79 protein-coding genes, 1 tRNA gene, 3 pseudogenes and 1 riboswitch are annotated in these 94,178 nt (G+C 40.4%); of the genes and pseudogenes, 38 read left to right on the top strand and 45 right to left on the bottom strand.

Annotated features, from left to right (window positions below; genetic code table 11):
* Nucleotides 1–48 precede the first annotated feature (48 nt).
* From N3A72_06775 to N3A72_06750, 6 genes are all read left to right on the top strand, one after another.
* Nucleotides 49–540, top strand: a complete 492-nt coding sequence (locus N3A72_06775) for a hypothetical protein (GenBank protein MCX7919298.1) — start codon at nucleotides 49–51, stop codon at nucleotides 538–540.
* A 28-nt stretch (nucleotides 541–568) separates the two neighbouring features.
* Nucleotides 569–2,689, top strand: coding sequence for a beta-galactosidase trimerization domain-containing protein (locus N3A72_06770; protein MCX7919297.1), 2,121 nt, complete (start codon nucleotides 569–571; stop codon nucleotides 2,687–2,689).
* Between the two features lie 123 nt (nucleotides 2,690–2,812).
* Nucleotides 2,813–3,928, top strand: a complete 1,116-nt coding sequence (locus N3A72_06765) for a mandelate racemase (protein ID MCX7919296.1) — start codon at nucleotides 2,813–2,815, stop codon at nucleotides 3,926–3,928.
* A gap of 67 nt (nucleotides 3,929–3,995) precedes the next feature.
* Nucleotides 3,996–5,222, top strand: coding sequence for a DegT/DnrJ/EryC1/StrS family aminotransferase (locus tag N3A72_06760; protein ID MCX7919295.1), 1,227 nt, complete (start codon nucleotides 3,996–3,998; stop codon nucleotides 5,220–5,222).
* A 119-nt stretch (nucleotides 5,223–5,341) separates the two neighbouring features.
* Nucleotides 5,342–6,586 (top strand): ROK family protein, encoded by a 1,245-nt coding sequence (locus N3A72_06755; GenBank protein ID MCX7919294.1) that lies wholly within the window; start codon nucleotides 5,342–5,344, stop codon nucleotides 6,584–6,586.
* Between the two features lie 112 nt (nucleotides 6,587–6,698).
* Nucleotides 6,699–8,237, top strand: a complete 1,539-nt coding sequence (locus tag N3A72_06750) for a family 10 glycosylhydrolase (protein ID MCX7919293.1) — start codon at nucleotides 6,699–6,701, stop codon at nucleotides 8,235–8,237.
* A 1-nt stretch (nucleotide 8,238) separates the two neighbouring features.
* On the opposite strand, the gene N3A72_06745 is transcribed toward N3A72_06750, so the two are convergent.
* The 10 genes from N3A72_06745 to N3A72_06700 all read right to left on the bottom strand — a co-directional run bounded on the left by N3A72_06745 (nucleotide 8,239) and on the right by N3A72_06700 (nucleotide 14,678).
* Nucleotides 8,239–8,718 carry a hypothetical protein gene (locus N3A72_06745; protein ID MCX7919292.1) on the bottom strand — a complete coding sequence of 160 codons (480 nt, stop codon included), beginning with the start codon at nucleotides 8,716–8,718 and terminating at the stop codon, nucleotides 8,239–8,241.
* A 10-nt stretch (nucleotides 8,719–8,728) separates the two neighbouring features.
* Nucleotides 8,729–9,415, bottom strand: coding sequence for a cytochrome c biogenesis protein CcdA (locus tag N3A72_06740; protein MCX7919291.1), 687 nt, complete (start codon nucleotides 9,413–9,415; stop codon nucleotides 8,729–8,731).
* Nucleotides 9,416–9,544: 129 nt separating this feature from the next.
* The gene (locus N3A72_06735; GenBank protein ID MCX7919290.1) at nucleotides 9,545–10,018 is read right to left on the bottom strand and encodes a thioredoxin family protein; all 474 of its coding nucleotides are present in this window, start codon (nucleotides 10,016–10,018) and stop codon (nucleotides 9,545–9,547) included.
* A 2-nt stretch (nucleotides 10,019–10,020) separates the two neighbouring features.
* A complete protein-coding gene (locus N3A72_06730; GenBank protein ID MCX7919289.1) occupies nucleotides 10,021–10,197 on the bottom strand; it encodes a hypothetical protein in 177 nt (58 codons plus the stop codon).
* A 125-nt stretch (nucleotides 10,198–10,322) separates the two neighbouring features.
* The gene (locus N3A72_06725) at nucleotides 10,323–10,553 is read right to left on the bottom strand and encodes a thioredoxin family protein (protein MCX7919288.1); all 231 of its coding nucleotides are present in this window, start codon (nucleotides 10,551–10,553) and stop codon (nucleotides 10,323–10,325) included.
* Between the two features lie 56 nt (nucleotides 10,554–10,609).
* Nucleotides 10,610–11,443: an arsenite methyltransferase gene (locus N3A72_06720; GenBank protein MCX7919287.1), complete on the bottom strand. Its 834-nt coding sequence runs from the start codon at nucleotides 11,441–11,443 to the stop codon at nucleotides 10,610–10,612.
* A 42-nt stretch (nucleotides 11,444–11,485) separates the two neighbouring features.
* Entirely contained in the window at nucleotides 11,486–12,529 is a 1,044-nt protein-coding gene (gene arsB, locus N3A72_06715; GenBank protein MCX7919286.1) for an ACR3 family arsenite efflux transporter, read from the bottom strand.
* Between the two features lie 82 nt (nucleotides 12,530–12,611).
* Entirely contained in the window at nucleotides 12,612–13,040 is a 429-nt protein-coding gene (locus N3A72_06710; GenBank protein MCX7919285.1) for an arsenate reductase ArsC, read from the bottom strand.
* A gap of 124 nt (nucleotides 13,041–13,164) precedes the next feature.
* A complete protein-coding gene (locus N3A72_06705) occupies nucleotides 13,165–14,199 on the bottom strand; it encodes a permease (GenBank protein ID MCX7919284.1) in 1,035 nt (344 codons plus the stop codon).
* A gap of 92 nt (nucleotides 14,200–14,291) precedes the next feature.
* Complete coding sequence (locus tag N3A72_06700; protein MCX7919283.1) at nucleotides 14,292–14,678, bottom strand: metalloregulator ArsR/SmtB family transcription factor; 387 nt, start codon at nucleotides 14,676–14,678, stop codon at nucleotides 14,292–14,294.
* Nucleotides 14,679–15,105: 427 nt separating this feature from the next.
* On the opposite strand from N3A72_06700, the gene N3A72_06695 reads away from it, so the two are divergent.
* The 6 genes from N3A72_06695 to N3A72_06670 all read left to right on the top strand — a co-directional run bounded on the left by N3A72_06695 (nucleotide 15,106) and on the right by N3A72_06670 (nucleotide 25,011).
* Nucleotides 15,106–16,143 (top strand): ParB N-terminal domain-containing protein, encoded by a 1,038-nt coding sequence (locus N3A72_06695; GenBank protein MCX7919282.1) that lies wholly within the window; start codon nucleotides 15,106–15,108, stop codon nucleotides 16,141–16,143.
* A 215-nt stretch (nucleotides 16,144–16,358) separates the two neighbouring features.
* Nucleotides 16,359–17,453, top strand: a complete 1,095-nt coding sequence (locus N3A72_06690; GenBank protein MCX7919281.1) for an ABC transporter ATP-binding protein — start codon at nucleotides 16,359–16,361, stop codon at nucleotides 17,451–17,453.
* A gap of 329 nt (nucleotides 17,454–17,782) precedes the next feature.
* Nucleotides 17,783–19,462, top strand: a complete 1,680-nt coding sequence (locus N3A72_06685; GenBank protein ID MCX7919280.1) for an iron ABC transporter permease — start codon at nucleotides 17,783–17,785, stop codon at nucleotides 19,460–19,462.
* 354 nt (nucleotides 19,463–19,816) lie between these two features.
* Nucleotides 19,817–22,642, top strand: coding sequence for a family 20 glycosylhydrolase (locus N3A72_06680; protein ID MCX7919279.1), 2,826 nt, complete (start codon nucleotides 19,817–19,819; stop codon nucleotides 22,640–22,642).
* A 152-nt stretch (nucleotides 22,643–22,794) separates the two neighbouring features.
* Nucleotides 22,795–23,838: a Gfo/Idh/MocA family oxidoreductase gene (locus tag N3A72_06675; protein ID MCX7919278.1), complete on the top strand. Its 1,044-nt coding sequence runs from the start codon at nucleotides 22,795–22,797 to the stop codon at nucleotides 23,836–23,838.
* Nucleotides 23,839–23,967: 129 nt separating this feature from the next.
* The gene (locus N3A72_06670; GenBank protein ID MCX7919277.1) at nucleotides 23,968–25,011 is read left to right on the top strand and encodes a Gfo/Idh/MocA family oxidoreductase; all 1,044 of its coding nucleotides are present in this window, start codon (nucleotides 23,968–23,970) and stop codon (nucleotides 25,009–25,011) included.
* 24 nt (nucleotides 25,012–25,035) lie between these two features.
* Here the strand turns inward: N3A72_06670 and N3A72_06665 are convergent, their stop codons facing one another.
* The 3 genes from N3A72_06665 to N3A72_06655 form a co-directional block, all read right to left on the bottom strand.
* Entirely contained in the window at nucleotides 25,036–26,901 is a 1,866-nt protein-coding gene (locus N3A72_06665) for a glycoside hydrolase family 3 protein (GenBank protein MCX7919276.1), read from the bottom strand.
* A gap of 37 nt (nucleotides 26,902–26,938) precedes the next feature.
* Entirely contained in the window at nucleotides 26,939–27,199 is a 261-nt protein-coding gene (locus N3A72_06660) for a hypothetical protein (protein ID MCX7919275.1), read from the bottom strand.
* A 10-nt stretch (nucleotides 27,200–27,209) separates the two neighbouring features.
* A tRNA-Pro gene (locus N3A72_06655) sits at nucleotides 27,210–27,288 on the bottom strand.
* Nucleotides 27,289–27,501: 213 nt separating this feature from the next.
* Between N3A72_06655 and N3A72_06650 the strand changes: the two genes are divergently transcribed.
* The 6 genes and pseudogenes from N3A72_06650 to N3A72_06625 all read left to right on the top strand — a co-directional run bounded on the left by N3A72_06650 (nucleotide 27,502) and on the right by N3A72_06625 (nucleotide 31,297).
* Nucleotides 27,502–28,167, top strand: a complete 666-nt coding sequence (locus tag N3A72_06650; protein MCX7919274.1) for a hypothetical protein — start codon at nucleotides 27,502–27,504, stop codon at nucleotides 28,165–28,167.
* Nucleotides 28,168–28,212: 45 nt separating this feature from the next.
* Nucleotides 28,213–28,755: a hypothetical protein gene (locus N3A72_06645; GenBank protein MCX7919273.1), complete on the top strand. Its 543-nt coding sequence runs from the start codon at nucleotides 28,213–28,215 to the stop codon at nucleotides 28,753–28,755.
* A gap of 57 nt (nucleotides 28,756–28,812) precedes the next feature.
* Nucleotides 28,813–29,226 (top strand): nickel-responsive transcriptional regulator NikR, encoded by a 414-nt coding sequence (nikR, locus tag N3A72_06640; protein ID MCX7919272.1) that lies wholly within the window; start codon nucleotides 28,813–28,815, stop codon nucleotides 29,224–29,226.
* Between the two features lie 168 nt (nucleotides 29,227–29,394).
* Nucleotides 29,395–29,478 (top strand): annotated as a pseudogene (locus N3A72_06635) (prepilin-type N-terminal cleavage/methylation domain-containing protein).
* 672 nt (nucleotides 29,479–30,150) lie between these two features.
* Entirely contained in the window at nucleotides 30,151–30,696 is a 546-nt protein-coding gene (locus N3A72_06630) for a hypothetical protein (GenBank protein ID MCX7919271.1), read from the top strand.
* 172 nt (nucleotides 30,697–30,868) lie between these two features.
* Entirely contained in the window at nucleotides 30,869–31,297 is a 429-nt protein-coding gene (locus tag N3A72_06625) for a formylmethanofuran dehydrogenase subunit E family protein (protein ID MCX7919270.1), read from the top strand.
* A 588-nt stretch (nucleotides 31,298–31,885) separates the two neighbouring features.
* Here the strand turns inward: N3A72_06625 and N3A72_06620 are convergent.
* The 6 genes from N3A72_06620 to metG form a co-directional block, all read right to left on the bottom strand.
* Nucleotides 31,886–32,641 carry a prolyl oligopeptidase family serine peptidase gene (locus tag N3A72_06620; protein ID MCX7919269.1) on the bottom strand — a complete coding sequence of 252 codons (756 nt, stop codon included), beginning with the start codon at nucleotides 32,639–32,641 and terminating at the stop codon, nucleotides 31,886–31,888.
* Between the two features lie 135 nt (nucleotides 32,642–32,776).
* Entirely contained in the window at nucleotides 32,777–33,592 is an 816-nt protein-coding gene (locus tag N3A72_06615; protein ID MCX7919268.1) for an alpha/beta hydrolase, read from the bottom strand.
* A 40-nt stretch (nucleotides 33,593–33,632) separates the two neighbouring features.
* A complete protein-coding gene (locus N3A72_06610) occupies nucleotides 33,633–34,649 on the bottom strand; it encodes a zinc-binding alcohol dehydrogenase (GenBank protein MCX7919267.1) in 1,017 nt (338 codons plus the stop codon).
* A gap of 131 nt (nucleotides 34,650–34,780) precedes the next feature.
* A complete protein-coding gene (locus N3A72_06605; protein ID MCX7919266.1) occupies nucleotides 34,781–35,632 on the bottom strand; it encodes a carbohydrate ABC transporter permease in 852 nt (283 codons plus the stop codon).
* 79 nt (nucleotides 35,633–35,711) lie between these two features.
* Nucleotides 35,712–37,976 (bottom strand): extracellular solute-binding protein, encoded by a 2,265-nt coding sequence (locus tag N3A72_06600; GenBank protein ID MCX7919265.1) that lies wholly within the window; start codon nucleotides 37,974–37,976, stop codon nucleotides 35,712–35,714.
* A gap of 57 nt (nucleotides 37,977–38,033) precedes the next feature.
* Nucleotides 38,034–38,354, bottom strand: a complete 321-nt coding sequence (gene metG, locus N3A72_06595; protein MCX7919264.1) for a methionine--tRNA ligase subunit beta — start codon at nucleotides 38,352–38,354, stop codon at nucleotides 38,034–38,036.
* 221 nt (nucleotides 38,355–38,575) lie between these two features.
* Here metG and N3A72_06590 point away from each other — a divergent pair, with 221 nt between their 5' ends.
* Nucleotides 38,576–39,637 (top strand): radical SAM protein, encoded by a 1,062-nt coding sequence (locus N3A72_06590; protein ID MCX7919263.1) that lies wholly within the window; start codon nucleotides 38,576–38,578, stop codon nucleotides 39,635–39,637.
* A 63-nt stretch (nucleotides 39,638–39,700) separates the two neighbouring features.
* Here the strand turns inward: N3A72_06590 and N3A72_06585 are convergent, their stop codons facing one another.
* The 8 genes from N3A72_06585 to N3A72_06550 all read right to left on the bottom strand — a co-directional run bounded on the left by N3A72_06585 (nucleotide 39,701) and on the right by N3A72_06550 (nucleotide 52,828).
* On the bottom strand, nucleotides 39,701–41,158 hold the full coding sequence (locus N3A72_06585) for an RtcB family protein (GenBank protein MCX7919262.1): 1,458 nt from the start codon (nucleotides 41,156–41,158) through the stop codon (nucleotides 39,701–39,703).
* A 241-nt stretch (nucleotides 41,159–41,399) separates the two neighbouring features.
* A complete protein-coding gene (dnaE, locus tag N3A72_06580; protein MCX7919261.1) occupies nucleotides 41,400–44,882 on the bottom strand; it encodes a DNA polymerase III subunit alpha in 3,483 nt (1,160 codons plus the stop codon).
* Nucleotides 44,883–44,955: 73 nt separating this feature from the next.
* Entirely contained in the window at nucleotides 44,956–46,488 is a 1,533-nt protein-coding gene (locus N3A72_06575; GenBank protein ID MCX7919260.1) for a YifB family Mg chelatase-like AAA ATPase, read from the bottom strand.
* 68 nt (nucleotides 46,489–46,556) lie between these two features.
* Entirely contained in the window at nucleotides 46,557–47,585 is a 1,029-nt protein-coding gene (locus tag N3A72_06570) for a hypothetical protein (protein MCX7919259.1), read from the bottom strand.
* Between the two features lie 74 nt (nucleotides 47,586–47,659).
* Entirely contained in the window at nucleotides 47,660–48,634 is a 975-nt protein-coding gene (corA, locus tag N3A72_06565; protein ID MCX7919258.1) for a magnesium/cobalt transporter CorA, read from the bottom strand.
* 58 nt (nucleotides 48,635–48,692) lie between these two features.
* Nucleotides 48,693–50,366 (bottom strand): arginine--tRNA ligase, encoded by a 1,674-nt coding sequence (gene argS, locus N3A72_06560; protein MCX7919257.1) that lies wholly within the window; start codon nucleotides 50,364–50,366, stop codon nucleotides 48,693–48,695.
* A gap of 137 nt (nucleotides 50,367–50,503) precedes the next feature.
* On the bottom strand, nucleotides 50,504–51,778 hold the full coding sequence (locus N3A72_06555) for an N-acetylmuramoyl-L-alanine amidase (GenBank protein MCX7919256.1): 1,275 nt from the start codon (nucleotides 51,776–51,778) through the stop codon (nucleotides 50,504–50,506).
* A gap of 210 nt (nucleotides 51,779–51,988) precedes the next feature.
* Nucleotides 51,989–52,828 (bottom strand): sigma-70 family RNA polymerase sigma factor, encoded by an 840-nt coding sequence (locus tag N3A72_06550; GenBank protein ID MCX7919255.1) that lies wholly within the window; start codon nucleotides 52,826–52,828, stop codon nucleotides 51,989–51,991.
* Between the two features lie 322 nt (nucleotides 52,829–53,150).
* On the opposite strand from N3A72_06550, the pseudogene N3A72_06545 reads away from it, so the two are divergent.
* The 7 genes and pseudogenes from N3A72_06545 (at nucleotide 53,151) to N3A72_06515 (ending at nucleotide 61,937) form a co-directional block, all read left to right on the top strand.
* Nucleotides 53,151–53,246: pseudogene (locus N3A72_06545) on the top strand (prepilin-type N-terminal cleavage/methylation domain-containing protein).
* Between the two features lie 85 nt (nucleotides 53,247–53,331).
* On the top strand, nucleotides 53,332–53,745 hold the full coding sequence (locus tag N3A72_06540) for a hypothetical protein (GenBank protein MCX7919254.1): 414 nt from the start codon (nucleotides 53,332–53,334) through the stop codon (nucleotides 53,743–53,745).
* 117 nt (nucleotides 53,746–53,862) lie between these two features.
* The gene (locus N3A72_06535; protein ID MCX7919253.1) at nucleotides 53,863–55,581 is read left to right on the top strand and encodes a hypothetical protein; all 1,719 of its coding nucleotides are present in this window, start codon (nucleotides 53,863–53,865) and stop codon (nucleotides 55,579–55,581) included.
* A 158-nt stretch (nucleotides 55,582–55,739) separates the two neighbouring features.
* Nucleotides 55,740–57,488 (top strand): hypothetical protein, encoded by a 1,749-nt coding sequence (locus tag N3A72_06530; GenBank protein MCX7919252.1) that lies wholly within the window; start codon nucleotides 55,740–55,742, stop codon nucleotides 57,486–57,488.
* A 221-nt stretch (nucleotides 57,489–57,709) separates the two neighbouring features.
* Entirely contained in the window at nucleotides 57,710–59,674 is a 1,965-nt protein-coding gene (locus tag N3A72_06525; protein ID MCX7919251.1) for a hypothetical protein, read from the top strand.
* 167 nt (nucleotides 59,675–59,841) lie between these two features.
* A complete protein-coding gene (locus N3A72_06520) occupies nucleotides 59,842–61,530 on the top strand; it encodes a hypothetical protein (protein MCX7919250.1) in 1,689 nt (562 codons plus the stop codon).
* A gap of 311 nt (nucleotides 61,531–61,841) precedes the next feature.
* Nucleotides 61,842–61,937, top strand: a pseudogene (locus N3A72_06515) (prepilin-type N-terminal cleavage/methylation domain-containing protein).
* A 934-nt stretch (nucleotides 61,938–62,871) separates the two neighbouring features.
* On the opposite strand, the gene N3A72_06510 reads toward N3A72_06515, so the two are convergent.
* The 5 genes from N3A72_06510 to N3A72_06490 all read right to left on the bottom strand — a co-directional run bounded on the left by N3A72_06510 (nucleotide 62,872) and on the right by N3A72_06490 (nucleotide 67,814).
* Nucleotides 62,872–63,687, bottom strand: coding sequence for a hypothetical protein (locus N3A72_06510; GenBank protein ID MCX7919249.1), 816 nt, complete (start codon nucleotides 63,685–63,687; stop codon nucleotides 62,872–62,874).
* Nucleotides 63,688–63,778: 91 nt separating this feature from the next.
* The gene (gene murA / locus N3A72_06505; GenBank protein MCX7919248.1) at nucleotides 63,779–65,032 is read right to left on the bottom strand and encodes a UDP-N-acetylglucosamine 1-carboxyvinyltransferase; all 1,254 of its coding nucleotides are present in this window, start codon (nucleotides 65,030–65,032) and stop codon (nucleotides 63,779–63,781) included.
* A 108-nt stretch (nucleotides 65,033–65,140) separates the two neighbouring features.
* Nucleotides 65,141–66,049 carry a peptide chain release factor N(5)-glutamine methyltransferase gene (prmC, locus tag N3A72_06500; protein ID MCX7919247.1) on the bottom strand — a complete coding sequence of 303 codons (909 nt, stop codon included), beginning with the start codon at nucleotides 66,047–66,049 and terminating at the stop codon, nucleotides 65,141–65,143.
* A 242-nt stretch (nucleotides 66,050–66,291) separates the two neighbouring features.
* Entirely contained in the window at nucleotides 66,292–66,783 is a 492-nt protein-coding gene (locus N3A72_06495) for a DoxX family membrane protein (protein MCX7919246.1), read from the bottom strand.
* 20 nt (nucleotides 66,784–66,803) lie between these two features.
* Entirely contained in the window at nucleotides 66,804–67,814 is a 1,011-nt protein-coding gene (locus tag N3A72_06490; GenBank protein MCX7919245.1) for a DUF362 domain-containing protein, read from the bottom strand.
* 103 nt (nucleotides 67,815–67,917) lie between these two features.
* On the opposite strand from N3A72_06490, the gene lipA reads away from it, so the two are divergent.
* The 7 genes from lipA to N3A72_06455 all read left to right on the top strand — a co-directional run bounded on the left by lipA (nucleotide 67,918) and on the right by N3A72_06455 (nucleotide 75,248).
* Entirely contained in the window at nucleotides 67,918–68,817 is a 900-nt protein-coding gene (gene lipA, locus N3A72_06485; GenBank protein ID MCX7919244.1) for a lipoyl synthase, read from the top strand.
* Nucleotides 68,818–68,854: 37 nt separating this feature from the next.
* Entirely contained in the window at nucleotides 68,855–69,094 is a 240-nt protein-coding gene (locus N3A72_06480) for a hypothetical protein (protein MCX7919243.1), read from the top strand.
* Nucleotides 69,095–69,198: 104 nt separating this feature from the next.
* Complete coding sequence (locus N3A72_06475; protein MCX7919242.1) at nucleotides 69,199–70,098, top strand: PfkB family carbohydrate kinase; 900 nt, start codon at nucleotides 69,199–69,201, stop codon at nucleotides 70,096–70,098.
* Between the two features lie 53 nt (nucleotides 70,099–70,151).
* Nucleotides 70,152–71,468, top strand: a complete 1,317-nt coding sequence (locus N3A72_06470; GenBank protein ID MCX7919241.1) for a homoserine dehydrogenase — start codon at nucleotides 70,152–70,154, stop codon at nucleotides 71,466–71,468.
* A gap of 291 nt (nucleotides 71,469–71,759) precedes the next feature.
* Nucleotides 71,760–72,815 carry a threonine synthase gene (thrC, locus tag N3A72_06465; protein MCX7919240.1) on the top strand — a complete coding sequence of 352 codons (1,056 nt, stop codon included), beginning with the start codon at nucleotides 71,760–71,762 and terminating at the stop codon, nucleotides 72,813–72,815.
* A 119-nt stretch (nucleotides 72,816–72,934) separates the two neighbouring features.
* A complete protein-coding gene (locus N3A72_06460) occupies nucleotides 72,935–74,122 on the top strand; it encodes a cofactor-independent phosphoglycerate mutase (protein MCX7919239.1) in 1,188 nt (395 codons plus the stop codon).
* 181 nt (nucleotides 74,123–74,303) lie between these two features.
* Nucleotides 74,304–75,248 carry a DNA-processing protein DprA gene (locus tag N3A72_06455; protein MCX7919238.1) on the top strand — a complete coding sequence of 315 codons (945 nt, stop codon included), beginning with the start codon at nucleotides 74,304–74,306 and terminating at the stop codon, nucleotides 75,246–75,248.
* 158 nt (nucleotides 75,249–75,406) lie between these two features.
* Here N3A72_06455 and N3A72_06450 read toward each other — a convergent pair whose 3' ends face one another.
* Nucleotides 75,407–77,341 (bottom strand): SurA N-terminal domain-containing protein, encoded by a 1,935-nt coding sequence (locus N3A72_06450; GenBank protein MCX7919237.1) that lies wholly within the window; start codon nucleotides 77,339–77,341, stop codon nucleotides 75,407–75,409.
* Nucleotides 77,342–77,836: 495 nt separating this feature from the next.
* Between N3A72_06450 and N3A72_06445 the strand changes: the two genes are divergently transcribed.
* The 5 genes from N3A72_06445 to N3A72_06425 all read left to right on the top strand — a co-directional run bounded on the left by N3A72_06445 (nucleotide 77,837) and on the right by N3A72_06425 (nucleotide 82,622).
* Nucleotides 77,837–78,994 carry a pilus assembly protein PilM gene (locus N3A72_06445; GenBank protein MCX7919236.1) on the top strand — a complete coding sequence of 386 codons (1,158 nt, stop codon included), beginning with the start codon at nucleotides 77,837–77,839 and terminating at the stop codon, nucleotides 78,992–78,994.
* 43 nt (nucleotides 78,995–79,037) lie between these two features.
* Nucleotides 79,038–79,631, top strand: coding sequence for a hypothetical protein (locus N3A72_06440; protein MCX7919235.1), 594 nt, complete (start codon nucleotides 79,038–79,040; stop codon nucleotides 79,629–79,631).
* 35 nt (nucleotides 79,632–79,666) lie between these two features.
* On the top strand, nucleotides 79,667–80,233 hold the full coding sequence (gene pilO, locus N3A72_06435) for a type 4a pilus biogenesis protein PilO (GenBank protein MCX7919234.1): 567 nt from the start codon (nucleotides 79,667–79,669) through the stop codon (nucleotides 80,231–80,233).
* 11 nt (nucleotides 80,234–80,244) lie between these two features.
* Nucleotides 80,245–80,745: a hypothetical protein gene (locus tag N3A72_06430; GenBank protein MCX7919233.1), complete on the top strand. Its 501-nt coding sequence runs from the start codon at nucleotides 80,245–80,247 to the stop codon at nucleotides 80,743–80,745.
* Between the two features lie 74 nt (nucleotides 80,746–80,819).
* On the top strand, nucleotides 80,820–82,622 hold the full coding sequence (locus tag N3A72_06425; protein ID MCX7919232.1) for a secretin and TonB N-terminal domain-containing protein: 1,803 nt from the start codon (nucleotides 80,820–80,822) through the stop codon (nucleotides 82,620–82,622).
* A 108-nt stretch (nucleotides 82,623–82,730) separates the two neighbouring features.
* Here the strand turns inward: N3A72_06425 and N3A72_06420 are convergent, their stop codons facing one another.
* The 12 genes from N3A72_06420 to cysE all read right to left on the bottom strand — a co-directional run bounded on the left by N3A72_06420 (nucleotide 82,731) and on the right by cysE (nucleotide 93,764).
* Entirely contained in the window at nucleotides 82,731–83,837 is a 1,107-nt protein-coding gene (locus N3A72_06420; GenBank protein ID MCX7919231.1) for a discoidin domain-containing protein, read from the bottom strand.
* Nucleotides 83,838–84,070: 233 nt separating this feature from the next.
* Nucleotides 84,071–85,225 carry a cation:proton antiporter gene (locus N3A72_06415; GenBank protein MCX7919230.1) on the bottom strand — a complete coding sequence of 385 codons (1,155 nt, stop codon included), beginning with the start codon at nucleotides 85,223–85,225 and terminating at the stop codon, nucleotides 84,071–84,073.
* A gap of 69 nt (nucleotides 85,226–85,294) precedes the next feature.
* The gene (locus tag N3A72_06410; protein MCX7919229.1) at nucleotides 85,295–85,708 is read right to left on the bottom strand and encodes a hypothetical protein; all 414 of its coding nucleotides are present in this window, start codon (nucleotides 85,706–85,708) and stop codon (nucleotides 85,295–85,297) included.
* Between the two features lie 21 nt (nucleotides 85,709–85,729).
* Complete coding sequence (locus tag N3A72_06405; GenBank protein ID MCX7919228.1) at nucleotides 85,730–86,125, bottom strand: tetratricopeptide repeat protein; 396 nt, start codon at nucleotides 86,123–86,125, stop codon at nucleotides 85,730–85,732.
* A gap of 253 nt (nucleotides 86,126–86,378) precedes the next feature.
* Nucleotides 86,379–87,287 (bottom strand): DUF6062 family protein, encoded by a 909-nt coding sequence (locus N3A72_06400; protein MCX7919227.1) that lies wholly within the window; start codon nucleotides 87,285–87,287, stop codon nucleotides 86,379–86,381.
* 20 nt (nucleotides 87,288–87,307) lie between these two features.
* The gene (locus tag N3A72_06395) at nucleotides 87,308–87,775 is read right to left on the bottom strand and encodes a HEAT repeat domain-containing protein (GenBank protein ID MCX7919226.1); all 468 of its coding nucleotides are present in this window, start codon (nucleotides 87,773–87,775) and stop codon (nucleotides 87,308–87,310) included.
* Nucleotides 87,769–89,586 carry a dynamin family protein gene (locus tag N3A72_06390; GenBank protein MCX7919225.1) on the bottom strand — a complete coding sequence of 606 codons (1,818 nt, stop codon included), beginning with the start codon at nucleotides 89,584–89,586 and terminating at the stop codon, nucleotides 87,769–87,771. Before N3A72_06390 ends, N3A72_06395 begins: the two co-directional genes overlap by 7 nt.
* 90 nt (nucleotides 89,587–89,676) lie before the next feature.
* A riboswitch (Fluoride riboswitch) is annotated at nucleotides 89,677–89,749 on the bottom strand.
* Nucleotides 89,750–89,782: 33 nt separating this feature from the next.
* Nucleotides 89,783–90,598: a BPL-N domain-containing protein gene (locus tag N3A72_06385; protein ID MCX7919224.1), complete on the bottom strand. Its 816-nt coding sequence runs from the start codon at nucleotides 90,596–90,598 to the stop codon at nucleotides 89,783–89,785.
* 120 nt (nucleotides 90,599–90,718) lie between these two features.
* Entirely contained in the window at nucleotides 90,719–91,135 is a 417-nt protein-coding gene (nifU, locus tag N3A72_06380; GenBank protein ID MCX7919223.1) for a Fe-S cluster assembly scaffold protein NifU, read from the bottom strand.
* A 155-nt stretch (nucleotides 91,136–91,290) separates the two neighbouring features.
* Nucleotides 91,291–92,529, bottom strand: coding sequence for a cysteine desulfurase NifS (nifS, locus tag N3A72_06375; GenBank protein MCX7919222.1), 1,239 nt, complete (start codon nucleotides 92,527–92,529; stop codon nucleotides 91,291–91,293).
* Between the two features lie 59 nt (nucleotides 92,530–92,588).
* Complete coding sequence (locus N3A72_06370) at nucleotides 92,589–93,053, bottom strand: Rrf2 family transcriptional regulator (protein ID MCX7919221.1); 465 nt, start codon at nucleotides 93,051–93,053, stop codon at nucleotides 92,589–92,591.
* A gap of 63 nt (nucleotides 93,054–93,116) precedes the next feature.
* Nucleotides 93,117–93,764: a serine O-acetyltransferase gene (gene cysE / locus N3A72_06365; GenBank protein ID MCX7919220.1), complete on the bottom strand. Its 648-nt coding sequence runs from the start codon at nucleotides 93,762–93,764 to the stop codon at nucleotides 93,117–93,119.
* Nucleotides 93,765–94,178: the final 414 nt, after the last annotated feature.

Genomic DNA, 94,178 nt, shown 5'->3' with positions numbered 1-94,178 from the left:
AGATGTGTATAAGAGACAGCGGGAACAACGTTTCGCTGCTATAATACCATGTCGTATGAAGGATGGTGTGCGAACGGGCTAATGCATATGCGGAAAAAGTTCGGTGGCAACTACGGTGCACCGACAACCATATCTGTAGATACTCGGATTTGGAATTTTCTAGAGTTCTGTCGTGCTGCGCAATTAGTCGGAAAAGAAGACACGACGGTCGGTTCGTATGCTTATCCGCAAACCTGCGGAGAAGAAAATCAGAAACTGGTTTTTAAAAAGCGACCGTATAATGCGGATAATGACGGTTGCTGGGATGACCCAGATGCGGAACAACATTATTTATTAGAAGACTTATTTGCAACCTGTTACGCTTGGGTGAATGCAGAACTGGATTTTCAAAATGTGGTAAACCATGCGGGTAGCTTTTATAATCTTGGAGCGCGAACCTGGCAGTTAGAAGCGGGAATAGCCGCGTTAGACCATCTTATCCAAGGTGATCCACCGGTTGTTCCGGTAGCATTAAGTTGGTTTTATACCGAAATACATTAGTTGATAGCAATGAAACGAAAGGAAACACATGCAATTTCTTAGTGAAAAAAACCAGATGCATCGGTTTCTATGGTTCAGTCCCTGTGCTAATGATTTGAATATCTACGATGCGAAAAAACTATTGCGAATCGCTAAACGATTACACGCAACCGTAGTCCATTTTCCGGCAACCGGCGCTTCATCGCCTGATACGGTTAAAGCGTTTTATCAAAGTTCGGTTATCCCGCAGCCGGATTGGTTACATGGTCGGGATTTGTTAGCGGAAGCGATTGATGAAGGGAAAAAGCTGGGTATAAAAATTGTTGCTTATTTCAACGGACACTGGTTTCCATCAGAATTTTTTACCACTCGGCAAGATTGGGTGATGCGATCAGTAGATGGTGCGGCGATAAGTCTTGGTTCTTCTTACGGAAGTGGAGAAGTACCCTGTGTGAATAGTCCTGGATTTATAAAGTATACCCAGCTGATTATGGATGAAATCAGCCGGAATTATGCTGTTGATGGAATTTTTCTCGATGGACCGGTATATCGTCCGGAAGGATGCTATTGTGAGTCTTGCCGGAACGCATTTCATGAATTATATCATGCTGAAATACCGATAACATCGGATTGGAATAATCCGTTATGGTATAAATTTCTCGAATTTCGATATGAATCGCTGTTTCGTTATTTTTCTATGGTACAACAAACGGTGAAAAAGAATAAAAATATTCCGGTATATAAAAATGCTGCGGTGCTAACTACTACTTGGTTTAGTTGTTTAGATATAGAAAAATTCAGTAAGTATATTGATATGATAGGAGCGGAACATTTTATATTTTATATTGAACCGCTGCTGGTTCCGCATTGGGGTGCAGCTGCAGTCGCTAAATATGAATCAGCAGTAGCGCGTGCTGCTGGAATACCATCTTCGGTCTATCTCTGTTATGGACATAAAGTTTGGGATTATTATCCAGTTCCGGCAACTGAAATGCGGTTGTTGATCGCGAGTGTTGCTGCCAATGATTCGTATCCGTTCGTCACCATTGACGATGAACAGATAGTCAACGACCCGGTAGCGTTTCAACCGATAGAAGAAATATTCGGATTTATTGAACGGAACGAATCGGTTTATCTAGCTGAAAGTGCGAATCCAGTAGCTTTATTCTGGTCGAATACCACGGCTGATTATTATACCCGTTCAGTTATCGCCGGTGCTTCCGGAACGCATCATTATGAAATCAGGTCTGGAAAAGATTATCAATCTGAATTTCGCGGAGTCTATGAAGCATTGTCGCAAGCGCATATTCCGTTCGATATTATTGGAAGTATCAATATAGACCGGGGTGAATTAAGTCGATATCATGTTCTTGTTTTACCGAATGCCGCAGCATTAAGTGAATCGAATGTAGCGATGATTCGAGATTATGTGAACCGCGGTGGGAGTATTATCGCGACGTATGAAACTTCATTATATAACGAGTTAGGGGTTAAACAGAATGAATTCCAGTTAGCTGAAGTATTCGGGATTACGTATGAAAATGATACCGCATTAACTATTACCAATCGGGATTATCAAAAGATAGTAATCACCCATGCTATAACCGGAAAAGGAAAAGGATTGAAAATTCCGGTTCCGGATTTAAATGTTTTTGTTAAGGTTGTCAACCCGAAATATAAACCGGTAACTAAAATTCTGAAACCATTACCGCATCGGTATCATCCGCTCCAGGAAACTAGTCATTATCCAGGAATTGTGGTAGGTCAGTATGGACTAGGAAAAGTTGTATATTTTAGCGGCACGGTCGGGACACTCTATTATAAATTTCGGATTCGGGATATTAAAAAATTTATTGCAAATGCAGTATGTTGGATGGTTCCGGACTTAATTCGAGTTGATGCACCATCGTCAGTTGAAATAACCTTAACGAAAAATGAGCAAGGATTATATGTTCATTTGATAAACTACTCGACTCGGATTTCTCGACCAATAGAAGAGGTTGTCCCTGTATCGAATATTAAACTTACGCTACCTAATGGTAACAAAATCAGAACGGTTTATGCGGTATCCACTAACCGGCAACTCCGTGTGAAACATCTTAATGGTTCAGTAACTATAACGCTACCGAACTTAAATGAATACGAAATAATTCATATCATTTGGCGTTAGTCTGATACCTTCGTCCTGATTTTAATCAAGGGGGAATTAGGCTTCATCCTGAAAAAAATATCTAATTCTAAATGGTTATGAACTCTGTGCTCAAGCTCGATTGAAAGAGTTCGACGCAATAAAATGAAAATAAAAAACATAGAAGTATTTCCAATCCAATTGAAATATAAAACTGAATTTAAAATATCGCGTGGCTCGGTAGGTTCACCACGAGTTAAAGCACCGCATATTTTCGTTAAAATAACCACTGATTCCGGATTAATCGGCTGGGGTGAAGCGCGACCGAGTCATCGGTGGTCGTATGAAACAGAAGAATCGGTAGTTACTACGTTGAAAAACTATTTAACCCCGGCGTTACTCGGTGTTGATATAAGGAATATCGAACGCATCCATCAAATCATGGCACAAGAAATTGCTCCGGGATTTAATATCGGGCAGCCGATAGCGAAATCAGCTATTGATATCGCTATCTACGATATTCTGAGTAAAAATGAAAAGAAAAGTCTACGAGATTATCTGCATCAATCGGATATAGATACAATCCCGTTAAGTTATATGGTCAGTGTAACATCACCGGAGGTTGCGTATGAACAAGCTCGACAAGCATATCATCAAGGATACCGTGGATTTAAAATTAAAATCGGGATTGAACCAAAAAAAGATATTGAAATTGTATCTGCGGTTAAATCCGTTGGTAACCAAGCATATCTCTGGGTTGATGGGAATCAGGCTTATACCGTGCAGCAAGCAATTAGTTTAGCGAGACAATTAGAAAAAATCGGCATTGATGTTTTCGAACAACCGGTAGCTGCAAATAATTTATTCGGATTACAAGAGGTAGTAAATAACGTTGGTATTCCGATAGCGGTAGATGAATCGGTATATTCTCCGATGGATTTAATCCAGCTTATTCGATTACAAGCGTTAACGATGGTAGTTATGAAGGTTTCAAAAATGGGTGGATTGTTTTATGCTCAGGAATGTATTCGCATCGCTCGCGATGCTGGAATAGGTCTACTCGGTAGTGGTTTAACCGAAACACGATTCGGGTTGGTTGTCAGTGCACAACTTTATGCCGCATATGGAATAACCCTTCCGGTAGATTTAAATGGACCGCAGTTTTTAGCAGAAGATGTAGTCAAATCAAATCAGGTTAGTATCGAAAACGGAAAAGTTATACTTCCCCAACGTATAGGAATTGGGGTAGAATTAAATCCTGAAAAATTTCTTTCTCAATAGGTTTATTTTAACAAAAATTAATTGGTTATTAGGAACGATAATATCAGGAATAATTGCGATATCACTTATGGGAAGAGGAAGACTGGCAATCAACGGTGGTAAACCCGTGCGAATCAAACCATTTCCCCAATGGCCACAAAAAACTATTCTAGAGCGAAAACTGTTGCTTGAAGTCCTTGACAGCGGTAAATGGGGTAAGTATGCTGGAAATAAGGTTAAAGAGTTTGAGCAGCGGTTTGCGGTGTATCAGGGAGCAAAATATGGAATTGCAGTAACGAATGGAACGGTTGGACTTCGGTTAGCGCTACAGGCAGCTGGAATTCAATCCGGAGATGAAGTTATTATCCCGCCCTATACCTTTTTAGCTACAGCGACAGCAGTATTAGAGGTTAATGCGATCCCGATTTTTGTTGATATTGACCCGGATACCTATAATATCTCTGCAACGCTTATCGAACAAGCGATTTCGAAAAAGACCAAAGCAATTATCCCAGTGCATTTTGGTGGACTGGCGGCGGATATGGATGCGATTAATCGTATTGCGAAAAAGCATAACCTTATAGTCATTGAAGATGCATGTCATGCGCATGGCGCAGAATATAAAGGGAAAAAACTCGGTGCACTGGGAGATATGGGCGTATTTAGTTTCCAATCTTCGAAAAACATTACCGCCGGTGAAGGTGGAATAGTTCTCACCAATAACGAACGATATGCAACCATTATCGAGTCGCTCCAGAACTGCGGTCGTGAAATAGGAAAAGCGTGGTATGGACATTATCGGCTCGGTGGAAATCATCGAATGACTGAATGGCAGGGAGCGATACTATTAGCGCAATTAACGCGATTAGAACAACAAACGAAACGGCGGAATGAAAATGGCTTATATTTAAATGCACAGTTGAGTAAAATTCCGGGAATAGTCCCGTTAAAACGAGGTGTTGGAGAAACACGGCATTCGTATCATCTATACATTTTCCGATACCAAAAAGAAGCATTTAACCTGAAACCGAAATCCAGATTTATTGAAGCGTTACAGAAAGAAGGTATTCCTTGTAGTGCTGGGTATCCGATTCCGTTATATAAACAGCCACTATTTACTGAACGGCTATTCGGAGCATATGCTCCCGCAGCGAAAAAAATCGATTATCGCGTGTGGTCATGCCCGAATTGTGAGACCGCATGTTATGAGGAAGCGGTTTGGTTCCATCATTCAGTTTTGCTCGGTTCAAAAAAAGATATGGAGGATATCGTTCAAGCTATCAGGAAAATCCAGCAGTACAAACACGAATTATAAGCGAGAAACAATAAACAATTATTAATTATGTACCCAAAAATTAACCGCACGAGGCACTGGATTATCGAACATATTGCAACGTAAAATAATCTTGTGCCTTCTGTAGTTAGCTTTGCTCTATGAATATTAGCCGGATTGATGAAAAGAAAAAATTATTACGACATCATCATGCGGTCATTCTCAATCTGATTCGAAAACGTGGTCCACTATCCCGAACCGATATTTTTAAAACCACAAATATCCGGATAACGACGATAACCGATATTGTTAAAGAACTCATTGATACTGGTATGGTCATTGAGGTTGGTAGTAAGGCTTCAACCGGCGGTCGTAAACCTATATTATTATCTATCAATCCAGACGCTGGATATATTATCGGGGTTGATATCCGAGCGACAATAATCCGAGGGATTGCAACTGATTTAAAATCGCAAATTATCGCTCAACAGAGTAGAGATATCCTGCAACAATCTTCCGGAGAAGCGATTCTCGGTGACACGAAAGAAGTTATCCGTAGTTTACTTCAGTCAGTTCCTGACCGAAAAAAACTTTTCGGAATAGGAGTATCAATTGCCGCGATGATTAATAGCGTAGCTGGTGAAGTTGTTTATGCTGCGAATATTCCCGGCTGGCATCATCTACCAATTAAACAACTGCTGGAACAAGAATTCCAAATTCCAGTTTATGTTGAAGCGACCGCACGTGCTGCAGCGCTGGGTGAACGAGCGTTCGGTTGTGGGCAAGGAATAGATGATATGATTTTTTATCATATTGGAATGGGAATTGGTGCCGGGATTATCAGTCACGGGAAATTGTACCGTGGTGCGGATGAATTTGCCGGTGAAATTGGACATACGGTGATTGACGAATTCGGACCGGCATGTCGCTGTGGTAACTTCGGATGTCTAGAAGCACTAGCGTCAGCAAAAGCGATTCGTGACCATGCGCTAGCTGCAATTGAAAAAGGGGTTGAATCGGTATTACCTGAATTAGTTGAAAATGACTATTCAAAAATCACCGCTGAAACGGTTTCCAAAGGAGCTGAAAAAGGGGATAAACTGTGCCGGCGGATACTTCAGGAAGCGGGAGCACACTTGGGAATAGGCGCCGCAAATTTAATTAATATATTAAACCCAAAACTACTCATTGTGGGTGGTGGGTTATCAAAAGCAGGCGAGTTTATTATGGAACCATTACTTCGAACGCTGCAAGAACGAAGTCTTGCCGTGTCAGCGAAATCCGTGAAGGTTGTTCCTTCCATGTTGGGAGATAATGCTGCGCCATTAGGTGCAACTACCCTAGTCTTAAAACAAATCTTTGCTATTCCAGAATTACCGGCACCGCCGGAAATCGAACCGATATAAGCAAGGTGCAAGATATTACGCTTGTTCGAAAAGGTTCTGTCCAAACTTGAGTCGAGGATAAATCAGGGTTCCGCTTGAAATAATCCTCTAACCCTAATGTCTGTTTGTGAATATGCTGTGTAAAAAGGTATTCAGTATAGTCGGATTGTTATGCAGTTTAGGTTGTGGTGCGTATCCATTATCGCATCAGCTATCGTTTCGAGGAATCTGGGTTCCGGCAAATGATTTTGCTACGAAAACCTCTGCAGATGCGTTGTTAGAGAAGGTGACCCGAGCGAATTTAAATGCAATATTCCCAGCGGTAATGTGTCATGGAAAAGTATATTATAAAACTTCACATTATCGATATACCATTGCTGTTTCCAATGAATTTGACCCGCTCGATTATCTCATTAAAACAGCTCATAAACGGAATATTTCGGTTCATCCGTGGTTTTGCGTTTATTATGAAGGGGCAACAGATACATTGATACCGAAAAATCCAGAGTGGTTAACTCCCGGATTTGATGGGATAAGTACTGGTAGTCAATATTTTCTTGATCCAGCCCTTCCGGAGGTTAAATCGTATCTTAAAACAGTTATGCTGGATATATTGCCTTATGATATTGATGGATTCCATTTAGATTATATTCGGTATTGTGGCAACCTTTATGGATATGGAGCCCAATCGCGAGCGATGTTCAAATCGGAATATGGATTCGACCCGTTAGACCTGATTCTCTATCCGGAGAAAATTGACCCAGTCCGATTCAATCAATATCCGGTATATTGTATTGTTGACCGTGAGTTTAATAAATCGCATTATTGGATACCGAATCGTATCGAACCGTATCTAGCGTTTGCGAAAATTCGACCGAAATTTATTCAAGCAGGACAATTACCTGAAATTCCGATTCCGTCAGCGGTATTAGTTACGGGATTGTATCCGATAGATAATATAACGATAACCAATATAGTATCATATATAAACCGTGGTGGTAATTTAGTTTATATCGATACCGGAAAGCCCGAATTTATTGGTGATATGTCAGGAACATTGAAACGGGTATGGGAGACTCAGATAGTTAAACTGGCAGAAAAAGTTACAATTCAATCGTTTGAACAGGGAGCGATACAAGGTCCGGTAATCAATAAGAAGCTTGTGGAATTAGCAAAACGGAACGGTAGGAAATTCGACCATACCGCATTAGCAAATAGGAAAGAGCTATGGGATAGTTGGCGGGCGAACCAAGTTCAGGATTTAGTAAATCAATTGTATCGAGAAGTTAAGAAACAAAAACCGAATGTAATTATATCCGCGGCGGTAGGTGATTTGGAGACTGATAAAACTGTTGTATTGCGAGATAGTGGTGGTTGGCTTAAACAAGGAATCATTGATATCCTTTGCCCAATGGATTATACGGAAAGTGTTTCAGAACTCAAGTCGATTATCGCCAAATCTAAACAAGATGCTGGGGAGAAATGGCACCAAGTTTATCCAGGATTAGCATTGTATACTCGAATCGGAAAAATGACGAAACCCCGCAATCCTAAAACAGTTGCTGAGCAAATTCAAGCGGTTAAATCTGCAGGATATCAAGGGATTATGTTCTTTTCTTCAAATCAGTTAGATGAATCGCTCGTTCAGATTTTAAATGCTCATTTAAAATAACCTATTTCTTTTTCAACTCATCTAATTTCTGGCTAAACAATTCTTTGTGGATAAGGGTTTCAGCAACAATTTGTTCAACTAACTGGGTATATTCAGCATGATCAGTTTTTACTAACCGGTTATATTTCGTTTCAATCACTGATTTCTCGATATCAAGCGCTATCGCAAAGATTTTTTCGCGGGTTAATTGACCAGCATTAACTTTCTTTATGATTTCATTAACCATGTGAATAAAGGTTTGTAATGCGATGGGAGTAAACGGTTCCGCTAGCGTAAATTGTTCCGGTGAAGTTGAGACCATTTGCTGCATTTTTTCGATTGCCGCTGCGTGATTCCGTTCTTCACGCGCTATCTCAGACCAGAGTTGAGCATCTATTTTCCAGATGTGACTACATGATTCATATAATTCCCCAACTTTCGTTTCTGCTGTTGCTAAAAAGGTTAGTAAGTCTAAAAATTTGGTTTTCTCTTGTTCATTCATAATCATCTTCCTATAAGAGGAAATAAATACCTACTCCAATAATAACAAGACCTGCGAGTTTTCGCAAGATTAAATTCGCAGTTGCATATCCTTTCGATTCGAGCAGTGTTTTTGCGAATCCTATCGAAGTTCCCGCTATCAGAATTAACAGACAATGACCAAACGCATAGGTCCAGAGTAACATAGTACCATAAACAATGTTCCCCTTTGCGGCGATATATGTTAACAGAACGATGAGAATTGGCGCAGCGCATGGCGCGGAAACGATTCCGAATAATAACCCTAAGAAAAATGCACCGAGATATCCGGTTTGTTTCGGGCGCAAATTTTGTGGGAACGGGATATTGAATTGCAGAATATCGAGTAAATGCAATCCCATAATGAAACATACCCCCGAAACGATATATGGCCAGAATTTACCAGTTACCCCGAATAATGTTCCCAACAATGCGGCAATTAGACCCATAGCAGTGAACATCACGGTTAATCCGAGTACGAATGTCAGCGAGAGAAAAAACGATTGTTTAACACCTTTCGTTTCCTTATATCCGCCGACGAAACTAATGGTTAACGGTATCATGGCAATAACACAGGGATTCGATGCGGTCATTGTCCCGCCAAGTAATACGGCGATAAACGCTAACCACGGTTCGCTTTGAATAAGCTGCTCGGTATTAGCGAATAATTGTTGAAACATATTTTGATAGCTGTTAAATATTTATGCCACAAAGACACTAAGCCCGCCAAGATTCACATTCACAAAGATATTTATGGTTACAAAAGGTAGTGGTTTTTAATATCTTAATGGCTTGGTGGCAGAAGGTTTTTATTTGGAATCTGCAGTAACGCCGATTTCTTTGAGCTTTTCAATTATCGCTGATTTCTCCATAAATCCTTCATGCCGATATACTTCTTTTCCAGTCGAATCATAAAATATTTGAGTTGGAATTAATCGAATCCTGCTTTTTTTGGTCAACTCCGGGTCTTTATCAATGTCAATGATTCGGATAACCACTTTCCCTTCATATTCTTTCGCTAGTTCGTCTAGAATCGGTTTCATTTGTTTGCAGGGAAGACAGATTCCTCGGCCGAACTCGAGTACCGTTGGTAACCTTTTCGGGATTGCCATAGTGGTTTGCTTCGAGTAGGCTGTGGTGGCAGTTGAAGTCGTTATCGTTGAAAACCCTAGTTTCTTTTGTTCGGTTGATTGCGTTATTTTTTTCTTAGCGGGTAAACCGACCGACGGTAATGAGAACATTAAACATAGTATGCTTAATACCATAATCTTATGGAATCTCATAGTCATTTTCCTTTCTTCGTTTCGCAAGCGAAACAATAGAGTATCTCTCCGGTTTTGTTTGTCCAGAATCTAGTTTTACATCGAGTACATTCTACCTCACGCAGTCCAGATTTTCTCTTTGCGGATTTCAGTTGCGCTAATTGATACTGATTACATTGACATTTCTTTTGATTAGTCATAATTTTTTAAATCCACATTTCAAAGCTCAACATCCAAATAAATCTTTTAATTTTCAAATCCCTAAATTATGTTATTGAATGATGAGATGATTTATTTGACATTGGGATTTTGGGTTTGGAATTTATTAGGATAACCATTTCTTGATTTCCGCAACGGTCGGAACTTTTCCGCTGGATTTTATCACGCCATCGATGATCACCGCCGGAGTAAACATAACTCCTTTATCCATCATTTGTTTCATATCGGTGATATACTCTATTTCAGCGTTAAGATTCAATTCTTTAACCGCTTCCTGCACATTTTTCAATGTGGTATGGCACCGTTTACACCCCGGACCGCATACTTCGATTTTCATACTATTTCACCTCCTGACTTAAATAACAAGAGAATTACATAGATTGATACAGGTTATCAACCCTTCGGTTTAATCCCTAGCACAGTAATACTGACTACTGATTGAGCGATATTATTAATATCATTTTTCGCTCCCTTAAAATTCTTGATTATTGCTGGCGAAGTTACCGCATTCCCTATTACTTCTCTCAGATACGAACACTTCTCAATTATCTTGACGTTTTTGAATCCCGCTTGGTTTATCGCTTTCAAATAATCTTTTTTCAAACTTGCGCCGGATAGACAGCCGATATATGCTTCAATCGAATTTTTAATCTCTGGCGGTAACGGCCTTAATAGAACCAAATCTGATACCATCAATCTCCCACCGGGTTTCAACACGCGATATGCTTCTTTAAATACCCTGTTCTTATCCGGAGAAAGATTAATCACACAGTTGGAAATAATCACATCTACGGAATTATCCGCTACTGGTAGATTTTCAATTTCACCGAGCCGAAATTCAACATTATCATACTTCCCTTTCTGCGCATTCTCTCGCGCTTTATCAAGCATTTCCGGGGTCATATCAACGCCGATTACATGACCTGATTTCCCAACCTGTTTTGCTGCGAGGAAACAATCGAATCCGGCACCAGACCCGAGGTCGAGCACCGTCTCTCCTTTTTTTAACGTCGCTAATGCGACCGGATTCCCGCAGCCGAGCCCGAGATTCGCTCCTTTCGGAACCGCATTCAACTCTTTATCCGAATACCCGAGCTTTTTACTGATACTAATCGCGGTGGATTGCTCATCACCGCAACAGGAGACCGGTCCGCAACAACTCCTATTTTGTTTCGCTATCTTTCCATACGCTACTCGAACTATCCTTTTAATATTTTTCTCGTGCATATAAAACCCTTTATAAAATATTCGTTTTGATTTTAGGGAACCTTAAGATACAAATCGTTTCTTCAGCCGCAGGGCGACGTTAACCAGACTGATTAATACCGGTACTTCGAGCAATGGACCGATAACAGTTGCAAACGCTTGATTCGAACTTATCCCGAATATCGCTACCGCTACCGCAATCGCTAACTCGAAATCGTTACTTGCGGCAGTAAACGATACCGCAGTAGTTTGACCATAACTCGCACCAAGTTTGTAAGCGAGATAAAAGGTTGCAAACCACATCAGAAAGAAATATATCCCTAACGGTACCGCAATACGCAAAACATCAAACGGTTGCTGGATAATATATTCCCCTTTCAACGAAAACATGATGATGATCGTGAATAATAACGCAATCAGGGTTAATGGGCTGATTTTCGGCGCAAATACGGTTTCAAACCAATCTTTCCCTTTCGCTTTCATTAAACTGAACCGGGTGATGATACCCGCAAGGAACGGGATACCAAGATAGATAAACACGGTTTTCGCAGATTCGAATATCGAGATACTAACATTTAATCCTTTAACCAGCCCTAACCAATTCAATGCGACGGTTATGAATAGATAGATATATACCGCATAGAAGAGAACTTGGAATATCGCATTAAACGCGACAAGCCCAACCGCTAGTTCCCGGTCACCTTCAGCCAGTTCATTCCAGACAATCACCATTGCAATACATCGGGCTAATCCGACTAAGATAACCCCAATCATATATTCCGGATAATTACGGAGAAAGAGAATTGCTAGTAGAAACATGACTATCGGTCCGATAATCCAGTTCTGCAGAAGCGATAATCCTAATAACTTCTTATTTTGGAACACTTTCCCCATCTCTTCGTATTTTACTTTCGCTAACGGTGGATACATCATCAAAATTAAGCCAATGGCAATAGGAATCGAGGTTGTTCCAACCTGCAATCCGGCGATAAACCGAGTTACTGACGGCAGCAGGAATCCGACCGCTATCCCGATTCCCATCGCTAGAAATATCCAGAAGGTTAAAAGTTTATCGAGTAAAGATAGTTTTTTCTTTTCAGGATTCATAGTATATTTTGCCACCAAGACACTAAGTTTCATTTTAAATTTATATATGCAATGCTAATTTTGCAATGTGAAATGATGATGTTCAGTCACTCGGTGTCTCTGTGGCGATAAAGGTTTTTTCTATCCACGCTTTAATTTCATCGCGCACTCGCCGGAATCCGGCGAGGATTTCATCCTCCGTTCCTTGAAACTTCGATGGATCATCAAAACTCTGATGTAGTTTCTTTCCTGCACCCGGGAAATAAGGGCAGGTTTCTTTCGCAGAATCGCAGACAGTAACCACATAATCAAACTGGCATTCTCGAAATTCATCGATACTTTTCGCCCGATGGTTGGAAATATCAATCCCGAGTTCTGCCATAACCTTAATTGCATAGGGATTAACTGCAGTCGGTTCCGTTCCTGCGCTATATACTTCATAGCGGTCGCTATAGACCGCACGTAATATCCCTTCCGCCATCTGCGACCGTGCAGAGTTATGGGTACAGATGAATAAAACGCGCTTTTTCATAAAATACTATATTATTATTTGGAATCCATGAACGCAGGAAACAATCATTTTGTGTTTGGCATTTACCGTGTAACATTGAATTTTTGATCATCCTAGATTTCATGGTTTCCTAATAAGTAATAGTTTATATGATTACTCCAAATAGCATCCCAGTTATAGTCGACATAACCACTACCAGAATCACATACGCTAGGGTTTTCTTGAATCCAATCAATCGGATTAATACTATCATACTCGGCAGACTCAACGCCGGACCGGCAAGCAACAGCGCTAATGCCGGTCCTTTTCCCATTCCGAGGTCGAGCAATGCTTTAATAATCGGCACTTCGGTTAAGGTCGAAAAATAGAACAACGCGCCAAATACTGATGCTAGTAGGTTTGCGGTTAGACTATTGCCGCCTAGCCATTTAGTGATAACCGATTCCGGAACGAGAACTTTCAACATTCCAGCAATAAACACCCCAACTAATAGAATCGGGAACACTTTCTTAAATAAATCCCAGGTCTGGAACATCCATTCTTTCAACTCCTCTTTTTTATACCAACGATATAGGATAATTCCGAGACTGACTAATAGAATGCCGGTTATTATCCATTTTTTCGCTGCACCAAAAATCAGGATACCGACGAGAACCGAAAAATAGAGAATAGTTATTCCACCATGTTTAGGTTTCTGGTCATCCGGCAGAATAAACATTTGATTATTACTATTTTTAACCGTTTCCTCTTTCCGCCATAGCCAAGCCATAATTAATCCGATGATAATGGAAAACGAAATTGCACCGAGAGCACGCGCGAGCCCTAACTCGAATCCTAACAACCGCGCAGTATAAACGATAGCAAGAACATTTATCGCCGGACCAGAATAGAGAAACGCAGTTGCGGGACCAAGCCCAGCTCCGCGTTTATATATCCCACCGAATAACGGCAATATGGTACATGAGCATACTGCAAGGATAGTTCCGGAAACTGACGCGACACTATACGCAACCCATTTTTTCGCTTGCGCCCCGAAATATTTCATCACCGCAGTTTGCGAAACGAATACCGCTATTCCACCAGCGATAAAAAATGCCGGTACGAGACAGGTTAATACATGCGCGGATAGATAATCGAGTAGGGCAGACAATCCGCCGCCCAAAATTTTCTGGAGTAACATCATAAAATTTTGAAAATTCAAATTTCAAATTTCATAGTCCAAATAAATCGTTTAAATCCAAATCGATTAAAGGATTACTGTGATTCAATGATTTATTTGACATTTGGATTTTGGATTTTGCGATTACCATTACAAACAGTCGTTCTTCTCGAGCCGCAAACCATGCATTCTTGCAACCGCGCTAAATCCGATTTCGCGATTTCGTTCTGTTCGAGCCATTGTCGCAAAATATCGAGAATCAGTTGCGAGAAATGTTCCGTTTGCGGTTGGATACGATAGATTATCCATTGCCGGTCACGTTCATCTATAACCAGATTGGCAGCGCGTAACAATTTCAACTGATGCGATATCCGCGATTGTGACATCTGCAGTACTTCTTCCAACTCACAGACACATAATGGTCGTTGGAATAAGAGATTTAGAATCCGCAATCGGGTCTGGTCAGATAATAGGTTAAATAACTCGGCTATCTCTCGCATAAAAAACATATTAAATCCAATGTATGATTATATGTTCATATATTAAAACACAGAACCGACTGGGTTGTCAAGTAGCAATGGAGCAGAATCGGAATTGAACCGTTCAATTCCGATTCAAGCCCAGAGAGAGAAATTTTCAAACCATCTTTTTTCTAAAAGCGGTCTTTTATCAGTTAACCACACTCTTTCCTTTACTTACCAAGCATAATTTTTCTTGGCTATATTTTTCTAGAGTATAGAGACACCCTGCGGTTAAATAAATGAATTATTATAACTGAAACAAATTTGAATATCGAAATCTGAAACAATAATTTAGCTACTAAGCCACAGAGTACCAAAGTAGAATCGGTTTACATGGTAAAATGAGCATTTTTAAACATGAACCTTGGCGTCTTTGTGTCTTAGTGGTAACAGGAGAGAAGATGGTATGCAGAATGTTTCGATTGCTTCAATAAAAATTGGTTTTCGTGCTCGGTTTGATTTCGGTAATATAACCGAGTTAGCGGAAGATATCAAACACCATGGATTATTACATCCAATAGTGGTAACATCAGATTATGCATTGATTGCTGGATTCAGAAGATTGAAAGCAGCTGAATTGCTCGGCTGGCAAGAAATTCCAGCGATAGTTCAAATACAAAGTTCGAAGGAAGAAATAGCAGGTAACGAAACTAAATTTACCATTCCAAATTCAAATAACAAAATAGAATCATCTTTGAACTACACCTTGACTAAGCTCGAAATAAACAGTCAGGATAAGCAATCCGCAATATCCAAGTTAAAACAGTTTGACATGCAATTATCGGAAAATATGCAAAGGAAAGACTTGACTCCGCTAGAGCTCTGCGAAGCGATTCTCGAACGAAAACACCGGTTTGAACAGGTCTATGGAAAGATTAAACACGGAGGTGACCATATGAGTGAAGAATATCAAAAAAGCAAGTTATCCAAAGGAGAACTTGCTTTCCCAGACTTCTATGAACAGACGGCAAAACTTTTAAAAATGAGCATAACCACCATCTATCGATTTTTACAATTAAAAGACTTAGACCCGGATTTGAAAGAGTTGGTATCGGCTCGAGCACTGGGATATCGGGAAGCGTTATATCAACAATCTGAACGGAATCGTGCGAGGAAAAAAACACAACCGCAGAAAGCTCTATACAAACCGATAGGAGTTCCGAGTCCGGCGCACATTGCGCCGATGCAGGAGCAATATCAATCTGCACCGAACCTGATTCAATTATTCATGCTCATTCAGCATAGTTTCCAAATCGTCCAGAAACTAAAAAAGAAACCATTAGAATATGACAAGTTTAAGTTGGAATATTTTTATATTCTGATTCCGCAGATGGAAAAACTGATGGAATATTATGGGGAAGTGTTATCTCGGTTACTGCAAGAGCAAGAAAAGAAACTGCAACAATTAACCAGCATGAACATTGAGCAACCGGAGCAAATCTAGTAAATGATACCCGCAAGAATTAATTGTTAGTGTTAAACTTATAAAAGCCAACAAGTGCAACCTTTAAATTCACAGTTTACTAGATATTATCGGAATAATTAGGTTGTTTAAAACTCGAAAAATTAAGCCACGAATTTTCTCGAATCTAATTAAATAAAATATTGTATAATATAAGCGATAAACGATAATTCGAGTTCAATCGTGGCTTGTTTTTTATGGTTTCGGTAACTTTAAACCAAATCAAACTTTCTATTGCCGATAAGCTCATTCTCAATGATATTAATCTTAAGATTGACGCTGGGGAATTGTTTTTTCTCCTCGGTCCGTCAGGGTGTGGGAAAACTACTCTTCTTCGGTTATTAGCCGGATTCTATCAACCGGATACGGGTGATATTTATTTCAATGACCAGCGGGTAAATGAATTCCCGCCGTATCAGCGGAATATCGGGTTTGTATTCCAGAACTATGCGTTATTCCCGCATTTAACCGTAGCGAAAAATATCGAGTATGGATTGAGAACGCGCAATATCCCGATAGCTGACCGAAAGAAGAAAGTTGCGGAGATATTGGCGTTAGTTAAACTTTCAGGGTATGAGAAACGGAGTCCGGGAACGTTATCGGGAGGAGAACAGCAGCGAGTCGCGGTAGCTCGCGCTTTGGTTATTTCGCCAGATTTATTGCTGCTCGATGAACCGTTAGCGAACCTAGATGCGAAACTTCGAATTGAAATGCGAGAAGAAATTCGGGCTATCCATCGGGAATCAGGAGTAACGACGATTTATGTAACGCATGATTGTAAAGAAGCGTTATCATTAGCTGACCGAATCGCTGTAATGCGCGATGGGAGAATCTTGCAAGTCGGGACGCCAAAAGAAATATATTATCAACCAGTTAATAGTTTCGTTGCCGGGTTTATCGGGGAAACCAATCTGATTAATGGAACGATACAACAGATACTAGAACACAATCAGATTCTTATTCAGACCGAACTCGGGCAACTAATAGCGAATCAGGGTTCTATTCCCGTTCAACCAGGTCAATCAGTGATATGCTCAATTCGACCGGAATCAATCCAGTTACAAAAGTACCAAGCATCAAGTACCGAGTACGAACATAGCCCGATGAACCGGTTTTCTGCAGATATAGTTAGCGCAAGTTTTCAAGGGGAACAGGAGCAAATTTGGTTCCATCTCGCTACTGGGTTGGAATGGAAAGCCGTAGTAACTGAAGCAAAAGCAGTGTCGGTTAAACCGGGAGAAAAAATCAACATTTCATTTCCTCCTGAACATATTATAGTTCTAAAAGAATAATTGTTATACCCCCAAATTTTGCAATTGACGTTGTCTCTTATATTGAGTATAGCTCGGGGTTAAACCCTAAGGTGTATTCATGATGCATTTGTTTCTCTGGGCTCAAGTTTGGGGCTATCCAATCCCCTAAACTGATTACTTCCTATCTTCAGATAGGGGGTATAAGCGGGATCAAGAATGGCGGAATTTCGTCACTAAATCTCTTCCTTGCGCAAGTAAACGAGGGATTGTTTTTCATGTACCATTCGGGATAAGGTCTATTACTCGCAAAGAGCGCTAATGGAACTCAATAACTTTTGCGTTCTTAGCGGTCTTTATATAAATCGGTTATGAAGTTTGGATTACTTGCTATTCTCCTACTCTTCTTTGTGGTTTTTTTCATCTACCCAATATTCTATGTGGTTGAGCAATCGGTTTGGATAGACGGGCAATTTGATTTAACCTATTTTAAACTTCTATTAACTCATCCGATTATCCAGCAGGGGTTACGTAATAGTTTCCATCTTGCACTGGTAGTAACGCTGTTAACCACGCTGATTAGTTTCCCATTATCGCTGATATTCCGACGATACCAGTTTTTCGGGAAACGGATTTTCAGCGGGTTAGTATTACTACCGTTAATCGTCCCGCCGTTTGTCGGCGCAATCGGATTTAAGCAACTGCTTGCTCGGTTTGGGTCAGTCAATCTGCTGCTGATACAATTCGGGCTGATTGCGGAACCGCTCGATTTTCTTGGTGCAGCGGGATTCTGGGGCGTGGTTATTCTCGAAACGCTCCATTTATATCCGATAATGTATTTAAACTTAACCGCAAGTTTAGCTAATCTCGACCTGAGTTTAGAAGAAGCTGCAGCCAGTCTTGGTGCGAAACCGTTCCGACGCTGGAGAACCGTAACCCTGCCGTTAATTTTACCCGGATATTTTGCTGGTGCGGTAATCGTTTTCTTATGGTCATTTGCAGATTTAGGTACTCCGCTGATTTTTGAATATCGGAAAGTTGTTCCCATAATGATATTCGAAATGATAACGGATATGGCCGTGAACCCGATGGGCTATGCGTTAGTCGTATCTGTGCTGTTCTTAACTATTCTGCTATTTATCGTTAGTAAAAAAATCGGCGGTACGAAAGGATATGCGAGCTTAACTCGAAAAACCGAAATCGTTGTTTCAGAACGAAAAGATAACAATAAAGTTATCCAGTTCATTCGTTCTATCGTTCTATCGTTGTTGTTGATTCTTTTAATTTTCATTTCCGTTCTGCCCCATCTTGGCGTCATCTTAACTTCATTTTCGGATGAATGGTTTATGACCGTTCTGCCAACTAAATGGACACTGAAATATTATCAGTTAGCATTTGCGCATCCCTTAGCGATTAGCAGTATCAGGAATAGTTTGATGTTAAGTGCTGCGAGTACGTTTCTCAATATTCTTATCGGAGTTAGTATTGCCTATCTGGTTGCGCGGAAGAAGATTCGCGGAGCAATGATGTTGGATATTTTAACGATGTTAAGTTTAACCATCCCCGGACTCGTCCTAGCATTCGGATATTTAACCTGTTTTTCCGGAACGTTTCTTGACCCGCGAGTTAATCCGGTTCCATTACTGATTATCGGATATACCATTCGCCGGTTGCCGTATATGGTTCGGTCAGCGTATGCCGGGTTCCAGCAATGTAGTGTCACGCTCGAAGAAGCCTCTTCAAGTCTCGGAGCAAAACCGAGTCAGACGTTTTTACGAGTAACCTTCCCCTTAATCTTCATGCATGTTTTGGTGGGTAGCGTGCTTGCCTTTGCGTTTGCGATGCTGGAAGTAAGTGATAGTCTTATCCTCGCAATGCAAGAGAGATATTACCCGATAACGAAAGCTATCTATGCATTACTCGGGCGGGTAACTGATGGACCGCAAATCGCGAGTGCGATGGGCGTTCTCGGTATGGGAATTTTGATAATTTCGTTCCTTATCGCCAGCAAACTTCTTGGGAAACGGATGGGAGATTTATTTAAAGTATAACATGGTGATAGTTGAGTGGGGATAGAGTTAAACGGTATTGCTCTATTCTCATTCCGCTTTTAGTAGGTGCCTTCTCAGAAATAAAGTCATGATAGGAAAATCAATTCCGCTGGAGATACTCACTATTTTGAGATTAACAGTTTTATTTTGTTCGATTTTCAAGTATAATATCTATCCAAAACTATTCGGAACATAAGATTACCAATGCCACACGACAATAAATTGTCGAATAAAACTATATTTCTATCTGACTTTAGTCGAGGTTATCAGGCGTTTACCTTAAGAAAATTAGCTACCCCTAAAGGGTATAAATCCTGAGCTAAAGTTTGGTCGAATAGGAAGGAGTTAGGTAATATGGTTACCTGTTGGAGAATTTGTTTAGGTGGATTATTAGTTATGCTCTCATTCATTTCGGGGATAGGATTTGGTGCTCCGCTTCAACAACCTTTACCAGAAATAGTTGCGGTTTATGCTGACCCGCCCCCGAATGTAGATGGCATCCTTGATGATGCTTGCTGGCAGAAAGCAAAACCGGTAACGAATTTTCTCGATTATCAGACGGCAATGCCGAAACGGGAGCAAACCGAAGTCTGGATAGTGTATGATTCCGAGAATATCTATATTGCATTTCGTGGGTATGAATCGAAAATGGAACAACTGGTTGGAAAGTTTACAACCGAAAACGACCCGGTATATCTCGATGATTCATTTGAAGTATTCATTTCTCCGTTTATGGTTACGGTAAATAATAATTATTATCATTTCGTAACCAATATTCTCGGTACAAAATATTCGATGTTCCATGGTGATGAACGATATGCTGGAGCGGAAACCAAACTCGTTTGGGAAGTTAAAACCGGGAGAGAGTTGAATGCTTGGATAGCAGAATTTAAGATACCGTTTTCAACCTTAGCAGTGCGCGGATACAATGAACGATATTGGCGGATAAACTTCTGTCGGAACGAACTCCCGCATCAAGAAACATCGAGCTGGTCGTTCTGTGCTGGTTCATTTCATAACTCTGTGCGGTTTGGTATCCTGAAAGGAATCGAATTTAATGGCAAGTTTATTTCGTACCGTGGAGATATCGCTCCGCTCAAACCGTCTGCAACTGAAGGAACGAATCCGATTCCTATAGCTGACGCGCTCATTCCCCAGCCGAAGCCAGTGGTAATTATTCCCCAACCGATGTATCTGAAATTGTTAGAGAATGATTTTCGTATTAATAAGGAGACTAAAATCGTTATTGCCTCCAATCCATCGAAAGAAAACGCGAAAGCAGCAGAAGAATTGAATCAGGAGATAGCCGAACTTGCCGGATTCAATCTAGAAGTTGTATCCGCATCGAAATATAAATTCGGGAAAATAACTAATGCGATTGTTATTGGTGAACCGTGGGTGAATCCGATAAGTAAACAAATCTGCCACCATGAGAATATTGGGGTCACTAAAACTTATCCTGGTGAACAGGGATATATACTTCGGGTAACGAAAGAGTATGCAATTATCGCTGGGAGTGATCCGTTGGGAACCTACTACGGTACACAATCGTTTAAACAATTACTTCGGCAACACCATGATTTTTCACTTGTTGCGAAGGGAGCGGAGATTTTTGATAAACCACAATTTAAATATCGATGTATCCATCTCCTAGCGGATAAGGATTCCATCTGGTTTCATACTCGACTCATCGACCGGGTTTTTTCCCGATATAAAATCAATCATATTGTGTATGAAGTTGAACAGGGGATACAATGGGAATCGGTGCCGGAAGTTAACCAGCCGGCTGCGATAACGAAATCGGAATTTAAAAAGGTTCTCCAATGCGCAAAAGACCATTTTATAACGGTTACACCGTTAGTTCAGACACTTGGTCATCTCGAGTTCGTTTTCCGGGCGAAAAAGAATCTCGAATTTGTTGAAGATAGTGCGATGCCGTATGCATACTGTCCGTTAAATCCGAAAAGCTACGAGTTTATATTTAAAATGATTGATGAAGCAATTGACCTGTTTGATAAACCGGAATATCTCCATATTGGTCATGACGAATTCGAGATGCGCGGTACGTTCCCGGTGCATGAAGAATGTAAAAAAGTCGGACTGGTAGATTTATATTATTTGGACACGTTGAAACTTTACGAACACCTAAAACAAAAAGGGGTTAAAACGATGATGTGGGGCGATATCCTTTTAAAGGAAAAGTTTAAATCGAAAATTGATACGCTTCCCAAAGATATCGTTATTGCGGATTGGCATTACGCTCCAAAAACCGTTTATCCAAGCATTGATTTCTATCAGGAACACGGTTTTAGAACGATTGGATGTACCTGGTATATTCCGAAGAATATCGAAGGGTTCAGTCAGTATTGCGCAAAGAAGAATGCTTACGGAATGATGCAAACGACTTGGACTGGCTATTTTGGAAACGCTACTGCACTCGAGAAAGAGTTCAAGCAAATTTATGCTTATATTCTCGCTGCAGACTATTTCTGGAGTCCGTTACCGAAAAAACTTGATGAGCTGCCTTATGACCCGGCACAATTGCTTCGAGAGCGATATAACGAACCGACGAAATTGTTGAAACCACAACCGGGTATATTATTCGATTTATCATCGTATTGCAATGTTAGTCTGATTGATAGTCAAGATACGCTTGGGTTCCTCGGATATGGACAGGGTAATGATTTATCCAGACTTGCCATGCTCGGTCAGGATAGTGCGGTGCGATTAGAAGATTGTGTGATGTATACCATATCAAAAATCGGAGATACTCCTGCCGGGTTGATGTTGAAAGGACCAGGGATAGCAGAATCGTTTCCGGAAAAAATTAGCGGAATTCCGATTAAACAAAAACTATCTAGGATTGCATTTTTGCATACCACCGGTTGGCCAGCAAACCCTGAATCGAAAATCGGACAGTACATTATCAATTATCAAGATGGTACAAAATCCTTTGTAGATTTGAAATATGGGATTAATATTCATTCTTGGCTAGATAACGTTTCTCCGCCACAACTGAGTGTAGCGTGGAAAGGAAAACTGCGTGATGGGAAACGTATAACTATTCGGTCATATATCTGGTGGAATCCTTATCCGGAAAAAGAAATCAGCACCATCGATTTCGTAGCGACTGATGGTTCAGTTGCGCCGATATTATTAGCAGTTACTGGATTGGTTTAAAACCAAATCAAAAATTCGAATATCGCATATCGAAATAAAAGATAACTTGCAATAATAACAAAATCTTTTTATGTGATATTTTTATTATTGCCTGATTGTTATGGATTTCGAATTTCGATATTCGGATTTAATTTTTATAGGGGGTAGTAATTATGCCAGAACTAGGGTATGGAATCATTGGCTGCGGAGTTATTGCGCCGTTTCATCTGCTCGGTGTAAATAAAGCGAAAGGAGCGAAAATGGTTGCAGTCTGCGACATTATTCCTGAAAAAGCTGAAAAATTCGCTAAAGATAATAACATCCCAGCATGGTACACCGACTATAAAGAACTCTTAAAACGGCCGGATATTGATATTGTCAGCATTTGTACTCCCAGCGGATTGCATAGCGAAATAGCAATTGAAGCGGCTAAAGCTGGTAAACATATTTTATGTGAGAAACCGATTGATATAACGTTACCGGCAATTGATAAAATGCTAGATGTGGTAGAACAGAAAAATGTTAAGCTCGGGGTAATGTTCCAACGGCGGACGTATGAAACTTCTCAACAGGTTCGACAAACCGTCCAATCCGGTGGATTGGGAAAGATGGTATTGGGAGATGCGTATTTGAAATATTATCGGTCACAAGCGTATTATGATTCTGCTGGCTGGCGCGGTACTTGGGAACTTGATGGTGGCGGTGCCCTAATGAATCAAGGCGTTCATGGAATTGATTTGTTGCTATGGATTATGGGTGATGTTGCGACCGTATATGCGAAAGCTGACCATCTGGTTCGTAATATTAAGGTTGAAGATACTGCGGTAGCCGTGTTAACCTATAAAAACGGAGCGTTTGGTGTGATTGAAGGCACAACGTCAGTTTATCCGGGAGAAGAGACCCGATTGGAGTTTCATGGCGATCTCGGAACAATTATTCTCCAGGAACAAACCATAAAAAAATGGGTTATTCTCGGTTCGGATGGTAAACCGCAGGATGTAACCCCGCAAGGTGAATCTGTTAAAGTCGGTGGTACCTCTGACCCCGCAGCGATTGCTACACTCGGTCATGAACGCGGAGTCCAGAATATAATTGATGCGGTGCTGGAAAATAAACCGGTATATTGCTCCGGATTGGAAGCGCGGAAGTCGGTTGAGATTATCTTGGCAATATATCAATCAGTTAAGACGAAGAAAGAAATCAAACTCCCATTGTAAAACCATATTAGCCGCAGATGAACACAGAAAATTCTGATTATAAACATAAAGAAATAACTAAGGCATAAACCGAAAGTTAACAGAGAGGTTTTTGATAATATAAGGAGTGATCTGCGGCGAAATGTTATTATGAATGAAATAGGATTTGGTATCATCGGTTGCGGGATGGGGGCAGTGTTCCATCTCGCTGGAATTGAAAAAGCGCCAGATGCGAAACTGATTGCCGTAGCTGATACGATACCTGAGAAAGCAGAACAGTTTGCCACGAAATATAATGTTCCACTATGGTATGATGATTACCATAAGTTATTAACTCGACCGGATATTGATGTTGTCAGCATCTGTACTCCTAGCGGACTCCATAGCGAGATTGCGGTTAGCGCTGCGAAATCCGGAAAGCATATTCTCTGTGAGAAACCGATGGATATAACGTTACCAGCGATAGACCGAATGATTAACGCCGCAGAACAAGCGAACGTGAAACTCGGAATCGTTCTGCAGTGGCGAACGTATGAAACATTTCAAAAAGTTCGGCAAGCGGTGCACAATGGTGAGTTAGGGAAAATGGTACTCGGTGATGTATATTTAAAATATTATCGCTCGCAGGAATATTATAATTCCGCTCCCTGGCGAGGTACTTGGGCACTCGATGGTGGCGGCGCATTAATGAATCAGGGAATTCATGGGATTGATATCCTGCAATGGATTATGGGTGATATTGATACTGTATATGCAAAAGCAGACCATTTAGTGCGGCACATTGAAGTTGAAGATACTGCGGTTGCAATAGTCAGTTTCAAAACCGGAGCGTTCGGAACAATTATTGGCACTACTTCAACGTATCCAGCGCAAATACCGCAATTGGCATTGCATGGTGCACTGGGAACGATTATTATTGAAGAGCATTGTATCAAACGGTGGGTCGTACAAGGTGAAAATGGTAACCCAAACGAAATAACCCAAACGTCGCAAGATATGCGTATTGGCGGCATAGCTGACCCATCAGCGATTGCTACGCTCGGGCATGAACGGATCATCCAGAATATGCTCGATGCGATTCGATATAATAAACCACTTTATTGCTCTGGAGTTGAAGGTAGGAAGTCAGTTGAAATTATCCTGGCTACCTATCAATCTGCGAAAACCGGTAAAGAAGTTAAACTGCCATTATAATTATTTTAGCAAGTTCTCATTTAACTAGCGTTTCTCCATTTTGTCGTTCTTCCGTTCTTTAGTTTCGTGAAGTAAATCCCAGTATTGAGGTGGAATAGAAGTCCAATATAAACTAACCGGCAGTTGTGCGGACGACGTAACCTGACCACACATCACTCGTGCTGCACATTCTTGTTCATCTTCCTGGCTACAATATCCACAGAGAAACGCGTCCACCGCTTGAAATTGTAGTAAATGATAGGGACTCCCAAAAGAAATATAAATAACTGGGATTGTCAGATTACATAACTCACGAACCAGCATTTGTTGATTTGATGAATACACACTACACCAATCATAACTAGCGAGAATAACCTTGTCGAAGTTGGTTCTCGCATCAGCAACAATTTGATTTCGTTCAGTAGCCGAAATTGTTGTGCTTGCAGTTCGAACGCTAACCGTGGGTAAATAATTCCGTAAGGGAGTAAGAAAATAGGTGTTTGGTTTGTTATAAAAGATGGTTCGGGTAGGGGATAGAATGATACACATAACTCGGTCTGTAGTAGTAACTGGTATCGAATTCTTCCTATCGCCGACGAACGTTAGTGATTTTTCTGCTACTTCACGTGCAGTAGCTAAATGGTCTGCATGCCGTAGCGTTGAATCTAGTATCCACTGGTGCGGATACGCTTCTTGTGGCAATCCAACCATACTTTTTGCAGTTAAGATGCGGCGGACAGATTCGTTAATTCGCGCTTCGGTAATTTCACCGGTTGATATTGCGCTGTAAATTCCGGTGAAAACATCCATAGGATTTGGTGGCATTAGGATAATATCTACTCCCGCTTTGATAGCATATACAGTTGCTTGTGGAGTAGGAGCAGCATTTTGAAGTCCGGACATAGTAAACGCATCGGTTATAATTATCCCTTTATATCCAAGCTGGTTACGAAGAATATTATACAAAGCAGTGGTTGATAGCGTTGCCGGCCAAGCGGTTGAACCAGGGTCGAATGCCGGATACCAGACATGAGCGGTCATAATAAAATCGATGGGGACAGTTGTATCCTGTAAAAGGTTTGCATACGGTTTGATATGGATGTTAACCATCTCATCATATGATAGATTTACCACCGGTAATTCACTATGCGAATCACCAGTAGTTCCACCATGACCAGGATAATGTTTCAGTGTACATAGCATACCTTCAGCACGCGCGCCAGCGACAAAAGCTTTCGCTAACCGAGTTACTCGGTCTGGGTCATCACTATATGCCCGCGTAGATATGATCGGATTAAACGGTTCAGTATTGACATCGACAACCGGGCCAAACCCGACTTGGATTCCCATCGCCCGCGCTTCCCGAGCGGTTATTCGCCCGCATCGTTCAGCTAGCGCAGTATCATCAGCTGCACCGTGCGCCATATTCAGCGGAAATGTTGTTCCATCTTTAATTCGCGCTCCAGTACCCGCTTCAAAGTCTGCGACAAACCATAAGGGTATACGCGAAATAGTTTGTAACGCATAAACTGCGTTATATACCTGTTGCGCTGACCACTGGCTGAAAATAAATCCACCAACATGAAACACGGATATCTGCGTATACCCGTTTGCTATTGAACTATACCAAACGATAATCATCTGCCCGATTTTTTCGTCTAACGTCATTCCCGCAAGTGTGTTTTCTATCCAGACGGTATCTGGTGAATGTAACGGCGGTCCAGCAGGGGCAGACCCGCTCCAAGGTTGAATTAAAGCCTCTTGCTTAATATCCGCTATTTCACTTATTTCATAGGAAGATCCAACCGATTCTGAAGCAAGAGCGGAGCACGTTTGATGTGGTTCTGCAACATCAGATAGGAGAAGTATTGAGATACAACAGATGTAGATACCGAAATGGTTAAATCGCATAAATTCGTTAGACTGGATTTATGTGATTGCGAGGCGGTTATAATCCGGCGATAAATCGATCTATTGCACCTAACCAATCGTTTGCAATTGCTAGAAAGACAATGATACCGATTATCCCGACGAAAATAGCGAGTTTAATTAAACCGATAAGTAAACCGAGGAAACCGCGTGTCCGATAATCTTCTTTTAACGTTCGTAGAATTGTATAGATAACTAGCAATGAGATAAATCCAGCTCCACCAAATAGAAGAATGCGATATCCGATTTGTAACCAGTGTATATATTCTTCAGTTGACATAGGTCGATACTGGTCGGGGCGACCAGATTTGAACTGGTGACCTCCTGCTCCCAAGGCAGGCGCGCTAAACCGGTCTGCGCTACGCCCCGATTTTTTTATCGAGCAGTGTATTCTCTCAAGGTAACGTTCAAAATTTACCAATATATCTTATGCTAAATTAATAACAGGGGTCAAGTTAACTGAAAAACGATGTATCTTCTTACTCCTATGAAAAAATCGTTTTAAAGTTTTCTCCTTGTTCAATCCTTATGTTATAATATTTTCGTTCAAACAAAATACTTTTTGGAGGCAACAGAACATCTATGGAGAAACAATCAATCAAATTGCAATTACCAATTATTCTTGCGCTAGGGTCAATCTGGGGTTTGCTTGAAGCTGCAATGGGTATGGCGCTTCGTGGTAGTTGCGCATATATGATTACTGGTTCAGTTATGACCGGAATAGCGATAATCTTTTTTGCGATTTCGTTTGCGTATAGCCGGAATGTATGGAGTATCGGCTTGATTTTTCTGACCACAACAGGATTCAAGCTGTTGGATGCATATCTTTTACATCTGCCGTTCATGCATGGCGCAGTCGCAAATCCGATATTCGGTTTTCTTACTGAATCACTTGCATTCTTATTGATCTTCGCAATATTAGATGAATCTTTGAAATCGAAACGATATGGACAAGCGATACTCGGCGGACTTACCGCATTGGTTGCCGTCAACCTATTTCCGTTGGTTAAATTTGTTACGGGAATACCTGCTTGCATATATCCGGGAACACAATATCCATTATCGCTTTATTTTGCACCGGTTGCGATCGGACTCTCTTGTATCACTTGCCCGATTGGATTTGCTCTCGGTGAAAAATTAGCAGAATGGCAAACTAAACCGGTTTCTCGATTTATCTGGATTCCAGCGAATAGCACCGTGATATTATCACTACTGCTCCTACTCACAATGCGGTTAACTCGATATTAATCAGATTTGGTTTGTCCCAATATTCTAGCTACCAGCTGTGTTCTTATGCCGATAATCATTTCTGGACCGATCAATAGTGGGAAATCAACCGCTCTCTATCAAATTGCTCAGCACTTATCAGAACAACATATACATATCGGCGGAGTTATCAATCTACCGGTTATCAAACGAGGACAAAAGATCGGAACGGACACGTATTGTCTGCTGACCCGGCAATCACACCCATTCGCTCGACTTCAAACGTTAGTACCACTTCCTGCACAATCAGGTATCTCCATTGGAGAATGGTTTATTTTTCATGATGGGATACAATTTTGTATTCAGCAAATTGAACGAGCACAGCGAAATAAGGTAGAGATTATGTTTATTGATGAAGTCGGTCCTCTTGAACTCCAAGAACAAGGATTCCGCCGGATATTAGATAAAATCTTGCTTGGGCATAAGAAACTTTCGTATCAATTAATCTTAGTCGTTCGCGATTCGCTGGTTGAACCAGTCTGTTGTTTATATCCGAATCAAGAGTTTACTATTTTCAATCAACCATATAAAATGATGGAGCTCATTTTGCAATACCTAAAATCTTCTTGACATCATGTGTGTTATGTGTTACTATTTTATTTAAAGTGTTACGATTGAAAAAATAGTATGAGTGCAGTTATTCGATTCGGCATTTCTATTGAAAACCAGTTATTAGAGAAATTCGATAAACTTATCGCTGAAAAAGGATACACTAACCGGTCAGAAGCAATTCGCGACCTTATCCGTGATTCTTTAGTTCAAAAGGAGTTTTTAAGCAATATTCCGGTTGTGGGGACGGTCACCATCGTCTATGACCATGAGGTTAGCGATATTGCGCATAAATTAACCCATTTCCAGCATGAGTTTGAAGATTTAATCATCTCGTCAATGCATGTGCATCTACCAGCATGTAACTGTATGGAGGTTATCGCGTTGAAAGGACCGGGAAATAAAATGAAACAGTTTGCCGACCAACTGATTAGTATGAAAGGGGTTAAGCACGGAAAACTCACGGTTACTGCGATGGGAACTGACCTATAATTTTTTTGTTCCCTCGTAGCACGATTTATTATTTCGTATGTTTATTCGGAAGTATCGTAAAATAATAGAAATGGTAGATGCATATACGGCTTTCGCTTGAAGAGATGAATATCTATCTATTGGCAGAATACTCGGTAACATATATTATAGGTTAGGGAGATATCAATTATGAACAAGGGATTCACCTTAATTGAGCTATTAATCGTGGTTGCGATTATTGCGATTCTTGCTGCAATCGCGATTCCAAATTTTCTCGCTGCACAAACTCGGTCGAAAGTATCCAGAGTCAAAAGTGATATGGCAACGTTAGCTACTGGCATTGAAGCATATCATGTTGATGAAACCTGGTATCCGATTTATGGTAGAATTGCTGCTGATGATAGTTATCAGTTTCCGGCAATCCAAAATAACATCAACGATAAAATGCAGTTTATCAGTAAGGCGATAACTACTCCAATTGCATATATTACCCGAATCCCGGAAGACCCGTTTGCGAATTTAATACCCAGCGGACATCCAGAAATCAAACAGTATGAATATATTAATTTAGTCCAACATATTGCAAATTTCGGGAGTAGTCCACCAGCCTGGGCAGGACAACTGATTCATCCACGGTGGGGTGAATGGCGGATGGTCGGCGCGGGTCCGGATGGTGACCGCGGCAAAGATATTAAGTATAATATGGTTTATGACCCGACGAATGGAACGGTATCTAACGGTGATGTGGTTCGATGTCAACTCCGGTCAGAAAGTGTCCCCTGTCCGGGACAAGAACCCGGAATGTAACCGGATAATATCAGGTAAATACCTAATAACTGCTTACTAAGTTTACTTTTGAAAAAGAGGGAAGAGAAATATCGTCTCCGATTTCTCTTCCCTCAGATTTTCTGGTTTTAACTATTTTAAAAAAGAAAGTTGCTATATATGAGTTATGCTAGTGTTGATGTCATCTCGATGCCATTAAGCAAGAGATTATTGATTGCGGGAGCAATCGCCGGTTTCGGCGGATTTTTTAGCTTTCCGTTCCATCTTTTGGGAATCGGCGGGATATTTACACCGTTATGGATTCCCGCTGGTATTACCAGCTGTTTAGTTCCTCCATTGTATGCAATCCTAGCAGCGTTCATCATTCCGCTATTTTCTTATCTGGTTATGGGTATGCCGCCAATGGAACCGCCAATCTTCTGGGTGGTAACTGGAGAACTAATCGTTTATGCATATACAATTTCCTTATGCTATAATCACTATAAAATGAAAGGATATTGGAGTGTTATATTAGGGAGTATTGCGGATAAACTCGTTTTAACCCTATTTCTGCTATTGCTGGATTGGACAAATAGAATGCAACCGTGGTTGAACTGGTATTCGCTGGTTAAAGGAATTCCCGGGATAATCTTGGCGATTGTTGCGGTTCCGCTCATTGTCCACTGGATAGAAAACCAGCATCCGGGAGGGCTCGCTCCTGCATAAATAGGAGAGATATTCCGATCTGGTAACCTGCGTGATTTTTTGAAAAGAAATACTTTTTCCACCCAACAGGTAACGAGATTTTCCGAAATGTCTTAAGCGGTCAATCTGAATATAACCAAATTTGACGAGTGTTAACCGTCTAGTAGGTGGTGCTCCATCCTAAGGAACATATATGAACGAAAAAAAGTTACTTAATCAACTCATTCAGTTCCATGGTCATCTCGGTCCCTATTTAGTGCTCGGATATCGGATGGGCGCTATTGGGTTGCGTGAAACTAACGCAAAAAAATATTTCGGGGTTAACATTGCCGTCCATTGTCCAAATAAACCGCCGGTTCGTTGTTTGATAGATGGACTTCAATTCGCAACCGGAGCAACCTATGGGAAAGCGAACATCTGCATAACAAAATTTACCGATACCGTTAAGGTGGTAATAAAAAATACTACAACTAAAAAAACCGTTACCATATCGTTTAATCCGAAATGGTATCAGCTATTCAAACAAAATCTTACTCCCGATGAAGAAGAAATGAATGTTTTATCGTATACTATCTTAAGAGCTCCAGAACAAGAACTATTCCGGATAAAGTATAAAAGATAATGTATATAATCCATTTCACCAATCTCGATTTCAGTTATAAAAATAGCTACGTTCGGAGGAAATATTAACATGCCATTTTTTGAACTTAGAGAACAACTTACCTGAAAACACTCAATGGAGAACGCGCTCGGAAATCATTACGGGAAGAACTTGAAGCGATTGATTATTATCAAGAACGAATCGCAGCTACAAGCGATTCTTCACTCAAAAAATTTTTGAACATAATATGCATGAAGAAAAAGAACATGGTGCCATACCGAGATTGATTCCAGGATATTAGGGTAACATATTTTAAGGATAAGGAATTGGGGAACAATAGATATGGAAATTCTTATCTCTTTCCTTGCAAAGGTGTGTGCGTGGTGTCCCTTATGTATTTGCAAACGTAAATATCCGCATAGTAATTATGCATCCTTAATGAATCGAATTGAAACGTTTTGTCCGTTCTGCTGGGGTTATCGAAGAAGAGTAGCTAATGTTAAAATTCAACATGGCAAATAAATTGAGGTATCTATATACCAAATGTTAGGTTGAAAGAACGCGGTTTTGCATTGAGTCCGTGCTTCTTACCGATTTACCCTACTGAAATCACAAAGTTTCTACAAACCATTTAACTGATTCTGCAATAACTTTGTCTTCATGTATCTTCTTGCTAAAGGTATGGTCGCCACCAGGGATCAAAATTAATTTATTTTTACATCCGATCTGGTTCAGTGCCTGAGCGAACTCTTGTCCTCGCTGATAGGGAATAGTTTGATCTTCAGTTCCATGAATAATCAAGACCGGTCGATTCCGCTTAATAATCTCGTCTAGCGGTCGGATAAAGGGTAATTCTTCGCGAAACGCAGCCCCAATGTATATCGCAGATTGTTCTTCGAACGGCAGGTCTTGTTTCGGTAATCCAGCGTTATAGAAATCTTCCCACGGTTTCGCAACCGGTGCCCAGAGTACCGTTGATTTAACTCGGCTATCTCGACCGGACACAATAGCGGCAATACACCCGCCGAGACTTAATCCAAATACTCCGATTCGAGTTCGGTCAACCCACGGTTCTACTGAAAGATAATCAATGGCAACAATTGCATCCGAAATTTCACCGGATATGGTCATCTGGCTAAAATCTCCTTCACTATCGCACGAATGCCGAAAATCGAATCGAAACGCGCCAATACCGTGTTCAACCAGTTTTCGAGCGAATTTGGTGAATACCCAATGAGCATCCGCTTTATTTCCTGTGAATCCGTGATAAAAAATTACTGCCGGACAATTTGATTTTCCTTCCGGACGATGGATTATTCCAATCATCTGCATCCCTTGATTTTTAAAAGTTATCGGTGTTTCCATAATGATAAATAATTAGGTAAGCACGAAATAACCAAAGAACCACAAACATGATTCTGTTCTTTCGTCCTCTCTTCCTCTAGTCTTTCAGTTTATATGTAACATTTCTTTATAACTATTCCCCAAATAGACTGTTAGCTAGTTAAAAACTGTGGGTAAACTTTTATGGGGTTTATCTCTTGTAGATAACTCTATCAACCAATTAATAGTAATATCAATAACCTTATCTTCAGTTTCTTTTCCGCTAAAACCATGGTCTGAACCCTCGATAGTAAATAAATCACAATACCGATTTTGTAGCGCTGCATCTCGAGAAATAGAGTAAGGAACACAGGAGTCACAATCACCATGAACAATCATCGTTGGTATAGATGATTCCAAGAAATAACGAGAAGGATCTAACCATTTCATTTCTTCCCAGAGAACTCGACCGAATTCAAATGTACCGTTAAGCAAGATGAAACCGTCGGATATCAATTTGCTTACATTTTCATTATTGAAATATTTCTTGCCCCAAGGAACCTCCGGATGAATGAACGTTCGTTGCAAATCAAGTACCGGATTCCAAAATGCAATCCCTTGAATATGGTGTTTAATGAAGGGAATTGATAGACAGGTCGAAACTGCACCAAAACTTATAGCTATTATCGCTATAGGCAGATTGAATGCTTGTAATGTAAAATCGATAACTGCTTGCAGGTCGAGCATTTCCCCTGCGATGGTCATACCTCGTTGCGTACCCCCGCTTTTCCCATGTCCTCGATAAGAAAAACGAAGAACAGTAAACCGAGTTTTAGTTAGTTTCTCCGCAAGATGCAATAAGATTCCTTCATCCATACTCGCGGTGATTCCATGCGCGAGAATGATACAACCACGAGGAGTATCCTGTTGTACACGATGGATAGCAGCTTCAAGCATAATCCCATCAGTTGATTTAATGGTAATGATTTCCATAGGAAAATTTTCTTCGGATGATAAATTCTTTTAGTATTCCTTAATACTTTATAACTATACCCAATATATTCTGAGTTCCGGTTAACAGTTGTTCGTATACCTCCGGAATTTTAGCTAGTGGATACTCGCTACTGATTAACGGTGTGACTTTAATCAATCCCTTGGATAATAATCGGATAAACTCTTGCATGTTCCGATGTTCAGTCCAGCGAACATATCCATAAGGATAATCAACCCCATCTTTTTCATACCGTGGGTCATACCGACCAGCACCGGCTGCCCGAGAAATCAGCACCGCAGCTTCTTTAGCAAAAAACTGGTCACGATTGATTTCTAACGGCAGAACGCCAACAATAACGATTTTCCCACGGAACCGAACTGCATCAAACGCTTGTTCAAGAGGTTTTTTTGAGTTCGTCGCTAAACAGAGCAACACGGCATCTACTCCTTGTCCATCGGTATACGCTTTAATCTGGTTTAGATAGTTATCATCGGCCGGATTGAGTGCATCATCTGCCCCCAGTTGTTTCGCTAACTGCAACCGTTCAGGATTTAAATCAGCAACAATCGTTTTAACTCCAGCCGCTACGCAAACCTGGCTTACCATCTGACCAATAAGACCTAATCCGACAACTAACGCAGATTCACCAAATCGCAACCCAGATTGTCGAACGCCATGGATAGCAATCGTTCCCATAGCGATAAACGCAGCATCGCGCGTAGATACATGTTCCGGTATCGGGCAGTATAAATGTTTGGGAACGGATAAAATTTCCGCATGATGAACATACGGTGCCCCGTAACAGGCAACACGGTCACCTGGTTTAACATTGGTAATTTCTGTACCAACCTCTAACACAGTTCCAGCTTCACTATATCCAAGCGGAATGACTGATTGCGGAGGATTATTTCGCGCCGCTCGAATCATCAGTGTTTCGGTTCCCACGCTAATCGTCCCGTATTCCACCTTAACTAAAATTCGATTATTCTCCAATTTCGGTGGCTCAATTTGACGAATCGCTATTTTTCCTTCCTGATTAACAACGATTTGATGCATTCGGTTATTCATATTATTTTATTTCACAGAAAAACGCCATGAAACGCAACGACTCCACTCGCACAAAATATGGGGTATCTTTACGTTCCTAGCGTCTTCTTTTATACCTTTATATTTTTGCAAGGAAACTTTTAACCTTTCAAACCGGTCATTACTATCCCCTTAATAAAATATCGTTGGGCAGCGATAAAGATAATTAGAACTGGTAAGAGAACAACGAGTGATGCTGCCATAAGATGATGGTATTCTGTCTGATATAATCCTTGGAAAACCTGCAGACCGAGCGCTAACGTTTTCTTATCCGCACTCCGCAGATACACTAACGGTCCCCAGAAGTCGTTCCAGTTCCAGATGAAACTGAAAATAAGCACGGTGGCGAGAACCGGTTTCGATAACGGTAGAATAATGGTTGAATAGATGCGAAAAGAGCTGCAACCATCAATCCGTGCCGCTTCATCTAAATCTATCGGGATGGTTCTAAAGAATTGACGGAGTAAGAAGATAAAAAATGCGCTGCCGCCGAAAAATGCCGGAATAACTAAGGGGTAAAACGTATCAATCCATCCGAGTTGCTGGAAAAGAATGAACCGTGGAATTTCGGTAACCATCGCTGGGAGCATCATGGTGCTTAAAACTAAAAAGAATAAGAATTCCCGCCCCGGAAACCGCAATCTTGCAAATCCGAACGCAACTAGTGAACAAGACAGTATTTGACCGAGCAAGGAAAACCCCGTTATCGTTAACGTATTCCGCAGGAGAACCGGAAAATCCATCATTGATAATGCCCGAACGAAATTTTCCGGTCGTAATGGATGCGGTATCCACACCATGGGTAGTTTACTTAACTGGGAATATTCCATCAACGAGGTGCGTACCATCCAATAGAACGGCAGGAGATAGAGAATGGCACCTAACGACAATATAATAATCACGATGCTATGCGCTATCTTTATTCTATATTTTTTACTTTCTATCCAGACCATGGTAAAACAGTGGTTAGTAGCAAAGAGTCAATGAACAGAGTAACGTGTATTCATTCTCCTGGTTACTATCCACTCGATGTTATGTTTGTTCATAATGTACCCAACGTTGGGCAAGCTTAAAATTGAGTAACGTCAACCCTAAAATAACTAAAAATAAAAACCATGCCATCGCACATGCTTGTCCCATAATGAGATACCGGAACGCATTCCGATAAAGATATAGTACATACACTAACGTTGAATTCGCGGGACCACCAGGTTCAATTGATGCGCCACCGCTAGTCATCACATAAACTGCAGTAAATACTTGGAACGACCCGATTATTGCCATAATCAGATTAAAGAAAATCGCTGGACTTAACATCGGAATCGTAACGTTCCGAAACCGCTGCCATATATTTGCACCGTCTAAATCCGCAGCTTCATAAAGTTGTTCTGGGATACCTTGTAATCCTGCTAGATAAATGAGCATCGGTCCACCGAGACTTCCCCAAACAGACATAATCATTACTGCCGGCATAGCCCACTTAGGCGAGGTTAACCAACCAAGCGGTTCGATACCAAACCAACTTAGAACATAATTAATCAACCCGATATCTGGATTAAACAACCACCGCCACAATAAACTGATTGCAACTCCGGAAGTTACCGCTGGTAAATAGTAGATAACGCGAAAGATATAACTCCCACGAATTTTTACATTAAGCAGCATAGCAAGGAGAAGCGATAAAATCAAACTCAGTGGTACCGTGATTACACTATAATAGATGGTATTAATCAAGGATTTTTGGAAAATCGGGTCTGCAAATAATTTTTTAAAATTTGTTAAACCAACCCAACGTGGGGCAGTAAGAATATCATATTCAGCAAAACTTAAGAGAAATGAAGCGATGACTGGAGCGAACGTAAAAACGATAAATCCGATTAACCAGGGAGATATAAATAGATATCCTTCTACCCATGGATACCAACGCCGTACAATTACAATCCCCATAAAAATTATTCCTGCAAACATAACGAGATATGGAATAAATTGCGCACTTTTTTCAACGAGAACCCGTTTCCCGGTATAAACTGGTTTTGGTCGGTTGCGAAATTCATCGAGAAACTTATTAGCCTTCTGCTCAATCTGTAACAAACCTTGTTCCGGAGTAATTCGTTGAGTTCGAATATTTTCATTAACCGAATCCCAGATACGAGATAGAAATTCGGTTTTCCAAGGTTTATCCGGAATATCAATGGTTGAATATGCTACAGCATCAATAAATATTCGAATCGATTGCGGGGGTGGACTCATAAAACAGTTCGGATCGAATGCGACTTCTCTCGTTCCCGGAACGCAGTTTTTTTGTTTGCCAAGTAATCGTTGTCCCTCTGCACTCGAATAGAATTTAACGAATTCCCAGGTTTCATTCGGATGTTTACTTTCGCGAGCAATGCAATGCCCGCCAACAGCAAGTATAGAATATCGGATTTTCCCTTTTGGCGTAGGAGCAATATCCCAATCTGCATCTTTCATCGTTTCAGATAATCGCGCTAATTGCCAGGTTCGACCAATGAAAAATGCGATTCGGTCATTTTCAAATAGTTGCATTTCATTCGTATCTTGAATCTGTTGCGTAGTCGGGGTCATTTTTCCATACAAACTCATTGCCCAGGTTACCGCTTGTAATGCTTCCGGTGAATTGATAATACATCGGGTTGCATCGTCATTAAATATACGTCCACCGAACGATGGAATTAGCAATCGAAAATCTGGGATCAAGGTTCCAAATTGGTCTATTTTCCCGTCGCCGTTCGTGTCTTTGGTCAAAATTTTTGCTGCTTGTTTATACGTATCCCAAGTCCAGCTTTCATCCGGGTAAGGGATTCCGGCTTTATCAAACAACTTTTTATTATAAAACAGAGCGTTTGTAGAAAAATGGATTGGATAGGCATAGAGATGACCGTCAAATGTTAACGTCGTAGTTAATTGCGAGAAAAACCCTGAAAAGTCTATACTATCCCGGGCAACATAAGGGTCAAGATTCAGCAACCCTTGTTTTGCCACGAGTTGGGCGAGAAATTCCGTGGTAACATACATTACATCCGGAGGAGTTCCCGCGGCCATATCCGTGAGAAAAATACGGGAAGCTTCCGAATTTGGTTCAAGCTGAACTTTTATATGGGGGAATCGTCGTTCAAATTCAGCAATAATTTTTTTAACACCTAGAATCTGCTGATATGAAGTCTCAAAAGTAAGATAGCGTATAGTAACTTTTTTACTGGTCGGTTCAGAAAGTACCAACGAATGATGAAAAAGGTAACTACTAACGATAATTAATGCAATGATACATCTTCGCATGGATAGTTTTCTCGTTCCAATTAAATAATATCACATTACTATTTTTTCCTGGCTTATTTATTTAACCGTTGACCCCGGAGGTACAGGTTTTTCTGTAGTTAAAATGACTGGCGCACCGTTAACAGTTGCAGCGAGAATCATACCGTTCGATTCGACTCCGCGAATCGTGCGCGGTTCAAGGTTGGCTAACAGAACCATATCTTTTCCTATGAGTTGGTCCGGTGTATATTGTTGCGCAATTCCGGCAACTACTTGACGGATTTCATTACCTAAATCAATTTTCAGCAATAATAATTTATCTGCCCCGGCAACTTTTTCCGCAGCCACCACTTTCCCAACCCGAATATCAAGTTTCATAAAATCATCATAGGTTATCATAAGTTATTATATATGATAGATTTTAGATAGCAGAATGCTGTTTGATTAATTTCTGAATCTAAAATTCCCCACTCCTTACATTGACATAAATTTGCTAATTATCCTACTATATTATTCTAAATCTGGTCAATAACGTAATTGACGGATAATTACATAAATAAATTAAATGATTCTATATAGAGAACCTACAGTGTTACACTATTATTACGCCATTTATACCGATGCTAAATTTTTTTAAAAAAAACAAAATTACCTTGCCCCAATATCTAAACTTATTACCGTCGTATTACTGCAATGCTCGATGCGTAATCTGCAATATCTGGCAAAAGAATCCGCAAACGTTACAGCGAAAATCAGAAGAATTATCTATCGAGTTCTATAACCGATTATTTGCTGATCCGTGGTTACGAGAGATTAAGCATATAACCATCAGCGGGGGAGAACCATTTTTATATCCGCAACTGGTTGAGCTTGTTAAACTGATTCCAAACCATATCGTTGTGGCAATCGCTACCAACGCAACCGTTCCTTTGTCTATCGTTACCCCCAAGCTCTATGAGTTCGTTCACCGAGATAAATTATATCTCCAGATTTCGTTAGATGGCTCGGAATCGGTGCATAACCAACTTCGCGGGTTACCGAATGCATATCAAACCGCCATGGAATATATCGCACTCCTGAAACAATTAAGTATCCGATTCTATTTTTCTACCGTTATTAATACCAAGAATTATGCGGAGTTGGAACAAATATACTTGTTGGCAAAACAATTTGATACGTTCGTTCAATTCAATCCGATTCATCCCGGAGATTATTACCATCATCCGAAATTGACCGAATTATCGAATTGGTCAGAACCGCAGATTCAATGCATTGAAGAGCAACTAAACCGGATTGTTCCGGATTTAATCCAACGGGAGAAAATATATCCAGATGAAATAAGGTTCTATCGCCAACTACCGAATTATTTAAGAAGCAAGAACATCGATTATCCAAAATGTTATGCTGGGAGTATAGCGTTCTATTTAGACCCGTATGGTTCGATTTACCCTTGTCCAGTTTTCTGGAGAGAGATGGGAAATATTAAAACTGATAATCCGATTAAGGTCTGGAAAAGCGGACAAGCGGAAAAAGTTCGGCGAGAAATTGCGCGATTCACCTGCGGAAAGTGCTGGCATATTTGCCAGATGCCACTCAACTTATGGTTACGTGAACAATCTCTATCCCAAAGTCAAAATAAGCCATTATCCGCAATTACACAAAGAAATCAACACACGCAATAAAAACAATTAACGATGTTCTTTGCGAACTTTTCGTAACCACAGCGCGTCTCAGCGGGAATCAAGTTATCCTTTCACGACGCCAATTGGTCGTAATTTTGCGACTTTACTACTTAATCCCGCTTGATGAACAACCTCGACTACTCGCGAAACATCTTTATATGCTTCTGGTGTTTCTTCAGCGAGAGTCCATCGGCCAACACTACGAACCACGATTCCTTTATCTTCGAGTTCGCGTTTTAATGCGCGACCAGCAGTAAACCGTTTTGCTGCTTCTCGACTCATGGCGCGGCCGGCTCCATGGCACGTTGACCCGAACGTTTCCTCCATCGCTTTCGGTAGTCCAACTAAAACATACGATGCCCGACCCATATCTCCTGGAACCAGCACGGGTTGACCTACTGCCGAATATCGAGCCGGAATCTGTGGATGACCAGCAGGAAATGCTCGCGTTGCTCCTTTTCGATGTACACAAACCGTCATTTTTTTGCCGGCAACAGTATGTTCTTCAATTTTCGCAATGTTATGGCAGAGATCGTAGACTAATTCAAACCCTAATTCCCGCGGGGATATATTAAAATACCGTAAAAAAGTTTCTCGAACTAAATGAGTTAATACCTCTCGGTTGGTCATCCCAAAATTTGCTGCTGCTGCCATTGCAGCTAAATATCTTTTTCCTTCCGGAGATGAAATCGGAGCACACGCGAGTTGCGAATCCGGTAATTTGATTTGATATTTACTCGATGCTTCCCGCATGACCTGAAGAAAATCAGTACATACCTGATGCCCGAGCCCACGAGAACCAGAATGTAACATCACAGTTAGCAACCCGACTTCAAGACCAAATGCACGGGCCGCAATCGGATCATAAATCTCTTCAACCTCTTGAATTTCAAGAAAATGGTTTCCTGCTCCTAAGGTACCAAGTTGGTCATATCCGCGTTCTCGCGCTTGTTTACTAACTTGTTCCGGATCAGCGCCAGGAATACAACCGGAATCTTCAATCACGTCAATATCCGCAGCTTCACCTAACCCATGTTCTACTGCCCAGCGCACACCTTTTCTAAATATTGCATCCATATCAGATTGGGTTAACTTAATTTTCCCAGAACGACCTACCCCACAAGGAACATTGTGGAACAGCGCTTCAACCAAATTCGGTATTTTTGATTTAACCTCTGCTACTGTCAAATTGGTTCGAATTAACCGAATCCCACAGGAAATATCATAACCAACTCCACCAGGAGAAATAACCCCTTCATTTAAATCCGTTGCTGCAACCCCGCCAATAGGAAATCCATATCCCCAATGGATATCAGGCATTGCATAAGATGCGGTAACTATTCCAGGTAAATGAGCGACATTTGAAACTTGGACCGGAGCTTGGTCTGTTTGCATCGCTGTGAATAATTGGTCATCAGCATAAATTATTCCGGGAACCCGCATACCCGGATATTGTTCTTTAGGTATACGCCACCGATACGCATCTAATCGTTCAATATACAGTTCTTGTTTTGTTTTCATAGCGAAAGTTGATTTTTCATAAAGGGTACAACATCAACTCAATACCCTAAAATAGTTGAATAGTGCGATTTAAAAAGTGATATATTAATTATAGTTTATCACTATTTATCTGATTCTGCAATATTATCATGTCACCTAACTAAATGTAGATAGTTTCTAGTCTAGTTGTTTTGTAACTATACCCGAAGAGTTTTAACTTGCGATGCAGTGGATGTTAGTAAAAGAATTAGGATAGAATCTCTCATTGTTTATTTACTACTCGAATCTGAGTCGAGCTAAACAACGATGTCGTATCAACGAGTTCACAATTCTGAATAGGCGGTGAGAAGTCAGATAATAACTTTTGGATTAGCCATGGCGTTGCCATAAGCTTAAGTCGAAGGAGTTTGCCATAAAAACCATCGGTTCGGATTCGACCAGCCACAGTGATGGTTACGGGATTCGTTCCTCGATGTTGACGAAATAAGGTATAAAGTGATTTCAATTGTTTCCGATTGAATTCAGTCTTACTTTCGATCAGAATAGTGCCCTGAAGTTGCTTGCTAATTGCTGATAAATCAAATAGTTGGTGAACCGTTACAGTAGGTCGGTCGTCAGTTCTCTCAATTGAAATGCAAACTAACAGTGGTCGATCTTGTTCAATGAGAGACCGATATCGGTTAAACTGTTTCGCATTTAAACTTAATCGAATGATGCCAGTATCATCTTCTAAATAGAGATGGATATTGAGTTTCCCTTTTTTAGCCGATGTCGTATATTCTGCTATGGTTCCAGCAAGATAATAAGGTCCGGTATTTTTTGCGGTAAATCGTGGAATAGTACAAATCGGTTTAATACCAATCCGAGTTAAAAAATCTTGATATGGAGCTAACGGGGAAGCGGATAAATAAATGCCAGTTGCTTGTTTTTCAAAGGCTAGTCGTTCAGCGAGTGTAAATTCCTCAAGGTCAGGATAGGGATCGGTAATGCTTTCTTCTGCAACCGTGTAAGCACTTACATCGAATAACGTATTGCTTGAATCTAAGCTGGCATAATGCCGCGCTTGTTTAACCGTATCTTCTAATATTGCTAACAACTGTGCTCGGTATCGGACTAAAGAATCACAGGCTCCCGCACGGATTAAATTTTCGATAATTCGCTGCGTTACCAGATTAGGATTAGTTCTCCGACAGAAATCAAATAATGATGTATACCGTTTATTACCTCGAGCGCTAATAATATTTTCTGCTACTTTTTCTCCCACCCCGTTAACCAGCATTAGTCCGAATCGGAGTGCGCCATCTTCCAATATCAATGATGCCTGGCTATGATTAATATCTGGCCCGCGAACCGTAATGCCAAGCCGTTTTGTTTCATTAACATACCGATTTACTCGAACCTTAGAGCTTTCATAGTGCTGAAGTAATCCATAGAAGTATTCTACCGGATAATTCTTTTTAAGTTGCGCACAGCGTAAACTTAATTCAAGTACTGCGATGAGTTCAGGTTTTGTTACCGTATTCCCAGTTTCAGTTATTAGGAACTGCCAAACTTTTTCTCCGATGAAGTCAGTAAACCCTGCTTGGTTCCCTGCACGGAGAAACTGATTTCGAATTTCGTCTGCTTTTCGGATTTTGGGTTTGCTTAAGAGATGCTGGACAATTTCGTGTACTCCTCGCGGGTCTAACCCGGTAAATGTTTTTACTAAATCGTAAACTTGCTCTTTAAATAAAATCATTCCACGCGTGGAATGAAGAATTTGTTTTGTTGCACTATGTAACGTATTCAGCGCTTTATTTGGTTTTGTGCCGGTAAGAAAATCAGCGATGAGTTTTCCGGACGGATATCCGCAGCGGTGCAGTGCAATTGCGGTAAGCAGTTCGGTGAAATTTCGTGGACTCAACTCTGGTAATAATGAGCGAATTGATGAACTATCTAAGTGTGGAAGACCAACGGTTTCAGCATTTCGAATCATTTTAAATAACCGTTTATCTTCCAAATCAAACGAAAAAAGGTCTAGGGAAATAGCATGGCGTTTTTTGACCTGTGCTAATGTATCTGCGATTGCTGCTAATAAGGGTTGACTGCGTAATTCAATGCCAAACAGTTTAACCCGAGGAACCATCTCTGCTGGATATTGGAGATAGATATTATGTTCTTCTCGATAAGATAGCGGGTAATTTGCAAATAAGGGATCTCGAGCGATGACTACCAAGCGAGGATTGATTTCCTGTGCCAGATAAACATGTTGTAACGATTTGACTGCGTTGCATAAAAGTAGGAGTTCCTGATTATCAGCGATTTTTCTCGCTAATTCTTTCTCTTGGGCAATAATACTTTCAACGGTCATTTTAGTTCTACTAGAGAAATACGGCAGTATCGAATGCAATGTTTCCGGAGAGATGCGGAGTAACGCTGCAGCTTCTGATAACCACCGGGTTAACGAATTAGAAGTATACTGGATTGTTCCTCCAATATGGGCAGCTCCGTATCGGTTTTTACAATACGCTAATACGGCATCTTTTTCCCGACCATCAAACTCGAATTCGACCATTGGATACGGTTGCGTATTTCCAAAAAAATAAAAGTCATATCCGAGCTGGTATTTCACTACATCAAGGCGCGTGATATCAAGGACATAGTTTACGAGACTATAACTTAATGCGGTCCGGTCGAGCGAAAATTGAGATTGTCTTTCCCGCATAAACCGGCAAATATCCCAGAGTAACAATGTATAATCTATCCATCCTTTTTTTCGAATCAATCCAAATTCTTCATTTAACCGCTGCCGTAATGCTAGCGTTGGTTTATGATATTTTTGCGTTAACCCACGTTGGCAGAGTTCCCATAGATAAGATTCAGTATCATATCCGGTTGGTACAGGAAAATAGGGCATCTGATGCACAGTATGCGGATGATAATGTTCACAACGTTCTGCAATCCATCGTGTATTTTCAACTGCTTCCGGTGCCGCAGGAAATATCGCTTGCATTTCTGCGCCAGTTTTAACATAGCGGTCTGGAACCATTGGCAATATTAACGATACGCCGGTTTTCATAGAATTTAATAAGCGAGAAGCAACCGCATCTTCAGCCGTTAAATAATGGACATTGTTTGTTGCAACTAATGGGAGAGCATATTGGTGGGCAAGCGCAATTAATCCCGCATTCATCACCTCCCGATCCGGCTCATTTTCTCCGATTAATTCTAAATAAAAATTTTTATCCTTAAATAAGCTATTGAACTGACTCACCGCTTCACTAGCAAGCGTAAGTTGATTCTGGCGTAATCGAAACGCAATTTCGCTTTTATAACCTCCGCTTAAAATAATGAGCCCATCCTGATGTTGGATAATATAGGAGATAGATATCGGTCCTTTCTTCAATGAAGCAAGCTGGTTCGCTTGGTTAACGATCCGGACGAGATTCTTAAATCCAACAGCGTTAGTAGCTAAGAGGATTAAAGAATAAATATGTTTCGGTCGTTCTGAAATGGTACTCTGATTCTGGATAGGTGATTCCTGCAGAATTGAGCCAACATCAACTTGTGCACCGAAAATAGGTTTTAAATCATACTGTTCAGCGTATTGCATTAATTCCGGCACCGCCGCTAAACTCTGATAATCAGTGATGGCAATAGCGCGCATTCCGAGTTCTCGGACTCGTGCACAAAGTGATTCTACGGTAGTTAATCCGTTTCGTAAACTATATTGTGTATGAACATGAAGATGAACAAATTGATCCATAGCTTGAAAACCACATACACATACTGAATATTGATAAGAGAAGCAAATCTTTTGTTCTTCCGTTTTTCAGGTTTTATATGAGTTGTTTATCTAAACTCCTATATTGTATTGCTTCGGATAGATGACTAACCGTAATATGTTCCTTTCCCTCTAAATCCGCAATAGTCCTAGCTACTTTCAGAACCCGGTCATACGCGCGAGCGCTTAATCCTAACCGGGTAGTAGCTAACTCTAACAAATTGAGACAGGCAGCATCGAGTCGGCAATAATTCTTAATATCTTTTGGCGTCATTTGTGCATTACAATAAACCCCTTTACGACCAGCAAACCGTTGCGTTTGCAGTTTTCGGGCAGCAGTAGTTCGTTCTCGGATTGTTGCAGACGCTTCACCGGTACGTTCTCTAGATAACTCGGTTGCTTTCACTGATGGGACCTCGATATGGATATCAATGCGGTCAAGCAATGGACCGGATATTCGAGATAGATACCGTTGAATTTGACTAGGACTACATTGACATACTTTTGAAGTATCCGTAGCATTCCCGCACGGACACGGGTTCATTGCACCAATGAGCATAAATCGACTCGGGAAAACAACGGTTGATGCTGCACGAGAAACTGTTACCATCCCTTCCTCTAATGGCTGACGCAACGCTTCGAGTACATTCCGTTTAAATTCTGGTAGTTCATCTAAAAAAAGAACACCGTTATGTGCTAAACTAATTTCACCAGGACGGGGATACTGTCCGCCACCAATCAATCCAGCATCGCTAATGGTGTGATGTGGATTCCGGAACGGTCGGGTTGCAAGTAGTGCGGCTTTTGGTGGCATTAGTCCGGCAATACTGTGGATTTTTGTAGTTTCAATAGCTTCCTCTAACGACATTAATGGTAGAATGGTAGGAACACGTTTAGCCAACATCGTTTTGCCTGACCCCGGCGGCCCGAGCATAAGGATATTATGCCCGCCAGCAGCCGCAACTTCTAACGCACGTTTAGCGTGTTCCTGTCCTTTAACATCCATAAAATCGACCGAATATGTTGCAGATTCGGTAAATACTTCTGTCAAATTGATTGTATGCGCGGAAATAGACTCCGGATGGTGTAAGAATTCCGCTGCTTCTCGCAATGTTTTGCACGTATATGTTGCGATACCTTTTACCACCGCAGCTTCATTCGCATTTTCTACCGGAACAATAATTCCCTTAAAACCGTTCTGTTGTGCAGCTACTGCTATGGAAAGCGCACCACGTATCGGTCGAATTTCCCCGTTCATAGAAAGTTCACCCAGGAAGAGGAATTCAGGCAAGTGAGCAGAATTAATCTGTTCACTCATCGCTAAAATACCAATCGCTAGTGGTAAATCAAATCCGGAACCTTCTTTACGAACATCTGCTGGAGCAAGGTTAGCAGTAAATCGTCCTTTTGGAAAAAAGAATCCAGAGTTTTTAATCGCAAATTTCACCCGTTCCCGACTTTCTTTAACTGCGGTATCCGGTAAACCGACCGTAGAAAATTTAGTATCGCCCCGTTCGATATCAACTTCGACTTCGACAATGTATGCATCGATACCTAAAATTGCAGCACTGTTAACTTTCGCCAACATAAAAAATCAATATCAACGGATTTAAACGGATACAATCTGATAAAAACTATCCGTCTGAATCCATAGTTTTAATCCGATTGTATTATTGTTGATGAATCTAACCAAACTTTCGCTTGTATGCTCACTTGATAAAATCCGGTAACCATATATTCTGACGGCGGGTTAACCAGAAATATACGCCCAGTAACCGTCGGTTTATTACCTAGTTGCGGGGCTATCGCAATTGCTTTCAATACCACTTGGCGATACGCTTCATGTAACGCGTGCGCTTTATAATCCGATTGTTTGTCGATCGCAACATTTGCGAACCCGTCAAATATCGGTAAATTGTCTGGGATACTAAATAACAACGATGATGATGGCGCTTGCACTTGCAGTTTGATTGCGTATCCTAGCTGTTCTACTTTTTGCTGTGCTAAAACCTTTATTTTATAATGGGGTAATTCTCCGGGAGGATATATTTTTACTTTTCCTTTTGAGACGCTAAACCCGATTCCTACCGCGTCGCCAAACGCTTTTTTTAATGCATCCAGTTTCGCTTCTACCAAGGCAGATTTCGTTTTTTCACGGGTACTCCCGTTCGCTGGATATGCGCCAAATCCATATAAAATTAATGTAGCGAGTTGCTCTTTCTTAGTCAGTTTGAGTTGCGCTTTAGCAGCCTCTTTATTTTCCGGGGTTATATCCAACCCTAATTTTTCTTCCGACTGATTTAATTGAGCAATTTGCTGCTGTTCCGTTTTCTCCAGTTTTTCTCGTGCTATGCGGTATTTTTCTTTCGCTTCTTTAGAATTAGGATATAAGGTTAATGCTTCAGCATAATATTCCAAGCCTTTCTGAACATCGTTACGCATAACGTAAAAATCACCGCGCAGAATCAGATTTTTATCCGGCGTATCTCGGCCAACCTGTGCAATAGATTTTTTCGTTATCGACATCGACCCAAACTGAGTTTCTATCACCAGATGCTTGGCATCTTCAGCAATAATCACACAGGATAACCTAGTGCCATCTTTCATCACCAAGGTATCCGCCAATAACGTTGACGAAAGTAGTAGGCATAAAAAAAGGATTCCAATGAATAAAGATGGTTTCATACTTTTATTTTTAGAAGATGTTGGGAGAAGACGTTTTTCAATGTATACACTTCGTATTACGGTGTATCGTTCGATTACAGCCATTTTTTCCTATGGAAGTAATACAGCATTCCAAGTGCAATAATTGCCATAACTGTTAATACCATAGGATATCCATATTTCCATTTTAGCTCTGGGAAAAATTCAAAATTCATTCCATAGATACTTGAAATCAAAGTCAACGGCATCATAATGGTTGCAATAATCGTTAGCGTTTTCATAATCGAGTTCAACTGATTTGAGGTAACCGATAGATAAGCTTCCAAAGCGCTAGAAATAATTTCGCGATAGGTGTCTATGGTATCAACCATCCGAAATAAATGGTCATACACGTCACGGAAGTATACTAAAGTTGTTGTCTGAATAAACGGGAAATCACGACGGGTTAGTAGATTAATTATTTCCCGTTGCGGATTAATGGTTTTGCGAAATGCAATCAGATTCCGTTTTAAGGTAAAAATTTGGTTTAGCAGCTGCGTAGTCGGTGAAGTGAATACTAAATCTTCAATCTTATCAATTTGTTCATCCATCTGGTCGATGATAGGAAAATAACTATCTACCATCGAATCTAGTAATAGATGCAGGAGATAATCCGGACCTTTTTTCATCACATCTTGTTTCTCTTTACAACGCGCTTTGGTAGTAGTGATATTGCGTAACGGTTCATCATGTACCGTTACGATAAAATTTTTTCCGATAAAAATATCCAACTCTGCAAAGCTTAATCCTTTATTTGGTTCTGGGTCATAAGAGATGGAATGGAATACAATGAAACAATAATTCGGGAATTCTTCTAGCTTCGGCCGATTCTGAGGAAAAATACAATCTTCGATGGATAATGGATGAAAGTCAAATTCTTGCACTAAAATATCGATTTCCATATCATCCGGTGCTTCTAAATCGAGCCATAAAACGCTGTCCGGTGAATCAAGCGCACGCCGAATCGCTGACCGTTCCAATTGATTAAACCGAACTCCCTCGACTGGATGATATACAAATATCGTATGCATAATTTGATTAGTTTATATAGTTATGCCGAACATTGTCAAGTAAGTAATAACCTTTTTATTACATTTTTTCCGGTGCAGAAATCCCTATCAAGGTAAAAGCATTCAGGAGTACAATTTGAATCGCTTGCATCAACATCAATCGAGCGTTCGTTAATTCGCGATTATCTGAAATCACCCGATGGTGATTATAATAATAATGAAATCTATCCGCTAGCTGCATGAGATAATGCGGGATCCGATGCGGGTCATAATTCACCGCTGCCTGTTCGACCATTTCCGGATAATTCCCCAGAAGTTTAATCAACTCAATTTCTTCTCCTTGCGTAAGCAGCGTTAAATCCGTTTCTGATAATTTCGGGATTGGAATATTTCTTTCTTTCGCTTGATTGAATATACTACATATCCGAGCATGAACATATTGGACATAATATACTGGATTTTCATTCGTCTGCTGTTTAGCGAGTTCTAAATCGAAATCAAGATGACTATCCGTGCTGCGCAGTAAAAAGAAAAATTTTGCCGCATCAACTCCGACTTCTGCAATCAAATCCGCTAGCGTTTCAATAGCTCCCGCCCGTTTCGACATTTTTACCTTTTCCCCAGCACGCAATAAGTTCACCTGCTGGACAATGATGATTTCTAACTGGTCTGGCGGATAACCCAGCGCTTGCATTGCTGCTTTCGTTCGCAGGATATGTCCGTGGTGGTCTGGTCCCCAGAGGTCAATGAGCAATTCGAATCCGCGATCGAATTTATTGAGGTGATATGCAATATCCGCCAGCAGGTAGGTCGGGCTACCATCACTTTTGATTAATACCCGATCCTTTTCATCCCCAAATATACTCGATTTAAACCAGAGCGCACCGTCGGCAGTGTAGGTATAATTCCGTTCTTGCAAAATGCGAAGCACGGTATCGAGTTTTTTTTCCTGATGCAACTTGCTTTCGTGAAACCAGCAATCGAATTCTACACCGAATCGTTTTAAATCACGGTATTGTTGGTTGAGAATTTTCTCTAACCCGATTTCGATAAAAATTGATAGTGGAATTTCTTGCGGATGTCGATATTGCTGTAACCGCGGGTCAGTTTTTATTTCTTCTGCAATTTCTTTTAAATATTCGCCATGGTATCCTTCTTTTGGCAATTCGGTTTGAATACCCAATGTTTCCAAATATCGCGACCGTAATGAAGCGCCAAATAAATTTATTTGATTTCCGGCATCGTTGATGTATGATTCTTTATGCACCGAATATCCAACTGCGGTGAGTAAATTCGCGAGCGTATTTCCAACCGCAGCAGCTCGTGCGTTAACCACATTAAGCGGTCCCGTCGGATTAGCGCTCACAAATTCAATGATGACCCGTTTATTGTTTCCGCGGTTTGATTTCCCATAGTGTGATCCCACTTGCACAATACGAGTGATTATTTCTGTAAAGAGATTGGGTTTAATATAAAAATTAATAAATCCTGCGCCAGCGACTTCTACTTTTTCTAACTGGTCTAATTTCTGGTTCAGAATTTCGTCTCTGATAAGTTCAGCTATTGTGCGCGGTGGTTGTTTTAACCATTTTGCTAACTGGAAAGCAAGGTTCGAGGAAAAGTCCCCATGGGCTAATTCTCGGGGTTGTTCAACAGTAATAAACGGTGAACAATCAACCGGGATTTTCCCCGTTTCTTTTAATCTCTGTATTGTCGTTTGCAATAATTCAATCAGCTGCGATTTTATTTCCATAGTCGAATCAATAATTGGATGAATTCATAGTATGAGTTCTATGAGCTTATCTACTGGTAACCGAAAAAAAATAAATGTTCAATCGTTTCAAATACAATTACAATTTTATCAGATACGAAAAAATTTACTAGGTTATGTTATGATGATGAAGTTATGATTGGTTCGTTTTCCGGACGAAAATAGAAATAGGTATAAATCGCATCCGCTAATTTATCGGTTATCGTTTCTTTAAAACCATCATCCTGCAATAGACTTGCTTCATACGGATTGGTAATAAAAGCTACTTCAAACAACACACTCGGTGTTGGAACTTTCAGAACGGCAAACCGCGCACTTTTTACCCCGCGACTAACTAACATCGGCATCTGTTTGATATTTTTTAATACCATCCCCGCTAGGATACTGCTTTCATTGACCAGACCGCGCATAACCATTTCCGCAAGTACTCCGTTTAATAACGGGTCTTCGACCCGACTCTCCGATGCCAGCCCTAAATCCGCTTCATTTTCATATTTCGCTACCAATTCCGCAGCTTCATCTGTTGCCCCGCCGAAATTAAGAAAATAGATTTCTGTACCCCGGGCATCGCGATTCCAAGAGTATGCCGGCGCATTCTGATGGATACTGATAAAGATGATATCTACTTTCTTATCCGTTCGTTTTGAGTTTAGTTCATTGACTAATTCTGCGGTTATTTGTTGCCGTTTGCTTAAAGATACATAATAGTCTCCGTCTCGGGTTAACACGGCTCGCATATTTGGCATAGCATCAATTTTCTTTTTAAGCCGAAACGCTAAATCCAAATTAACATCTTTTTCCTTTAATCCGTTATATCCGATAGCGCCATAATCAAACCCGCCATGACCAGGGTCAATGATTACCAACTTCCCGTTGGTAGTTTTCTCCCAGTTTTGCAATTCCGTGACATCAATTTTTTTTACCCGTAACGATTCCGGTCGTACAACATTGATAATCAATAATTCGGGTTTATTCTGATACTTACCGGTTTTTTTCATTTCATATTCTGTTGGCACCGTGAATAAAATGGTTACTACACATCCATTTCCTTCTGGCACAACGTTAATTGAATCGATTAATCCATCCGCTACATAAATATTTTTTTTCCCTTCTTTATACGGGGCATTTTCCGTTTGCAATACGAGCCCCATTTTACCCGAAATATCCCGAGTACGATATACCACGGTTCCTTTAAAATCTAGAGTTATATTAGTATCTTCCGGACCAGGCCAATATCGAATTTCTTCAATCATTGGCTTGACTACTGGAGCTCGAGTGGGAACAGGTTTTTTCTTTTTCGGCGCGGTCGCGGCTAAGCCTTCCCCGATAAAAGATAGTGAATTGCTTAATATTAATGAAATTAGACCGAGTATATAAAATGTTTTCCGTAGCATACGCATAATTGAGGTAATTATTTTACTGCTATGTACCAGAATTAACAAGATTTTGTTTACGTTATTTTCAATTTTCCATCAATCAACCAGACGGTATTACAGGGTAAGATGTTCTAAACAGTAGTTTTTCTTCTTGAAGGCATTACTCAATCTATGTTGAGGACAAAGTTGATATGGGGTTAATACCGTGGTGGTTATGGTGGGATAAAATTACACCGTCGGCTGGAGTTGTTTACAACCGGAATAACGGCGGAGTTTAGCTACCGCTGCTTGTTCAATGCGACGAACACCTTCCTGACTTATTCCCATTCGTTTACTGATAACCCGCAAACTTTTAGCGATACCGTCTTCAAAGCCAAACCGGTTAATCAGAATTTTCTTTTCTCGCTCGGATAAATGGTTCAATATGGTATATAATTTATCGCGTAACTGTGTTCGGGCTGCATAGTCGCGTGGTAGTTCGAATTCATCATCTTCAAACATATCACCAAGCCGATTGCCATTTTCGTCCAGCGGCGTATCTAGTGATACCGACGGGTCTTTATAATTCATGAGCGATTTAACTTGCGCTAGTGAAATATGGAAATGTTGTGCTATTTCTGCATCGGTTGGATACCGTGCATGCAGTAACCAGAACTGTTCGCGGTATTGTTCAAGTTTCGCTACTGCACGGAATTTCCGAACTGGCAGCCGTATGGTTCGTGCTTTTTTCGCGATTGCGCGCTGGATAGCTTGTCGAATCCAATATGCACTAAAGGTAGAAAAGCGATATCCTAACGCGGGATTAAATCGTTCTACCGCTTCAATGAGTCCGATATTACCTTCCTGAATTAAATCGAGAAGTGACATTGAAAAACAACGGTAACTTTTAGCTATTTTAACGACGAACCGCAGGTTTGCTTCAATAAATTTTTTCCGCGCTTGTTCATCTCCTTGCTGGATTAAAAATGCAAGTTGTTTTTCTTCCTTAGCGGAAAGTAACGGAGTCATATTAATCTGTTTGAGGTAGGTTTCGAGAGATTTTTGCGAGTCGTTTAGGAACATAGACATAAAAGCAATAATTAATTTATAGTTTTTCTACCAATTTAGAAAGCAGATATTATGCCATTATGTTTAATTTTTATTTAACCCTTTTAATACCAATAATTTATATAAAATTAATCAGTATTACCCGTGATTTTTAAAATCAAAATAAACTGAAATTTTGCGCAATATTTTGCACGGTTGCGCAGGTTTTGTTACAGCTGAAATTTTTTTAAAAGCAAAGATAGTAGTCTATTAATTAATTTTTATTTGACGAAATAACTCGATTTGTGCTAATAATACATATCAAACATTCCATAAAAAATAAACAATGCGAGGTGAAGATAAAATGCAAAAAAATAAAAGTTATGGATTTACGTTAATTGAATTATTAATTGTCGTTGCGATTATTGCGATACTTGCGGCAATCGCTATCCCGAATTTTCTCGCAGCACAGGTGCGCGCGAAAGTCTCCCGTGCAAAAGGAGAAATGCGAACAATCGGAACAGCACTCGAAGCTTATTATACCGATGCGAACCAGTATCCGATGTGGTATATTCCATGGATACCCCAATTCGAATATTCCAGTTTCAAAACGACTCAACTGTTTAACCACGCCGGTTGCGTATATTACCAAAATCCCGAAACCAGACCCGTTTGTTCCACAACGAGAAGTCGGCGGACCATACGGTGCCGATGTGTATGATACCTACGATTATTGCGATGAACAAACCCAACGTGACCGTGGATTTAGCTGGGCACCGGGATTATATCAGCGGGCATGGCGATTAAGTAGTGCCGGACCGGATTTGAAACAGGATTATGCTTGGGAATTTTATGACCCGACGAATGGCACCGTCAGTAACGGCGATATATTACGACTAGGACCAGTTGGCAAGTATCCTGACCGATGGGGTGAACCACCAGCTCCTGCAGGATATTAAATTTTTAGAAATTAATTGCTTATTGTTGTAAAAAAGACTTGACAAAATTTAGAATAGGGAGTAAACTTATTTTGTTAAATTATTCACTCTAAAATCAGAAAGGAGGGAAAATTTACAATGAGCAAAAAGATTTTAGTATTTACAGTAATGTTATGTCTCATAAGTGTATCAGGGTTTGCTATAACTTTTACACGACACACCACTGGTTATCTACCGTATCCTACCCAAATGCACGGATTGGTTATGGGTCCAAGTGGTTATGCCTATGTTCTTGGTGGGAATAGCGTAGCACTAGGTGATATGTATAATGTTTTTTATGCACCAGTTAATTCGGATGGTAGTGTCGGCCCATGGTCACAAGCTACAGCTTTTCCTGTGCCGAGTAATGACCCTGGAACATATCCATTAGCTGCATATATTGAATTCTCATGTTTTGAAGCCAATGGCTATGTGTATCGTATTGGTGGTGGTTGGAACGTAGGTAACGCCAATGGCGCTAATAACGGGGATTCACTATGGGGTAAAATTGAACCTGGTGGTAATATCACTAGTTGGGGAGTTCGTTCTCCGTTTCCAACTGGGATAGGTACCGGTGGACTCTGGGGCCCCGCAACGTATGCAACTATCAACGGAACAACCTATGTTTATGCTGTTTCCGGTCAGGCGGATGACGGTTCTCGAACTCCAAAAGTATTTATGTCGGTGGTCAATCCAGCAACCGGCGCGTTGAGTCCTTGGACGGAAGTTGCCAATATTCCAGCTGGAATGTGGTTTAATGCCGCTATCGCTGTGCAGAACAAACTCTATACTTTCGGTGGACTGACTACCGGTAGTTCAGGTACCGGTTCACATAATAATATTTATAAAACCACCATTAATCCTGACGGAACATTGCAACCATGGTCAACAGATACATTGCCCTTAATCATGTGGGGAATTTATGGTGGTGCTGTTGCATATTCTAAGCATGATGTTTTTTTAATTGGCGGGAGACGAAACACTGGAAGCGGTGCTTTTGCTCAGCCGACTATATACCGCGCCCCGATTTCACCCTCTGGCGACATTGGTACCTTTACTATCGATGGGTTAATGGCTATCGGGAGTTCTACTACGGGATATTATTATAGCCCTGCGGTGATTGCTACTGTCAATAAACAGCAACGAGTATATCTTATCGGCGGGCGATGCAATTTACCATTTACGAGCACCAGAAATACGAATAATCCTGATTTTGGTACTGATGGATACGGTTTAAGTTCAGCGGTGTTTTATAGCGAGGTTATCTACACGCTACCGTCAGCAAGTGGACCAACTGCTTTAGGTTCAAGTTCAACAGCAATTTATACTGTGAGTAACGGAACCGGTCCTTATATTTGGACTAGCAGTAACCCAGCAGTTGCGCAAGTGATTAGCTACGGAGGTAATTCTGCAATTGTTCAAGCGCTATTGTCTGGTTCAGCTAGTATAACCGTAGCTGACGCGTATAATGACACCGATACTGTTATTGTTAGTGTATCTGGTACAGATCCGTTAACATTGAATCCTTCTATTCCTCAGCTGATGAATCCTGGCGGAACAAAGAATTTCACGGCTAGTGGCGGAACTGGTAACTTCACCTGGGCATTGAGTAATGATACTGTAGGTTACCTTAGTTCGACAACTGGTGCCACGGTAACGTTCACGGCAACAGGGTCAGGATCGGTTGACTTAACGGTGAGCGACCCAGGCCCTCCAGCACAACAGAAAACAGTTACTATTACCGTCGTTCCAACATCTGCCCCGTTGTTTAAAGAAGCTGAATCGAAAAGATATATCCGATTCGAGTTGTTTGATTAAAAGCAACCGATGGTATCCAGATAGTAATGTAGCGGAGAAATTGGTAATAACCAGTTTCTCCGCTTTTTTTTAATAAAAAAGATTGACAAAATTAGGTATAAAGTGTAAACTATAAATAGAAATTTTATCTAAATCACGAAAGGAGGGAGATATAACTAATGAAAAAACAAATTATTATATCAATCATTCTGTTTTCGATTATTGCCGGAAGTACATTTGCGAATGTTATGCCGTTTGGGATAACTATCAGTACTACTGGCGGTAACCTGGAAATTGTTTACCGGTTAAACGAAACCTGCAGTGCAGTAACCGTCCAAATTTATGGACCATTGCCTTCAACAACGATTGTTCAATCGTTACCAGGAACAACCAATTTCGGCGCAAATACTGTTACCTGGGCGTGGGCAAACGGAGGTCTCTTGCCTACCGGAACGTTCGGAGTTAAAGTTCATGCAGTAGATAATGTCGGTCATTCAAGCTGGGATCTGTTAACGAACGATGCGAATACCACGCTACATTTTGAATATCCACGCGGGGTAGCAGTAAATAAGAACAACGGAAGTCCATATTTCGGGATGATTTATCTTGCTAACGGAAGAAACGGGACTACCTATGGTGGTAAACCATGTTATGACGGTGTTTATGGATTCTATCCTGACTTATCCGACCCGATTGGAGCGCTCAATACTACTCGCACCGGCAATGTAAACTGGGGTCTTAGCGCAAATAGTCCCTATCATCTGTTTGTTGGTCCGGATGACAAACTCTGGATTGCAGATTGGTCAGATGCCCATTCCGGAGTATGGCGAGCAGAAGCGGATTTATCTGGTTCTTGGGTCGAAATCCTTGATAATACCGGTCGAACACCGTCAGGATTAGTACCAAATATTCACGGAAGTGTTGCTGGTGTCTGGGTGGAAGGAACCGGCACGAATACGGTTCTATATACTCAAGATGAAGATTATCCTGACAATACTGAACCACGCGCTAGAAGTATTTGGAAATATAATATTGGAAACGGACCTTTCCCGTGGACTGGTGCACCAACTGTAGTTATTGATGATGCGAATTTTACTACGCCACCTGGGACGAGCGGCGGTATTTTGATTAATGATGCTCCGGGAACAATACGTCGAGATAGCGCCGGAAGATGGTATGTAGCGAATTATCGTTCTGCGGGAACAGATTGTCCGTCAATTGTCGTATTTAGCCCTAATGGCCAATCAATCTACTGGGATTCGATTTCTACCGGAAATGGCGGAACCACGCCTGACCCACTCCGTGATTGCCGTGGTGGGTTCATTCTTGACGAAGCACATAATCGGTTAATTGTTGGAGCGAGTACAAACATTGATACAGGTGGATTCGTTGTAGTTCCGCTCCCATTACCTGTTGGTAATTTGAGTTCGGTAACTACGATTGTTAAATGGAATGGACCTTACGGTACCGCTGCTCCCCGAGGACCGGATTGTGATGCCGCAGGAAATATTTATCTCGCCTGTAACATCAACGAAGTATTGCGTATCTATTCGCCACCGGATGGACCGAATTCGTTTACGACAGTAGCGGGATATACGATAGATAACGGGGTGGTATTTGCAGTAACCCCAGTCAGTCCGATAACGATATCAGTCGGCCAGAATAAACAGTTTACTGCAAGTGGTGGTAAACCGCCATATACTTGGTCGTTAAGTACGACTGGCGTTGGTTCACTCGATACTACGGAAGGTGCAGTCGTAACCTTTACTGCGATAGCCGGTGGTTCAGTTGATTTAACCGTCGCTGATTCACGGACGCCGACCCCGCAGCAGATAATCATTTCGATTACGGTTCTCCCAACCGGCGCACCGTTATTCAACGAACGCGAATTGCGGAAGGATAATATCCGATTCGAACTGTTAGACTAGAGCAGTGTAAGGTGAATTTGGGTATGGAGGATAACGGAGAATTTCGGTTTATGAAATTCTCCGTTTTTCGTTGCAGAATATTAGGATTGTAATGTAAACTTATAATTTAATAGATGAACTTTATAACAAACTATGTTTTGTTGAACCGCTATGGTTAATCGGAAGGAGGTGAAATTTTTTTCTTTACTACAAATATAAACTTTTAAGAAAGGAGAAAATCTATGAATAAAAAAATAATGTATTTAATCGTTGTGATAACAATGAGTTGGTGTTTAATGATTACCGCTGGGAACGCGAAAAAATATAGCGATCCACCGTCCGGTCAGGGACTCTCAACAGTCGGAACCGGTGGCGATTACGCTACCCTGTATGAAGCAGCGTTAGATTTCACTACCACTGCAAATACCGGAAACTGGACTGTCGAAATTCTCAGTGATACTATCGAACCGCCATATACGATTATTTTTGCTAACACCGTTGGTTCTAATACCGTCTTGATTAAACCGGCTGCCGGCGTGACTGCAACTATTAATATTACTCAGACTATTGATAACCCTGGATATTCAGGACATATTTATATTGGATGTAGGTCAACAACTTCCGGAGCTGGTTTAGATGATTTAGTTAAAACTGATAATATCATTATTGATGGTTCGAATAATGGAACCAATACCCGTGACCTAACCTTTATTAACCAAGATACCACCATAACATACGCGCAGATTTTCCGCATCGTCGGTGACTGCGATAATATTACTATTAAGAATTGTAATATTATAAATCGAACGCGTGCGAGTGCGGCTTCGCCACATGCTATTCAGTTTACTTCTCGTATGACTACGAATGCAACCGTTGGTTTAATTCCGGATAATGGAAAAGTATTAAACTGTTATATCGTTTGCACGAGTAGCGTTTCCGGTCACGGAATTACGGTTGGTTTCAGTACCGCTGCGGGTTTCCCGTTACCTACTGGCACCTGCGCATCCGGAATGGAATTTAGAAACAATCTTATCGAAGCGAGAACCCGTGGGATATTTTTGAATGGCGTAGCGAATGCAACTATTGCGGGCAATACCGTTCGAGTTAACCAACTTTCAACTGGTTGGTATAGTGCTGGGATTTGGCACTTTAGTGCTAACGGTGCTTCTGGCTGGACTATGGATATTTACAATAATGTGCTGGATAAACTCTATAGTGGGAATACACACGGTGGCGCAGCGTATGGAATAGGTGGGCTAGATTTGCGTAACTCTGGTGGAACATATAATGTATTCAATAATATGCTCACCGGATTCGCTCTTGGTGGAACTACAGTCAATACTAGTAATGTAATTTACCGAGGTATCTATGCGGTCGGGAATAACACTTGCAACATTTACCATAATTCAATCAATATGGCAGGAAATCCAAATTATCAAGGATTGGTTGCAAACAATGCGAATGCGCTTATTTCCGGGGTAACAACGGTTCGCATAAAAAACAATATTATCCGACAAGCGCAGGTTGGCGCTGCATGTATCAGTATCTATGGACTAGACTCTGCGACTCCAGGAATGCTTGAATGCGATTATAATGATTTATATGCAGATACTGCTGCCGGTGCAACGACCGGTCGCTGGTTTGGTGTGAATCAATTAACGTTATCTAACTGGACGACGGTTACTGGTGTAGATATCAATAGTCAGGATGTTGACCCATTCGCAACCAGTCCGAATAAATGGGTTTCAGAGACGGATTTACATTTCACTGGCGTCAATGCAAGTCCGTTAGCTCCCGGCATCCCAATCACCAGCCCATTTCCGATTACGACTGATATTGATGGGAACCAGCGTAGTATATCCACGCCGTGGAAAGGTTGCGATGAACCGATTCCACCACTATATACCACGCCGGCAAGTATTGTTACTCGACCAGGTGACCCGGCGATAACGATTAACGCGTTTGGCGGGACTCCGGATTATTATTGGGTAGTTAATGGCGGAATTGGGACTTTAGATGTGAACACCGGAGCAATAGTACAATTTACACCGACGGATTCAACTGCATACGGATCGATTACAGTAACCGATTCGACAACTCCGACACCGAAAAAGTTTACGATCCCGGTTTCAGTTATTCCAACGACTGCTCCGTTATTTATTGAAGCAGTCGAGAATAAACGAAGTAGCATAGAACAAGCGGAATGATCGGAATAAAAAGGGTTGTTGAAATTTGATATTAAAAATTAAGCGGAGTTAATGCGAAAAAAAGCATTTACTCCGCTTTTTTTATTTGACATTTTTATTTCGACCTGCTATAGTATATTCAGGTGTAAAATGGAGAGTTATGTTATCCAGAAAGGAGGTGAAATGGTATGAATAAAAAATATTGTATATTTTTGATTCCTCTTATCCTAGTATTACCGTTTACTGCACTTGCCGCTATTCGAACCGTTAACTCTGCTGGCGGTGCGGATTTTACGACCATTTCCGCTGCAATTACTGCTTCAGTAGCTGGTGATACTATTCGCATCATCGGAGTTGGCCCGTATGATGAAGTGATTACTGTTGATAAACCGTTGACCATAGAAGGATATGGCGTACGACCGAATGTTTGCGTACAGCAGAACGCTGCGAGTCCATCTGCAGGTGATGACGGACTGGTTATTACTGGATTCTCGGGTACCGTGGTATTACGTAACTTGAATGTTATCCCTTCATTAACGACACCACCAGCTGATGATGGGATTCTCATCAATCCAGGGGCGACCGTGCAAACGCTCAATGTTATTATGGAAGGGTTAGTTGTTACGCCAAACGATGGAACGAATAATCCGGTTACGTTAGATGGTTTAACAGAAATTGATTTAACGGGGAAAACTCCGTTCGGTGATGATGGTATGTTTATTACAAGTGGTGCAGCAGCGAGTTATGTTGCGGTAAGTATGGTTAGTACCATATTCAGCAATCACCGCAATGCTGGTTTGAACGATGGAATCGTTTGCGGTCGAATTCTTACCATCGGTCCCGGCTGTGTTATTTCGTATAATAACCGTATGGGAGTACAGTTCAGTGCTGCTTCCGCAAATATTACTATCGCTGGAACCCCTGAAAGTAGAGTTAAAATTATTGGCAATAAATCTGCTACCTATGGTGGATGTTATCTGTTTAACGGACAGGGCAGTATCGACCAGGCGATTATCGCTAATAATGTAGGTCCAGGAATCGCTACGCTCGGTTCAGCTACTCCCGGTGGTATTGGATTATACAATGTTTCCAATTGCATTATTGCCAATAATGGAACCGATGGTATCCAGCTAGCGGATACCAGCGTTGGACATAATACGCCGTTAACGATTAATAAAGTTACGTTCTACAATAACGGGCAGAGCCCGATAGAAGTTCAAGCCGGTAATCTGACGAGTACTATCACAGTAACCGATTGTATCTTTGCGGGTAATGGAAGCGATAATATCGGGGTAAATGTATATCTGAATAATTCCAATACCTCAAATATCAGTAACAGTGCGTTGGTGTTAGTTGGTGGATTAAGTTATACGTTGGCAACAGGTAGTATTGATGGAGTTGAAGGTTCGGGAATCACAAATTTGACTAACGTAATTAATCTAGACCCGCAATTCGCTTCGTTAGATTCAACCAATCCGAATTTCTTGAATGTAACCAACTTCGCGTATTGTACTGCTGGTTCTGGTGGCGTTCCATTAGCGGGTGGTGCTCGATATACTGGCGCATTACCGTTGCAATTAACTCCTGTTGGTCCAATAATCATCAATCCGGGGAAAACTAAAGATTTCTCGGCAAGCGGTGGAACGAACAACTTCAGCTGGTCATTAAGTAATAGTACTGTTGGTTCGATTAATACGACTGCTGGTTCAACCGTAACCTTTACCGCCGTAAATGTTGGAAGTGTTGATTTGACCGTAAGTGATCCTGGACCGCCGGTACAACAGAAAACAGTTACCATAAATGTTATTGCAACCTCAGCGCCACTATTTATTGATGCGATTGAACGCAAAGATGCACGGTTTGAACTAAATGAATAATCATCAAACTCACCATTGGTGAGTTTGGTCGTAGTATATATTCATACGGTATAAATTATAAAGCGGAAAAATTCTTATTTTTTCCGCTTTTTTTATTTTTTATTTGACATTCAAAAGAAAAGTATGCTAATTTCATACTTTAGAAAATTATCGAAAAATATTCTTGTACGGAGTTAGCAGCTGATTTTTACCGAGTTATAGTCAGAATGTCGGGATATTTTGTTCATATTAGCTAAACCATAAAGATTATTTCTCACATATATTGTTTTAGTTTTAGAGAAACAAAAAAAGAAAGTGAGGTGAAAATGATGATGGTAAAAAAATCATATCATGGGTTTACTTTAATTGAGTTGTTAATCGTCGTAGCGATTATCGCTATCCTCGCTGCAATTGCGATTCCGAACTTTCTCGCAGCGCAAACCCGGTCGAAAGTATCGCGTGTTAAAAAGGAATTGCAGACTGTAACGACAGCAATTGAATCTTATAATGTAGATAACACAGTATATCCGATGACTACCGGTCGATGGCCTCGACCGTCATTTCAACTATATCCGAATCAACCGATTGGCATTTTGCCGCCAGAATTAAGTACACCAATAGCCTATATCTCTAATGTTGCTTTTAAAGACCCATTTGCGCGTTACGGACAAACGCAGGATGAAGAAATTTATACGTATCACAATGTTAAAAACTATATTACCGAATTTCCAACAAGTCAATATTGGAAAGTAGCTTGGGATATTTATGGAGATTGGCGTATGTGTTCTATCGGACCAGATGCAGTATATAGTACATCCCTAACACCCGCTACAGTGCAATATGACCCTTCAAATGGAACCGTGAGTCCAGGAAATATTTGGCGAGCTCAAAAAAGTGCAGAACCACAAACGGGACCAATTTACGGAGGATATTAGGTATAAATTATCTGGCGGTCGCAGAAACAATCCGGACCTTATGAATGGCGTGGCACCGGAGCATATTGGACCGGTGGACCGTAGTATATTCTATTAGTAATGGGTATTTTGTTAATTGTTAATCCTGCAATGGGCGGTTGAACTTACCATACCAATTCATTTGGTGGGTATGGAAAAAGTGCAAACTTATTAGTCTCATTAGGGACGACTGTGAACGATGATGCGGTTAATTCTATTTATTTTTACAGCCGTCCCTACAGGACTAGATGGTATGTTATATTTCACTACCCAACCATAAATGGTTGAGCTATTCTTACTCATTCACCCGAGATGGATTCACATTAGTCCCGTTAGGGACGACTGTGAAACAACCTATGCTATCTCTTGCGAATTAATACTCAACCAGCCAAATTTCGTGAGTCCATATTTATTGATAATCCCACGGTCGAAAGATATCTTTCCAACCACGGTTATCATGGCGCCATTTCGGTTGCTGGTCAGCTTTTTCTTTATCGAGAATCTGTTTCCATGAAGTCGGTTTTTCACCCGGCGCTAATGCTGGTTCCGGTTCAGGTTTCTTCTCATATTTCGTCATAATTTCATAGATTGCGTTATTGCCTAGCATCGCTATGCAACTCATCATAAAAAGGATTGGTCCTATCCCGCTAAGTAAACTAACTATGAAAAAAATAATACTGAAAAGAAATATTCCAACGGTTATCCAAAGATTGTCTAACAGCAAAAGAAATGAACGTTTAAATGTTTTTCGAAGCGGGAGGTTATGTTGCACTAAAATCGAATATGCGTATAACGATTGCATGGCTACAAGAATCCCGCACCAGAACGCTAATCCAGCTAAAATCATTCCGAACCCTTGAATCTGTATATAGAATTGAATGTTAATCATAACCAATATTCCGATGAAAATATGGATAAGCGTTATGAAAATTCCTTTCCAGAAATAAAGTTTCATTCCAAGAAAAAACTGTTTTATCGGACTATCTTTCGCTTCAACCATAAGTTTAGTATAATAAAACATTGCAGTAGTCGTTACGGAAAAAATGGCCAACGGGATACTAAATAGAATCCAGAAGATGCTAAACCTCGGCGAAATATGAAGTATGATATACCCGAGAAATAATCCTAAGATATTGCAGAAAAACCAGAGTAGGTTAGCGAGAATTAAATGGCCAAGATTATCGTAACTATCCCAAAAAAACCCGAGTAAAATACGACGGAACATAATTCTTAGATCGTATAGCTCTATATAAACCGATTATACAGAAGTTACCACCACTGCAATCGTTTATTCAATCAGCGAAGTTAATTTTACCTTATTTAATTCTTTCTATGTTTGCGCCGAGCTGGGATAATTTCTCGACTAACCGTTCATAACCGCGGTCTAAATGATAGACTCGATTAACTACAGTTTCACCACGGGCAACTAATCCGGCGAGAACCAACGCCGCTGAAGCGCGTAAATCCGATGCCATGACCGGCGCTCCGGATAAATACGGTACACCGGTTACAATCGCGCTATTCCCTTGAATCCGAATATTTGCACCCATACGTAATAATTCGCCAACATGCATAAATCGGTTCTCCCAGATAGTTTCGGTAATAACGCTGCTTCCTTCAGTTATACACATCAGGGTCATAAACTGTGCTTGTAAATCTGTTGGGAACCCTGGATATGGGCTGGTTTTAATGTCCGTAGGACGGAGTTTGTTCGGAACGGTTACCCGCAACCCGTTTTTCTCCTGCATAATTCTTACCCCAGCTTCAACCAATTTGGTTTGAACGGCTAACAAATGGTCGATTACCGCGTTGGTTACAAAAACATCACCATGGGTTATCGCCGCAGCGATAATATAGGTTCCGGCTTCTATTCGGTCGGGAATAACCGTATGTTCTGCAGCGGTTAATTCTTCTACCCCTTCAATCTGGATAACCGGCGTTCCAGCACCAGTAATCCGTGCACCCATTTTATTCATAAACTGGGCGACATCTTCAATTTCCGGTTCCTGTGCAGCATTTTCTATCAACGTTTTCCCTTCCGCAAGAACCGCAGCTAACATGATATTGATTGTTGCTCCGACACTCGGTAAATCTAAATAGATTTCTGCACCTTTCAATTTATCTGCGGTCGCATTTATATATCCTTCTTCAATTTCAACTTTAGCGCCTAACGCTTGAATTCCTTTAATATGGAGATTAATCGGCCGTAAGCCGATAGCGCAACCGCCAGGTAATGAAACTCGCGCTTTTTTCAGTTTCGCTAACAAGGGACCGAGAACATAGATTGACGCACGCATTTTTCGAACTAAATCATACGGCGCTTCGTAACCAGATAAGCCGATAGGGTCAATAATCAACGTATGGGTATTTTCACGATTCACCTGAATCCCTAACGTATTAAGCATCAATTCCATCGAAATGATATCCTGAACGTTCGGGACATTATGTAACACGCATTTTTCATTCGCGAGAATTGATGCTGCCATGAGCGGTAACGTCGAATTTTTCGCACCGCTGATTTTAACTTCTCCAGTTAACCGCTGTCCGCCGATTATTCTGATTTTATCCATAGTTTACTAGCAGAATCCGAAATTCAAATATTGAATATCGGAATAAAAAGATATAATAAAACCATTTAGCAAATGTTTCTGGTTATTATTTTATTATTGAGGTGTTTGCTAGACTGTTTCGGAGTTCGCATTTCGATATTCGGATTTGCTTAAAACAACCACACGGTTTTTGCCAGCGAAATCCTTAATAATTCGCAATGATTGTAACGCATATCGGGGGTTGGTCTCAATAAATTTTTTGATTAATTCCGCTTGTTTTTCTCCAATTTCGAGGATTAGATACCCGTCAGGATTTAATTGCAGTGGCGCCTCGGTTAATATCCGATAGATGATTTGCATGCCATTAGGTCCGCCGGAATATGCAATTTTCGGTTCATATCGAGTTATCTCCGGAGCTAATTCTGGAATTTCAGTATCGGCAATATATGGCGGATTACTGACAATGATATCGAACATTCGTTTTTTCAGTTCCGCATGACTGAATAAATCGCTGGCGATAAAGTGTATTTTATCTCTAACCTGATTCCGTTCCGCATTTTCGCGTGCGATGATAAGCGCTGATTCGCTTATATCAACTGCAATAATTTCTGCGTATGGAATATATTTTGCAAGCGATATTGCGATATTTCCACTTCCTGTTCCGATATCTAATATGGTTAGAGTGCTTTTATTGTGTTTTTCTAATAGAGTCCGCGCAAGGTCAATAGCTGTTTCAACTAACAGCTCGGTTTCCGGTCGAGGGATTAATACTTCCGGGGTCACCACACAGTTGAATCCCATAAATTCTTTATGCCCCGTGAGATAGGCAACCGGAATACGTTCGGTACGTTTATGGATAACCCGAATGTAATTAGATATTTGGCTTGAGTTAAGTTCAGTATCAAAATGGATATGTAACTGCGTTCGAGTTAAACCGAGCACGCGAGCTAATAAAACTTCTGCATCTAATCGTGCGCTTTCTATCCCAGCAGATTTCAATTGTTGTTCTGCTAGATTAAGAATTTCTTGAACAGTCATAATAGTTGAGATAGCAAATTTAACACCAAAACGGTTTCAACCTTATTATTTATTTATTTATTTGATTTTATTTACGTTAGATGAACCATATCCCTTCAGTAAGCATATATCAATATCAACCTTGTGTCAACTTTACCACACAAATTCTGAACAGGGGTTTCCCCGAAGTGTCTACGAACGAGATATTATCTCGTTCGTAGCAACACCGTATCTATTTCGTCAATACAAGCTGAACAATACGGCTACCAAACGGGGATTCGTGGATATTTTTTATGCAGGATACGGTCGAGACCGAAAACTCGACCTGCAGCTGAAATAAGAATAACCAGTTCGCAAATGATAAAAATCTTATTGATCATCCCGGCAGCGCCGGATTGCCAACTGGTAGCTAAATGATAGTTCAGGTTCATAACGAACGCAACCGCTGCACTCAATCGGGTCATCAATCCGAACATTAGCGCTAGTCCGATAAAGATTTCACCGTAAACTACTAGATATGAAAATATAGTCGTATGAGGCATAACGAAATTTACCATGAAGTTTTTATACCAAGCGGTAGGTATATGTTGAACCCATTCATTCAACGTAGTTAATAGCATATTATTACTAATAAATCTTCCGGTAAGTTTCGTCCAACCTGCCTGAAAGAAAAAATATCCTACTGCAATCCGCAAACAAGCGATATACCATAGATAACTTGTTTCTTTAAAATTTGCTTTTACCCCATCGAACATAGATGAAAGTTTTCCAATACTTACACAGAAATAACCTCTATTTTTTCCGGGTCATTCGTTCCTAGCCCAAGTTTCTGCGCAGTAGCGATATATTTTGGTGGTCGTCCTTGTTCAGTTAGCGTCGGAAGCCCTAATTCTTTCCGTTGCGTTTCGATAATTTGCCATCCTTGATAATCTATCGCTACAGGGTCGGTTGAAATTAAGACCCCATTATAATGAAACCGATATTTCGGTCGGTCGCCCGGACCGCCGTTGCATAACGCGCGTATTGCATCACAAATAATTAACCGAGTTTTATTTTTTATTGCTGGGACCGCATTCAAATCCGCACAATACGGGTCGCAGTTATTGCGATGAAATTCGCCCGGATTATGAATTGACCCGTAATGATTTTTCATTGCAATCGTTACCCCAGCGGTTCCATGGTCTTTTAAAATCGGAACATTAATCAACGCGGTAATTTTCTGACTTAAAATTCGACTTAATTTCCCACTGAACGAACCGAACTGCGCTATTTGTTCATCATAATCACCGTCCGTACCATAACATTTTACGCCTGGTCCCTCTCTATTAATGGTATATCCGACGGCGCGCAATTCATTAGTAGTTCGTTCCCAGATAATGATATTATCTGGTTTCACTCCAGCGGATTGTAAACCGGTAACAATTGCGGCAACCAATTCTGGTCGCGATGACATATTTCTACCGGCAATACAATTCACTTTTATGCCGACAACATCAGACGGTTTAAATAAGGTTTTCCAGGCATCAGCAGCTGTCTTTTTCCCGGTTAATTTAATCATTCCTTGTTCCACCATTCGGGATACAACCGATTGTTCAATGACACCGTCAGCTATTTGCACTGCTGCATCTTGAACGATAACCACGCGCGATACCCCGGTTGAACGCGAAGCTGAATTTGCGGGTTCTTTTGCAAAAATCGAAATCGGTAGGTTAGCGAATCCGACAGCGGATACGCCCAATCCCGCAACTTTTTTCAGAAATTGTTTTCGGCTGATTTTCTGATGCATTTCTAGTTCCTTGTAGAAAGAATATATTATACTAATTATATCCTAGAGATATGGATACGGACAAGAGTGATATGAACCAGTTAACTGAAATCTACTTGACAAAATAAGCAATCAGAGAAACAATATATTGCTTATGTTACCACGTTGGTTAAAAAAATCTGTTCCGGTAATTGACGCAACGCAACCGGTTCGTCAGGTTATTTCCGATTTGAAGTTAAATACCGTTTGTCGCAGTGCCCATTGTCCAAATCTTAACGAATGTTTCGCCGCAGGCACCGCTACCTTTCTCATTCTAGGAAATATCTGTACTCGGAATTGTTCATTTTGTGCGGTTGATAAAGGTATTCCTGAATCAGTTGACGCTACTGAACCTGAACGAATCGCTGAAGCGATCGTGCGATTAGGTATCAAGCATGCGGTGTTAACCTCGGTAACACGAGATGATTTACCAGACGGTGGTGCGGAACAGTTTGTTGCCACCATCACCGCTATTCGTCGCCGAGCACCGCAGGTTACCATAGAAGTTCTGGTACCGGATTTTCTAGGGAAAGAATCCGCAATTGAACAGGTATTGACAGCCGCCCCGAATGTATTCAATCATAATTTAGAAACAGTTGAACGATTATATCCGCGAGTTCGACCACAAGCAGATTACCGTCGGTCAATCCAACTACTCGATTTCGCAAAACGACACCATCCGAACCTCGTTACGAAATCCGGAATTATGGTTGGGCTTGGAGAGGAGAAAAATGAAATTATCTCTTTATTCGAAACGCTTGTTAGTGTAAAATGTAATATACTTACTATCGGACAATATTTACAACCTTCAGTGCGTCATCTTCCGGTTGAAAAGTATTATACCCCAGCAGAATTTGAAGAATTGCGCTTACTCGGGTTGAACATAGGGTTTGATTGGGTTGTAAGTAGTCCGTTTACCCGTAGTTCGTACCATGCGGAACAAGTAGTTCGCCAGATTCAACCCATGAACGAAAATAATATCTAATGTATTCATTAACCATTTTTATAAGGAGGGAAAAGTCATGGCAGTCGATATCTCATTGCCAGAATTAAGTGACGATATTGAATATGTCACCGTAACCTATTGGCATTATAAAGTCGGTGATAGAGTGAATGAAGGTGATGATTTAGTTGAAATCAGTACCGATAAAGCTGTGTTCAATATTCCGGCGCCAGCGACTGGCGTATTATTAGAAATTTTAGTTGAAGAAGGTGATATTGCTGAAGTAGGTGAATCACTCGGTACCATTGATGATACCTAAAAAAGGCGACTGGTATGAGCATGCTTAGTGAAAATGGTTAACAAAGACAGGAGGTTGAACTGTTCAGCCCCTGTTTCTATTGAAAATAATGGAGAAAGGTTACGATGAGTGTATTAATCGTCGGTTCAGTAGCGCTCGATAGTGTAAAAACCCCACTGGGAGAAGCGAATAATGTTCTGGGTGGTTCAGCGGTTTATGCGTCGTATGCTGCAAGTTTTTATGGACCGGTGAAACTGGTCGGTGTTATTGGTGAAGATTTTCCGCAAGAGCATATTGAACTATTAAAAAGTCGCAGTATTGATTTGGAAGGATTGCAGGTGCGAAAAGGGAAAACGTTCTACTGGTCGGGATACTATGAGCTTGATATGAATCAAGCGCATAGTCTCTGCACCGAATTGAATGTTTTTTCCTGTTTCCATCCGCATATACCCAAATCGTATCGGAAAACGAAATATATTTTTCTCGCGAATATTGATCCGGAATTGCAAATGGAAGTATTGACCCAGGTTGAAAAACCAGATTTAGTAGTTGCGGATACGATGAACTATTGGATTATGAATAAACATGATGCGGTATGGAAAATTCTCAAAGCAGTAGATATCGTTCTGTTAAATGATGCGGAAGCACGGCAACTATGCGGCACAGCAAATTTAGTTAAAGCGGCGAAAAAGGTTATCGCTACCGGTCCGAAAGTAGTGATAATAAAAAAAGGTGAACATGGTTCGTTGATGATTACTGATTCAACCACATTTGCTGCACCGGCATACCCATTAGAAACAATTTATGACCCCACCGGAGCTGGGGATACGTTTGCTGGTGGATTTATTGGATATCTAGCTGCGACGAAAGATTTATCCGAAAAAAATCTCCGGAAAGCAGTGATTATCGGCAGCACGTTAGCCTCATTCAACGTTGAAGATTTTAGTTTGGGCAGATTGATACGACTCACCCAATCGGAATTAACTGAACGATATAAAGCGTTTCGGAAGTTAGTTCGATTTTAAAGATATACGGGCCTTAAGTATTACTGAAATACTATGAATGGAAAGGATACGGTATGAAACAGGTTAATGTTGGATTGCTGGGTTTTGGTACTATTGGAACTGGCGTAGTTAAAGTTTTACAAGAGAAAAAGGAACAGTTAGCGCAGGTAATCGGTACAGAGTTAAATTTAAAATGGGTTTGTGATATCGATTTAACTCGAGCGCGGGCAGTTAAGATGAGTAAAAAGCTGTTAACAAACGATGCGAATCAGGTTTTAACCGACCCGGAAGTAGATATAATCATCGAATTGATTGGCGGGATACATCCGGCATTAGAATATATTCTTACCGCATTACAAAATAAAAAACATGTGGTTACTGCAAATAAAGCGTTACTCGCGGAACATGGAAAAGAAATATTTTCGACCGCAGCGAAAGTAAATAAAAGTGTCTATTTTGAAGGGAGTGTTGGTGGCGGAATTCCGATAATCAATGCAATTAATGTTGGGCTAGCGGCGAACCGAATCAATTCCGTTTTCGGGATTCTTAACGGAACAACCAATTATATTTTAACCCGAATGGCACAGGAAGGAGCGGATTATCAGACGGTATTAAAAGATGCGCAGCAACTAGGATTTGCAGAAGCTGACCCGACCCTTGACGTTTCTGGAATGGATGCGGCGCATAAATTGGTTATTCTCGCGTCGTTAGCGTTCCAGACTCCAATTGAATTAAAAGAAGTTCTGGTTGAAGGGATAACTGAGATTACCGCTTCAGATATCCAGTATGCGCGTGAATTCGGCTATGTAATTAAACTGCTTGCAATAGGGAAACGAACGGAACAGGGAATTGAAGTGCGAGTGCATCCAACGATGCTCCCGAAAGATAATCTGTTAACTTCAGTTAATGGTGTGTATAATGCGATACTGGTTGAAGGTGATACGGTTGGTACAACGTTATTTTACGGGCGTGGTGCGGGAATGATGCCAACCGCGAGTGCGGTGATAAGCGATGTTATTACTTTGAGCAAGCAAATTTTATGCAGTAGGGTTAATGAGAAATGTAATATTCCGTCAACAATGAACTTTTCGTTGCCGATCGGAAAAAAGCATATCCCGATTAAACCGATACCAAGATTAACCAGCAAATATTATTTACGATTTTCTGCACTTGACCAACCGGGAGTGTTAGCTGCGATATCTGGTATTCTCTCGCGATATAAGATTAGCATATCTGCAGTGATTCAAAAAGGGCGGAAAGCGAAAGATGTTGTTCCTATCGTCATGATGACCCACGAAGCGATGGAAGCATCAATTCAACAAGCGCTGGTTGAAATAGATAAATTGCCGGTTATCAAAAGAAAATCGATTTTAATTCGCGTTGAAGATTAAAATTGGGGAAAGGTGAGCAATTCAAAGTTCAATAAGAAAACCAATTGATACATTATTGATACCTATAGGGTTATCGAACAAACTTACCATTGGTGAGTTTGTTTTTTGTTTTAGAGGTATGATTCATGAGAGTCGAGTAGTATTTAATTTATCTATATTTTCCATACCCTTATTGTTGCGAGATAACCCTAATTCAGGTTATTCTATTTAATCCATCAGTGACTACTTCAACCTACATTCGAAACTCGAATTTACTTCTATCGAATGTTAATATATAAAGGAGAATTTCAGATGAGTTGGCAAGGTGTGATTAATCAATATCGTGAGTTTCTACCGGTAAGCGATAAAACCCCGATTGTCACCATGTTGGAAGGGAATACCCCGTTAATTCCGGCGGTTAATCTGCCGAGACATCTGGGGAAAAAGATTAGGGTATATTTCAAATATGAAGGATTAAATCCGACCGGGTCGTTTAAAGACCGGGGAATGACTATGGCGATTTCGAAAGCTGCGGAAGAAGGGTCGAAAGCAGTAATGTGCGCATCTACTGGGAATACGTCAGCATCTGCCGCAGCGTATGCTGCGCGAGCTGGTATGGATTGTATAGTAGTTATTCCGGAAGGGAAAATTGCAGCGGGTAAACTTGCGCAAGCGATGATGCACGGTGCAAAAGTACTTGCGATTTCCGGCAGTTTTGATGCCGCATTAAAAATCGTTCGTGAGATTACCGATAAATATCCGATAACGCTGGTCAATTCACTCAATCCATACCGAATCGAAGGACAGAAATCCGGTGCGTATGAAATCTGTGATGTACTCGGTCGAGCGCCAGATTATCATTTTATTCCTGTCGGTAATGCGGGAAATATCACTGCATACTGGAAAGGATATAAAGATTATTATCACGCGGGGAAAATCAAATCATTACCGAAAATGTTCGGATGGCAAGCTGCAGGAGCTGCGCCAATCGTTGAGAACCGAATTATTGAGAAACCGGAAACGATAGCGACTGCGATTCGGATTGGCAATCCAGCGAGTTGGAAACAAGCGGTTGCAGCGGCGCAGGAATCGAACGGTACAATCGATAAAATCACCGATGATGAAATTTTACATGCGTATCAGCTTTTAGCGAGTTTAGAAGGTGTTTTTGCAGAACCAGCATCCGCAGCGTCAGTTGCCGGATTGATTAAAGCGTGTGAACGAAATCAAATACCTGATGATGCAACCATCGTATGTATTCTAACCGGACATGGATTGAAAGACCCGGACCGCGCAATTGCGGTGAGTAAACCATTTACCACATTACCGGCAGACCTGGATGAGATATCGAAGTTTTTAAAATTGTAATTTTGGAATGCGGGAGATTGTTCCCGCTTTAGAATACCCAAGCTTGCTTGGGTAAACAATAGGAAGCAAGCTTCCTGAAAAACAAAGCGAAAGCAAGCTGTCGCATTCCACATTATTTTATGAAATATATTGTTCTTGTTGGTGATGGCATGGCCGACCGCCCATTAGAATCATTGGGTGGGAAAACACCGTTACAGGTGGCGAAAAAACCGCATCTGGATTTTCTTGCACAACATGGTCTCGTCGGATTAGTGAAAACGATTCCGGACGGAACTCCGCCAGGAAGCGATATCGCTAATTTATCTATTCTCGGGTATGACCCGAGAAAGTATTACACCGGTCGTGCGCCGTTAGAAGCAGCGAGTCGGAATATCCAGATTCACCCGAATCAAACCGCGTTCCGCTGCAATTTGGTTACTATTCAGAACGGGGTAATGGTTGATTATAGTTCTGGACATATTTCAACCGAAGAAGCGAAATCGTTAATCGATTCGCTAGCTCAAAAACTTAATTCTTCGGAAATACAATTTTATTCCGGGGTAAGTTATCGACATTTAACCATCATAACCGGTGAGTTTACTAAACTTAACTGCACACCTCCACATGATATTACAAACCAACCGATAGCTGGATTTTTACCCAATGGACAAAATTCAGAACTAATCCGTGATTTAATGCAAAAATCAGAACCGATACTAGCGAATCATCCGGTGAATCGAGCGCGTATAAACGCGGGCAAAAACCCAGCAACGACAATATGGCTCTGGGGACAAGGGAAACCACCACAACTGCCAACATTCCAAGAAAAATATCAGCTTACTGGCGGAGTGATAACCGCAGTAGATTTGATTAAGGGATTGGGTAAATATGCGGGATTAGTTGCACCGGATATTCCCGGTGCAACCGGATATTTGGATACAAATTACGCGGGTAAAGTGGAAGCTGCGCGGAAAATTTTAGAACGATCAGATTTCGTGCTCGTGCATATTGAAGCGCCAGATGAATGCGGCCATCAAGGTCGGTCGGACTTGAAAATTAAAGCGATTGAAGATTTCGATGAACGGATTGTTGGTCCGATGCTTGATTTCGCATATCAATTCCCGGAATTTCGACTATTAGTGCTCCCTGACCACGCAACTCCGATATGTATCCAGACCCATAGCGAAGAGCCGGTCCCGTTTGTTCTCTATACTTCACCGGAGATACCGACTGCTACAGCGCAAGCGTTTGATGAATTTAATGCTGCATCGACTAAAATATATGTCGAAAACGGATTTGAATTACTTGATATATTAACCGAAAAATAGTCGAGTGCTTTAGCTCTGTAGATTAACTTTTAAATCTTCCTATCGATGTTTCTTTCATAGTACTGGTTGGATTATATTAACCTCTGGATAAATAAATGCTCGACAAAAGAACCGGTTTGCGTTACCCTGGTGATACCGCAAATTGTAGGAACCTGAAAACCTTATAGGGAAATTTTCACATATGGCTGAATTGGTTTATATCTATGCATTAAATAAAATTTCTAATATCGGACAGGCGACGGTGAAAGCGTTATTACATAAATTCGGCAGCTACCCCGCAATATTTGAAGCTTCTGTAGCAGAATTAATTAAGGTTAAACGGATTACCCCGGAAATCGCAGCTGAAATCCACAAATTCGGTCACCATATAGATGAACTTTATCAGGAGATTGAATTCATACAAAATAACCGGATTCAGATTATTCCAAACAACGATTCTCGATATCCGAATTTATTAAAATTAATTCCCGATGCGCCATTTCTGCTCTATATGCTTGGGAATTTCATGCCGGAAGATGAAACTGCATTGGCGATAGTTGGTTCTCGTGCCGCATCAGAAATCGGTCAGCAGATTGCGTATGAGTTAGCTGGGAAATTAGTGCAACAAGGGGTAACGATCGTTAGCGGATTAGCGCTCGGGATTGATACTGCTGGGCATCTTGGCGCATTATCTGCCGGAGGCAGAACGATCGCTTGTCCCGGGTCAGGATTGTTTCGAATATATCCGCCAGAAAATATCGAATTAGCTGAACGGATAACGCGCTCCGGCGCAGTCCTCAGCGAATTTCCACCGGAAACCACTGTTGAATCGAAATATTTATTAATGCGCGATCGGATTATTGCTGCGTTAAGTAAAGCGGTGATTGTCATCGAATCGGAAGAGGAAGGCGGGGCAGTATATACTGCACGAAAAGCTAATAAATACGACCGGAAAGTGTTTTATATTAACTGGAAGAAATTTCAAGGTGTTTCCAAAGAAACACACGAGAAGTTCGTTCCAACCTATCTAAAAGACAACGGATTTCCGCTGAATAATATTGGAGAAGAAGCGATAGCGCATTTAGTTGCCGTCGCTAAAGAAAAAATAGAACTACGACCGCTGATTTGTACCGATTCCCTTGAGTAGTTTTATACAGAATGTAGATACCGAAATTATCGGAATAGCGGCAGGGTTCCCCTTTGTCTTTCTACGCTTATTTCTATTATCAATATTTGTTTTAGTTTTAGCTTGTTTAGACAATTAAACGCGCTAGTACAACAAGGAAATTTTTGGCGCTAGAGTATCTATCCATAATAAGATTGGAGCAGTTTTTCGTTCCGTTGAATTTTTGCGCGTTTTCTGATTGTATTAATCCAATCTTGATACGCTTGTTTTTGTCGCATTTGTAGCAACGCTTTTGTAACCTGGTCTTTTTCCGCTAGGTATTGAGCTTCATCAATTCCGGATTTATCTAATACTTTCAAAATATAATATCCGCGTATTGAACCTGTATTGGGTTCAACGTCTTCGATCAACCCGCTAGTTTTTCCCGGTGGTAAAAGAAACGCCGTTGCTGCAAATTCGCGACAAGCATTTTCATTTTTTATATAATCAAAAAAGGTAAACGGTTGTGAAACTTTTAACGAAACTCCAAGCTGTTTTGCAACCGCAGACAAATCCAGCCCTTGTTGCACTAGTTCACTTGCTTCTTTTGCTTTCAAACCAGCAGCTTGTGCTGCGTTAGAAAACGCTAGTTGCATTCGAATCTTATCTTTCACTTCAGAATATGCGGGAATTCGCGCTTCTTTTTTTTCTTTCAATTGGATTATCACCAGCGATTTATCTACTTTCACAGGACCAGTTATTCCGTTTACCGTTAGCTTCTCTACTGCTTTGAAAAATTCTGGATTATTGCCTAATCCCGGAATATCGTTCGTTGAATAAAATCCGGTATCCTTAATCGGGTATTTATACTTAGTACTTAACTCAACTAAATTCGGAGTTTGGATACTTTCCCGTAATATTTCATCAGCTATTTCTTGGATTTTAATTTCAGCGGTTAATTCCGCTATCTTCTTGCTAATTTCAGGTTTGACTTCGGATAATGGTTTAATGCGACCCTCCTTTTTCGCTTCAACCTTAACAATATGATAGCCAAATCTCGTCCGAAAAATCTCGCTTACTTTTCCGACCGGTGTAGAAAAAGCTACTTGTTCAAACGTAGCGTCCATTTCGCCCCGACTGAAGAAACCCAGGTCACCACCGTTTTTTGCTGTGCCATCTTCAGACATCTCCTGAGCAACTTTCGCAAAATCTTCTCCTGCACGAACCCGAGTTAACGCTTGATTAATTTTCATTTGGGCTTGTTGATTCTGCTGTGGCGTAGCATTTTCTGAGACTGCAATAATAATATGCCGCGCACGTACCTGCTCCGGAATAGCATACTCGCTTTGATGCAATTCATAATATTGCTGGATTTCAGTGTCAGGAACCTGTATGGTTTTGGCGAGTTCTTCAGGTGATATGGTGAGATAAATTGCGCGATATTGCGGCGGAATAGTAAACTCAACTTTATGCTGGTCGTAATATGTTGACATCGCTGATTCTGTTATGGTTTCCGGTCGCATAAATTCGGCTGGAGTAAAATGTAAAAATGCGACCCGAATCTGTTCATACTGTTTACGGAATGCATCGCGCACCTCAGCATCTGAAACTTTAACAAAATCTTGAATCAGAAATAACAATTTCCGGTGAATAATTTCACGACGCAGTTCCGCTTCGAACATCGCCGGGGTTTTCCCCCGTTGGTTTAACCATTCATAATACAGTTGCCGGTCAAACCGACCGCCAGGAGCGAATGCTTGATTGCTAGTGATGAACATCATTAATTCAGTATCGTCAACTTTAATTCCCATACGTTTCGCTTCCCGCAAAGTCACATAATCGTCAATGAGTTGGTCAAGCACTTTTTCGGGTAATTGGATTTGTTTAATCATCTCTTCGGTAAATTCTTGTTTATAATGGGATTGGAACTCTTTAAGCGTATCTGCATATCGTTGCTGAAACTCGTCAAGTGAGATTTCAACACCATCAACTTTTGCTGCATACGGCAACGTTACTTCATGCCGACCGGTAAGCGAACTCCATCCATAGAAAAGCACAAACGCAGGTACAATCAATATCACAGTCGCCCACATAATCCGTTTCACATTTTCTTTTTTTCGCATTGTTTTTAACATATTGAATAAAAACCTCCAAATTGCGCTAGTTAGAAAAATTATATTACATCCAGCAAGTACAAAATCGTTATTACAGTTGCAGAGTTGGTATGAATTTTTGGTTAGGAGTAACGCTAGTTACCCTCAATGCTAGCTGAAATCAGTAATTAATAGAAGCTTGATATATTGAGGGATACCCTATGCTCTAGATATATTTTTTCTCCCATCTCTTTTCCTGGTATTTTTGTTGCTAGGATGTTAATAATTGGTAGAAGAACATTAGTTCTGCCAATCAATTCAAAGTAAATTTTATACCATTAAATCCGAAGCATTGTCAAGATAACCAAAAATAGTATGCGATAAAAAATGTAAAAAAATGCTGAATTGTGTAAAAAAGACTTGACAAAAATATCGTTTAGCGTTTATACTGTATCCAGCTTATTAAATTCAACATTATATTTTTGCGCTTCTTTTCGGTGCCAAAAATCTATCTTAAATTTGAAAGGATGATATATCGTGGCACTATTATCAAAAACTAAATCACTTCTCGCCTTAGATATAGGAAGCAGTCTGGTGAAAGCTATTCAAATTAAATCTACCAAACAAGGATATATTCTCGAACATGTTGGTGTAGCAGATGTTCCGGTTGAAGTTTCTCAAGCGAAAACGGATACTACTTCAATTGGTCTCGCTAATACTATTCGAACAGCTATTCTCAACTCCGGTTCTCGGTTGAAAGATGTCATTACTTCCATTTCTGGGGAAGCAGTTATCGTCCGCTATATTTCGTTTCCGGAAATGACGGATACCGAATTAGATAATGCCATCCGCTGGCAGATAGAAGAACATATTCCTTATCGACTTGATGATATTAATCTCGATTATCATAAACTCGGTGTTTCACAAAAGGAAGGAAGTAAGAAAATTGATGTTCTGTTAGTAGCCGCGCGGAAAGATTTTGTCAATGAACGGATTAATCTCTTGCAATCAATAGGATTGAACACGGCGGTTATTGATGTTGATGCGTTTGCGGTATTTAATTGTTTTGAAGCGAACTATGACGCTAAACAGGATGAAGTAATCGCACTGGTCAATATCGGCGCACAAAGTACAAATATTATTATTGCCCAGAATAATATTTCGGTATTTGCGCGTGATATTTCCCAAGCGGGGAATAATATAACCCAACAATTGGCTAGCAAAATGGGTATAAGTTTCGCGGATGCGGAAAAAATTAAAAAAGAAGAAGGAGTCATTTTACCGGCAGCGGCAAGTGAAGGGAAAGAAGAATCGAGTGATATTAAGGTAGCGATTCGGGAAACCGTAGAAAAGATCACTGGTGAAAGTTTAAGCGCAGACCAACGTGTTCGACAAATTTCCGATATCATTCGGGTTCCCTTACAGAACTTGGTGACGGAAATTCGGCGAACATTACAATTTTTTGAGCACCAGCCCTATGGTAAACCGGTTAATCGGATTGTATTAAGTGGTGGAAGCGCGAAATTAAAAAATATCGATTCGTTTATTCAAGACCGATTAGGGCTTCCAACAGAAATATTCAATCCGTTAGCGAAAATTAATACAACTAAAGTGGCTATAGGGAATAATGAATTAAATGCATTAGCTCCGAGTTTAGCCGTCGGTGTTGGATTAGCTATTCGGCAGAGTAGCTAATTTTTGAACTATTCTAGGAAGCAAGAGAGGGTAAGAAAAACCTATGATAAAAATCAACTTACTTCCCGTTACCGTTAAAGCAAAAAAGGTCAATCGCGTTCCGCTAATTTTTTTACTTGCTGCACTGGTTACGATCATTATTATCCTTCCTTTTTATCTGTATTCTAAAGTTAGGGTTACGAAGTTAGAGAATCAGAAAGCGGAACTAGAACGGCAAATAAAAGAACTGGAACCGAAAGTAAAAGAAATCGCTGCGTTAATCGAGCAACTCCAGCGGAAAGAAAAAGCGATTGATGATTTAGCCGGTATGCAACGGTTATATTGGTCTAAGAAATTGAATGAACTATCGGATTTAATCCCCACCAATGTTAAACTTGAACATATCTATTTAACTACCGATGAAACTGGCAATATAATCCTTAATCTTGAAGGAATGACCGCCTGCCGTTCCGGTGAAGAACGAATCAAACTGATCGGCGATTTTATCACCGCATTACAGGATAAGAGTCGAAGTTCGTTTTATTATAAAGAAGATAATAGTCCTAATTTCGGTGAAATCGAGTTTATTTCAGCTAATACCGAAAAGAAAGGCGGATATCTCTTAGCAAAATTTATTTTAAAAATGCAAGTTATTTAGGTTAACCATAATACACATTGATTGAGGGAAAGACTATGACACCATTAACGGCTGATGAAAAAAAATGGATTTTAGTCGCAATTATTTTCATGGCATTAATTGGCTATTTGTTTTATACTTTTGTTTGGAGTGTGAATACGAAACGAATAGCGCAATTAGAACGAGAAATTAACGGTCCGCCGGATGATAAAGCGCTGAAAAAAGTGTACGAAAAATACAAAGAAATTGTTGAAGGAACAGAAACCCAGATGAAAATAGCGGAGTTAACTTCAAAAATCAATTTGTTTGAACAGCGATTACCGGAAACGAAAGATATTCCCAAACTGTTGACCTTTTTCCGACAAGCAGCTGATGAAAGCGGAACAAAATTCGTTGCTATCACCCAATTAGCGTCGGTAACCAGTGAATATTTCATTCAGATACCATTTAATGTTACCGTGAAAGCGAAATACCATCCCCTTGGTCAGTTTATTAATAAAATGGAAAATAACGAACGATTTATGCGCGTCGATGATGTGGATATTAAAGCGACTAATGATGAAACTCATTTACACGAAGCAACAATGAAAATCAGTACCTATATGTTCAATCAAGGAGGATAGAAGATTAAATTATGAAAAAACTCCTCGTTAGTTCTATTCTTATATGTTTTTTTAGCATATCCGTTGTGAGTTTTAGTTTTTCGGCAGATAAGTCTGCAAGTAGTAAGGATACGACGGCAAAAGAGCCGTCACCACTCGAGATAATTGCCAGCGCTACTGAAAAGAGTACGGTTACCTTTCAGAAGAAGCATATTTATGATAGTAAAGGAAAAGATGACCCGATGCTGATGCCATGGAAATTTATCGAAGAATCCGGAACTCCGTCGTCTAGCGGGGTTAAAGGAGGGGTTAAAGGAACTGATTTAGAACCCGCTACTCTTCCAGAAGAAATTGAAAGACAGGTAACCGGTATCGTTTGGTGTCCTAAAGAACCGTTAGCATTAATTGGGGATAAAATTGTGCGAGAAGGAGATGAAGTCGCGCATGCTAAAATTTTAAAAATTAATAAAGGGGAGGTTATATTCCTTTACGCTGGGAAAAAATTCCCGGTTAAAGTAAAAGTGAATAGTTAATCCATACATAAAGGCATTGATTAACATTTAACTATTACTCTTTAAAGAAGGAATTCAAACAAGGGGGATTATCTATGATAAGAAAAAATCTGAAATACGTAGGTATCGTTAGTTTAATGGTGATAATGATATTATCGCAGGTATATGCTGAGATTAAAATTGCTAAACCTGCAGTAAAACATGAATCAGGGAAAACGTATATTTCAATCCCATTCATTGGAGAATCCATTACATATACCAGTAACAAATATAATCATCTGGTGTATCTTGATATTACAGATGCTGTATTAACTGGCGCGGCAAAATATTCGATGCCAATTGAAGAAAGTGCAGCAACCAAAGTCGTCGTTGCGCAATATCAATCGGAGCCGAAAGTTGTTCGTGCGGTGATAATGTTAAGCAAATGGGTTCCATTTGATATTAAACAAGAAGAGAAAACGCTAGTCATTTGTATCGATAATACGGGAGTAGAACCGCCCGCTGCGAGCGGAAAGAAAGCAAAGTCGGTACCATCGGTACCAGGAGCGGAAAAAGTTGCAGCGCCACCTGCAGTTGAACCGAAACCAGCGGTTCTACCACCGGCGGTTGAAGTAAAACCAGCACCAACCGGATTAGATGCAATTGTTTCGCTCGATTTTAGCGGCGCGGAATTACCTAGTGTGATTCGTATCTTAGCAGATAAATCCGGATTAAATATCGTTGCCGGACCTGAAGTAGCTGGGAAAGTATCCATTCACCTCGAGAATGTTACTGTGAAAGAAGCGCTGGATACTATCCTAGCGGTACATGGATTTACATTCGAAAAACCAAGTCCTAATGTACTTCGAATCGTTAAAATTGATAAACCGGTTGTAGCACCGCCGCCTGCGGTAGAAGAAATCGTGGAACAGGTTACCTTAAATTATAAAAAGACCAGTGATGTAATTGCAGTAATAAAATCGGTATATCCGCGAGTTAATATTGTTGAATGGCTCGATAATAATGCAAAAATTATCACTGGAACCGGGGTTATTGTAATTAGTGGAAGCCCGCAAGATGTTGCTAAAGCAAAAGCGTTAATTAAAAAATTGGATAAACCGATTAAGCAGGTGATGATTGAAGCGCGGTTAATCAATCTCGATTTAGATAAAATCAAAGACCTTGGGATTAGTTGGGATGCAACAAAATCAAGTATTATTGATGATGGAACTTATTCAATTGGTGGACAAACCTTGGGACAAGCCGGAGCGTTAGCGGGCGGAATTGTTATCGGGTCAATTTCAACGCCAACGTGGGATATTAACGCGACACTGAAAGCAGCGGTTGAAAATAAATCCGCTGAAGTATTAGCCAACCCACGTATCCTTGCGTTAAATAATACTACTGCTGAAATTAATATTACCCGGCAGAATCCGTATGTTCAATGGTCATACGATGCACAAACCAATACTTATGTTGGAAACGTTAATTTCGATGAGAAAACAAAAGAAGGTGTAACCTTAACGGTTACTCCGCAGATTACCGATGATGGGAATATCCTGATGCATATTGTTCCAGTTCAGAAATCAAAACAAGGCGAAATTTCGTATCCATCAGCTGGCGGTGCACCGAATACAGTTATCGCTATCGTGGATGAACGGAAAGCAGATGCTACCTTGCTGGTTAAGGATGGAGAAACGGTAGTTATCGGCGGGTTACGTAAAAATAATGAGCTGACGAAAGAGAACAAAATCCCGGTTTTAGGTGATATCCCCTTCCTTGGGAATGCATTCAAATCGAAAAGCACGACAGTTTCACGGTCGGAGTTAATGTTGTTTGTCACCCCTTATATAGTTAAAGAGAGCACGCCATTAACTGCAGAAGAAAAAATTAATTATGATAGAATTGATTTAAAGTAAAGTTGGTATTAAGAAATTGTAACAAAATGAAAAAGCCCATTTTGAAAATTCAAAATGGGCTTTTTTATACCTACTAATTTTTCTTAACATCTCCTTATAATGTATGGATTATGCAGCATACTCATTTTTCCCAGACTGCATTTTCGCTAAATTTTTGCAATAGACCAACTTCGATTTTGCTTCGGTCGAGTCCGGTTTTAACCCTTGTGCTTGATAGAATGCCTGCGCTGCATCTTCATATCGTCCTTCTTCCATTGCCTTTAATCCGGCATTAAAATATGCTTGAAATTCTGCCTCGACCGCTTTTTGTTTTTCTAATTTTTTTCGTTCTTCTTCTTGTTTCTTTAATAATCGAGCTTGTTCAGCGGCTTGTTTTTGTTGTGCCTGTTTTTTGGTAGTGTATTTTGCCATAATCCACCGGAATAGAGCGCTGAGAATAATGATGCCAACCAATCCAGCTATACCAAGAGCACCATAGGTTAAATAGGCGATCCAATTATTTCCCGCAGTACCAGAAATATTAGGATTTCTAGCAGTTGAAGCTACTTGAGCTTTCGGTTGTGTATATGGTTTAGCGCTGGTTTTGTTTTGTTGTACTATCGGTTTTATTTCAGCTGGAGCCGCCGATACATTGCTGCTGCTTGGAGTAGCCGCTTGTACCGATGAGATGAGATTGAAGTTCGTTCCTGCAAGTTTTTTACCCCAGAACTCGATTTCAGCAATCCGTGTAAAATTATCTTCTCGACCAAAATAATTTGGTTTAAGAATATGAAGACGAACGAACCGAGTTCGAACTGGTAGAGGGAAAATACATTCGTTGATATTTTCTGGGGAAAGATTATGGACAGTATGAATTATTTCCCATGGTCCATCCAGATTTTGCGCTATTTCAATGTTGAACTCTTGTGTATTTAGCATTCCGGAAAGATTAGCGGCAGCAGCATGTCGGATAGTATATCGCGTTAGTTCGACGAGACCGTTAAAATCGAAAATAAGCCAATGTTCACCCCAGTGGCTATGCAGAATTCCACAGCTCCAATACGTAGCTACATTACCGTCAGTAATCCGTTCCGGTGTCTGGGAAGCAATATAATATCCACAGCTTATCAGTTTCGCTGATTTGGCTAAATCTATTTCATCCGCAGAGCTTAGAGGAATAAATAAAAATGAAAATAATATAAGAATAAAATGATAGGCAACTCTATGTTTCACCACTGCTCAACTACGTGCTCCTCAGTAGTAAAATAATAAAGGAAAAAGAGAAAATATTTTATCTTATTATGCTAATTCTGTCAAAACTTTTTTCAATTATATTTTCCATTTAAAATTGAGGGAAAGTGGAATTGCGTCAAGGCAATAAGGTATAGGCATGCTTTTTCTCCGGTTCCTGTCTAGAACCTGTAACAAACCGATAAGCGGTATATTGAAAAAGGACGTAATGGTTTCGTTTATTCCGTTCCGTTCTCTAACTCAACCAAATCTTCTTCATCAATCGGCATAAACCACTTTTGCGCAACAAAAGTCGGGATAACCGCACTAGCGATAACCACTCCAACCAAAACGGAATATTGCACTTGATTAATTAATCCGGCATTAAGCCCGAACACGCTCGCAATCGTCCCGAAAGTCAACCCTGTGCTCATTAATAAGGTGGTATACATACTTCCATTAGGAATATATTTTTTTGCTAGAAAATAGACACCTAAAAATTTCGTTCCAATTTTCAGGATAAAGAGTATCATAAATAATCCTAGCGAAGTTAAAATGAGCGGATAAGAAACACGTAATCCGCCGACAATGAAAAAGATCGGTGTGATAATCGCATAGGCAACAGTTCGGAGTCGGTTTCTCACCACTTTCGTTTCCGAAGTTTCAGTGAAATGTTTCGACATTAACATTCCTAGAACGAACGCAGGAAGTACCGCATGCCCTTCACCCAAATTAGCGAAATACATAAAGCAAAGTAGGAGAACAAAGATATATTTTATTTCCGGTTCAATAACCTTATTTTTCAATTTCGGATTATCGAATACCCAATGCGAAAATTTTTCTGCGATATAGATTACATTTACTGATACGGAAAGAAAAATGAGCGTATATAAGGTTGGCTTAACAAACAGAACGCTTAAAAAAAGCGCTGTACCCATATCGGTAACGAAAGTAGCTGCCATAATCAATTTGCCGATTTCGGTTTTCGATAATCCAGTTTCTACCAGAACAGAATACACCACCGCTAATGAAGTTGTAGATAACGCAGTTCCTGCGATTAACGATGCGGTTAAACTCCATTTAGCTACCAAATAGGTATAAAGGAATGCTCCAAGGAACGGTAATAAAAATGAAAAGAAACCAATTAGGAAACTTGCTTTAAAATTTTCTTTCATTAACCGAATATCAATTTCCGTTCCTGCCAGGTAGGTCAATAGAATCCCACCGAACCCAGCTAAATAAAGCATCCATTCTTCTGGTTTGAGTCCAAACGCTCCGGCAATTGACCCTAATATAATCTCGATTATTGCTACCGATAAACCGATTCGTAACGAAATTAAACTAGATAAGAAAATTATCGCTCCTATAACTAGTGGAATATAGTCAGCATGCATAAATTAGGGAAATTCTCCTTTTCTTGATTTTAAAATTATTTACTAAACCACCTAAATTTTTAATGCTTCTTAATGAATAATCGGATAAATATCATTCATGATTAACCGGATAATTCTATCAATATGTGGATCCAGCGTATTACGGAGAATCGGCTCAACTTTCCCATAACCACGCAATTTATCAGATTTTATATCTTCAAGGTTTTCCCAATCGATACCTAGTATACCTCGCAGTTTATTTCTGATATCTTCCTGCGCTACTTCCAAGTGGAAAGTATCTTTAACCATTTTAATTTCTTCCCGAATCTGGCGAACAGCTTTCCCAATAATTTTGCTTTGTTCTTCAGGAATCGTTTGATGGATGCGATAGAGGATACCTACATGACCTTTTTCGCGGAGTAACCGATCAATTTCATCCAATGATTTTTCTAATAATAATAAAGTGACCCGAACCGACCGCTTTTGATTTTCATTTAACGACATATTACCTATACTTCCTTCCATTCAAGGGATTATGTACCAAAAATGATTATATAACGTCTTCGTTTCGCTATCATGCGGGTCTAATTTTAAAACTTCATGAAAATAATTTTTTGCTTTATCAATATCTTCTTTTAAAAGGTACGTTATTCCAAGATTAAAATAAGCATTACTACACTTCGGGTCTAACGTAACCGTATGTTTCCAATAGGTAATAGCGCTATCAAAAGCGCCGGACTCAAATACCATTACGCCATTTTTGAAATACCATTTTGCTGAATGGGCTACCGGAAGTCCATTTACCGAGGGTTCAGAGGGTAAAAAGTAAGCGATACATTCAGCCAGTTTATCTAATAAACCTGATTTGCGACCATAGTTACGGCGTATCATATTTTTTAATTCAATCGCTTGCTCAATCATATTAGGTAACCTAAGTTCGTATTATGAAAGCGTATTCAACTTTCCGGTAATCTCCGTTAGGGGAAAACATATTTTTACAGGTTGGACATTGAAGCATTAGTGTTTGGTATCGTTTCTCTTTAACAATTTTTGATTCGAGAATAATATGGCAATAAGGACAATTGCATACCCATCTACCCTGCTGACCTTAAAAAAAATAAAACGCTTCAAACTCCATCGCTTTCGAAAAGTTAAATCAATTGAATTCTTCTGCCTATCTTTCATCTGAATGGTTTTTATCCTGTTGTGTTATCTGACCAGGTAGCGAATCTGTTTTACTTTCTATTGATTTTAATCGCGCGAGTTCTTTTTTCTGGCGTTCAATAATTCGTGATAGTTGTTCTATCGTTAACTGGAGTTGTTCTGCTTTTTCTTTCATTCTAGGGTGAACTTGAAACTCTTTCCAGCTCATTCCGACAAAATGGTTAATAGTCCGTAGCCAGGCGGTTCGTTCACCTTCTGTAAATTGTTCTTTCGTATACCGATAATCGTGTTTGCGGATAAACTCGGCTAATTCCGTTTGTAAAGTGGTGAGAATAGAAATTTCTTTTTCTCCTAAAATATCGAACGCATGTTTATCTGGTTCCAGAGTAAGTGCGAGTGTAAAATGCGGATAACATAATCCGTTCGAATTGCGATAAGCGGCAGTGAATTCTGGTTCAGTAAGATGTTTAATTAATAAATTTAGATAAGATTGCTCGACATCTACAAGATGTTTACACACCGGACATTCATTGCTATTCATACCATTGCCTTTGATTTTGCGATATCCCTTTATAACATTTGCCGGAAAATTATTTTTCTTCCATGCTTTTCTTTGCGCTAGTAAATTTATTTCTTTAGCGAGTTGCTGAATCAGGTCGTGATAAATAATGGTAGCGCCTAAAGCATCCCCACATTGACTTAATTGCCACGCATGCGATTGACAATATCCTTTCGCTTTTCGAATTCGTTCCCGAAGCTGAGGATCATTGACTCCTTCATAGAGAAATGCGTCGAAATAATCCCAGCTACTTTTATTCAGAATAAAACATATTGGACAGAATTCGGTTTTTAGCGCATCAAGTAGTTTGAAATAAGTAAAATGATGTTCGATATTTGTATGTTTATGTTGACGAGCCATACATTTATAAGTTATTGACTTTACGGTATCTGCAGTAATGCTAGGTGTGCCTTAACTCTAATTTTCTCATTATTGCTGGTTTGACACTGCTGCAAAATTTCTCGTGACCGATGTCCCCCGATACTCCGCAAAGCTTGTATTATTTCCAAACGAACGTTTAGAAAGCTAGTAGCAAGTAGCTGTTCTAACGTTTCGATTGCTGAAGTATCACCAATTTGCCCTAACGCATTTACTACCGCAGATAAAATATACGGGTCGGTACATGTTTTTGCTAATTCTAATAAGGGTTTCACCGCTTGTTTTTCTTGCCGTTGTCCGAGGATGAATGCAGCTCGAAGTGGTGTGGTCGGTTCCGGATGATGTAACGCTGATATCAGTTTATCAACAAAACTCTCTTCAGAAATAGAGAATAACCGTGCGCCACAATTCCTGCAATTTGATTCATGATATTGGTTTTCCGTCCAGCATTCAAAACAATAAACTACCATAATGTAACATCTCTCGTTTCATTCGATTTTCCTAAATCCTTTATTTCATTCTGTAGAGGTAACAATTGTTGTCTGATTTCTTGGAGTCGAGCTAAAGACCTGTCAAGGTTACCGAGGATACTTTGCAAGGTTTCTTCTGTTTCAGATTTCATTTGCGAGCCACGATTTAATGCTAAATGAATATGTTGAATGATATCATTGATTTTGCTATCCAAACTATAGAGAAATTCCCGATAACTTTTATCCACCCGTTGAACGAAATCCCATCGAACTCGACCACAGTTCCGGTCAACTAATTCCGGGATTTTTTTCTTCATTTCATTTAGCACCATTCGCTGCGCAAATCGTTTCGGTAAAACGGTGCTAAAAGTAGTTAAATCTAAATCTAAAAAGACCGGAATATCTTCTAATAGATAATAAAATCCAGCCTGTGAAGATAACGGTTCAACTTGAGGTAATTCGGTGAGCTTAAGTTCAAATAAATCTGTGCAAAGCTGCATAATTCGTGAAATAATCTCATTAGCGCGATTCGTAAATCGAGATGAAATCTGTCGATATATTTGACTGATTTTACGCTCTTCCGCTGCCCGCCAAACATCAAAGCGCGTAACAAGAAAAGTATGTAAAAAAGATTCCATTTCACTAACCAGCTTTTTACCGGAAAAAGTTGTTATTTTTTGATTAAACGCAGCGGTTATTGCTTGTTCTAATTCCGGTATTTCTTTATCTTGAAACGCAGCTAAATCGGTTTCTACAATCTTGGTTAATTTCCCGATTTCCCCTCGAAGAAGATAGCCCATATCTTCTTTTTCTTGCTGAACGGTCTCAAGTAACCGATGCAATTCATGAATCTTAGTTTCTAATTCTGCGACCGGAGTGGTAATCGCTTTCTTTTCCAGTTCAATAGCGAGATGCATTTGAGTTATCAGCGTTACACTCTTTTGAACCGCAGACTGCAGAATAATTCGCCCTTTTTCTTGCATTAAGAATTGACTGATAACCCGCTGAAATTCAGGTAACCGACTCGCTCGATACTGAATATCATCCTGATGTAGTTTTCCGTCTAGAGCTAACTTCGCAGATATTGGATAAATAGCAATAGTTTCTTTTGCTAATTGTTCTCGAATAACGCGTTGCGTAAACTGTAACGCTTCTTCTTGTTCTTTTTTACGTACATAGTCAATTTTATTCAATAAAATAAATACCGCATTTACATCTTGGTAAACATCATTTAAAAAAGTTAATTCACTTTGGCTGATTGGCGGGTCAACTGAAAGTAAAAATATCGCGGCATCTATTTTGGGCAAGAAACTATACGTAGTATCCGTATTGTTTTTATATACCGACCCGACTCCGGGCGTATCAATAAGTAATACACCATCTTTAAGAAAATCAGACGGATAATTCACTTCAACATGTTTGACATTTTTTTGGTTTTTTGGATTTCCATGTTCGGTAACATATAACGGTAACTCTGATAACGGGATTGTGGTTCTACTATTATCATTAAATAAAACCTCAACTTTCAATGATTCACCATATTGAATTATTGTTATAATTGAAGTTAGCGGGATAATCGCAGTGGGAAGCAATTCCTCACCTAATAGCGCATTAATTAACGTCGTTTTTCCTCGTTTAAATTGACCGAGTACTGCTAGATAAAATCGGTTTGTATTTAGTTTTTGTTGAATTGAATCCAACTCAGTTACAATTCCGGTATAACTATAAGGTTGTGCAAGTTCTTTCAGCGTGTTTAAATACAGTAAAATTTGAGTTTTAATTTTGGAATAACTATCAAGAAATGTTACCATCGAAACCACCGTACCGTGGTGAAAATAAAAACGCTTCTATCCGATAATCTTCGGTAGAAGCGATATAAACAAAAAAACCCCTACCGAAGTTTTTCAGTAGGGGTTATCAATCCCAATTTAATTTCGGGGATATTTAATGGCGAACCCCATCGCCTATATCTATTATAGCAAAATAACCAGTTCCATTACAACAAAATTATTGTTTAAATATGTCGTTTCCGAAAACCGATTGGAATGTTATCGGTTCATTTTGATTTTTTACTGGTTTTGCTACCCAGCGGATAGCACGAACCAGCATTGGTTCCAATCCAGGAGTCAGCTCCGGATGCGGACTGAATGCAACCAATTTGCCTTTTCCGAAGTATGATGCGATAATCGCATCTTTTCCAAACATCATATTCGCTGGTGCACCTGCTTTATGCATATCGGTTTGGAATGTAGCCAGCGAAACATAATTCGGTAGGTAGGGGTCATTTGCCGGAACGAATATCGGTCCATTTTCAAAATGTATCTGGAATTCAAAATGTTCTTTCCGACCATCAGATGCTGAATGGCAGGTTATAGTCTGAACTCCGCGATCCCAATTATCTAAATCATAGAGCTCAGCGTTTATCAGTTCGATATCCCGGGTATTCTCATTCCATCCTTTGGCAACTAGATAGCCGCCAGCGCATATTGCCACGATTCCTTTCCCGTTAGCGATAAACTTGATTATCGCTTGCCGTCCTTCTGGTTTTAATGATTCCGCTTGGCCAGACCCACTTCCACCAGGAAGTAAAAGAACATCATATTCCGCTAGGTTTCCATTGACAATATCTGTTTGTTTAATGGGAGCAATCACCATATCGTTTTCTCGCCGAACAATATCCAGACTTTTCTTAACACATTTCGCTAGGGTACCTTCATCTGCATAAATCGCAACCTTTATTATTGATGATTTTCCCTCAACATGAGAAGCCATGAAACCAAAGATAGCAAAACTAACTGTCAACATCAAACCTGATTTATCCATGTTATTCTCCGAGAAAATAATTATATACGCTGGATGGTTAAAGTCAAATCTCTAATTTCAAATCCCAATTAATCTCCAATGTCAAATAACCAAAGCTCGAAGTCATTATTTATTATTTTATTAATGTTGATGCGGGTCTTTCGGCCGAGCAAATCCTTGCGGTAACGGTTCGCCTTTTTTCTTATAGTAATCTTCAATAGCGGATTTTAATGCATCTTCCGCGAGAACAGAACAATGCATTTTTACTGGTGGAAGACCATCCAGCGCTTCAGCTACCGCACGATTCGAGATTTTTAACGCTTCTTCGATAGTTTTCCCTTTAACCATTTCGGTAACCATCGAACTAGTCGCTATTGCGGCTCCACATCCGAACGTCTGGAATTTTGCATCGGTAACAATTCCGTTCTCAACTTTAATATACAATTTCATAATATCACCACACGTCGGGTTACCGACGGTGCCGATTCCGTCGGCATTCGGTATTTCACCAACATTCCTCGGATTGCGGAAATGTTCCATAACTTTTTCACTATACATAATATACCTCCAATACAAATCTCGTTAAATTGTTAAATAAAAAATGTCTAATGTCAAAATAACTAAAGAACAGAGAAACAAAAGAAATACACCTTGTAGGTGACATCAATTCTTCAGTTCTTCAGTTCTTACGTTAATATTTGTTTGGTATTGGATTAAGAGGGTTCCGGTTGTTTCGGTCCCGGGGATGCGTAGCATTTATCACCTTCACGAGAATCCTTTTCGGTATATGTTCCTTGCGCAAGTGGTGACATTTGTCGCATACGGGTAACCACTCGTTCTAATACTTCAACTACATAATCCATTTCCGCTTCGGTATTCCCACGACCGAGACTAAACCGAATCGACCCTTGCGCATCCGCATGTGAGATGCCCATAGCGGTTAATACGTGCGATGGTTCTAATGATCCGGAGGTACAAGCTGAGCCGGTAGAAACCGCTATCCCTTCTAAATCTAATCCGAGTACAATTGCTTCCCCTTCAACATACTTGAATCCGATATTGATTGTTCCGGGAAGACGTCGGGTTGGATGCCCATTCAGTCGAATATCCGGTATCCGGGATTTAATTGCTTGATATAATCGAGTCGCTAAACAGGATAACCGCAGTAAATCGCGTTCCATTTCTTCCATTGCGATATCGCAGGCTACACCAAGTCCGACTATCCCAGCAACATTTTCTGTTCCTGCACGGAGATTTCTTTCATGATGTCCGCCATGAATTAGCGGTTGTAGTTTTACTCCTTTACGAACATATAATGCACCGACTCCTTTCGGACCATACAGTTTATGTGCGGATAAGGATAATAAATCGATATTCATTTCATTCACATTAATCGAAAGCTTACCGAGCGTTTGTACCGCATCGGTATGAAATAAAACATTATGTTCTTTCGCAATTTTTCCAAACGCTTCAATCGGCTGGATCGTTCCTGTTTCATTATTCGCATGCATGATGGTTATCAGAATAGTTTTCGCTGTGATCGCTTTTTGTAAATCATCCGGATTAACTAGTCCATATTGGTCAACGGGGAGATAAGTAACCGTAAATCCTTGCTTTTCTAGAAACTTGCACGCATTCAGAACAGCATGATGTTCAATGGCACTGGTAATAATATGATTCCCTTTATTTTGATACGCATACGCTACCCCTTTAATCGCAAGATTATCAGCTTCCGTTCCGCCGCTAGTGAAAATTATTTCTTCCGGTTTATTTGCACCGAGAATTTTCCGAACCGATTCCCGCGCAGTATCCATAGCGGCATGCGCTTCTCGTCCAAAACTATGAACACTACTAGCGTTTCCATAATAATCAATAAAATAAGGTAGCATTTTGCCGAGTACACGCGGATGCATCGGCGTGGTTGCGTTATGGTCTAAATATATTCTGTTCATACCATCTCTCCTTTTCCCCAGTTGCTGGATTCGTTAAAGTATCGTAATACTAAATTTCTTTAGATATTAAAAACGTAATTATGTTTAATTTTCTTTTTTCCCTCTAATGCTAGCGATTCTTCTTTTAAATCTTTTAAGGTTATCGAATCGAGCACTTCCGACATTTTATCTCCTAATTTTTTCCATAGAAGTCGCATTGCGCATTTTGCGAGTTTATCACATTGTTTTGCATCTACAGTAGGTAAAACGCAATACACCGGGGCAATTGGACCCTCTAATACTCGAATAATATCCCCAATTGTAATTTGGTCAGGCGGTTTATTTAACTGATATCCACCACCAGGACCGCGGGTTCCTTTAACCAACCCAGCGCGTTTTAATTTACTTAATAATTGCTCAAGATAGGTTACGGAAATATTTTGCCGTTCTGAAATATCCTTCGCCGTAACCGAACTTACCTCACCATATATTGAAATATCAAGCATTGCCGTTAGCCCATACCGTCCACGAGTCGACATTCGCATACGAAACTTTTTGCCCTCCTAGTTAATAACCCTTTAGGGTTAGATACTGCTTCGTACGAAATTCTATTTTTTACTTTCTAATTCCGCAACTCGTTTTTCAAGCAATTCGATTTTTTTCTGCAACTCTTCAAAATGTTCCCATTCCGGGTCAGGTAAATCGCCATGCGCTAACATTTCTTCCGGGGTTAATCGTTTTCCATCGCGAGCAACGATTTTTCCGGGAACACCAACTACCGTGCAATTATCCGGTACCGATTTTAATACCACTGACCCTGCGCCGATTTTAACATTATTCCCGATAGTTATATTTCCGAGAATCCTTGCTCCACAGCCGACCACGATATTATTCAGTAAGGTTGGATGCCGTTTCCCTTTTTCTTTTCCGGTACCACCTAGTGTTACCCCTTGATATAGAAGAACATCATCACCAATTTCAGCGGTTTCACCAATAACGACTCCAGATCCATGGTCAATAAAAAACCGTCTTCCGATTTTTGCTCCTGGGTGAATTTCAATTCCCGTAATAAAACGTGCGAATTCTGAAATTAAACGAGAACATATAATACAATTCTTCTTATAGAGCCAATGGGCAATTCGGTGCAGCCAAACCGCATGTAAGCCCGGATAGCAGAGGAGTACTTCCAGGATATTTTTCGCTGCCGGGTCGCGTTCAAAAATCGAATTGATATCTTCCTTTATCTGTTTAAACATAGTCGATAATCCCCTCCTTACCCTATCTATCATACAACAATTGACTAATTTTGTCAAGAATTATTTCGGGTTAGCAGATATGAGTAAAAAAATGATAAATTCACCATTTTTCGCTTGACATTATTTTTTTTATTTTGCTATATTCAAGGCAAGATGAATAAGATAAAATCTATTTTTATTGAGGAAATGAATAAAAAAAGATTTGTTAAGTACCAAATATTAAGCACAAGTATTACCATCGGTATGAATCTATGATACTCTGTGGTTAAGGAGGATTTGAACTATGAAGCAAGGAATTGCTGGTGTATTAGGTGCAGTAGTTTTCGCCATTATGTATTGTAGCTCTCTGGTTCTGGGGCAACCGGTGAGCGACAATGACTTATGGCAACAGATACAGTATTATGCGAATCCGAG

The sequence above is a fragment of the bacterium genome (genome assembly GCA_026416715.1).
GTDB lineage: Bacteria > UBP4 > UBA4092 > JAOAEQ01 > JAOAEQ01 > JAOAEQ01.
The sequence above is the reverse complement of the archived record's forward strand: the minus strand, read 5'-3'. Positions and strand labels throughout refer to the sequence as shown.

What these genes read in the sequence shown, in the direction of transcription:
- N3A72_06590 (MCX7919263.1), top strand. Translation starts at nt 38,576, where the DNA reads ATGCTAAATTTTTTTAAAAAAAACAAAATTACCTTGCCCCAATATCTA.
- N3A72_06740 (MCX7919291.1), bottom strand. Translation starts at nt 9,415, where the DNA reads ATGTTTCAACAATTATTCGCTAATACCGAGCAGCTTATTCAAAGCGAA.
- N3A72_06510 (MCX7919249.1), bottom strand. Translation starts at nt 63,687, where the DNA reads ATGTTCCGTCGTATTTTACTCGGGTTTTTTTGGGATAGTTACGATAAT.
- N3A72_06630 (MCX7919271.1), top strand. Translation starts at nt 30,151, where the DNA reads ATGAGTTATGCTAGTGTTGATGTCATCTCGATGCCATTAAGCAAGAGA.
- N3A72_06735 (MCX7919290.1), bottom strand. Translation starts at nt 10,018, where the DNA reads ATGAGATTCCATAAGATTATGGTATTAAGCATACTATGTTTAATGTTC.
- murA (MCX7919248.1), bottom strand. Translation starts at nt 65,032, where the DNA reads ATGGATAAAATCAGAATAATCGGCGGACAGCGGTTAACTGGAGAAGTT.
- N3A72_06605 (MCX7919266.1), bottom strand. Translation starts at nt 35,632, where the DNA reads ATGGTCTGGATAGAAAGTAAAAAATATAGAATAAAGATAGCGCATAGC.
- N3A72_06570 (MCX7919259.1), bottom strand. Translation starts at nt 47,585, where the DNA reads ATGAAACCATCTTTATTCATTGGAATCCTTTTTTTATGCCTACTACTT.
- N3A72_06370 (MCX7919221.1), bottom strand. Translation starts at nt 93,053, where the DNA reads ATGCGAATGTCGACTCGTGGACGGTATGGGCTAACGGCAATGCTTGAT.
- pilO (MCX7919234.1), top strand. Translation starts at nt 79,667, where the DNA reads ATGACACCATTAACGGCTGATGAAAAAAAATGGATTTTAGTCGCAATT.
- N3A72_06600 (MCX7919265.1), bottom strand. Translation starts at nt 37,976, where the DNA reads ATGCGAAGATGTATCATTGCATTAATTATCGTTAGTAGTTACCTTTTT.
- N3A72_06690 (MCX7919281.1), top strand. Translation starts at nt 16,359, where the DNA reads ATGGTTTCGGTAACTTTAAACCAAATCAAACTTTCTATTGCCGATAAG.
- N3A72_06400 (MCX7919227.1), bottom strand. Translation starts at nt 87,287, where the DNA reads ATGGCTCGTCAACATAAACATACAAATATCGAACATCATTTTACTTAT.
- N3A72_06670 (MCX7919277.1), top strand. Translation starts at nt 23,968, where the DNA reads ATGAATGAAATAGGATTTGGTATCATCGGTTGCGGGATGGGGGCAGTG.
- N3A72_06770 (MCX7919297.1), top strand. Translation starts at nt 569, where the DNA reads ATGCAATTTCTTAGTGAAAAAAACCAGATGCATCGGTTTCTATGGTTC.
- N3A72_06385 (MCX7919224.1), bottom strand. Translation starts at nt 90,598, where the DNA reads ATGGATAAATCAGGTTTGATGTTGACAGTTAGTTTTGCTATCTTTGGT.
- argS (MCX7919257.1), bottom strand. Translation starts at nt 50,366, where the DNA reads ATGGAAATAAAATCGCAGCTGATTGAATTATTGCAAACGACAATACAG.
- N3A72_06765 (MCX7919296.1), top strand. Translation starts at nt 2,813, where the DNA reads ATGAAAATAAAAAACATAGAAGTATTTCCAATCCAATTGAAATATAAA.
- N3A72_06650 (MCX7919274.1), top strand. Translation starts at nt 27,502, where the DNA reads ATGGAGAAACAATCAATCAAATTGCAATTACCAATTATTCTTGCGCTA.
- N3A72_06425 (MCX7919232.1), top strand. Translation starts at nt 80,820, where the DNA reads ATGATAAGAAAAAATCTGAAATACGTAGGTATCGTTAGTTTAATGGTG.
- N3A72_06665 (MCX7919276.1), bottom strand. Translation starts at nt 26,901, where the DNA reads ATGCGATTTAACCATTTCGGTATCTACATCTGTTGTATCTCAATACTT.
- N3A72_06700 (MCX7919283.1), bottom strand. Translation starts at nt 14,678, where the DNA reads ATGCGAGAGATAGCCGAGTTATTTAACCTATTATCTGACCAGACCCGA.
- N3A72_06775 (MCX7919298.1), top strand. Translation starts at nt 49, where the DNA reads ATGTCGTATGAAGGATGGTGTGCGAACGGGCTAATGCATATGCGGAAA.
- N3A72_06710 (MCX7919285.1), bottom strand. Translation starts at nt 13,040, where the DNA reads ATGAAAAAGCGCGTTTTATTCATCTGTACCCATAACTCTGCACGGTCG.
- prmC (MCX7919247.1), bottom strand. Translation starts at nt 66,049, where the DNA reads ATGACTGTTCAAGAAATTCTTAATCTAGCAGAACAACAATTGAAATCT.
- N3A72_06430 (MCX7919233.1), top strand. Translation starts at nt 80,245, where the DNA reads ATGAAAAAACTCCTCGTTAGTTCTATTCTTATATGTTTTTTTAGCATA.
- N3A72_06760 (MCX7919295.1), top strand. Translation starts at nt 3,996, where the DNA reads ATGGGAAGAGGAAGACTGGCAATCAACGGTGGTAAACCCGTGCGAATC.
- N3A72_06455 (MCX7919238.1), top strand. Translation starts at nt 74,304, where the DNA reads ATGGCTGAATTGGTTTATATCTATGCATTAAATAAAATTTCTAATATC.
- N3A72_06410 (MCX7919229.1), bottom strand. Translation starts at nt 85,708, where the DNA reads ATGTCGTTAAATGAAAATCAAAAGCGGTCGGTTCGGGTCACTTTATTA.
- N3A72_06490 (MCX7919245.1), bottom strand. Translation starts at nt 67,814, where the DNA reads ATGCATCAGAAAATCAGCCGAAAACAATTTCTGAAAAAAGTTGCGGGA.
- N3A72_06440 (MCX7919235.1), top strand. Translation starts at nt 79,038, where the DNA reads ATGATAAAAATCAACTTACTTCCCGTTACCGTTAAAGCAAAAAAGGTC.
- nikR (MCX7919272.1), top strand. Translation starts at nt 28,813, where the DNA reads ATGAGTGCAGTTATTCGATTCGGCATTTCTATTGAAAACCAGTTATTA.
- N3A72_06675 (MCX7919278.1), top strand. Translation starts at nt 22,795, where the DNA reads ATGCCAGAACTAGGGTATGGAATCATTGGCTGCGGAGTTATTGCGCCG.
- N3A72_06725 (MCX7919288.1), bottom strand. Translation starts at nt 10,553, where the DNA reads ATGAAAATCGAAGTATGCGGTCCGGGGTGTAAACGGTGCCATACCACA.
- N3A72_06460 (MCX7919239.1), top strand. Translation starts at nt 72,935, where the DNA reads ATGAAATATATTGTTCTTGTTGGTGATGGCATGGCCGACCGCCCATTA.
- N3A72_06450 (MCX7919237.1), bottom strand. Translation starts at nt 77,341, where the DNA reads ATGTTAAAAACAATGCGAAAAAAAGAAAATGTGAAACGGATTATGTGG.
- dnaE (MCX7919261.1), bottom strand. Translation starts at nt 44,882, where the DNA reads ATGGATCAATTTGTTCATCTTCATGTTCATACACAATATAGTTTACGA.
- N3A72_06530 (MCX7919252.1), top strand. Translation starts at nt 55,740, where the DNA reads ATGAAAAAACAAATTATTATATCAATCATTCTGTTTTCGATTATTGCC.
- N3A72_06705 (MCX7919284.1), bottom strand. Translation starts at nt 14,199, where the DNA reads ATGTTACTCCAGAAAATTTTGGGCGGCGGATTGTCTGCCCTACTCGAT.
- nifS (MCX7919222.1), bottom strand. Translation starts at nt 92,529, where the DNA reads ATGAACAGAATATATTTAGACCATAACGCAACCACGCCGATGCATCCG.
- arsB (MCX7919286.1), bottom strand. Translation starts at nt 12,529, where the DNA reads ATGAATCCTGAAAAGAAAAAACTATCTTTACTCGATAAACTTTTAACC.
- N3A72_06535 (MCX7919253.1), top strand. Translation starts at nt 53,863, where the DNA reads ATGAGCAAAAAGATTTTAGTATTTACAGTAATGTTATGTCTCATAAGT.
- N3A72_06525 (MCX7919251.1), top strand. Translation starts at nt 57,710, where the DNA reads ATGAATAAAAAAATAATGTATTTAATCGTTGTGATAACAATGAGTTGG.
- N3A72_06695 (MCX7919282.1), top strand. Translation starts at nt 15,106, where the DNA reads ATGCAGAATGTTTCGATTGCTTCAATAAAAATTGGTTTTCGTGCTCGG.
- N3A72_06685 (MCX7919280.1), top strand. Translation starts at nt 17,783, where the DNA reads ATGAAGTTTGGATTACTTGCTATTCTCCTACTCTTCTTTGTGGTTTTT.
- N3A72_06415 (MCX7919230.1), bottom strand. Translation starts at nt 85,225, where the DNA reads ATGCATGCTGACTATATTCCACTAGTTATAGGAGCGATAATTTTCTTA.
- N3A72_06470 (MCX7919241.1), top strand. Translation starts at nt 70,152, where the DNA reads ATGAAACAGGTTAATGTTGGATTGCTGGGTTTTGGTACTATTGGAACT.
- N3A72_06405 (MCX7919228.1), bottom strand. Translation starts at nt 86,125, where the DNA reads ATGATTGAGCAAGCGATTGAATTAAAAAATATGATACGCCGTAACTAT.
- N3A72_06755 (MCX7919294.1), top strand. Translation starts at nt 5,342, where the DNA reads ATGAATATTAGCCGGATTGATGAAAAGAAAAAATTATTACGACATCAT.
- corA (MCX7919258.1), bottom strand. Translation starts at nt 48,634, where the DNA reads ATGCATACGATATTTGTATATCATCCAGTCGAGGGAGTTCGGTTTAAT.
- N3A72_06720 (MCX7919287.1), bottom strand. Translation starts at nt 11,443, where the DNA reads ATGCACGAGAAAAATATTAAAAGGATAGTTCGAGTAGCGTATGGAAAG.
- N3A72_06625 (MCX7919270.1), top strand. Translation starts at nt 30,869, where the DNA reads ATGAACGAAAAAAAGTTACTTAATCAACTCATTCAGTTCCATGGTCAT.
- N3A72_06620 (MCX7919269.1), bottom strand. Translation starts at nt 32,641, where the DNA reads ATGGAAACACCGATAACTTTTAAAAATCAAGGGATGCAGATGATTGGA.
- N3A72_06550 (MCX7919255.1), bottom strand. Translation starts at nt 52,828, where the DNA reads ATGTCTATGTTCCTAAACGACTCGCAAAAATCTCTCGAAACCTACCTC.
- N3A72_06610 (MCX7919267.1), bottom strand. Translation starts at nt 34,649, where the DNA reads ATGCATCAAATCGTTGTTAATCAGGAAGGAAAAATAGCGATTCGTCAA.
- N3A72_06660 (MCX7919275.1), bottom strand. Translation starts at nt 27,199, where the DNA reads ATGTCAACTGAAGAATATATACACTGGTTACAAATCGGATATCGCATT.
- N3A72_06585 (MCX7919262.1), bottom strand. Translation starts at nt 41,158, where the DNA reads ATGAAAACAAAACAAGAACTGTATATTGAACGATTAGATGCGTATCGG.
- N3A72_06390 (MCX7919225.1), bottom strand. Translation starts at nt 89,586, where the DNA reads ATGGTAACATTTCTTGATAGTTATTCCAAAATTAAAACTCAAATTTTA.
- N3A72_06495 (MCX7919246.1), bottom strand. Translation starts at nt 66,783, where the DNA reads ATGTTCGATGGGGTAAAAGCAAATTTTAAAGAAACAAGTTATCTATGG.
- thrC (MCX7919240.1), top strand. Translation starts at nt 71,760, where the DNA reads ATGAGTTGGCAAGGTGTGATTAATCAATATCGTGAGTTTCTACCGGTA.
- N3A72_06575 (MCX7919260.1), bottom strand. Translation starts at nt 46,488, where the DNA reads ATGTTGGCGAAAGTTAACAGTGCTGCAATTTTAGGTATCGATGCATAC.
- N3A72_06680 (MCX7919279.1), top strand. Translation starts at nt 19,817, where the DNA reads ATGGTTACCTGTTGGAGAATTTGTTTAGGTGGATTATTAGTTATGCTC.
- N3A72_06555 (MCX7919256.1), bottom strand. Translation starts at nt 51,778, where the DNA reads ATGCTACGGAAAACATTTTATATACTCGGTCTAATTTCATTAATATTA.
- nifU (MCX7919223.1), bottom strand. Translation starts at nt 91,135, where the DNA reads ATGTATAGTGAAAAAGTTATGGAACATTTCCGCAATCCGAGGAATGTT.
- N3A72_06745 (MCX7919292.1), bottom strand. Translation starts at nt 8,718, where the DNA reads ATGAATGAACAAGAGAAAACCAAATTTTTAGACTTACTAACCTTTTTA.
- N3A72_06540 (MCX7919254.1), top strand. Translation starts at nt 53,332, where the DNA reads ATGCGAACCAGTATCCGATGTGGTATATTCCATGGATACCCCAATTCG.
- N3A72_06475 (MCX7919242.1), top strand. Translation starts at nt 69,199, where the DNA reads ATGAGTGTATTAATCGTCGGTTCAGTAGCGCTCGATAGTGTAAAAACC.
- N3A72_06480 (MCX7919243.1), top strand. Translation starts at nt 68,855, where the DNA reads ATGGCAGTCGATATCTCATTGCCAGAATTAAGTGACGATATTGAATAT.
- cysE (MCX7919220.1), bottom strand. Translation starts at nt 93,764, where the DNA reads ATGTTTAAACAGATAAAGGAAGATATCAATTCGATTTTTGAACGCGAC.
- N3A72_06615 (MCX7919268.1), bottom strand. Translation starts at nt 33,592, where the DNA reads ATGGAAATCATTACCATTAAATCAACTGATGGGATTATGCTTGAAGCT.
- N3A72_06730 (MCX7919289.1), bottom strand. Translation starts at nt 10,197, where the DNA reads ATGACTAATCAAAAGAAATGTCAATGTAATCAGTATCAATTAGCGCAA.
- N3A72_06520 (MCX7919250.1), top strand. Translation starts at nt 59,842, where the DNA reads ATGAATAAAAAATATTGTATATTTTTGATTCCTCTTATCCTAGTATTA.
- metG (MCX7919264.1), bottom strand. Translation starts at nt 38,354, where the DNA reads ATGATAACCTATGATGATTTTATGAAACTTGATATTCGGGTTGGGAAA.
- N3A72_06395 (MCX7919226.1), bottom strand. Translation starts at nt 87,775, where the DNA reads ATGGTAGTTTATTGTTTTGAATGCTGGACGGAAAACCAATATCATGAA.
- N3A72_06750 (MCX7919293.1), top strand. Translation starts at nt 6,699, where the DNA reads ATGCTGTGTAAAAAGGTATTCAGTATAGTCGGATTGTTATGCAGTTTA.
- N3A72_06645 (MCX7919273.1), top strand. Translation starts at nt 28,213, where the DNA reads ATGCCGATAATCATTTCTGGACCGATCAATAGTGGGAAATCAACCGCT.